The 115343-nt window shown below is 50.7% G+C and carries 108 protein-coding genes, 1 tRNA gene and 3 pseudogenes (1 of these 112 running past the window's edge); 52 read left to right on the top strand and 60 right to left on the bottom strand.

All coding sequences use genetic code 11. The features are described from left to right. Positions 1–333: the 5' portion of a 3-demethoxyubiquinol 3-hydroxylase gene (gene ubiF / locus M2371_RS07075; RefSeq protein WP_259267334.1), read on the bottom strand. Its footprint begins 843 nt before the window's first position; the window shows 333 of its 1176 coding nt (coding positions 1–333); it begins with the start codon at positions 331–333; the stop codon falls past the left edge of the window. 135 nt (positions 334–468) lie between these two features. Between ubiF and miaB the strand changes: the two genes are divergently transcribed. The 9 genes from miaB to M2371_RS07030 all read left to right on the top strand — a co-directional run bounded on the left by miaB (position 469) and on the right by M2371_RS07030 (position 9763). Continuing rightward, complete coding sequence (gene miaB / locus M2371_RS07070) at positions 469–1896, top strand: tRNA (N6-isopentenyl adenosine(37)-C2)-methylthiotransferase MiaB (RefSeq protein WP_034494027.1); 1428 nt, start codon at positions 469–471, stop codon at positions 1894–1896. A gap of 199 nt (positions 1897–2095) precedes the next feature. Then, positions 2096–3157, top strand: a complete 1062-nt coding sequence (locus tag M2371_RS07065; protein WP_259267333.1) for a PhoH family protein — start codon at positions 2096–2098, stop codon at positions 3155–3157. Further along, positions 3154–3621 carry an rRNA maturation RNase YbeY gene (gene ybeY, locus M2371_RS07060; protein WP_034494024.1) on the top strand — a complete coding sequence of 156 codons (468 nt, stop codon included), beginning with the start codon at positions 3154–3156 and terminating at the stop codon, positions 3619–3621. Before M2371_RS07065 ends, ybeY begins: the two co-directional genes overlap by 4 nt. 100 nt (positions 3622–3721) lie before the next feature. Next, positions 3722–4600, top strand: a complete 879-nt coding sequence (corC, locus tag M2371_RS07055) for a CNNM family magnesium/cobalt transport protein CorC (protein ID WP_034494022.1) — start codon at positions 3722–3724, stop codon at positions 4598–4600. 7 nt (positions 4601–4607) lie between these two features. Further along, entirely contained in the window at positions 4608–6149 is a 1542-nt protein-coding gene (lnt, locus tag M2371_RS07050) for an apolipoprotein N-acyltransferase (RefSeq protein ID WP_259267332.1), read from the top strand. A gap of 358 nt (positions 6150–6507) precedes the next feature. Beyond that, complete coding sequence (locus tag M2371_RS07045) at positions 6508–7419, top strand: amino acid ABC transporter substrate-binding protein (protein ID WP_172588703.1); 912 nt, start codon at positions 6508–6510, stop codon at positions 7417–7419. Positions 7420–7620: 201 nt separating this feature from the next. Next, positions 7621–8361 carry an amino acid ABC transporter permease gene (locus tag M2371_RS07040; RefSeq protein ID WP_115630154.1) on the top strand — a complete coding sequence of 247 codons (741 nt, stop codon included), beginning with the start codon at positions 7621–7623 and terminating at the stop codon, positions 8359–8361. Positions 8362–8363: 2 nt separating this feature from the next. Continuing rightward, positions 8364–9038, top strand: coding sequence for a glutamate/aspartate ABC transporter permease GltK (gene gltK, locus M2371_RS07035; protein ID WP_034494015.1), 675 nt, complete (start codon positions 8364–8366; stop codon positions 9036–9038). Continuing rightward, entirely contained in the window at positions 9038–9763 is a 726-nt protein-coding gene (locus M2371_RS07030; RefSeq protein WP_034494013.1) for an amino acid ABC transporter ATP-binding protein, read from the top strand. The genes gltK and M2371_RS07030 overlap by 1 nt, the downstream gene beginning before the upstream one ends. 51 nt (positions 9764–9814) lie before the next feature. On the opposite strand, the gene dctP is transcribed toward M2371_RS07030, so the two are convergent. Further along, positions 9815–10861: a TRAP transporter substrate-binding protein DctP gene (gene dctP / locus M2371_RS07025; RefSeq protein WP_259267331.1), complete on the bottom strand. Its 1047-nt coding sequence runs from the start codon at positions 10859–10861 to the stop codon at positions 9815–9817. A gap of 27 nt (positions 10862–10888) precedes the next feature. Next, a complete protein-coding gene (locus M2371_RS07020; RefSeq protein ID WP_172895227.1) occupies positions 10889–11371 on the bottom strand; it encodes a zinc ribbon-containing protein in 483 nt (160 codons plus the stop codon). Positions 11372–11621: 250 nt separating this feature from the next. Here M2371_RS07020 and leuS point away from each other — a divergent pair, with 250 nt between their 5' ends. Genes leuS through nadD form a run of 4 tightly spaced genes read left to right on the top strand, consistent with a single transcriptional unit; the run spans position 11622 to position 16510 of the window. After that, positions 11622–14204 carry a leucine--tRNA ligase gene (gene leuS, locus M2371_RS07015; RefSeq protein ID WP_259267330.1) on the top strand — a complete coding sequence of 861 codons (2583 nt, stop codon included), beginning with the start codon at positions 11622–11624 and terminating at the stop codon, positions 14202–14204. Between the two features lie 14 nt (positions 14205–14218). Continuing rightward, positions 14219–14836, top strand: coding sequence for an LPS assembly lipoprotein LptE (lptE, locus tag M2371_RS07010; RefSeq protein ID WP_259267329.1), 618 nt, complete (start codon positions 14219–14221; stop codon positions 14834–14836). Next, a complete protein-coding gene (gene holA, locus M2371_RS07005; RefSeq protein WP_259267328.1) occupies positions 14833–15864 on the top strand; it encodes a DNA polymerase III subunit delta in 1032 nt (343 codons plus the stop codon). The genes lptE and holA overlap by 4 nt, the downstream gene beginning before the upstream one ends. Continuing rightward, positions 15857–16510 (top strand): nicotinate-nucleotide adenylyltransferase, encoded by a 654-nt coding sequence (gene nadD, locus M2371_RS07000; RefSeq protein WP_259267327.1) that lies wholly within the window; start codon positions 15857–15859, stop codon positions 16508–16510. The genes holA and nadD overlap by 8 nt, the downstream gene beginning before the upstream one ends. On the opposite strand, the gene cobD is transcribed toward nadD, so the two are convergent. Further along, positions 16482–17576: a threonine-phosphate decarboxylase CobD gene (cobD, locus tag M2371_RS06995; protein ID WP_259267326.1), complete on the bottom strand. Its 1095-nt coding sequence runs from the start codon at positions 17574–17576 to the stop codon at positions 16482–16484. The two genes, nadD and cobD, sit on opposite strands and share 29 nt — an antisense overlap. 68 nt (positions 17577–17644) lie before the next feature. Here cobD and M2371_RS06990 point away from each other — a divergent pair, with 68 nt between their 5' ends. From M2371_RS06990 to lipA, 11 genes are all read left to right on the top strand, one after another. Next, the gene (locus M2371_RS06990) at positions 17645–18256 is read left to right on the top strand and encodes an adenosylcobalamin/alpha-ribazole phosphatase (RefSeq protein WP_259267325.1); all 612 of its coding nucleotides are present in this window, start codon (positions 17645–17647) and stop codon (positions 18254–18256) included. Between the two features lie 254 nt (positions 18257–18510). Continuing rightward, positions 18511–18828, top strand: coding sequence for a ribosome silencing factor (gene rsfS, locus M2371_RS06985; RefSeq protein ID WP_034493995.1), 318 nt, complete (start codon positions 18511–18513; stop codon positions 18826–18828). 3 nt (positions 18829–18831) lie between these two features. After that, positions 18832–19302, top strand: coding sequence for a 23S rRNA (pseudouridine(1915)-N(3))-methyltransferase RlmH (gene rlmH, locus M2371_RS06980; RefSeq protein ID WP_034456714.1), 471 nt, complete (start codon positions 18832–18834; stop codon positions 19300–19302). A 27-nt stretch (positions 19303–19329) separates the two neighbouring features. Continuing rightward, the gene (gene mrdA, locus M2371_RS06975) at positions 19330–21231 is read left to right on the top strand and encodes a peptidoglycan DD-transpeptidase MrdA (RefSeq protein ID WP_115630170.1); all 1902 of its coding nucleotides are present in this window, start codon (positions 19330–19332) and stop codon (positions 21229–21231) included. 2 nt (positions 21232–21233) lie between these two features. Further along, positions 21234–22346, top strand: a complete 1113-nt coding sequence (gene mrdB, locus M2371_RS06970; protein ID WP_034493991.1) for a peptidoglycan glycosyltransferase MrdB — start codon at positions 21234–21236, stop codon at positions 22344–22346. Between the two features lie 16 nt (positions 22347–22362). Beyond that, a complete protein-coding gene (gene rlpA / locus M2371_RS06965) occupies positions 22363–23478 on the top strand; it encodes an endolytic peptidoglycan transglycosylase RlpA (RefSeq protein ID WP_172895233.1) in 1116 nt (371 codons plus the stop codon). Between the two features lie 143 nt (positions 23479–23621). Further along, positions 23622–24833: a D-alanyl-D-alanine carboxypeptidase DacA gene (gene dacA, locus M2371_RS06960; protein ID WP_034493987.1), complete on the top strand. Its 1212-nt coding sequence runs from the start codon at positions 23622–23624 to the stop codon at positions 24831–24833. A gap of 106 nt (positions 24834–24939) precedes the next feature. Then, a complete protein-coding gene (ybeD, locus tag M2371_RS06955; RefSeq protein ID WP_034493985.1) occupies positions 24940–25203 on the top strand; it encodes a DUF493 family protein YbeD in 264 nt (87 codons plus the stop codon). Between the two features lie 75 nt (positions 25204–25278). Further along, positions 25279–25920: a lipoyl(octanoyl) transferase LipB gene (lipB, locus tag M2371_RS06950; RefSeq protein ID WP_259267324.1), complete on the top strand. Its 642-nt coding sequence runs from the start codon at positions 25279–25281 to the stop codon at positions 25918–25920. A 176-nt stretch (positions 25921–26096) separates the two neighbouring features. Beyond that, the gene (locus M2371_RS06945; protein ID WP_232062480.1) at positions 26097–27020 is read left to right on the top strand and encodes a YbeF family transcriptional regulator; all 924 of its coding nucleotides are present in this window, start codon (positions 26097–26099) and stop codon (positions 27018–27020) included. A gap of 223 nt (positions 27021–27243) precedes the next feature. Further along, positions 27244–28209, top strand: coding sequence for a lipoyl synthase (lipA, locus tag M2371_RS06940; RefSeq protein WP_034493979.1), 966 nt, complete (start codon positions 27244–27246; stop codon positions 28207–28209). Between the two features lie 97 nt (positions 28210–28306). Here lipA and tatE read toward each other — a convergent pair whose 3' ends face one another. Beyond that, entirely contained in the window at positions 28307–28510 is a 204-nt protein-coding gene (gene tatE, locus M2371_RS06935) for a twin-arginine translocase subunit TatE (RefSeq protein ID WP_034493977.1), read from the bottom strand. Between the two features lie 128 nt (positions 28511–28638). Next, complete coding sequence (locus M2371_RS06930; RefSeq protein ID WP_259267323.1) at positions 28639–29427, bottom strand: deaminated glutathione amidase; 789 nt, start codon at positions 29425–29427, stop codon at positions 28639–28641. 103 nt (positions 29428–29530) lie between these two features. Here M2371_RS06930 and crcB point away from each other — a divergent pair, with 103 nt between their 5' ends. Continuing rightward, positions 29531–29914, top strand: coding sequence for a fluoride efflux transporter CrcB (crcB, locus tag M2371_RS06925; RefSeq protein WP_034494575.1), 384 nt, complete (start codon positions 29531–29533; stop codon positions 29912–29914). Between the two features lie 212 nt (positions 29915–30126). On the opposite strand, the gene cspE is transcribed toward crcB, so the two are convergent. The 7 genes from cspE to M2371_RS06890 form a co-directional block, all read right to left on the bottom strand. Further along, positions 30127–30336 carry a transcription antiterminator/RNA stability regulator CspE gene (gene cspE / locus M2371_RS06920; RefSeq protein WP_004100146.1) on the bottom strand — a complete coding sequence of 70 codons (210 nt, stop codon included), beginning with the start codon at positions 30334–30336 and terminating at the stop codon, positions 30127–30129. A 200-nt stretch (positions 30337–30536) separates the two neighbouring features. Continuing rightward, complete coding sequence (gene pagP / locus M2371_RS06915; protein WP_259267695.1) at positions 30537–31094, bottom strand: lipid IV(A) palmitoyltransferase PagP; 558 nt, start codon at positions 31092–31094, stop codon at positions 30537–30539. A 190-nt stretch (positions 31095–31284) separates the two neighbouring features. After that, entirely contained in the window at positions 31285–34404 is a 3120-nt protein-coding gene (locus M2371_RS06910) for an efflux RND transporter permease subunit (RefSeq protein ID WP_259267322.1), read from the bottom strand. Beyond that, positions 34401–35855: an efflux RND transporter periplasmic adaptor subunit gene (locus tag M2371_RS06905; protein WP_259267321.1), complete on the bottom strand. Its 1455-nt coding sequence runs from the start codon at positions 35853–35855 to the stop codon at positions 34401–34403. The genes M2371_RS06910 and M2371_RS06905 overlap by 4 nt, the downstream gene beginning before the upstream one ends. Beyond that, positions 35855–37111, bottom strand: a complete 1257-nt coding sequence (locus M2371_RS06900; protein WP_172895239.1) for a TolC family protein — start codon at positions 37109–37111, stop codon at positions 35855–35857. Before M2371_RS06900 ends, M2371_RS06905 begins: the two co-directional genes overlap by 1 nt. Positions 37112–37122: 11 nt before the next feature. Next, the gene (locus M2371_RS06895) at positions 37123–37470 is read right to left on the bottom strand and encodes a copper-binding protein (protein WP_172895240.1); all 348 of its coding nucleotides are present in this window, start codon (positions 37468–37470) and stop codon (positions 37123–37125) included. A gap of 66 nt (positions 37471–37536) precedes the next feature. Continuing rightward, the gene (locus tag M2371_RS06890; RefSeq protein ID WP_259267320.1) at positions 37537–37890 is read right to left on the bottom strand and encodes a hypothetical protein; all 354 of its coding nucleotides are present in this window, start codon (positions 37888–37890) and stop codon (positions 37537–37539) included. A gap of 444 nt (positions 37891–38334) precedes the next feature. On the opposite strand from M2371_RS06890, the gene dcuC reads away from it, so the two are divergent. Continuing rightward, a complete protein-coding gene (dcuC, locus tag M2371_RS06885) occupies positions 38335–39714 on the top strand; it encodes an anaerobic C4-dicarboxylate transporter DcuC (protein ID WP_172895241.1) in 1380 nt (459 codons plus the stop codon). 18 nt (positions 39715–39732) lie between these two features. On the opposite strand, the gene dpiA is transcribed toward dcuC, so the two are convergent. Together dpiA and dpiB are read right to left on the bottom strand one after the other, a co-directional pair. Next, positions 39733–40413 carry a two-component response regulator DpiA gene (gene dpiA, locus M2371_RS06880; RefSeq protein WP_172895242.1) on the bottom strand — a complete coding sequence of 227 codons (681 nt, stop codon included), beginning with the start codon at positions 40411–40413 and terminating at the stop codon, positions 39733–39735. Next, positions 40382–42043, bottom strand: coding sequence for a sensor histidine kinase DpiB (dpiB, locus tag M2371_RS06875; protein WP_259267319.1), 1662 nt, complete (start codon positions 42041–42043; stop codon positions 40382–40384). Before dpiB ends, dpiA begins: the two co-directional genes overlap by 32 nt. A gap of 381 nt (positions 42044–42424) precedes the next feature. On the opposite strand from dpiB, the gene citC reads away from it, so the two are divergent. From citC to rna, 8 genes are all read left to right on the top strand, one after another. Then, positions 42425–43501, top strand: a complete 1077-nt coding sequence (gene citC, locus M2371_RS06870) for a [citrate (pro-3S)-lyase] ligase (RefSeq protein WP_259267318.1) — start codon at positions 42425–42427, stop codon at positions 43499–43501. Continuing rightward, complete coding sequence (citD, locus tag M2371_RS06865) at positions 43498–43794, top strand: citrate lyase acyl carrier protein (RefSeq protein WP_259267317.1); 297 nt, start codon at positions 43498–43500, stop codon at positions 43792–43794. The genes citC and citD overlap by 4 nt, the downstream gene beginning before the upstream one ends. Next, a complete protein-coding gene (citE, locus tag M2371_RS06860; protein ID WP_156104858.1) occupies positions 43791–44699 on the top strand; it encodes a citrate (pro-3S)-lyase subunit beta in 909 nt (302 codons plus the stop codon). The genes citD and citE overlap by 4 nt, the downstream gene beginning before the upstream one ends. A gap of 9 nt (positions 44700–44708) precedes the next feature. Continuing rightward, on the top strand, positions 44709–46229 hold the full coding sequence (citF, locus tag M2371_RS06855) for a citrate lyase subunit alpha (RefSeq protein WP_259267316.1): 1521 nt from the start codon (positions 44709–44711) through the stop codon (positions 46227–46229). A gap of 3 nt (positions 46230–46232) precedes the next feature. Then, positions 46233–46784, top strand: a complete 552-nt coding sequence (gene citX, locus M2371_RS06850; RefSeq protein ID WP_259267315.1) for a citrate lyase holo-[acyl-carrier protein] synthase — start codon at positions 46233–46235, stop codon at positions 46782–46784. Further along, a complete protein-coding gene (gene citG, locus M2371_RS06845) occupies positions 46756–47646 on the top strand; it encodes a triphosphoribosyl-dephospho-CoA synthase CitG (protein WP_404979381.1) in 891 nt (296 codons plus the stop codon). The genes citX and citG overlap by 29 nt, the downstream gene beginning before the upstream one ends. Before the next feature lie 26 nt (positions 47647–47672). Further along, positions 47673–49136: an anion permease gene (locus tag M2371_RS06840; RefSeq protein WP_172895249.1), complete on the top strand. Its 1464-nt coding sequence runs from the start codon at positions 47673–47675 to the stop codon at positions 49134–49136. A 96-nt stretch (positions 49137–49232) separates the two neighbouring features. Beyond that, on the top strand, positions 49233–50033 hold the full coding sequence (gene rna / locus M2371_RS06835) for a ribonuclease I (RefSeq protein WP_259267694.1): 801 nt from the start codon (positions 49233–49235) through the stop codon (positions 50031–50033). Positions 50034–50128: 95 nt separating this feature from the next. On the opposite strand, the gene M2371_RS06830 is transcribed toward rna, so the two are convergent. Further along, positions 50129–50374 carry a hypothetical protein gene (locus tag M2371_RS06830; RefSeq protein ID WP_232062625.1) on the bottom strand — a complete coding sequence of 82 codons (246 nt, stop codon included), beginning with the start codon at positions 50372–50374 and terminating at the stop codon, positions 50129–50131. A 275-nt stretch (positions 50375–50649) separates the two neighbouring features. Between M2371_RS06830 and M2371_RS06825 the strand changes: the two genes are divergently transcribed. Continuing rightward, positions 50650–50799 (top strand): hypothetical protein, encoded by a 150-nt coding sequence (locus tag M2371_RS06825; protein WP_167333330.1) that lies wholly within the window; start codon positions 50650–50652, stop codon positions 50797–50799. A 45-nt stretch (positions 50800–50844) separates the two neighbouring features. On the opposite strand, the gene M2371_RS06820 is transcribed toward M2371_RS06825, so the two are convergent. Continuing rightward, entirely contained in the window at positions 50845–51675 is an 831-nt protein-coding gene (locus tag M2371_RS06820; protein ID WP_034493942.1) for an alpha/beta fold hydrolase, read from the bottom strand. Between the two features lie 289 nt (positions 51676–51964). Here M2371_RS06820 and M2371_RS06815 point away from each other — a divergent pair, with 289 nt between their 5' ends. After that, the gene (locus M2371_RS06815) at positions 51965–53341 is read left to right on the top strand and encodes a GntP family permease (protein WP_172895251.1); all 1377 of its coding nucleotides are present in this window, start codon (positions 51965–51967) and stop codon (positions 53339–53341) included. A 156-nt stretch (positions 53342–53497) separates the two neighbouring features. Continuing rightward, positions 53498–53908 carry a nucleoside diphosphate kinase regulator gene (rnk, locus tag M2371_RS06810; protein ID WP_034493939.1) on the top strand — a complete coding sequence of 137 codons (411 nt, stop codon included), beginning with the start codon at positions 53498–53500 and terminating at the stop codon, positions 53906–53908. A 34-nt stretch (positions 53909–53942) separates the two neighbouring features. Here rnk and malI read toward each other — a convergent pair whose 3' ends face one another. From malI to folD, 5 genes are all read right to left on the bottom strand, one after another. Continuing rightward, positions 53943–54959 carry a Mal regulon transcriptional regulator MalI gene (malI, locus tag M2371_RS06805; RefSeq protein ID WP_259267314.1) on the bottom strand — a complete coding sequence of 339 codons (1017 nt, stop codon included), beginning with the start codon at positions 54957–54959 and terminating at the stop codon, positions 53943–53945. Positions 54960–55045: 86 nt separating this feature from the next. Beyond that, positions 55046–56545 carry a PTS transporter subunit EIIC gene (locus tag M2371_RS06800; protein ID WP_259267313.1) on the bottom strand — a complete coding sequence of 500 codons (1500 nt, stop codon included), beginning with the start codon at positions 56543–56545 and terminating at the stop codon, positions 55046–55048. A 197-nt stretch (positions 56546–56742) separates the two neighbouring features. Beyond that, positions 56743–57270: a metal-dependent hydrolase gene (locus M2371_RS06795; RefSeq protein ID WP_259267312.1), complete on the bottom strand. Its 528-nt coding sequence runs from the start codon at positions 57268–57270 to the stop codon at positions 56743–56745. Between the two features lie 89 nt (positions 57271–57359). Further along, positions 57360–57572 (bottom strand): ribosome-associated protein YbcJ, encoded by a 213-nt coding sequence (gene ybcJ / locus M2371_RS06790; protein WP_034493931.1) that lies wholly within the window; start codon positions 57570–57572, stop codon positions 57360–57362. Between the two features lies 1 nt (position 57573). After that, the gene (gene folD / locus M2371_RS06785; protein WP_034493929.1) at positions 57574–58440 is read right to left on the bottom strand and encodes a bifunctional methylenetetrahydrofolate dehydrogenase/methenyltetrahydrofolate cyclohydrolase FolD; all 867 of its coding nucleotides are present in this window, start codon (positions 58438–58440) and stop codon (positions 57574–57576) included. 187 nt (positions 58441–58627) lie between these two features. Between folD and M2371_RS06780 the strand changes: the two genes are divergently transcribed. Further along, positions 58628–58704: transfer RNA gene (locus tag M2371_RS06780), tRNA-Arg, on the top strand. A 102-nt stretch (positions 58705–58806) separates the two neighbouring features. On the opposite strand, the pseudogene M2371_RS06775 reads toward M2371_RS06780, so the two are convergent. Beyond that, positions 58807–58893: pseudogene (locus M2371_RS06775) on the bottom strand (restriction endonuclease subunit M); the annotation flags it as partial. Positions 58894–59262: 369 nt separating this feature from the next. Between M2371_RS06775 and asd the strand changes: the two are divergent. Continuing rightward, on the top strand, positions 59263–60381 hold the full coding sequence (asd, locus tag M2371_RS06770) for an aspartate-semialdehyde dehydrogenase (RefSeq protein ID WP_259267311.1): 1119 nt from the start codon (positions 59263–59265) through the stop codon (positions 60379–60381). A gap of 97 nt (positions 60382–60478) precedes the next feature. Beyond that, positions 60479–61729, top strand: coding sequence for an MFS transporter (locus M2371_RS06765; protein ID WP_259267310.1), 1251 nt, complete (start codon positions 60479–60481; stop codon positions 61727–61729). 361 nt (positions 61730–62090) lie between these two features. Here the strand turns inward: M2371_RS06765 and M2371_RS06760 are convergent, their stop codons facing one another. The 8 genes from M2371_RS06760 to M2371_RS06725 all read right to left on the bottom strand — a co-directional run bounded on the left by M2371_RS06760 (position 62091) and on the right by M2371_RS06725 (position 70386). Beyond that, complete coding sequence (locus M2371_RS06760; RefSeq protein WP_259267309.1) at positions 62091–62717, bottom strand: LuxR C-terminal-related transcriptional regulator; 627 nt, start codon at positions 62715–62717, stop codon at positions 62091–62093. Between the two features lie 297 nt (positions 62718–63014). Next, positions 63015–63551 (bottom strand): fimbrial protein, encoded by a 537-nt coding sequence (locus M2371_RS06755; protein WP_259267308.1) that lies wholly within the window; start codon positions 63549–63551, stop codon positions 63015–63017. A gap of 29 nt (positions 63552–63580) precedes the next feature. Then, positions 63581–64105 (bottom strand): fimbrial protein, encoded by a 525-nt coding sequence (locus M2371_RS06750; RefSeq protein ID WP_259267307.1) that lies wholly within the window; start codon positions 64103–64105, stop codon positions 63581–63583. Between the two features lie 57 nt (positions 64106–64162). After that, complete coding sequence (locus M2371_RS06745) at positions 64163–65143, bottom strand: fimbrial protein (RefSeq protein ID WP_259267306.1); 981 nt, start codon at positions 65141–65143, stop codon at positions 64163–64165. Positions 65144–65172: 29 nt separating this feature from the next. After that, entirely contained in the window at positions 65173–67767 is a 2595-nt protein-coding gene (locus tag M2371_RS06740; protein ID WP_259267305.1) for a fimbria/pilus outer membrane usher protein, read from the bottom strand. A 75-nt stretch (positions 67768–67842) separates the two neighbouring features. After that, complete coding sequence (locus tag M2371_RS06735; RefSeq protein ID WP_172895261.1) at positions 67843–68529, bottom strand: molecular chaperone; 687 nt, start codon at positions 68527–68529, stop codon at positions 67843–67845. 93 nt (positions 68530–68622) lie between these two features. Then, entirely contained in the window at positions 68623–69138 is a 516-nt protein-coding gene (locus M2371_RS06730) for a fimbrial protein (RefSeq protein ID WP_172895262.1), read from the bottom strand. A 609-nt stretch (positions 69139–69747) separates the two neighbouring features. Next, positions 69748–70386: a helix-turn-helix domain-containing protein gene (locus M2371_RS06725; RefSeq protein WP_259267304.1), complete on the bottom strand. Its 639-nt coding sequence runs from the start codon at positions 70384–70386 to the stop codon at positions 69748–69750. A 524-nt stretch (positions 70387–70910) separates the two neighbouring features. Here M2371_RS06725 and M2371_RS06720 point away from each other — a divergent pair. After that, entirely contained in the window at positions 70911–71546 is a 636-nt protein-coding gene (locus tag M2371_RS06720; protein WP_172895264.1) for a helix-turn-helix domain-containing protein, read from the top strand. 81 nt (positions 71547–71627) lie between these two features. Here M2371_RS06720 and M2371_RS21625 read toward each other — a convergent pair. From M2371_RS21625 to M2371_RS06700, 4 genes and pseudogenes are all read right to left on the bottom strand, one after another. After that, positions 71628–72034: pseudogene (locus M2371_RS21625) on the bottom strand (transposase); the annotation flags it as partial. A 197-nt stretch (positions 72035–72231) separates the two neighbouring features. Beyond that, positions 72232–73413 (bottom strand): MalY/PatB family protein, encoded by a 1182-nt coding sequence (locus M2371_RS06710; RefSeq protein WP_172895265.1) that lies wholly within the window; start codon positions 73411–73413, stop codon positions 72232–72234. Further along, positions 73410–74876: a Na+/H+ antiporter NhaC gene (nhaC, locus tag M2371_RS06705; protein ID WP_172895266.1), complete on the bottom strand. Its 1467-nt coding sequence runs from the start codon at positions 74874–74876 to the stop codon at positions 73410–73412. The genes M2371_RS06710 and nhaC overlap by 4 nt, the downstream gene beginning before the upstream one ends. Positions 74877–75021: 145 nt before the next feature. Then, positions 75022–76026, bottom strand: coding sequence for a LacI family DNA-binding transcriptional regulator (locus M2371_RS06700; protein ID WP_259267303.1), 1005 nt, complete (start codon positions 76024–76026; stop codon positions 75022–75024). A 156-nt stretch (positions 76027–76182) separates the two neighbouring features. Between M2371_RS06700 and M2371_RS06695 the strand changes: the two genes are divergently transcribed. Then, positions 76183–76581: a dTDP-glucose pyrophosphorylase gene (locus M2371_RS06695; protein WP_259267302.1), complete on the top strand. Its 399-nt coding sequence runs from the start codon at positions 76183–76185 to the stop codon at positions 76579–76581. An 89-nt stretch (positions 76582–76670) separates the two neighbouring features. Further along, on the top strand, positions 76671–77534 hold the full coding sequence (locus tag M2371_RS06690) for a MurR/RpiR family transcriptional regulator (protein ID WP_172895268.1): 864 nt from the start codon (positions 76671–76673) through the stop codon (positions 77532–77534). 1 nt (position 77535) lies between these two features. Here the strand turns inward: M2371_RS06690 and M2371_RS06685 are convergent, their stop codons facing one another. From M2371_RS06685 to M2371_RS06665, 5 genes are all read right to left on the bottom strand, one after another. Beyond that, positions 77536–78138 (bottom strand): 2-dehydro-3-deoxy-6-phosphogalactonate aldolase, encoded by a 603-nt coding sequence (locus M2371_RS06685; protein WP_034493919.1) that lies wholly within the window; start codon positions 78136–78138, stop codon positions 77536–77538. Then, positions 78125–78988 carry a 2-dehydro-3-deoxygalactonokinase gene (locus tag M2371_RS06680; protein ID WP_259267301.1) on the bottom strand — a complete coding sequence of 288 codons (864 nt, stop codon included), beginning with the start codon at positions 78986–78988 and terminating at the stop codon, positions 78125–78127. The genes M2371_RS06685 and M2371_RS06680 overlap by 14 nt, the downstream gene beginning before the upstream one ends. Then, on the bottom strand, positions 78985–80475 hold the full coding sequence (locus tag M2371_RS06675; protein ID WP_259267300.1) for a sodium:solute symporter family protein: 1491 nt from the start codon (positions 80473–80475) through the stop codon (positions 78985–78987). The genes M2371_RS06680 and M2371_RS06675 overlap by 4 nt, the downstream gene beginning before the upstream one ends. A gap of 176 nt (positions 80476–80651) precedes the next feature. Continuing rightward, a complete protein-coding gene (locus M2371_RS06670; RefSeq protein WP_034493914.1) occupies positions 80652–81041 on the bottom strand; it encodes a RidA family protein in 390 nt (129 codons plus the stop codon). Positions 81042–81058: 17 nt separating this feature from the next. Continuing rightward, the gene (locus M2371_RS06665) at positions 81059–82489 is read right to left on the bottom strand and encodes an amidohydrolase family protein (protein WP_259267299.1); all 1431 of its coding nucleotides are present in this window, start codon (positions 82487–82489) and stop codon (positions 81059–81061) included. A gap of 31 nt (positions 82490–82520) precedes the next feature. Here M2371_RS06665 and M2371_RS06660 point away from each other — a divergent pair. Both M2371_RS06660 and M2371_RS06655 read left to right on the top strand, forming a co-directional pair. Beyond that, positions 82521–82619, top strand: a pseudogene (locus M2371_RS06660) (hypothetical protein); the annotation flags it as partial. A gap of 72 nt (positions 82620–82691) precedes the next feature. Beyond that, a complete protein-coding gene (locus tag M2371_RS06655; protein ID WP_259267298.1) occupies positions 82692–83912 on the top strand; it encodes an amino acid deaminase in 1221 nt (406 codons plus the stop codon). Between the two features lie 83 nt (positions 83913–83995). Here M2371_RS06655 and M2371_RS06650 read toward each other — a convergent pair whose 3' ends face one another. Continuing rightward, positions 83996–85081, bottom strand: a complete 1086-nt coding sequence (locus M2371_RS06650) for a MurR/RpiR family transcriptional regulator (RefSeq protein ID WP_259267297.1) — start codon at positions 85079–85081, stop codon at positions 83996–83998. A 273-nt stretch (positions 85082–85354) separates the two neighbouring features. On the opposite strand from M2371_RS06650, the gene M2371_RS06645 reads away from it, so the two are divergent. The 3 genes from M2371_RS06645 (at position 85355) to celB (ending at position 88408) form a co-directional block, all read left to right on the top strand. Continuing rightward, the gene (locus tag M2371_RS06645; protein WP_034493908.1) at positions 85355–85660 is read left to right on the top strand and encodes a PTS sugar transporter subunit IIB; all 306 of its coding nucleotides are present in this window, start codon (positions 85355–85357) and stop codon (positions 85658–85660) included. A 17-nt stretch (positions 85661–85677) separates the two neighbouring features. Further along, positions 85678–86979 carry a 6-phospho-beta-glucosidase gene (locus M2371_RS06640; protein ID WP_259267296.1) on the top strand — a complete coding sequence of 434 codons (1302 nt, stop codon included), beginning with the start codon at positions 85678–85680 and terminating at the stop codon, positions 86977–86979. A 70-nt stretch (positions 86980–87049) separates the two neighbouring features. Next, complete coding sequence (gene celB / locus M2371_RS06635) at positions 87050–88408, top strand: PTS cellobiose transporter subunit IIC (RefSeq protein WP_172896160.1); 1359 nt, start codon at positions 87050–87052, stop codon at positions 88406–88408. An 87-nt stretch (positions 88409–88495) separates the two neighbouring features. On the opposite strand, the gene M2371_RS06630 is transcribed toward celB, so the two are convergent. From M2371_RS06630 to M2371_RS06600, 7 genes are all read right to left on the bottom strand, one after another. Beyond that, the gene (locus tag M2371_RS06630; RefSeq protein WP_259267295.1) at positions 88496–90088 is read right to left on the bottom strand and encodes an FAD-NAD(P)-binding protein; all 1593 of its coding nucleotides are present in this window, start codon (positions 90086–90088) and stop codon (positions 88496–88498) included. Positions 90089–90134: 46 nt separating this feature from the next. Beyond that, complete coding sequence (locus M2371_RS06625; protein WP_259267294.1) at positions 90135–90716, bottom strand: sugar O-acetyltransferase; 582 nt, start codon at positions 90714–90716, stop codon at positions 90135–90137. Positions 90717–90844: 128 nt separating this feature from the next. After that, positions 90845–91270, bottom strand: coding sequence for an ion channel (locus tag M2371_RS06620; protein ID WP_034493902.1), 426 nt, complete (start codon positions 91268–91270; stop codon positions 90845–90847). Position 91271: 1 nt separating this feature from the next. Further along, on the bottom strand, positions 91272–92294 hold the full coding sequence (locus M2371_RS06615) for a DUF2955 domain-containing protein (RefSeq protein ID WP_259267293.1): 1023 nt from the start codon (positions 92292–92294) through the stop codon (positions 91272–91274). An 8-nt stretch (positions 92295–92302) separates the two neighbouring features. Then, the gene (locus tag M2371_RS06610) at positions 92303–93397 is read right to left on the bottom strand and encodes an HlyD family secretion protein (protein WP_259267292.1); all 1095 of its coding nucleotides are present in this window, start codon (positions 93395–93397) and stop codon (positions 92303–92305) included. Further along, positions 93394–94893 carry an efflux transporter outer membrane subunit gene (locus M2371_RS06605; RefSeq protein WP_232062482.1) on the bottom strand — a complete coding sequence of 500 codons (1500 nt, stop codon included), beginning with the start codon at positions 94891–94893 and terminating at the stop codon, positions 93394–93396. Before M2371_RS06605 ends, M2371_RS06610 begins: the two co-directional genes overlap by 4 nt. A 43-nt stretch (positions 94894–94936) precedes the next feature. Then, positions 94937–96049, bottom strand: coding sequence for an AI-2E family transporter (locus M2371_RS06600; RefSeq protein WP_259267291.1), 1113 nt, complete (start codon positions 96047–96049; stop codon positions 94937–94939). Between the two features lie 520 nt (positions 96050–96569). Between M2371_RS06600 and yahO the strand changes: the two genes are divergently transcribed. Continuing rightward, entirely contained in the window at positions 96570–96848 is a 279-nt protein-coding gene (gene yahO, locus M2371_RS06595) for a DUF1471 family periplasmic protein YahO (protein WP_034494561.1), read from the top strand. A 154-nt stretch (positions 96849–97002) separates the two neighbouring features. After that, positions 97003–98463 (top strand): TrkH family potassium uptake protein, encoded by a 1461-nt coding sequence (locus M2371_RS06590; protein WP_172895282.1) that lies wholly within the window; start codon positions 97003–97005, stop codon positions 98461–98463. Between the two features lie 43 nt (positions 98464–98506). Here the strand turns inward: M2371_RS06590 and M2371_RS06585 are convergent, their stop codons facing one another. Together M2371_RS06585 and M2371_RS06580 are read right to left on the bottom strand one after the other, a co-directional pair. Then, positions 98507–99778, bottom strand: a complete 1272-nt coding sequence (locus M2371_RS06585; protein WP_172895283.1) for a glycerate kinase — start codon at positions 99776–99778, stop codon at positions 98507–98509. 15 nt (positions 99779–99793) lie between these two features. Continuing rightward, a complete protein-coding gene (locus tag M2371_RS06580) occupies positions 99794–100861 on the bottom strand; it encodes a tartrate dehydrogenase (protein ID WP_034493895.1) in 1068 nt (355 codons plus the stop codon). 242 nt (positions 100862–101103) lie between these two features. Here M2371_RS06580 and M2371_RS06575 point away from each other — a divergent pair, with 242 nt between their 5' ends. Next, complete coding sequence (locus M2371_RS06575; RefSeq protein WP_034493892.1) at positions 101104–102018, top strand: LysR family transcriptional regulator; 915 nt, start codon at positions 101104–101106, stop codon at positions 102016–102018. Positions 102019–102054: 36 nt separating this feature from the next. Here the strand turns inward: M2371_RS06575 and M2371_RS06570 are convergent, their stop codons facing one another. From M2371_RS06570 to M2371_RS06530, 9 genes are all read right to left on the bottom strand, one after another. Then, the gene (locus tag M2371_RS06570) at positions 102055–103350 is read right to left on the bottom strand and encodes an MFS transporter (RefSeq protein WP_034493891.1); all 1296 of its coding nucleotides are present in this window, start codon (positions 103348–103350) and stop codon (positions 102055–102057) included. Positions 103351–103698: 348 nt separating this feature from the next. Beyond that, entirely contained in the window at positions 103699–105009 is a 1311-nt protein-coding gene (locus M2371_RS06565) for an MFS transporter (protein ID WP_034493889.1), read from the bottom strand. Between the two features lie 304 nt (positions 105010–105313). Further along, positions 105314–106702 (bottom strand): amidohydrolase family protein, encoded by a 1389-nt coding sequence (locus M2371_RS06560; protein ID WP_259267290.1) that lies wholly within the window; start codon positions 106700–106702, stop codon positions 105314–105316. A gap of 15 nt (positions 106703–106717) precedes the next feature. Next, the gene (locus M2371_RS06555) at positions 106718–107668 is read right to left on the bottom strand and encodes a carbamate kinase family protein (protein ID WP_259267289.1); all 951 of its coding nucleotides are present in this window, start codon (positions 107666–107668) and stop codon (positions 106718–106720) included. Between the two features lie 113 nt (positions 107669–107781). Further along, the gene (locus M2371_RS06550; protein ID WP_115630287.1) at positions 107782–109320 is read right to left on the bottom strand and encodes a xanthine permease; all 1539 of its coding nucleotides are present in this window, start codon (positions 109318–109320) and stop codon (positions 107782–107784) included. An 11-nt stretch (positions 109321–109331) separates the two neighbouring features. Next, positions 109332–110744: a DUF1116 domain-containing protein gene (locus M2371_RS06545; protein WP_259267288.1), complete on the bottom strand. Its 1413-nt coding sequence runs from the start codon at positions 110742–110744 to the stop codon at positions 109332–109334. Then, positions 110741–112291, bottom strand: a complete 1551-nt coding sequence (fdrA, locus tag M2371_RS06540) for an acyl-CoA synthetase FdrA (RefSeq protein WP_259267287.1) — start codon at positions 112289–112291, stop codon at positions 110741–110743. Before fdrA ends, M2371_RS06545 begins: the two co-directional genes overlap by 4 nt. After that, a complete protein-coding gene (locus M2371_RS06535) occupies positions 112269–113072 on the bottom strand; it encodes a DUF2877 domain-containing protein (RefSeq protein ID WP_259267286.1) in 804 nt (267 codons plus the stop codon). Before M2371_RS06535 ends, fdrA begins: the two co-directional genes overlap by 23 nt. A gap of 134 nt (positions 113073–113206) precedes the next feature. Further along, positions 113207–113812 carry an ankyrin repeat domain-containing protein gene (locus M2371_RS06530; protein ID WP_034493879.1) on the bottom strand — a complete coding sequence of 202 codons (606 nt, stop codon included), beginning with the start codon at positions 113810–113812 and terminating at the stop codon, positions 113207–113209. Between the two features lie 442 nt (positions 113813–114254). Between M2371_RS06530 and M2371_RS06525 the strand changes: the two genes are divergently transcribed. Continuing rightward, positions 114255–115184: a LysR substrate-binding domain-containing protein gene (locus tag M2371_RS06525; RefSeq protein WP_034493878.1), complete on the top strand. Its 930-nt coding sequence runs from the start codon at positions 114255–114257 to the stop codon at positions 115182–115184. A 46-nt stretch (positions 115185–115230) separates the two neighbouring features. On the opposite strand, the gene M2371_RS06520 is transcribed toward M2371_RS06525, so the two are convergent. After that, positions 115231–115343 (bottom strand): IS3 family transposase (locus tag M2371_RS06520; protein ID WP_259267693.1); only part of this gene is annotated, 113 nt, incomplete at its 5' end.

The following is a 115343-nucleotide window of genomic DNA, read 5'->3' as shown; positions in this document are numbered from 1 at the left end:
GTTCTCAACCATATAGCCAAGTTCCGGCAACCCAAGCTCCTGTGCCTTAAAGCTCACATGAGCACTTTCCCATTCCCAGGTTTCGAGCTGGCGATAAGCATGGCTGCGCATTGAGCGAATCGCATCCCAAACGCCAAGGGATTTCAGCAACCCGACCGACGCACTACTGATAGCCGAAATACGCACATCGGGTTGGCTTGTTGCGTCAAAGACTGCCGGAGCCTGATGCTCAATCACCGCGACCCGGAAACCATTTTGCGCGAGACCAAGAGCTGCGGCCGCACCGACCATGCCTCCGCCGACTATCGCGACGTCAATTGACTGGTTCAACATGATGATTTTGTCCTTAAATTGTCTATGCTGATTCTACCGGATTTTTACGCAAGTTTCGTAGGCTGGTCACATCAAGGCCAAAGCATTACAATACGCCGCCTGAATTCCTGGCTTTAACTGAGCAATGGCAAGTCGATGACAAAAAAACTCCATATCAAAACCTGGGGCTGTCAGATGAACGAATACGATTCATCGAAGATGGCCGATCTGCTGAATAGCACGCATGGCTATACGCTTACGGATAACCCAAAAGAAGCTGATGTATTGCTGCTCAATACCTGCTCTATCCGTGAAAAAGCCCAGGAAAAAGTGTTCCATCTGCTTGGCCGCTGGAAACTCTTAAAGCGCAAAAATCCCAATATCATTATTGGCGTTGGCGGCTGCGTTGCTTCCCAGGAAGGCAAGCTGATTCGTAGCCGTGCACACTATGTTGATATCGTTTTCGGGCCGCAGACGTTGCACCGCCTGCCGGAAATGATCAATAAAGTGAGTGGCAACCGCAGCCCAATCGTTGATGTTAGCTTCCCGGAAATCGAGAAGTTTGACCGTCTGCCTGAGCCAAAAGCGGATGGCCCGACAGCATTCGTTTCTATTATGGAAGGCTGCAACAAGTATTGTACTTACTGCGTGGTGCCTTATACCCGCGGTGAGGAAGTGAACCGCCCATGTGATGATGTGTTGTTTGAAATCGCACAGCTCGCCGCACAAGGTGTACGTGAAGTTAACTTACTCGGCCAGAATGTGAATGCTTATCGTGGCCCATCTTTCGATGGCGGCATCTGTTCCTTCGCTGAATTGTTGCGCCTGGTGGCTGCGATTGACGGTATTGACCGCATTCGTTTCACCACCAGCCATCCAATTGAATTTACTGACGATATCATCGAAGTTTATCGTGATACACCTGAGTTGGTGAGCTTCCTGCACCTGCCTATTCAATGTGGCTCCGATCGCGTATTAAATCTGATGGGGCGTACCCATACAGCACTGGAATACAAATCGATTATCCGCAAGCTGCGGGCGGTTCGTCCTGACATCCAGATTAGCTCTGACTTTATCGTCGGCTTCCCTGGGGAAACCCAGCAGGACTTCGAGCAAACTATGAAGGTTATTGGCGATGTGAATTTTGACGTGAGCTACAGCTTCGTCTTTTCTTCTCGCCCGGGTACACCTGCCGCCGATATGGTGGATGACGTGCCAGAAAAAGAGAAATTGCAGCGCCTCTATATTCTGCAAGAGCGTATCAACCAACAGGCCATGGAATATAGCCGTAAGATGGTTGGCACCATTCAGCGTGTCCTTGTCGAAGGCACCTCACGCAGAAACATTATGGAGCTGACTGGACGTTCCGAACACAACCGCGGCGTGAACTTTGAAGGCTCCCCGGATATGATCGGTAAATTTGTTGATGTGGAAATCACTGAGGTTGCGACGAACAACTCCCTACGCGGAAAAGTCGTACGCACCGAAGATGAGATGGGGCTGCGTATTGCGCAATCTCCAGAGTCAGTGATTGCCCGCACACGTAAAGAGAACGAAATCGGCGTAGGGATTTATCAGCCGTAGTTCTCCCCTCAATGCCCGTGGGTTCGCTAACGCCGTGACACCATGGGCATTTTCATTGTTTGCACTTGCATTCGGAAGCCTCCACCCAAATATCGAAAAGCAGGCTTGCGCCATCAGCCCTCGCCGTAAATAATCTTTTTATGGCCTGCACTCTTGCAGCGACACCTTCAACTGGCCCTTTGCGACCCCGAGGATAAGTTTGAATATCGAAACACGTGAAATTACGCTAGAACCCGCAGACAATGCGCGTCTGCTAAGCCTGTGTGGCCCATTTGATGACAACATCAAGCAGCTTGAACGTCGTCTGGGGATCGAGATAAACCGTCGTGACTATCAATTCAAGCTCACGGGTCGCCCGATTCTGGTCAATGCAGCCGCAGATATTCTGCGCAATCTGTATGTTGATACCGCACCAATGCGTGGCGAAATTCAGGACATCACGCCTGAGCAAATTCACCTCGCCATAAAAGAAATACGCGTTCTTGAACAGTCTGCGGAAAGTGTTCCTGAATACGGTAAAGCGGTAAATATCAAAACTAAACGTGGTGTTATCAAGCCGCGTACGCCGAACCAGGCGCAATACATCGCGAACATTCTGGACCACGACATTACTTTCGGCGTTGGCCCTGCGGGCACGGGTAAAACTTACCTCGCGGTTGCAGCAGCTGTGGATGCGCTGGAACGTCAGGATATTCGCCGTATTTTGCTGACCCGCCCAGCGGTTGAAGCCGGTGAAAAGCTCGGTTTCCTGCCAGGAGATTTAAGCCAGAAAGTTGACCCTTATTTGCGCCCGTTATATGACGCTTTGTTTGAAATGCTCGGCTTTGAGCGCGTTGAGAAACTCATAGAACGCAACGTGATTGAAGTCGCTCCGCTGGCTTATATGCGTGGCCGCACGCTTAACGACGCGTTCATCATTTTGGATGAAAGCCAGAACACCACCATCGAACAGATGAAGATGTTCCTGACGCGTATTGGTTTTAACTCCAAAGCGGTGATTACCGGCGACGTGACCCAAATCGACCTGCCAAAAAATCTGAAATCAGGCCTGCGCCACGCCATTGAAGTTCTGGCCGAAGTCGATGAAATCAGCTTTAACTTCCTTAATAGTGAAGACGTTGTCCGCCACCCGGTTGTGGCACGTATTGTAAATGCCTATGAAGCGTGGGAAAACGCTGAACAGGTTCGTAAAGATGAACTCGCTGCAGTTCGCAAGCGAGAAGCGATGGCGATAAACGCCGCCGCCCAGGAGAGTAAATGAGTCAGGTGATTTTGGATTTACAGGTCGCATGTGAAGAAGCAAGCGGCTTGCCAACGGAAGTACAATTTCAGACATGGCTTGATGCGGTCATTCCGCAATTCCAGGAAGAATCAGAAGTTACGATTCGCCTGGTTGACGACGCTGAAAGCCACGATCTGAACCTCACTTACCGTGGGAAAGATAAATCCACAAATGTGCTTTCGTTCCCGTTTGAAGCCCCTCCAGGTATTGAACTTCCGTTACTGGGCGATCTGATTATTTGTCGTCAAGTCGTGGAACAAGAAGCGAAAGAACAACAAAAACCGCTGGATGCACATTGGGCGCATATGGTCATCCATGGCAGTTTGCATCTGCTTGGTTATGATCATATTGAAGATGAAGAAGCCGAAGAGATGGAATCCCTGGAAACAGAGATAATGCTTGCTCTTGGGTATGCTGATCCGTACATTGCCGAGAAAGAATAGTCGCTACGGTAAATGATTACCGTAACGCATCAAGCGCAGGCAGCGAGCCATTAACTGCCTGCTATCTATTAATTAACCGAGGGGCCACAAACCTAACGCCATGAGCGACGACAATTCCCAAAACAGTGACACACCTGCCAGTAAGAAGGGATTCTTTTCCCTGATTCTCAACCAGCTATTCCACGGTGAACCTAAAAACCGTGACGATCTGCTGACACTCATCCGTGATTCTGAGCAAAACGATCTTATCGATCAAGATACCCGCGACATGCTCGAAGGCGTCATGGATATCGCAGACCAACGCGTCCGCGACATCATGATCCCTCGCTCTCAAATGGTAACGCTCAAACACAACCAGACGCTGGACGAATGCCTCGATGTGATCATCGAATCCGCACACTCCCGCTTCCCGGTGATCAGTGAAGACAAAGATCATATCGAAGGGATTCTGATGGCTAAAGATTTGCTGCCGTTTATGCGCAGCGATACTGAGCCATTTAGCATGGAAAAAGTGTTACGACAGGCAGTTGTTGTGCCGGAAAGTAAGCGTGTTGACCGGATGCTCAAAGAGTTTCGTCAGCAGCGCTACCACATGGCGATAGTGATTGATGAGTTTGGCGGTGTCTCCGGGCTTGTCACCATCGAAGATATTCTCGAGCTGATTGTCGGGGAAATCGAAGATGAGTACGACGACGAAGAAGACGGCGATTTCCGCCAGCTCAGCCGTCATACCTGGACGGTTCGCGCCCTGGCATCAATCGAAGATTTCAACGACACCTTTGCTACCCATTTCAATGATGATGAAGTGGACACCATTGGTGGACTCGTTATGCAGGCCTTTGGCCACCTACCTGCTCGTGGCGAAACCATTGAAATAGATGGTTATCAGTTCAAAGTCGCGATGGCAGATAGCCGCCGCGTGATTCAGGTTCATGTCAGAATTCCGGACGACTCGCCGCAACCGAAACTGGAAGATTAATTCAAAGATGGCTATAGCCCTACTCCTTCAACGCCAGCGCGTGCGTCTGCTGCTGGCGCTGCTTTTTGGTGCCTGCGGAACGCTGGCTTTCTCCCCTTACGATTTTTGGCCTGCTGCGATAATTTCTTTAGCAGGGCTTCAGGGGCTGACTCTTAATCGTCGTGCGATTCAAAGTGCGTGGATTGGTTTCTTCTGGGGACTGGGGCTATTTGGCTCAGGCATTAACTGGGTATATGTCAGTATCGCGCAGTTTGGCGGTATGCCAGGCCCAATTAACGTCTTTTTGGTCGTCTTGCTTGCCGCTTATCTCTCGTTATACACCGGTTTGTTTGGCGGATTCCTCAGTAAGCTTTGCCCAAAAACAACGTGGTGGCGCGTCGCCATTGCCGCTCCGATGTTATGGCAACTCACCGAGTTCCTGCGCGGTTGGGTGTTAACCGGCTTCCCGTGGCTCCAGTTTGGCTATAGCCAGATTGACGGCCCGCTAAAAGGCATCGCGCCGATTCTGGGCGTCGAAAGTGTCACCTTCCTGCTGATGATTATTAGCGGTCTGTTGGTGTTTGCTCTGCACGAACGTAACTGGCGTCCGGCGGTGATTGCCGCGGCCCTGCTGCTCCTGCCATGGCCGTTGCGCTCAATTCAATGGTATCAGCCGCAAACTGAGCGCACTGTAGATGTCGCGATGGTTCAGGGCGATATTCCGCAATCTCTGAAATGGGATGAGAACCAGCTGCTGAATACGCTGAAAATTTATCTCGATAAAACTCAGCCGCAGATGGGTAAATCCCAGCTGATTATCTGGCCTGAATCTGCCATCCCGGATCTTGAGATAAACCAGCAGCAATTCCTGACGATGATGGACGACCTGCTGCGCTCTAAGCACAGCTCATTGATCACCGGTATTGTTGATGCGCGTTTGAATAAGCAGAATCGCTACGATACCTACAACACCATTATCACACTCGGTGAAGGTAATCAGTACAGCTACAACAGCGCCGACCGTTACAACAAGAATCACCTGGTGCCGTTTGGTGAGTTTGTTCCGCTGGAATCTATCCTGCGCCCGCTGGCTCCCTTCTTTGATTTGCCGATGTCGTCATTCAGCCGTGGGCCATATTTACAGCCGCAGCTTTCTTCCAACGGCATCAAGCTCACGCCAGCGATTTGCTATGAAATCATCCTTGGCGAACAGGTGCGCGATAACTTCCGCCCGGACACCGATTTCCTGCTGACCATTTCAAACGATGCATGGTTCGGCAAGTCTATTGGCCCGTGGCAGCATTTCCAGATGGCGCGTATGCGTTCGCTGGAATTGGGTCGCCCACTGTTGCGCAGCACCAATAACGGAATTACTGCGGTCATTAACGCTAATGGCGATATTGATGCGATGATCCCGCAGTTTACTCGTCAGGTTCTGGAAGCGAAGGTCACGCCAACGCGCGGTATTACGCCATATGCCCGTTTTGGCGACTGGCCGCTTTGGGGGCTGACGTTGATATTCGGCTTTGCCTCTGTTCTGCTGGCATTGCGTACCCGTCGTAAATCCTGATTCTGCATCACCTAAACAGGCCAGCCATTGCTGGCCTTTTTCATTTCTGGCACAACCTTTGCAAATAATTATCCCTCAGAAGCCTACAAAATGCTGAGCCTGCGCCCTATGGACAGCACGAAGCATTGAGCTGCACCAAACAATGACATTACGAGCACCAAAGTAGTGCAACGGAACATTTTTGCCTTTAAACGGTGCGGCACGCTTCGCAAAAACAAACATCTGGATAGCAAAATCTTTACATTCAGCTAGGTTAAATGTTAACAAAAGAACAAGTTTCACCCTGTTTTAGTAACACACAAAAACAAACAACACACATCAGGTATCAATGCCCTGTGGCATAAAAAAGGAGTTGGTAATGCAATTACGTAAACTAACCTCAGCGTTGCTGGTATTAGGTTTAGGTGCAGGTATCGCACATGCCGAAGATGCTAAACCGGCGGCTCAACAAGGTACTCTTGAGAAAATCGCTGCTAACGGCGTTATTGTGGTCGGCCACCGTGAGTCTTCCGTTCCTTTCTCCTACTACGATAACCAACAGAAAGTGGTCGGCTATTCTCAGGATTACTCCAACGCTATCGTTGAAGCCGTGAAGAAAAAACTCAACAAGCCTGACCTGCACGTTAAGTTGATCCCGATTACTTCACAAAACCGTATTCCATTGCTGCAAAACGGCACCTTTGATTTTGAGTGTGGTTCCACCACTAACAACCTCGAGCGCCAGAAACAAGCCTCATTCTCTGACACTATCTTCGTCGTCGGTACGCGTTTGCTGGTTAAGAAAGGCGGCCCGATCAAAGATTTCGCTGACCTGAAAGGTAAAGCGGTCGTTGTGACTTCGGGTACCACTTCTGAAGTTCTGCTCAACAAGCTGAACGAAGAGAAGAAAATGGACATGCGCATTATCAGCGCCAAAGACCACGGTGACTCGTTCCGTACTCTGGAAAGCGGTCGCGCAGTTGCCTTTATGATGGATGATGCTCTGCTGGCGGGAGAACGTGCTAAAGCGAAGAAACAGGATAACTGGGAAATTCTTGGCACTCCGCAATCCCGCGAAGCCTACGGCTGTATGCTGCGTAAAGACGACCCAGAGTTTAAGAAGCTGATGGATGACACCATCGCTCAGGCACAGACTTCTGGTGAAGCGGCGAAATGGTTTGATAAGTGGTTTATGAATCCAATTCCACCGAAAAACATCAACATGAACTTCGCTCTGTCTGACGACATGAAAGCGCTGTTCAAAGAACCAAACGATAAAGCACTCAACTAACTAGAACCAGGGGCCGGGATGACCCAGCCCTCCCGATTGACGAACTGAAGCTCGGACAGACTATGCGTTGGATGGCCGTTCCCCATCCGGCGTGAAAGTACCCAAAATTTCAGGCAACGACCTGAAATAGGGGTACAAGCTTCTCATCAATCTTCGAGGGTAGCGTAACTCGCTACCCTCAATTTTTTCTTGGAGTACGTTATGTCTATAGACTGGAACTGGGGAATATTTCTACAGCCCGCCCCGTTCGGCAACACCACCTATTTGGGCTGGATCTGGAATGGTTTCCAGGTCACCGTCGCCCTGTCCATCTGCGCATGGATCATCGCTTTCCTCGTCGGATCATTATTCGGCATCTTGCGTACTGTCCCGAACAAATGGTTGTCGGGGATGGGCACGCTGTATGTTGAACTCTTCCGTAACGTGCCGCTTATCGTGCAGTTCTTTACATGGTACTTAGTGGTGCCTGAGTTACTGCCCGAAAATCTCGGCATGTGGTTTAAGTCTGAACTCGACCCGAATGTCCAATTCTTCTTGTCGTCGATGATTTGCCTTGGCTTGTTTACCGCCGCTCGTGTTTGTGAACAGGTTCGCGCCGCGATTCAATCGCTGCCACGCGGGCAGAAAAATGCTGCACTGGCGATGGGCCTCACGTTGCCGCAAGCCTATCGTTATGTTCTGTTGCCGAATGCCTACCGCGTGATTGTGCCGCCAATGACATCTGAAATGATGAACCTGGTGAAAAACTCGGCCATCGCTTCAACCATTGGTCTGGTCGACATGGCCGCTCAGGCGGGTAAATTGCTGGATTATTCCGCGCACGCCTATGAATCCTTTACTGCCATCACGCTGGCGTATGTGCTGATTAACGCCGTGATTATGTTGGTGATGTATGTGGTTGAACGCAAAGTTCGCCTGCCTGGCAATATGGGAGGCAAATAATAATGTACGATTTTGACTGGACGTCCATTCTTCCCGCCATGCCTTACCTGATGCAGGGGCTGATCATCACCCTGAAGATCACGGTGACGGCGGTTATCTTCGGTATTGTGTGGGGAACGCTGCTCGCGGTGATGCGCCTGTCACCGATTAAGCCCGTCGCCTGGTTTGCCAGTGCGTACGTCAACGTTTTCCGTTCTATTCCGCTCGTCATGGTTTTGCTGTGGTTCTACCTGGTGGTGCCTGGATTCTTGCAGAAAGTATTGGGGCTTTCACCACAGACCGACATTCGATTAATTTCCGCGATGGTGGCTTTTTCTATGTTTGAAGCCGCTTACTATTCAGAGATTATCCGCGCGGGTATTCAGAGCGTTTCGCGTGGGCAGTCCAACGCCGCGCTGGCTTTGGGAATGACGCACTGGCAGTCAATGAAATTGATCATCCTGCCGCAAGCATTCCGCGCCATGGTGCCGTTGCTGCTTACTCAAGGCATCGTACTGTTCCAGGATACATCGCTGGTTTATGTGTTGAGCCTGGCTGATTTCTTCCGTACCGCATCGACGATTGGCGAGCGCGACGGGACCCAGGTTGAAATGATCTTGTTCGCCGGTGCCGTGTATTTCGCAATCAGTTTGAGCGCTTCGCTTTTGGTCAGCTATTTGAAGAAAAGGACTGTGTAATGATCTCCCTGAAAAATGTTTCTAAATGGTATGGCCACTTTCAGGTGCTAACCGACTGCTCAACAGAAGTGAAAAAGGGCGAAGTCGTGGTGGTTTGCGGACCGTCTGGCTCGGGTAAATCAACGCTGATTAAAACTGTGAATGGGCTGGAGCCTGTGCAGAAAGGCGAAATTGTGGTGAACGGCACCCAGGTGAATAATAAGAAAACCAATCTGGCTGAGTTACGCTCGCACGTCGGTATGGTGTTCCAACACTTTGAGCTGTTTCCACATTTGTCGATTATTGAAAACCTGACGTTAGCGCAGGTGAAAGTGCTGAAACGCAACAAAGACGAATCGCGTAAAAAAGGTCTGAAACTGCTGGAGCGTGTTGGGCTGACGGCCCATGCCGACAAATTCCCGGCACAGCTGTCCGGCGGCCAGCAGCAGCGTGTCGCCATTGCGCGTGCGTTGTGTATGGACCCGGTAGCGATGTTGTTTGATGAACCAACCTCAGCACTTGACCCTGAGATGATCAACGAAGTGTTGGACGTTATGGTGGAGCTGGCACACGAAGGGATGACAATGATGGTGGTGACGCACGAGATGGGCTTTGCCCGTAAAGTGGCGAACCGCGTGATCTTTATGGATGAAGGGAAAATTGTCGAAGACTCTAACAAAGAGGATTTCTTCAATAATCCACAGTCCGAACGTGCGAAAGACTTCCTGGCGAAAATCCTGCACTAATCGTAGAAATGCCTGCACAACGTGATTGTGCAGGCATTGCGTAAAGCACTTTTATTTCATCGATTCTTTCAGTAGCGCAGTGACTTTATCCATCGTCGGACCAGCCTCTTTCACGCCCTTGCTCTCTTGTTCTTTAACCCACTTTTCCTGCACTTGCTGGTATTGGGTTGCACTCTCCCAATGAGCGACTTCAACGGAACTTAGCTGGCGGATCTTCACGCCATTATGAGTCAGTTCACCCACCATACTGTCGAAGCTGCTGTCCATTACCGAACCCAGGGTTTGATAAGCTTTGGACGCTGCTCGCTGAATCGCTTGTTTATCCTCGTCGGCAAGCTTGTTCCAGGTATCTTTATTTATCACCAGCAGATAAACGTGCCCAAGCCACAGATCTTTAGAGATCAAAACATTTGGAGCCGTTTTATGGACGTTGAGTTCATATCCACTGTCTACGTTGACCATTAGCCCATCCAGGCTCCCCGCTTTAAGCGCTTCATAAATCCCCTCACCCCACGGCATAGAGACAGGAATCGCGCCCGTATTCTTCAGGAAATCCTGGTGCCAGAAGCTGGCTGAACGCCACTTTTGACCGGTAATATCGTCGACTTTATTCAGCGGTTTAGTGCTAAAGAATGCGACGGGATAGCCGGTTGCCAAAAAGAGATTAACCACATTTTGCTGGGCAACTTCCGCCTGTAAAGCAGGAATGGTGTCGTAAGCCTTGCGGAAAAATTCAACCTGATGAGCGCCCGTTGGCCCGACGGGGAAGCTTTTGAATATCTGCTGCAAGGGGAATTCTTTCGGCGTGTATTCGGGCACCACGATTGCCATATCAGCAACCTTCCCTTCTTTTACGATGCCCAAAGCGTCATAACTACGAGCCAGTTCACTGTTCCAGTGAGCATCAACTTTCAGGCGGCCCTGGGATTCCTTTTCAATTTCGGCAAAGAACACATCTTTAATGAAGCTGGTGCGCATTCCACCGAGCGGTTCGTGATCGGAGTATTTGAGAATTTGAACTGCTGATACCGTCGTTGGCATCAGCAGCGCGGTGAGGAAAAGGGCCAATATTTTTCTGGCCAGAAACGGACGTTGCATTGCGGTTCCTTCGCTGGTTCGTGAGAATTAAGGCTCGAATGGCCGACGGCTGAATTGGTTATGCCCACATTTCGGGCAAACGGGCAGCACATCGGGGGTATAAATCGCCAGATGGAAATGGCAGTTTTCGCAGACTAAGTTCCCCAACCCCACCACTTCACCGCTGTGATAAACACCGTGATGATTCAGATCCTGAAAAACTTCACGCCACTCAAGCTGCGTTTTGTCGGTGATATCCGCCAGTTCCTGCCACAGACTTTCTTTAATGACGCGCATAAAAACGCTGTCGGAAAATTCATCCTGGCTTTCATTGTAACTACGAGCAAATTCTTCTAAATCACGGCGTACTGCACGCGTTACTTCATCAACTTCGGTACGAGTCAATTCCCCGGTTTCGTTCATGCGTTTACGCGCGCTGGCGACCAGTTCGTCGATATCGCGCTCTCCATTACGTAACCGTTCGGTGAGTGAGGCCACCAGTTCACGGTAAAATTGAGCAACCTTGTTCATCGTCTGCCTGCCTCCTTGAAGAGATTCCTGCGTTCAGTGTCGTGTAACCTACTCTAATAGTAGACCTTAATCGGCTGACACTTTGTTAGTTTGCCCACAAGCAAGGTAAATAACTGCAAATGAGAAATGCCCACACAGGCTGTCGAAAGGCTGTTTTGCCGCTGTCTTATCGGCTATGCTATGCCGATCTGAAATTAATAGTTAAAGCTACAACCTGTAGCTGTCTTTCATCACAGGACCACTGGCTGCCATGCAAGAGCAATATCGCCCGGAAGAGATAGAATCCAACGTACAGCTTCACTGGCAAGAGAAGCGTACTTTTGAAGTAACCGAAGACGAAGGCAAAGAGAAGTATTACTGCCTCTCGATGCTCCCCTATCCTTCTGGTCGACTACACATGGGCCACGTTCGTAACTACACCATCGGTGACGTTATCGCGCGTTATCAGCGCATGCTGGGCAAAAACGTGCTGCAGCCAATCGGCTGGGATGCGTTCGGTCTGCCCGCTGAAGGGGCGGCGGTAAAAAATAACACCGCACCTGCGCCGTGGACTTACGACAACATCAATTATATGAAGAACCAGCTCAAAACGCTGGGCTTTGGCTATGACTGGAGCCGCGAGCTGGCGACCTGTACCCCGGAATATTACCGTTGGGAACAGCAATTCTTCACTCAGCTTTACAACAAAGGCCTGGTTTACAAAAAAACCTCCGCGGTTAACTGGTGCCCGAACGACCAGACTGTTCTGGCAAACGAACAGGTTATCGACGGGTGCTGCTGGCGTTGTGACTCCAAAGTTGAGCGCAAAGAAATCCCACAGTGGTTTATCAAAATCACTGCCTACGCAGACGAACTGTTAAACGATCTGGATACGCTGGACCATTGGCCTGATCAGGTCAAAACCATGCAACGTAACTGGATTGGCCGTTCTGAAGGCGTTGAAATTACTTTCGACGTTGAAAACAGTGCTGAAAAACTGACTGTTTACACCACACGCCCGGACACCTTCATGGGTGTAACCTACCTGGCTGTGGCTGCGGGTCATCCAATCGCGCAACAAGCGGCGTTGAACAATCCTGAACTGGCTGAATTCGTTGATGAATGCCGTAACACCAAAGTTGCCGAAGCTGAAATGGCAACCATGGAGAAGAAAGGCGTAGCGACTGGTGTTAACGCCATTCACCCACTGACTGGCGAAGCTGTTCCAGTTTGGGTCGCTAACTTCGTCTTGATGGAATACGGCACGGGCGCGGTAATGGCTGTTCCAGGCCACGACCAGCGCGACTGGGAATTTGCAACCAAATACGGCCTGCAAATCAAACCGGTTATTCTGAATGCTGACGGCAGCGAGCCTGACTTGTCTGCATCTGCAATGACCGAAAAAGGCGTGCTGTTCAACTCTGGCGAGTTTGACGGTCTGGACTTCCAGAATGGCTTTAACGCAATTGCCGATAAACTGGCAGCTAAAGGTGTGGGTGAGCGTAAAGTTAACTATCGTCTGCGCGACTGGGGTGTTTCCCGTCAGCGTTACTGGGGCGCACCAATTCCAATGGTGACTCTGGAAGACGGTACTGTAATGCCAACGCCAGAAGATCAACTGCCGGTTATCCTGCCTGAAGATGTTGTGATGGACGGCATCACCAGCCCAATTAAAGCGGATCCAGAGTGGGCTAAAACCACCGTTGATGGCAAACCTGCGCTGCGTGAAACCGATACCTTCGATACCTTTATGGAATCTTCCTGGTACTACGCGCGTTATACCTGCCCGCAGTACGACAAAGGCATGCTGGACTCCAAAGCGGCAAACTACTGGCTGCCGGTCGATATCTACATTGGTGGTATCGAACACGCCATCATGCACCTGCTCTACTTCCGCTTCTTCCACAAACTGATGCGCGATGCGGGCATGGTGACGTCTAACGAGCCTGCCAAACAGCTGCTGTGTCAGGGTATGGTTCTGGCTGACGCCTTCTATTACACAGGTGTTAACGGTGAGCGTAACTGGGTTTCCCCGGTTGATGCGATTGTAGAACGTGACGAGAAAGGCCGTATTATCAAAGCCTCTGACGCGCAGGGCAATGAACTGGTCTATGCTGGCATGAGCAAAATGTCGAAGTCGAAAAACAACGGCATCGACCCACAGGTCATGGTTGAACGTTACGGCGCCGATACTGTTCGCTTGTTCATGATGTTTGCATCACCTGCTGATATGACTCTGGAATGGCAAGAATCCGGCGTTGAAGGGGCAAACCGCTTCCTGAAACGTGTCTGGAGACTGGCTTATGAACACACCAGCCGTGGTGCTTCTCCAACGCTTGACGTTGCAGCACTGAGCGAAGATCAAAAAGCATTGCGCCGCGATGTTCACAAAACTATCGCAAAAGTGACCGATGATATCGGTCGTCGTCAGACCTTTAACACCGCTATCGCTGCCATCATGGAATTGATGAACAAACTGGCGAAAGCACCGCAGGATGGCGATCAGGATCGTGCATTGCTGAACGAAGCTCTGTTAGCGGTCGTTCGCATGCTTTATCCGTTCACCCCGCACGTTTGCTTCGATATGTGGCAATCTTTGGGTGGTGAAGGCGATATTGACAATGCACCGTGGCCGCAGGCTGATGAATCAGCAATGGTTGAAGACTCACTGCTGGTAGTCGTGCAAGTGAATGGTAAAGTTCGCGGCAAAATTACTGTTCCAGCAGATGCTACGCAGGAACAAGTGCAGGAGCGCGCAGGTCAGGAACATCTGGTTGCGAAATATCTTGAGGGTGTGACCGTACGTAAAGTGATTTACGTTCCGGGCAAACTGCTCAATCTGGTTGTGGGCTAAGCGCAGGAGGAACCGTGCGACATCCCTTTGTCAGCTTGTTAGTTACTTTGGCGGTGCTTGTCACCGCCGGGTGTGGTTTTCATCTGCGTGGCAGCACGCAGGTTCCGGATCAAATGAAAACCTTGATCCTGAACTCAGGTGATCCCAACGGCCCATTGGCACGTGAAGTTCGCTCTCAGTTACGCCTGAACGGCGTCACGATTGTGGAAGATACCGGTACAGGTGTTCGCAAGGATATTCCATCGCTGCGTTTGCTGGGCAGTGGGATTGGCCAGGATACCGCATCTATCTTCCAGGATGGGCGTACTGCGGAGTATCAAATGGTCATGACGGTTTCAGCACAAGTGTTGATCCCGGGCCACGACATTTATCCGATCAGTGCCAAAGTGTATAAATCATTCTTCGATAACCCACTGACTGCTCTGGCAAAAGATGCTGAGCAAGATTTGCTTATCAAAGAGATGTATACCACTGCCGCGCAACAGCTGATCCGTAAGCTGATGAGCGTGCGCGTGGCTGATGTTGCTGAGACTGAAGAGGCCGAAAAACCGGTTAAAGATACAACTTCAACTCCTGCAGCATCCACCGGACGTACGTCGGCAACGCTTCCGGCCACATCTGGTAGCAAATGATTCGGTTGTACCCTGAACAACTCCGCGCGCAGCTCAACGAAGGGCTGCGCGCGGCGTATCTGCTGCTCGGTAACGATCCGCTATTACTTCAGGAAAGCCAGGATGCTATTCGTCAAACGGCGAGTACTCAGGCTTTTGAAGAACATCATACTGTTCAGATTGATGCCAGTACCGACTGGCAAGATCTGTTCTCGATTTGCCAGGCGTTAAGCCTGTTTGCCAGCCGTCAAACACTCCTGCTGTTGTTGCCAGAAAATGGCCCCAACGCGGCTATCAACACGCAACTCGAAATTCTGGTTTCCCTGCTGCACGACGACATTCTGCTGATGGTGCGTGGTAACAAATTCACCAAAGCGCAGGAAAATGCCGCGTGGCTGACGAAACTGGCTGACCGTAGTGTGATAGTCACCTGTCAGACACCTGAACAAGCACAATTGCCGCGTTGGGTTGCCCAACGAGCCAAACAGATGAACCTGAATCTGGATGAGGCTGCCAACCAGCTACTTTGCTACTGCTATGAAGGCAACTTACTGGCGCTGTCTCAGGCACTGGAACGCCTGTCATTAATTTGGCCGGATGGAACGCTGACACTGCCTCGCGTCGAGCAGGCTGTTAATGATGCCGCGCATTTCACCCCGTTCCATTGGGTAGATGCGATTCTTGCGGGTAAAAGTAAGCGTGCGTTGCATATCTTGCAACAACTGCGCCTCGAAGCCAGTGAGCCGGTCATTTTGCTGCGCACTATCCAGCGTGAATTGCTGCAACTGGTTAATCTTAAACGCCAATCGGTGCAGACACCGCTGCGGACATTGTTTGATCAGCAACGTGTATGGCAAAACCGCCGCGCACTCGTCACTGAAGCACTCAATCGTTTATCGGCAGAGCAGCTTTTCCAGGCTGTGCGCTTGCTCAGCGAAATCGAAATGACGCTGAAAAAAGATTACGGACAATCCGTCTGGGCTGAGCTTGAAGGGCTTTCCCTGCTGCTTTGTCATAAAGCTTTGCCGGAAATTTTTATTGATGGCTAACAATGAATCGCGTTTATCTGCCCTGTATGGCGGGACTTTCGATCCCATTCATTACGGGCATTTAAAACCGGTTGAAGCACTGGCAAAACAGGTCGCGTTACAGCAAGTGACCATCATGCCAAACAACGTGCCGCCGCATCGCCCGCAGCCGCTGGCAAACAGCCAACAGCGCAAAAAAATGGTCGAACTCGCCATCAAGGGAAATCCCCTGTTCAGGCTCGATGACCGCGAACTACGGCGCGAAACTCCCTCGTACACGGTAGAAACACTCGAACAACTGCGCGCAGAAATTGGCGCTGAGCAGCCGCTGGCATTTATTGTGGGTCAGGATTCGTTGCTAAGTCTGCAACGCTGGCACCGCTGGGAAACTTTGCTGACGTTATGCCATTTATTAGTTTGCCAGCGTCCGGGATATTCTTTGTCGATGAAGACTCCCGCAGAACAACAATGGCTGGATGAACATCAGACCACCTCCGTTGAACAACTCCACAGCCAGCCTGCGGGTAAAATTTACCTCGCGCAGACACCAATGGTGGATATTTCTGCGACCGCCATTCGCCAGCGCCTGGAGCAGCACCTCCCCTGCGATGACCTCCTCCCGCCCGCCGTGGCTGAATTTATTCTCCAGCACCAGCTTTATCGCTAAGTACGCGCTGCAACGCATCCAGTAACTGGTCGTTATCCGCCTGGCTTTTAATCGCCACCCGATAATAACGCGCATCCAGCCCAGGGTAATTTGCGCAATGGCGAATCAAAATATTCTTTTCCAGCAACGCGCGTTGCAGCTCTAACCCGTCAATATCGCAACGCAGGAAGATATAGTTCGCCCTTGGCGGCCAGACCGTAATCCCCTGTAATTCACTCAAACCTTGATACAGCCGGGGTTGTTCAGCACTCAACCATCGATAACTCGCTTCAATGTAATCACGATCGTTGAGGATCACTTCCCCAGCCAATGCGGCAAACGCATTAATCGTCCAGGGTTCTCTGAGTGCACGAATCCGCCCAACGGTTAGGGTATCCGCGCTGACCAGGTAACCAAGACGCAGCCCGGCGATGGCAAAGAATTTGGTGAGAGAACGCAACACATAAAGCTGAGGGAAGTTTGAAAGCCGGGGAATTAAACCGGGTTCATCAGGCAAAAAATCGAGAAAAGCCTCGTCAACGATCAGTGCAATGCTGTTTTCACGGCAACGCTGCGCGATAGCCAAAAGCAAAACGTTATCGAGCAAAAGTCCGGTCGGGTTATTAGGCGTGCACAGAAACAGGCAATCGAGATCGGGCGTTAATGTGCTGAGTAAGGATTCATCAGGCTGCCAGCCCTGTTCTTCTGAAAGCTGAAAATCGACTATCTCACAGCCGACCCGAGTTAACGCACGGCGATATTCGGCAAATCCGGGCGTCAACAATAATGCTGTGCGCGGAGAAAGTTGCTGAACCAGATTAAAAATCAGCTCCGTTTCACCATTTCCAGCCAGCACCCATTCTGTGGGAATTTTATGATGGTGAGCCAACGCCTGATGCAGAGCACGGTACTCAACGTCGGGGTAGCGCTCAGCCAATGCCAGGTTTTCGGTAATCGCCCGTTTTAAGGAATCAGGCATACCTAACGGATTGATATTTGCGCTAAAGTCAGTGAGCGATTTTGCATCCACGCCAATCGCGGCAGCCGCTTCTATAATATTGCCACCGTGCTGGCTACTCAACGCCATACTTCCCCCAATAAAACTGACCTTAAAACAAGAAACGCAATGATACACTGATGCCTGTGGAGGATGAGATGAAATTATGGTTAGTGCGCCATGGGCAAACCCAGGCAAATTTAGAGGGTTTATACAGCGGCATTTCCGAAACTCCGCTGACGGAGAGAGGCATCTCGCAGGCTGAAGCCGTCGGCAATATGTTAAATGATGTTGCGTTCGATAAAGTACTTTGCAGTGAACTTAGCCGCGCACAACACACGACACAGTTGATTCTCCAGCAGCGCGAACACCCCGTCATTACCGAACCTCGACTTAATGAGATGAATTTTGGTGATTGGGAAATGCGCCACCATCGTGATTTACAGCGCCTGGATGCAGAAAACTACGCCGCCTGGTGCAATGACTGGCAGAACGTGGTGCCAAATAATGGCGAAGGTTTCCAGCTTTTCTCACAGCGTGTTTGCGGATTCGCTTCCTCTCTTTTAGTGCAGCCAACAGAAGAGAATGTTCTGATTGTGAGCCATCAGGGCGTGCTAAGTTTGTTTATCGCGACGTTGCTCAACATGCCGCCTGCCTCCCTGTGGCATTTTGTCATTGAGCAAGGAGCATGGAGTTGCATAGAGATTAACGACAGCTTCACGACGCTCAGAACCCTTAATAATCGAGCTGTTTATTACCCAACATCGTGAGTTGAATGGGTTACAGTTATCGTCAACCATTGACACTACAGTCCAGGCTGTTATGCTCCGCTGCCATAATTTCCTGCCCGCAAGCATGACTTTCCAAAATAGTTTTACAAAAATGGCGATGCAAACCAGGCCACTCGGTGGGATGATACCCCGCTTTGAGCGCCGCATTGCCGACTTATCAGTAAAACTGCCCTATTCAATGGGTCTTTATGCGGGCACCATCGAACACACTCTACTTCTCCCAGGGGGAACACTTGCAGGGTAAAGAATTTCAAGATTTCATCGTCGATAAAATCGACGACCTCAAAGGCCAGGACATCGTTGCTCTGGATGTTCAGGGTAAATCAAGCATCACTGATTGCATGATTATCTGTACCGGTACTTCTAATCGCCACGTTATGTCTATTGCAGAACACGTCGTAGAATCATCCCGCAAAGCAGGTTTTGACGCGCTGGGTGTGAAAGGCATTAACGCGACTGACTGGGTAGTTGTTGATCTTGGCGAAGTTATCGTTCATGTGATGCAAGAAGAAAGCCGTCAACTGTACGAACTGGAAAAGCTCTGGGGTTAATGCGTGAAGCTGCAACTAGTCGCAGTCGGCACTAAAATGCCTGACTGGGTACAAACCGGCTTTACCGAGTACCTGCGTCGTTTTCCAAAGGATATGCCATTTGAACTGGTAGAAATTCCTGCGGGCAAACGTAGCAAAAATGCCGATATCAAACGCATTCTCGAAAAAGAAGGCGAAATGATGTTGGCTGCCGCCGGCAAGGGCAACCGTATTGTCACGCTGGATATCCCAGGTCAACCTTGGGATACGCCGCACCTTGCCGTGCAGCTTGAACGTTGGAAACAGGATGGTCGAGATGTCAGCCTGCTGATTGGCGGCCCGGAAGGTCTTGCCCCGGCATGCAAAGCTGCCGCAGAACAAAGTTGGTCGCTTTCGAATCTGACAATGCCTCACCCTTTAGTGCGGGTGCTGGTTGCCGAAAGCCTGTACCGCGCGTGGAGCATTACGACCAACCATCCCTATCACCGTGAGTAGATATCGTCAGGTAGAACAAAGCTGCGGATGAAATTACAGAATTCTTTTCGCGACTATTCAGCTGAGTCTGCGCTATTTGTGCGCCGGGCGTTAGTCGCGTTTCTTGGTATTTTGGCGCTAAGCGGTGTGCTTGTCGCCAACCTTTATAATTTGCAAATCGTCCGTTACACCGACTACCAAACTCGTTCCAACGAAAACCGAATCAAACTGGTCCCAATCCCACCTAGCCGCGGCATTATCTACGACCGCAACGGCACACCACTGGCACTCAATCGCACCATATACCAGGTGGAAATGATGCCGGAAAAGGTGGATGACGTTCAGGCGACGCTTGAAGCCCTGCGCTCGGTGGTAGATTTAACCGACGAAGATATTGTTAACTTTAAGAAAGAGCGCGCACGTTCCCATCGCTTCACCTCCATTCCGGTCAAAACTAACCTCACAGAAGTGCAAGTTGCGCGTTTTGCCGTGAATCAGTACCGCTTCCCCGGCGTTGAAGTGAAAGGTTATAAACGCCGTTTCTACCCTTACGGCTCGGCGTTGACCCACGTTATTGGCTACGTTTCCAAAATCAACGATAAAGACGTTGAGCGTCTGGATAAAGACGGCAAACTGGCAAACTACGCGTCCACGCACGACATCGGCAAGCTGGGAATCGAGCGCTACTACGAAGAAGTTCTGCACGGTCAAACCGGTTATGAGGAAGTTGAAGTCAACAACCGTGGCCGCGTGATTCGTCAGCTTAAAGAAGTGCCACCGCAGGCCGGGCACGATATTTATCTGACTATCGACCTTAAGCTACAGAATTATATTGAAACTTTACTGGCGGGTAGCCGCGCCGCAGTCGTAGTGACTGATCCGCGCACGGGTGGCATTCTGGCGCTGGTTTCAATGCCGAGTTATAACCCGAACCTGTTCGTCGACGGTATCTCAAGCAAAGACTATTCCGGTTTACTTAACGACCCGAATACTCCGCTTATCAACCGTGCGACCCAGGGGGTATATCCTCCGGCTTCGACGGTGAAACCGTATATGGCCGTATCGGCGTTGAGCGCAGGTGTTATCACCAAAAACACTTCATTGTTTGACCCAGGCTGGTGGCAATTACCAGGCTCAGAAAAACGTTATCGTGACTGGAAAAAATGGGGCCATGGTCGCCTGAATGTCACCAAAGCGCTTGAAGAATCTGCAGATACCTATTTCTACCAGGTCGCCTATGACATGGGTATTGACCGCATGGGCGAATGGATGCGCAAGTTTGGCTATGGGCATTATACGGGTATCGATCTTTCCGAAGAACGAGCCGGTAACATGCCAACGCGTGAATGGAAGCTGAAACGCTTTAAAAAGCCGTGGTATCAGGGTGACACCATTCCTGTGGGCATCGGCCAGGGCTACTGGACCGCAACACCGATTCAGATGAGCAAGGCGATGATGATCCTGATTAACGACGGCATCGTTCGCGTTCCTCATTTCCTGATGAGCACTGTTGAGAATGGTAAGCAGGTTCCATGGCAGCAACCTGTACAGCCTCCGGTGGGCGATATCCACTCTGGTTTCTGGGAAATTGCCAAAGACGGCATGTACGGCGTTGCCAACCGCCCTAACGGCACCGCACACAAATACTTTGCCAACGCACCGTACAAAGTCGCAGCGAAATCAGGGACCGCGCAGGTCTTTGGCCTGAAAGCCAACGAAACCTACAACGCCCACAAAATCGCTGAACGCTTGCGCGATCATAAATTGATGACCGCGTTTGCCCCTTACGATAATCCAAAGGTTTCCGTCACCATGATTCTGGAAAACGGCGGTGCAGGCCCCGCTGTAGGCACCATCATGCGCCAAATCCTCGACCACATTATGCTCGGGGATGACAATACGGTACTGCCTACTGAAGCACCGGCAGCAGCAGGTGCAGAGGATCAATAACCATGACTGATAATCCAAATAAAAAGTCGTTCTGGGACAAAATCCATATCGACCCGATCTTCCTCGTGACCATCCTGGCGCTGCTTATCTTTAGTGCGCTGGTTATCTGGAGCGCCAGTGGCCAGGATATGGACATGATGGAGCGTAAGATTGGCCAGATTCTGATGGGCCTGGTCGTAATGATCGTAATGGCGCAGATTCCTCCTCGCGTTTATGAAGGCTGGGCGCCGTATTTGTACATCGTTTGCATCATATTACTGGTAGCGGTGGATGCGTTTGGGGCGATATCCAAAGGTGCGCAGCGCTGGCTCGACCTCGGTATCGTACGTTTCCAGCCATCTGAAATCGCCAAAATCGCGGTGCCATTGATGGTTGCACGTTTCATCAACCGCGATGTTTGTCCTCCAACGCTGAAAAATACCGGTATCGCGCTGATACTCATTTTCATGCCGACCCTGCTGGTTGCCGCCCAGCCCGACTTGGGTACGTCGATTCTTATCGCTGCATCCGGCCTGTTTGTGCTGTTCTTATCGGGTATGAGCTGGAAGTTAATCGGTATTGCCGTTTTACTGGTCGCCGCCTTCATTCCGATTTTGTGGTTCTTCCTGATGCACGATTACCAACGTGCACGCGTAATGATGCTGCTTGATCCCGAAACTGACCCACTCGGTGCGGGTTATCACATTATTCAGTCTAAAATTGCGATTGGGTCTGGTGGTTTACGCGGTAAAGGTTGGCTGCATGGTACGCAGTCGCAACTTGAGTTTTTACCCGAACGCCATACGGACTTTATCTTTGCGGTTCTTGCCGAAGAACTCGGCCTGGTAGGGGTTCTGGTGTTACTGGCGCTCTATCTGCTGCTGATTATGCGTGGCCTGGTGATTGCGGCTCGTGCGCAAACCACATTTGGCCGAGTGATGGCTGGTGGGCTAATGTTGATTTTATTCGTATATGTGTTTGTTAACATTGGCATGGTTAGTGGTATCTTACCGGTGGTCGGCGTACCTTTGCCGCTGGTAAGTTACGGTGGCTCGGCCTTAATCGTTCTAATGGCTGGGTTTGGTATCGTCATGTCGATACATACCCACAGAAAAATGTTATCAAAAAGCGTGTAAGTGGATGAGGTGCGTAATGGTTAAGCGTTGGCTAGGGATCTGTGTAGTGGCTGCAATACTGGCTGGCTGCTCGTCTGATGACGGCGACCAACAGCAGGTAAACCAGCAACCGCAACCGGCGGTGTGTAATGGCCCGGTGGTTGAAATAAGCGGCGCAGACCCGCGCTTTGAACCGTTAAATCCTTCGGTTAACCAGGATTACGAAAATAACGGTAAGAGCTACAAAATCGTGCAAAACCCGGCGAACTTCAGCCAGGCGGGTCTTGCCGCGATTTACGATGCTGAACCGGGTAGCAACCTGACGGCCTCTGGCGAAACCTTCGACCCGTCAGCCTTAACAGCGGCGCACCCTACGCTGCCTATTCCAAGCTATGCGCGAATCACAAACCTCGCGAATGGCCGCATGATTGTGGTGCGCATCAATGACCGTGGCCCTTACGGCAATGACCGTGTGATTTCATTGTCTCGCGCCGCCGCCGATCGTCTGAACAATTCCAACAACACCAAAGTGCGTATCGACCCAATTATTGTGGCGCAGGATGGAACAATGTCCGGGCCTGGTACAGTGTGTACCACTATCGCGAAGCAAACCTACGCCCTGCCCGCTCGTCCGGATTTAAACACCGGAATGGGAAGCGCAACATCTGCGCCCGTTGACGCGCCTCAGGGTGATGTTCGCGCCATTAGCAATTCCACTTTGCAAAGCGAAGACACCACGGGAGCGCCTGTCAGCGGTAGCGGCTTCTTAGGTGCTGCAACGCCACTGGCTCCGGGCGTGATTGAAAATGACCCTCCAGCCCCTGCGGTGGTCGCAACACCTGTGCAGCAAAACGCTCCTGTTACCGCGCCAGGTTCAGTTCAAAGTAGCGTACAAACTTCCGCTCCAGCCGCAGCCGCCTCCGGACGCTATGTGGTGCAGGTAGGTGCCGTAAGCGACCAGGCTCGTGCCGCGCAATGGCAGCAGAAACTGAGCCAACAATTTGGTGTACCGGGTAAGGTTTCCAGTAATGGGACGATGTACCGCGTACAACTGGGGCCATTTACCAGCAAAACTGAAGCAAGCGCGCTTCAACAACGCCTGATGAGCGAAGCCCAACAGCAATCCTTCATCACTAACGCAACCGCTATGTAAGCGGTTGTGTCTGGCATCCTCTCTGCGTCAGTTAATGTCAATTTCATTAACAAATGATGCGCAAAGACGGATGCCAGTAAAAACCGCTTTTGCTATAGTAAGGCACTTTTTTTATTCCCATCACGGATGTCGTTGTTCTAATCATGAATACAGCCCCTTCTTTTCGTTTTGTTAAACGCCTGGCGCTTACTACGGCCCTGACCCTTACGGCAATAACCGCCGCACACGCTGACGACCTGAATATCAAAACTATGATTCCAGGTGTGCCGCAGATTGATGCAGAAGCGTATATCCTGATTGATTACAACTCAGGTAAGGTTTTGGCTGAGTCCAACGCTGACACTCGCCGTGATCCTGCCAGCCTGACCAAAATGATGACCAGCTACGTTATCGGCCAGGCCATGAAAGCCGGTAAATTTAACGAAAGCTCGATTGTGACTGTTGGTCAGGATGCATGGGCAACCGGTAATCCGGTGTTTAAAGGCTCCTCTTTGATGTTCCTGAAGCCAGGTATGCAAGTTCCTGTCTCTCAGCTGATTCGTGGTATTAACCTGCAATCCGGCAACGATGCTTGCGTGGCAATGGCCGATTTCGTGGCGGGTAGCCAGGATTCGTTCGTTGGCCTGATGAACAGCTATGTTTCCGCTCTTGGACTGAAAAACACCCACTTCCAGACTGTGCACGGCCTGGATGCGGAAGGTCAGTACAGCTCTGCGCGTGATATGGCCTTGATTGGTCAGGCATTAATTCGTGATGTACCGAACGAATACTCTATCTATAAAGAAAAAGAATTTACCTTTAACAATATTCGCCAGACAAACCGTAACGGCTTGCTGTGGGATACCAGTCTGCAAGTTGACGGCATCAAAACCGGCCATACCGACGCTGCGGGTTACAACCTGGTGGCTTCGGCAACCGAAGGGCAAATGCGCCTGATTTCTGCCGTACTTGGCGGACGCACTTATAAAGGCCGCGAAACCGAAAGTAAAAAACTGCTGACCTGGGGCTTCCGTTTCTTTGAAACTGTATCGCCGCTGAAAGCCGGTAAAGAATTTGCTTCAGAGCCAGCCTGGTTTGGCGACAACGATCGTGCATCGCTGGGTGTGGATAAAGACGTTTACCTGACAATCCCGCGTGGTCGTATGAAAGATTTGAAAGCCAGCTATGTGCTTAACACCACTGAACTGCACGCTCCATTGCAGAAAAACCAGGTGGTCGGCACCATCAACTTCCAGCTGGATGGCAAGACTATTGAACAGCGTCCGCTGGTCGTGCTTCAGGAAATGCCAGAGGGTAACTTCTTCAGCCGAATCATTGATTATATCAAATTGATGTTCCATCATTGGTTTGGTTAATAATTGAACACTTGAAAGAGTGGAAGCCATCCCCATATACTAAGAATCAAAGCAACTCCCGCTCAGCGGGAGTTATTATTTTTAATGCCGTAACGCTGGAGCTGCCATGCAAACCAATCTGAAAGAATTGCTCGAATTCCCGACTTCCTTTACTTACAAAGTGATGGGTCTGGCGAAGCCCGAGCTGGTTGATTTGGTCGTCGAGGTGGTGCAGCGCCACGCACCTGGTGACTACACCCCTCAGGTAAAACCGAGCAGCAAAGGTAACTACCATTCTGTCTCTATTACCATTAATGCGACCCATATCGAGCAAGTTGAAACCCTGTATCAAGAACTGGGTAACATCGAAATCGTTCGTATGGTGCTGTAATTCACACCACGCCCGGCCTTCTGGTCGGGCATGTGATATATTCCCTTTACTTTTCAACCTGCCGGAGACGATGTTTTGTCTCAAGATACTATTCAAATCCGCCAACTTGGCCTGCAACCCTACGAACCTGTTTCGCAGGCGATGCATGAATTCACCGATACCCGCGATGAAACCACTCTAGATGAAATCTGGTTAGTGGAGCACGAACGCGTATTTACCCAGGGCCAGGCAGGGAAAGCTGAACATGTTCTGGTGCCCGGTGATATCCCCGTTATTCAGAGCGACAGAGGCGGCCAGGTGACTTATCACGGGCCAGGCCAGCAAGTGATGTACGTGCTGCTCAACCTCAAGCGCCGTAAACTCGGGGTTCGGGAACTGGTGACTATTCTTGAGCAAACCGTGGTTAACACTCTGGCGGAATTAAATATCGATGCTTATCCGCGCGCGGATGCCCCCGGTGTCTATGTTGACGGGCGTAAAATTTGCTCGCTCGGTTTGCGCATCCGCAAAGGTTGCTCATTCCACGGATTAGCATTGAATATCGATATGGATCTCAGCCCATTCTTACGCATCAACCCTTGTGGCTATGCCGGTCTGGAAATGACGCAAGTCACCTCGTTACGATCGGGGGTTTCGCTGAGTGATGTTCAACCACTACTTATTGATAAATTCCTTGAATTATTGAACAATCCACCAATCAAATACATTCAAGTTTAATATATATTTTATTGATGACTGCATCTTTTTAGGTGCAGTTATTTAATGCTAACCTGGCTAACATTTCTTTACTTTATTTCTTCTTTTGTATAATTTCACTCGGATAAATATACATCAAATTTTGAATATATATATTCAGTTTTACTGGTTATTTGCTGGCTATGGAGTTTTGTATCATGGAAAGAAATCAAGAAGACAATTACCCAACATTCAAAGCACTACGCAATATCGATCTTAATTTGTTGACCGTCTTCGAAGCAGTCTACATCCATAAAGGGATTGTTAATGCAGCCAGGGTGTTAAATTTAACACCTTCCGCTATCAGCCAGTCTATCCAGAAACTGAGATCGACGTTTCCTGACCCATTATTTATCCGTAAAGGGCAAGGCGTCACGCCGACCGCATACGCGGCGCATTTGCATGAATACATTAGCCAGGGGTTTGAATCGATTCTGTGCGCGTTAGATGTTAACAATAACTACAACAAAGAGCGAACCATCACCATCGCGAGCACCCCGTCCGTAGGCGCACTGCTCATGCCGAGAATTTATTCCGCCATTCTGAAAGTCAACCCTAAATTAACCATTCGCAATGTCCCTGTAACAGAGCTTCAATTATCACAATTTCAGGCTGATATCGCCATCGATACGCATTCCCATCACAGCTCTGGTATTAGCAGTTATAAACTTTATACCGATTCAATTGTGGCGGTTTGCCGTAAGAATCACCCTACTGCTTCGTCAATAGTTAAAGGTGATGATATTCACAACGTGAATTACAGTTTTTTAATTATGCAGGATGCTCTATTAATAGATTTACGCCAGTTAATTAACGAAATTTTACCGAATCGCCACATCACTTTTAGCAGTTATAATTTTTTAACCATTGCTTCAATGTTAAGTACCAGTGACCTCATTGGTTTCATGCCAAAGAAAATTTATGAAATGTACTCTCACATCTTCGAGCTTCAGAAGATTGAATGTGAAGCGCTTACCAGGATCAGTGTCACGACTACCATGCATATCAATAAACTCAGTTCACGTGATGCGGTGTTACAGGAAGTTATAGACACTATCATTGAAGAGTTTGAGCAAGCATAGGAGATCGACCTCTCGCCTTCCGGCATGAGGTCGACATTCCGTTCGTTAACGTAGAAAAGCGCACAAACCAACAACTCATTTACAATTCTTTCCCCGTTTACTGCTCTGTCAGGCTGATTTCTCCCCTCCAGTGATGGTATACTGCCCGCGCTATTAAAAAATAGTTGATAAATAAAACATTCGATTAGCCTGATTTTTTTTCAGCAACTGGAACACGTACGATATGAGTAAACCCATTGTAATGGAGCGCGGCGTCAAGTACCGCGACGCCGATAAAATGGCTCTGATCCCGGTTAAAAACGTGGTGACTGAGCGCCAGGAGCTGTTAAGAAAACCAGAATGGATGAAGATCAAACTTCCATCTGATTCGACCCGAATTCAGGGTATCAAAGCGGCAATGCGCAAGAATGGTCTGCATTCGGTGTGTGAAGAGGCTTCCTGCCCTAACCTGGCAGAATGTTTCAACCACGGCACCGCGACCTTTATGATCCTTGGCGCAATCTGTACCCGTCGCTGCCCGTTCTGCGATGTTGCTCATGGTCGCCCTGTCGCACCCGATGCCAACGAACCCGGCAAGCTTGCTCAAACTATCGCTGACATGGCGTTACGCTATGTGGTTATCACGTCTGTTGACCGTGATGATTTACGCGACGGTGGCGCGCAACACTTTGCTGATTGCATCAGCGCAATCCGTGAAAAAAACCCGAGCATTAAAATTGAAACATTAGTCCCTGACTTCCGTGGACGGATGGACAAAGCTCTGGAAATTCTGACTGCTACGCCACCAGATGTATTCAACCACAACCTGGAAAACGTACCGCGCATCTATCGTAAGGTTCGTCCTGGCGCTGACTATAACTGGTCGCTGAAGCTACTGGAGCGTTTTAAAGAAGCGCATCCAGATATCCCGACTAAATCAGGCTTGATGGTCGGTTTAGGCGAAACAAATGCTGAAATCGTAGAAGTCATGCGTGATTTACGCCGCCACGGCGTCACCATGTTGACGCTGGGGCAGTATTTGCAGCCAAGCCGTCACCACTTACCTGTTCAGCGTTATGTCAGCCCTGACGAGTTTGAAGAGATGAAAGCCGAAGCGCTGGCGATGGGCTTCACTCACGCAGCTTGTGGCCCGTTTGTTCGCTCTTCTTACCATGCGGATCTGCAGGCAAAGGGGATGGAAGTAAAATAACGATGTAACAAATCGTTACTTTTAATTTGCAGCTCGCAAAAAAAACCGGCATTTGAGATGCCGGTTTTTTTATATCTGTTCGAAAGCTATGTTTTGATCAGTCTTTATGCGTAATACGATCAGAGACTGCATCAGTATTGGTGGCAGACTTTGCACCTGCTTCGTCTTCATTCATCGCTTTCTTAAAGCCCTTGATTGCCGCGCCAAGATCACCACCGAGGGTGCGCAACTTCTTGGTGCCAAATAACAAAACAATCAGCGCACCGACAACCAACAACTTTGTAATACTAATCTCGCCCATAACAACCTTCTTTAATCATGCGTGCCGTGAATACGGCGAATAATACACTGAGACAATTAACGGTCATTTTCTCGTGCGATACAATAGCAACCTGTAACAAGTTGGATCAAGATCAGGTTAAAAATTACTCATAACAAATGCGGTATAGCAAAACGCCGATTTTTTAGCACCGGCAACATAGCCCGTACTTCACTTAAATGTTGGCTTTCAAGCTCAGCATAAAACAAAGCGGGTCGCTGATTGGCTGCCGCCATCACCACACCAAGCGGATCAACAATTTGGCTGTGCCCGATATTCTTATTACCGCACTCGCCAGAGGCCACAACATAGCATGTTGTATCGAGCGCGCGTGCTGCCAGAAGCGTTGACCAGTGCATTTCTTTATTGGGCCCCCGCAACCAGGCTGCAGGTAGGACTAAAACCTCCGCCCCCGCCAACGCCAGGCTTAATGCCATTTCTGGAAACCGCAGATCGTAGCAGGTCATCAATCCCACTTTAAATCCTGCAACTTCAATCAACGGTGGCAACGTATCACCGGCATCAACAAGACGCGATTCCTGTACATTAAACGCATCATAAAGATGAAGTTTCTGATAACGGGCAATGACTTCGCCTTCGCGAATCGCCAGTAAGGTGTTCGCAGCCCGTCCCGCTGTCGTTTTGACGTGCAGAGTCAGAATCGTCGTCAATTGATTATTGCGGCTTTGCTCGCAAAGTGGCTGAATAAACTCATGATGGACTGCCTGCGCAGATTTCACCGACAAATCGGGGTCATTATCGTCACGCGCTAGTACCGCCTCAGGCAAAACAAGTAAATCGGCCCCTTCAGCATGGGCTGTGTCCATATAGTGAAGACATGTTTGCACGTTTTCCTGCCAAAGGTGACTCACGGCAAATTGCCCTATTGCAACTTTCATGTGGTTTCTCTCCAGGCTGCGAATAAATCATTATACCCAGTGTGAAACTTTCCGTGCTGACGTTACACTCAAACACTTTAATAAGAACGAACAGGAAACTACTGTGTTGCAAATGCTATTAGCCGTATTCATTGGCGGCGGAACGGGGAGCGTTGTGCGCTGGCTTTTGAGTATGAGACTTAACCCTGTGCATGCTGCCCTTCCGATTGGAACTTTGACCGCAAACCTGGTGGGCGCGTTTATTATCGGATTGGGTCTGGCGCTGTTTACCCGCATGACACACCTCGATCCCGTCTGGAAATTGTTAATCACCACCGGCTTTTGTGGCGGTTTGACCACCTTTTCGACCTTCTCCGCAGAAGTGGTTTTCTTGCTTCAGGATGGTCGACTCGCATGGGCCGCGCTAAACATACTGCTGAATCTCGCAGGCTCACTCACCATGACCGCTCTCGCATTTTGGATAGTTTCTCTCGCATACGGCCAATAATTAACCTCGCGTTAAGGTTAGCTTAATTTATGTCTGCCACTCTGGTTGAAAATTAGCGTGGGGCATAATAATGAAAGAACGTGTTGCAGGGTGGACGGCTGTGCTGATGAGCACGCTGATCGTGATGTGCTTTGTGAAAATTTATCTATTTTCCTGAATTTAAAACAAAAAAAACCCGCCTTAGCGGGTTTTTATATTCTACTGGTAAAGCCTTAGATAGGCATTACGTTTGCAGCAGATGGGCCTTTGGCACCGTTAGTGATTTCAAACTCAACGCGCTGACCTTCAGCCAGGGTTTTGAAACCATTGCTCTGGATTGCAGAGAAGTGTACGAACACGTCTTTGCTACCATCTTCCGGAGTAATGAAGCCAAAGCCTTTTGACTCGTTAAACCACTTAACGTTACCTTTAATCTTAGACATCTAAATTACCTTTACATGAAAAACGACACAAATGCTGTGTCGGACATCAGTACACCAATTGTGGTGGATTTTGTCCAGTCCCGATTTGAGAAAAAGTGCTAAAAATTGCTACCTCTTTTAAAAACTGTGCAGTAGCCCTTATTTTTGAAAGTCAGATAATAGCGATACATGTTGTGCATGATTTCAGCCATTACCACGCATCAGAATTGGAAGCGTAACCAGGCAAAGTAAACGTTACCGTTGTTGTAGGTACCTGGGATATAGGTCATCTGGAACGTCGCCGGGCCATAACCCACAGAGGCCAGCGGCAATATCACTGGGATCGGAATGTAATTCCAGTTATCGCGCGCGGTGGCGCCCAGCGTGTAGCCAAGCCCCAGACGGAAGTTATCATCAGCCAGCGGACGCCAGATTTTCTCCCAGCCGTAGCCACCAATCGGTTCCCATTTGTTATAGGAATCTTTAAATGCCATCAGATACAAACCGTGCCAATTTCCGCTATCGTCCCAACGGTCCTGACCAAAACCAATCCCCCACGGGCGCTCGTTATAGCGATCGGTTTTTTCTTTATCGTAGGCAAATCGCGCATGCCAGGTGATGGCAGGCACGTATAAATCATAATGTTGCGGTTCATTCCACGTTTGTGAAACGTTATCCGTTAACGTATTCCAGGCGTCACCTAAAACGCTACTTTGATTAGCCAGTGCGACGGGCATTATCATTAGCGATGAAAAGAAAACAATACAGGAAATGACAATTCTTTTTGTTAGAGTCACATTAATTTCCACTTCAAAAATCAATATACAACCTAACAAATTATATATGAACAAAAGTTAAATAAACGCGTAGTAAATTCCTAAAGATGTTTAACTTCGTCGAATTAATGGCCGATAAAAACATTACCCCAACCATTATCTGAAAATCAAAAGATGGTGGGGTAACTTACTATTATTTATCTCTTTTTAATAAAACATACATTGCTGGAATCACCAGCATCGACAATAGTGGTGCCGTGATCATTCCGCCAATCATCGGCGCAGCAATTCGGCGCATCACTTCAGAACCGGTACCGTCACCCCACATGATAGGCAGTAAGCCCGCCATGATCGTCGCCACAGTCATCACTTTTGGCCTTACGCGCAGCACCGCGCCTTCATGCAATGCCCGCATTAACATCGACTTGCCGCCCAAAGGGTCCAGTACTTTATGCCGTGCAATCGCCTGGTTCAAATAAAGCACCATAATGACACCAAATTCAGCGGCGACTCCCGCCAAAGCAATAAACCCTACAGCACCCGCAACCGACAAATTATATCCAAGTAAATAAAGCAACCAGACTCCGCCGATAAGTGAGAATGGTAAGGTGCCCATTATTAATAACGCATCGCTCACGCGCGAGAATGTCACGTAAAGTAAGACAAAAATAATAACAAGCGTAAATGGTAGGACTATTCTTAATTTAGCGCTCGCACGCTCTAAATATTCAAATTGCCCTGACCAGGATAATGAAACACCTTCCGGTAATTTAACTTGTTGGGAAACGGCACGTTGCATATCTTCCACCGCCGATTTTAAATCTCGCCCGCGCAGGTCGACATAAACCCAATTAGATAAACGCGCGTTTTCACTTTTCAGCATTGGCGGTCCGTCGGTAATGCTGATACCGGCCAGTTCAGAGAGTGCAATCTGGCTGCCATTTGCCGTAATAACAGGTAGATTTTTCAGCTTTTGGACGTTATCACGCATTTCACGAGGGTAACGAACATTGATGGGATAGCGCTCACGCCCTTCTATCGTTTCACCAATATTTTGCCCGCCAATCACCGTCGCCACTAACGACTGCAACTCTTTGACCGATACGCCATAACGAGCCGCTTTCAGTCGGTCGATGTTGATATCCACATAGCGTCCGCCACCTATTCTTTCCGCAAGCGCAGAAGTCACACCCGGAACCTGTTTCACCACCCGTTCGATTTGCTCGGCAACTTGCTCAATTGCAGCGATATTGTTGCCATTAACTTTGATACCCACCGGGCTTTTGATGCCCGTTGCCAGCATATCCAGGCGGTTACGGATCGGTGGCACCCAAACGTTGGCGATGCCCGGCACTTTCACCACGCTATCAAGCTCGCTCACCAGTTTGTCCATCGTCATTCCTGGTCGCCATTGGTCACGCGGTTTAAAACGAATCGTCGTTTCAATCATCGTTAGTGGTGCGGGATCGGTCGCAGTATCTGCCCGCCCTGCTTTACCAAAAACCGTCGCCACTTCGGGCACCGTTTTGATGAGTCTGTCGGTTTGTTGCAGTAAATGTCCGGCTTCACGGGCAGAGATACCCGGTAATGTCGAAGGCATGTATAGCAAATCACCTTCATCAAGCGGTGGCATAAATTCGCTGCCGAGTCGACTGAGCGGCCATAGCGTCGCCACCAGCACTAACCCGGCAATGACCAACGTAGTTTTTGGGCGCACCAGTACTTTGTCGAGAAGCGGTTCATAAGCCGCAATCAGCCAGCGGTTAATAGGGTTCGCCTTTTCATCCGGGATTTTCCCACGGATAAAATAGCCCATTAGCACTGGTACCAGCGTGATCCCCAGGCCTGCGGCCACCGCCATGGCGTAGGTTTTAGTAAACGCCAGCGGCGAGAACATTCGCCCTTCCTGCGCCTCAAGAGAAAACACTGGAATAAACGACAGCGTGATAATCAGCAAACTACAAAACAGCGCAGGCCCGACTTCCACTGCAGCCTGTTCAGACAGACGCCAGTAATCAGCGCCTGTTGGCTGTTTATCCGGGTTGTCGTGCCGCCACTGCTCCAGCACTTTGTGCATGTTTTCGATCATCACGATGGCCGCATCGACCATCGCGCCTATGGCAATCGCGATCCCCCCCAGCGACATGATGTTGGCATTCACGCCCTGGTAATGCATGACAATAAATGCACCCAATATGCCCAGCGGCAACGTAATCATCGCCACCAGCGCCGAGCGGAAGTGGAACAAGAACAAGGCGCAAATAATCGCTACCACGATAAACTCTTCCAGAAGCTTATGCGAAAGCGTTTCAATTGCGTTTTCAATCAGATGCGAGCGGTCGTAGACCGGAACAATTTCGACACCCGCGGGCAAACTTTTCTGGATTTGCTGAAGTTTGGCTTTTACCGCATTGATGGTATCCAGCGCATTTTTGCCATAGCGCATGACAATAATGCCGCCAGCGACTTCACCTTCACCGTTAAACTCAGCTACACCCCGGCGTATTTCCGGCCCCATACGCAACGTGGCCACATCGCTCAGTAACACAGGGATGCCTTCACGTGTGGTAATAACGACTTGTTTGAAGTCATTGAGGTTTTTTAAATCTCCTGCGGTGCGAACCATGTATTCAGCTTCGCCCATTTCGATGACCGAACCGCCCCCTTCCTGGTTGGCACTTTGCACCGCATCTATCACCTGTTGATGCGTGATATTCAGCGCCCGCATCCGTTGTGGGTCGAGCACTATCTGGTATTGCCGCACCATGCCGCCAACACTTGCGACCTCCGACACGTTCGGCACCGTTTTTAGCTCGAACTTAAGCGTCCAGTCTTGCAGCGCCCGTAAATCTGCCAAACTGTGTTTCCCGCTTCGGTCCACCAGTGCGTATTCATACACCCAGCCAACGCCCGTAGCATCTGGCCCCAACGACGCTTTGGCTTCTGCGGGAAGCTGCGATTGCACCTGGCTTAAATATTCGAGCACCCTTGAACGCGCCCAGTAAGGGTCGGTGCCATCTTCAAATAAAATGTAGACATACGAATCCCCAAACATCGAAAAACCACGTACCGTTTTAGCCCCAGGAACGGAGAGCATGGTAGTAGTGAGCGGATAAGTGACCTGATCTTCAACGACTTGTGGCGCTTTACCAGGGTAGTTGATACGAATAATCACTTGCACATCAGAGAGATCGGGCAGCGCATCAAGCGGCGCGCGTTGCAGTGACCAAATCCCCCACGCCGCCATCATGATTGCCGCCAGTAAAACCAGCAGCCGGTTTTTGAGTGACCAACGAATCACGGTGGCAATCATTTCATCGCCCCCGCCATTGGCATCAGATGAGTGATAACTGCACCATTTACGTCATCCATGGTGAAACTAAACATCACGTTCTCGCCGACTTTAATGCCCTTAGCATCCGCTGCGGATTTCAACGCAAAATCCATCGTCATTGCACTCCATTTGAGCGCTGGAATAGGCTTATGCGAAAGCGTGATTGCATCATCAGCGATCCCTTTCACCACAGCCTCTCCCTCGTATTCCGGTGCGATAGAGGATGCCGCTTTTTCCTCTGGTAAAGCACTGCGCAAGCTGGCTTCGGAATCAATCAGGAACTGTCCGGAAGTCACAACTTTGTCGCCCTCTTTCAGGCCCTGTTTAATCTCCACCCAGCCATTTTGAGCCGTACCCACCACCACGTTAACCGGGTTAAAATGACCGTCATTCTGTGTCACTAATACCCGGCTGGCACTTCCGGTTTCAATCAGTGCTTCTTCAGGAATCGCCAATACCGGCGGCAGGACAGGCGAGTTCGCCAGCGTGACATTGAGGTACATGCCCGGCTTGAGTTTCATTTGCGAATTTTCCAACACAATGCGCGCTTTCAGCGTGCGCGTGGTGGTTTCCATATTGGGGAGCAATTCACTCACCCGCCCGTGGAAAGCCTCTCCCGGCCAGCTATCCGATGAAGCCAGAATTTCGCTTCCCACTTGCAGCACCTGTGCCTGAGTTTGTGGGTAATCAATCACAATCCACACCGACTTGAGGCTGGCAATTTCAAATAGCGGCGCAGTAGCCGCAACTTGCGCGCCTTCTCGCGTATCCAGCTTATTGATATAACCCGTCTGCTTTGCCCGCACGGTAACACGCGTCTGCGGCCTTCCCGTTTTCTCCACCAGGCGAATAATCTCCGCAGGCATAAACTGGAGTTGCAGGCGTTCACGCGCGGCAGACGTTAACGCGCTGTCGCCCAACTGGCGCACGGCCAGATATTCTTGTTGAGCCGCCGTCCATTCTGGTATCCATAATTGAGCCAACGGCTCACCCGCCTTAACGAATTGCTGCGGCGCATTGACAAACAGCTTCTCAACCACGCCATTAGCGCTGGCCGGGATTATCTGCACGCTGCGTTCGTCCGTTGAAACCGTGGCAAATGCATCAAACTGATAATCCAGAACTTTCTTCTCAACCTGTGCCGTTTTGATACCCAGATTCTGCTGTTGGCGAGCGCTTACTGTCACCCCGCCATCTTCCGTGGCTTCATCCGCGTAACGCGGCACCAGGTCCATATCCATAAACGGTGATTTTCCGGGTTTATCAAAACGCTGACCGGGCGTCATCGGGTCATACCAATAGAGAACTTTCCGTTCAGATTGAGCCGCTGGAGCGAGGGTGCTGTGGCTTTGCTTGCCCGCGTAATACCCCGCGCCGAGTGCGCCCGCAATGGCGAGTGCGACTAAAGAGAGCTTCGTTATTGTTTTCATTATTGGTTTTCATCCTGTGGCGTCAGATAGCGAATAGCGGCCCAGGTTTCAGCCACAGATTTCTCCGCGCTATTCGCGGTCAGTTCGGTATCAAGCAGCGTGCGGCGGGCATTGAGCAAATCGGAAAGCGTGGATTGCCCGGAGCGGTATTGCGCCTCAATCAGTGAAATGCGCTGGCGTTGCAGGGGTAGAATTTCTTCTTGCTGGCGCTGCCAGAGGGTTTGAGCGGCCTGATATTGCGCCACCAGCGTACGAACCAGAGCCACGCGCTCGCGTTTCGCTAAAGCCAATTGATCGTTAGCCTCCATTGATCGCGACATATCAGCCGCCAGATCTTTGTCCTGGCGTTGAGATTTAAACATCGGTAAATCAACGGTAAACATCACGCCCGCCATGTCGTCGTAATCATCAGCGCGATGAGCGTAGTACACCTCAACGCCAACATTCGGCTTCGCGGCTACCGCAGACTGAGCCGAACGCGCTTTGGCAACATCAGCCTCGCGCGCCGCTTCAATCACTTCAGGATGCAGCCCGACGCTTTGCTCAAGAACAGCAGGGTCCGCAGGCAGACGCTGATAACGGGGTAACGAGCCACGTGCGTTATCAATTTGTTCGCCGGTTAATTGCAGTAAACGCGTCTGAGCCAGCGTCACATCGCGCTGTGCGAGGGTCACTTTGTCCTGCATGCCTAAAAGCGTCATACGAATATCTATGACGCTGGATGCCGGTGAGCTGCCGCTGGCCACCGTGGCTTTTTGCACACCTATCTGGCGCTCGGTTTCTGCGACCAGTTTTTGTGCAGCCGTCAGGACCTTTTGTGATAACGCTAAATCCAGCCACGCCTGGGCGGCCGATCTTTGTAGCGTCGCGCGAATCACTTCAGCTTTTGCGACACTGCTGGCTGACTGAGCCAGAATCGTTTCTGCTTTGCGGTCGCGTTTATCCTCGCTGACGTAATCTTGCATGATACCGATGCGCTGCATGGTCATGCCTTCTCGGGTAAAACGGTGGCTGTTGCTGCCCTGTACCGGGACGTTTTCAATGCCAAATTTCAGTTTTGGGTCGGGTAACTGGCGAGCAGAATCTGCCATCGCATTCAGGGCATTGCTCTGATTACGGTTAGCAGAAAGTTCTGCGGAATAGTGAACGGCCGCGGCCAGGGTCTGTTGCAGGCTGAACTCTGCCGCATGAGCGGCAGAGACAGACGCAGCAACCAGCACCCCGCCGAGCCATAAGCTCAGGGAATGTTGTTTCATGGCGGCCTCGGTTACTTAGTCGGCGTAACGGAGGCGAGTTGGTACCCTTCAGCCTGCTGGCTAAAGGTGAAATCAACCGTGTCACCTGCTTTCACCGTCGGCAATGAACCCGCGTCAGGCAGGCTGAAGGTCATCGTCATTGCGGGCCAGTTAAGAGCAGCGATAGGTTTGTGGGCGATAGAAATAGAATCGGCGGTCACTTTCTTTATCACACCGTGACCGTGATAAATTTCGGCGGCCCCAGGCTGAGTCATCGACATCTCATGAGACATCTCATGGGAATCGGCATGAGCCACGGTAAAGAAAGCAAAAACGGACAGCGCAGCGGCTGCAAGGGAGCGTGCAAAAATAGCAGACATAAAAAATCTCCAGAACCAAAGTCAAAGGATGAAATCCGTAAGGGATGAACCAAGACAGTGCTGGAGTTATTCTCTAAAACGACAAAACCGTATTGTGGCGGGAGGGCCGGTTGCAGGTGGGGTTAATAGCGCAACGGAAGTGACCACTTCCTGACATTCAGGGATGACTAAGGCCAGAGTGTCAGTGACAGGCAATGCGGCCAACGAACTATAGCCATTATCTTTTTGCATCACGTCCGGAATACAGTGCTTATCACACAGTGTTCCTTTTGCTTTCACCCTATCCCACTGGTTTTTCATCAGCACATGTTCGCTATGCTGAACAGAAAGTGAGGACGCGCTAATTTCTACCGGGCAGTCGTGCGATGCCACCGCGACCTGGCTGTTGACAAACAGCCAGCCAAACGCCAACAGCAGCATCAAAAGATGCTTCCTGAAAAAGCGTAAACGGCTTGTCGACCAGAAAGTGGATTGCAAGGTATTGCCCCTGAAATATGCGAGGCGGCAGTATAAGCATCAGAGCTTTTTAATTTAAAGGGATTTTTAGTTGTTTTACATTTAGCTAAATAATTAACAATTACGTAATATAATCTTAATTAAACACCCTCCAAATGATTATTAACAAAGCAATAAGCGATATAAATATATACCGCTAATCAATAAGTAAATGTCATAATTGCAATGCTGTCGACAAAAGTGTCATGACGGCAGTACGAAGCTGACTAAATTTGATGCTCATCAGAAATCTGCACCAATGATTCAGGCAGATTGGCACCGTTTTCGCTGACGACTGCAAAGCGTCTTATTATTTTATTTTCTGGCATGGCGTTGCGTTGAGATACCTGAACGCAACAGGGGGCTTTAATGCTGACAACTATTGAATTACTTATTGGGGTTGTGGTTATTGTTGGTGTAGCTCGCTACATCATCAAAGGCTACTCCGCTACCGGCGTATTATTCGTCGGCGGCTTAACGTTACTGATTATTAGTGCCTTGATGGGCCACAAAGTTTTACCTGCCAGCGCTGAAAGCACCGGCTATACCGCAACTGACATCGTCGAATATGTCAAAATCCTGCTGATGAGCCGCGGTGGCGATCTCGGCATGATGATCATGATGCTTTGCGGTTTCGCATCATACATGACGCATATCGGCGCTAACGATATGGTGGTTAAGCTTGCCTCTAAACCACTGAAGTTAATTAACTCACCGTACATTCTGATGATTGCCGCCTATTTTGTGGCGTGTCTGATGTCACTGGCAGTTTCCTCAGCGACTGGCCTGGGCGTGTTGTTGATGGCGACCCTGTTCCCGGTCATGGTGAACGTGGGTATTAGTCGTGGTGCGGCGGCTGCAATTTGCGCCTCCCCTGCTGCAATCATCCTCTCCCCGACTTCAGGCGACGTGGTATTAGCCGCAAAAGCTGCGGAAATGTCATTGGTTGATTTTGCCTTTAAAACCACCGTGCCAATTTCTATCGCTGCCATTATTGCCATGGCGATTGCCCACTTCTTCTGGCAACGCTACCTGGATAAAAAAGAAAACGTCAGCCATGAAATGCTCGATGTCAGCGAAATCCAGACTACCGCACCCTCTTTCTATGCCATTCTGCCGTTTACGCCAATTATTGGCGTGCTGATTTTCGACGGTAAATGGGGCCCACAGCTGCATATCATCGCCATTTTGGTTATCTGTATTCTGATTGCTGCGGTCATTGAGTTCTTCCGCAGTTTCAAAGCACAAACCGTCTTCTCCGGTCTGGAAGTCTGCTACCGCGGCATGGCTGATGCCTTTGCCAACGTGGTCATGCTGTTGGTTGCCGCAGGCGTATTCGCACAAGGTCTGAGCACCATTGGCTTTATCCAGAGCCTGATTTCCATCGCGACGTCGTTCGGTTCCGCAAGCATCATTCTGATGCTGGTGCTGGTCGTGCTGACCATGCTGGCTGCAATGACCACCGGTTCCGGTAACGCGCCGTTCTATGCCTTTGTTGAGATGATCCCGAAACTGGCTCATTCCTCCGGCATTAACCCGGCGTATCTGGCGATTCCCATGCTGCAAGCCTCAAACCTTGGCCGTACCATCTCTCCGGTATCGGGTGTGGTCGTCGCAGTGGCAGGTATGGCAAAAATCTCACCGTTTGAAGTCGTGAAACGCACGTCAGTGCCGGTTGCTGTCGGGCTGATTGTGGTGATTATTGCCACCGAAATCCTGGTACCAGCTGCCGCCATTATTAGCGGTTAAACCCGTTCGCATACCCGCTCACAGCGATCTATAAGTTCGCTGTGGGCGTCCTACTTTTCCATAAACAATCTCCGCCATAATCTGCTGTCGCCCTGCGGCAAACTCAAGATAACGCCTCGCCGTAGTACGACTCAGTTTCAACTCCTGCGCCACGGTTTCTGCGGTATGCCGCGCATCCGGGTCAGCAAATAACAGCTGCACTTTGGCCAGAGTTAAGGCATCAATACCCGCGGGCAATTCCTCTTTGCGCTCGCCACGCGCATAAGCATTAAACATGTCGTCAATCTGACGTTGGCTGGCGCTGTCGTGACTGACGAGCAATTGCATCCGCTGCTGATAACGTTCGAGCGTTTGGCTCAGGCGCTCATAAGCAATCGGCTTCACAAGATAGTCAAAGACACCCCCACGCACCGCCTCCGCGACAGTTTCCATATCGCTTGCGGCCGTGGTAAACACCACGCCACCAGCAAAACGCGCCTGGGTCAGCTCGTGCAAAAGCGTGATGCCTTTGCCATCGGGTAAATAATTATCCAGCAGAATCAGTGCAGGTTTAAAACGCTCAATCATCATTCGTGCCTGCGCTAAATTCCCCGCCAGCCACACCTGCCCACAACCGTGGAATCGACGAATAAACTCGGCATGCATTTCTGCCAGCGGAGTTTCATCTTCAACAATCAGAATCGTTAGAGCTTGAGCCATAAATGATCTTCACTTTCGGAATAAAAACAGTAAATAAAGAGCCGGACGGTTCATTATCTTCAATCGTAATAATACCGCCGCACCGCTCCACATAGCTGGCAATAAGATACAGCCCGATGCCGTGTTCTCCGGGCGCATCACTTTTGGTGCTGACGCCCTGGTCAAAAATCACTTCGCGCAAAGCGTCAGGCACCCCGCAACCGCTATCGGCCACCTCAATAATCACTTCATTGCCTTCATCACTTAACCAAAGCTCAACGCTCTTATCACTCTCGGGATAATTCAGGCAGGCTTCAAAAGCGTTATCCAGCAGATTACCCACTACGGCGGCAAACTCGGTGCTGTCCAGCCCTTCCGGCAAATGGCGAAGCTGGCTGCCTGGGGTAATGTTGAGGATCAGTCCCAACTCCCTGGCACGCTGCCACTTACCGAACAGCAGCCCCGCGACCTGTCGGTCATCAAAGGAACCGCGCAGGAAATCAATTAAATCCTGCTGTGCCTGCGACTCGCCTTTCACCATCGCCAGCACCTGGTCGTACTCTTTCATTTGCAGCAGACCACTGAGCGTAGACATCCAGTTAAGGTGTTCGTGCCTTAGGGCGCGCAAGCTATCAACGTACTGTTTAACCTGCGTCAATTGCGCATTGAGCGCGCTGATTTCATCTTTACTACGAAAGCTGATAATCGCGCCTAACAGTTCATCGCCAGACCAAATCACCCCACGATTGGCAATCACGTTCAAACCGTTAAAAGTACACAGCACATCCTGCCGTTCTTGTTCGATGTGTTCGGTGAAAAAAGCGGCGGGATTCACGATGTCAGCGATAGGTTTACCCAGCCACTGTCGCCCCGGAGAGCTAAGGCCAAGCATTTTGCGGGCATTGCGGTTAATTGCCGTGATAAGCCCTTTGGGGTCAACAGCAATCAGCCCTTCGAATACCGAGCCAAAAAGCGCCTCCTGCTGGCGGACGACGCGGGCAATTTGCTGCGGTTCCATGCCCAACATCTGGCGACGAATATGGGCGGCAAAAAACCACGACAGCAGCAGCAAAATAACCAGAATCAGCACAAACACTCCCGCCAGCGGCAATAAAAAGTCGAGTCGCCAGCTATCTATTTTGCTGACCAGATACCCCAGCGACACCACCCCGATGACTTTCCCCTGCTCGTCAAAAATTGGCGTTTTGGCGCGCATCGCCAGGCCAATCGAGCCTTTGCCGGTAATAAAGTAGCTTTCACCCTTTTCCAGCGCGCCGGGTTTTGTCCACTGCATCGGCCGGCCGATTTGTTGAGGATTGGGATGATAAAGCCGGATGGAGTTGCGGTCGCCAATGACCACATAATCGAAATCAGAACCCGTTGCCATCTTGCCGACAATTTCGGACAGACGCTGACTGTCTCTGTTTTTTACCGCCTCAACCAGGCTGTCATTAGACGCAATAATTTTCGCCTGATGCATCGCCATATCACGCACATGGTTGGTCAGATAATCTTCAAAACTGGCTGATAAATATTGGCCAAGTGCCGCCATCAACAGGAGGGAAATCAGGAGGAGTAATAAAAAAATGCGTAGCGGAAAGGCAATACGACGTAGAAATCGAAACTCTTTCGCGGGGATTTTGCCAAACATTGCCATTCCCTTATTAGCACCTTAAATACCAGGCGAATGTAATCAATTTGTTTTCAAACGTGCCCATCAAAACGGCTCGAATCGTTACAGATTCCGTACATTAAATCAATTAAACAAATAAAAACCGCCACTCAACTCACACTGAAAATAATTAAGAAAATAAAAACCATTAAGTCTATTTAAACCACTTAACCCTTTGTGAAATATATCAAAATTAAAAAATCATTTTCTCCGTACGATCGTTAAATTCGCGCAACAGCCTTAACAATGTAGCGATGGGAATGATTGAAAACAAAATGTTATTCATTTGCGACAATCGGCAACACATTTATTTCAACAAGTTTCCACCCACGCAATTATTCGCGTGGCAAAAGGATTTTCATGTTCAGTAATACCGTATTAGCCCGGGTTAAACGCGCAGAAAATAAAAAGATGGCTGAGATTACGCGTTTTCTCCGTGCCAACTCGCTGAGCATCGATACCACGGTAGAAATCTTTATTACCCTAACCCGTGATGAACAGCTTATTGCCTGCGGGGGAATTGCCGGAAATATCATTAAGTGTGTCGCCATCAGTGAATCTGCCCGCGGTGAAGGTTTAGCCCTGACGCTCGCCACTGAATTAATCAATTTAGCCTTTGAGCGACAAAGCACCCATCTTTTTATCTACACCAAAAGTCACAACGAAGCGCTGTTTAAACAGTGCGGCTTTTATACTCTCGCCAGCGTGCCTGGCGTAATGGTGCTGATGGAAAATAGCGCCACGCGCCTGCAACGTTACGCCAGTTACCTCACCACACTGCGCCATGACGGCAATAAAATCGGCTGCATCGTGATGAACGCCAACCCGTTCACTCTCGGCCACCGCTATCTGATTCAAAAAGCGGCCGCACAATGCGACTGGCTGCATGTGTTTATGGTGAAAGAAGACACCTCGCGCTTCCCTTACGAAGACCGCCTCGCTCTGGTGCGAGCTGGCACCGCCGACATCGCCAAAATCACCGTTCATCGTGGCTCGGAGTACATGATTTCTCGCGCCACTTTCCCCTGCTACTTCATCAAAGAGCAGAGCGTGATTAACCACTGTTACACCGAAATCGACTTACAGATTTTCCGCCAACACCTCGCTCCCGCACTTGGTATCACGCACCGATTTGTTGGCACCGAACCCTTCTGTAAAGTCACCGCCGGATACAACGCCGATATGTACCAACGCCTGGCCTCGCCAGCCGATAGCTCCCCGCCCATTGAACTGGTGGAAATTGAACGCCTGCGCTATCGCGGGGTATCCATTTCCGCCTCCCTCGTGCGGCAATTGCTGGTGAAAAAAGATTTCGCAGCCATTGAGCACCTCGTCCCGGAAGCGACCCGAGAATATTTGCAAAACCTGCTTGCCACGCGATCAGAAAGCACCGCTGACAGGCAACCGGAACCCGCATTACAAACAGGTGAAAAATGAAAATTACCCGCCCCGCCGTCGCCGGCACGCTTGAATCGGGAGATGTGATGATTCGCATTATCCCGCTCGATACCCAGGAAATTGACCTGCAAATCAACAGCAGCGTTGAAAAGCAGTTTGGCGCCGCGATCCGCGCCACGCTGATGGAAACTCTCACGCGCTATGACGTGCGTGGCATTCAACTGAACGTGGATGATAAAGGCGCGCTGGACTGCATTCTTCGCGCACGTCTTGAAACGTTACTGGTTCGTGCCAGCGACGTTGGTGCTCTGCCGTGGGAGGAATGCCAGTGATTGCCCCTATCGCCCAGCAGCGGAAAACCCGCACCCGCCGCAGCATGTTGTTCGTCCCCGGCGCAAATGCTGCCATGGTCAGCAACGCCTTTATCTACCGCGCCGACGCGCTGATGTTTGATCTCGAAGACTCGGTGATTTTGCGCGAGAAAGACGCGGCGCGCCGCCTCGTCTACCACGCCCTACAGCACCCGCTGTATCAGGAAATCGAAACCATCGTGCGCGTTAACGCGCTGGACTCTGAATACGGTCTGGCTGACCTGGAAGCGGTGGTGCGCGGTGGTGCCGATATTGTTCGTCTGCCGAAAACCGACTCTGCTCAGGATGTTATCGACATCGAAACTGAAATTGCGCGCATTGAAACCCAGTGCGGTCGCGAAGCCGGAAGCACGGGCCTGCTGGCGGCAATCGAATCCGCACAGGGCATTACGCAGGCGGTGGCCATTGCCCATTCCTCACCCCGGCTTATCGGTATTGCGTTAGGCGCAGAAGACTATGTGCGCAACCTGCGCACCGAACGTTCGCCGGAAGGCGTGGAACTGCTGTTCGCTCGCTGCTCAATCCTTCAGGCTGCGCGCGCGGCAGGGATTCAGGCGTTCGATACCGTCTATTCCGATGCCAATAACGAAGCCGGATTTTTACATGAAGCGGCCCACATCAAACAGTTGGGATTTGACGGCAAATCACTGATCAACCCGCGCCAGATTGAGCTACTGCACAACCTTTATGCCCCGACGCGCAAAGAGGTTGACCATGCACAACGCGTCGTGGAAGCCGCCGAAGCCTCCGCTCGCGAAGGGCGCGGCGTCGTTTCGCTCAACGGCAAAATGGTAGACAGCCCGGTAATCGAACGCGCACGTCTGGTACTCGCCCGGGCAGCGCTTTCTGGCCTTCGTGAAGAATAAGGAATCACAATGACTCACACTCAACGACAGGAACGCCTCAACGCCTGGCAACGCCGCAGCGAAAGCGATATCCAGGCTTTCCAGAACGCGTCCAAACTGAACCAGCAAACGCAAAAGCCACGCGACAAAAAACTGTGCGCCTCGCTTGATGAAGCCATTCGCCGTTCCGGGCTACACGACGGGATGACCATCTCCTTTCACCACGCGTTTCGCGGCGGCGATCTGACGCTAAACACCGTGATGGAAGCTATCGGCCGGATGGGCTTTAAAAATCTGACGCTGGCTTCCAGCTCATTAACCGATTGCCATGCGCCGCTGGTCGAGCATATCCGCAACAACGTCGTCAGCCGTATTTATACCTCCGGGCTACGAGGCGAGCTTGCTGAAGAGATCTCTCGCGGATTGTTGGCCGAACCGGTGCAAATCCACTCCCACGGTGGCCGTGTGCAACTGATCAAAAGCGGCGAGCTGAAAATTGACGTCGCATTTCTGGGTGTCCCTTCCTGCGATCCCTTCGGTAACGCCAACGGCTACACCGGCAAAGCCTGCTGCGGCTCGCTGGGTTACGCGAAAGTAGACGCAGAAAATGCCCGCCAGGTGGTTTTGCTGACCGAAACCCTGCAGCCCTACCCGCACAATCCCGCCAGCATCCCGCAGGATCATGTGGATTTGATCGTTCAGATCGACCGCGTCGGCGATGCCGACAAGATCGGCGCAGACGCCACCCGCATGACCTCCAATCCTCGCGAGTTGTTGATTGCCCGAAGTGCGGCCGATGTGGTGGTGAACTCCGGTTATTTCAAAGAAGGCTTTTCCCTGCAAACCGGCACCGGCGGCGCATCCCTTGCCGTCACCCGTTTTCTGGAAGACAAAATGCGCAGCCGTGGCATTCACGCGGCTTACGCGCTGGGGGGCATCACCTCCACGATGGTTGATCTGCATGAAAAAGGGTTAATCAAAAAGTTACTCGACGTGCAGAGCTTTGACCGCATCGCAGCCGAATCGCTGGCGCACAACCCGAACCATATCGAAATTAGCGCCAATCAGTATGCCAACTGGGGTTCGAAAGGCGCATCTGTAGACCGATTGGATGTCGTCGTGCTCAGCGCACTGGAAGTGGACACGCGTTTTAACGTCAACGTGCTGACCGGTTCGGACGGCGTGCTACGCGGCGCCTCAGGCGGCCACTGCGACACTGCCGTGGCCGCCGCGCTGTCAATTATCGTCGCGCCGCTGGTTCGCGGACGCATTCCTACGCTGGTAGATGAAGTGACAACCTGCGTCACGCCTGGCTCAAGCGTCGATATTCTGGTCACAGACCACGGTATCGCCGTCAACCCGGCGCGCCCGGAACTGGCGGAAACCCTCAAAGAAGCCGGGATGAAAGTCGTCTCCATCGAATGGTTACGTGAACGCGCCGGACTCCTCACCGGAAAACCGCAGCCGATTGAATTTACCGACCGCGTGATTGCGGTGGTGCGCTACCGCGACGGCTCGGTTATCGACGTCGTTCACCAGGTGAAGGAGTAAACGATGCCGCTGTATCTTACCTCTGCAACCCACGCCGTTGTTACGGTGCCGGAAATTATCGCCAGCCGTGATGCACGCCAGACCCGCCAACAGTCCTGGCTGGACCGCCATGGTGTAACGCTGGTTTCGTTTACCATCGTTGCGCCTGGGCCTGTAAAAGACACCGAACTGACGCGACGTATCTTTAATCATGGTCTCAGGGAATTACGCCGCCTGGCAGAGCTTTCCGGCTGGGAAATCAAAAAACAGACTTGCCTGTCTTTAGCCACCGGGCCGGAAGGATTACTGGCAATAGATGCGCCAGCCATGAGTGTGAAACTGGCTACCATCGGGCTTGAGCAGTCGCACCCACTGGGCAGGCTTTGGGATCTGGATGTGCTCACTACGCAGGGGATAATTCTTTCGCGTAGCGACTTTGACCAGCCACCACGCGATTGCCTGATTTGCCAGCGTGCTGCCAGCCTGTGTACCCGTGAGCAAACTCACTCGCTTTCTGAGCTGCACGCCCGCATGGAGGCACTGTTAGATGCTGCCGAAAACGCTGCCCACGCTTGATGCCGATATCGTGGCGGGCTGCTGTGACCTCGCATGGCGCGCGATGCTGACTGAAGTCAACCTCTCCCCAAAACCGGGCCTGGTCGACAGCTTTAACTGCGGAGCGCACAAAGACATGGCGCTTGAGGATTTTCATCGCAGCGCCGAAGCCATCCGCCACTGGTTGCCGCGTTTTATGGAATCAGGTGCCCGTCACGCCAACCGTCCAGCACATGAATCCCTCGCGGACCTGCGCGTGATTGGCATGGGCTGTGAAGCCGATATGTTCCGCGCAACGGCTGGCGTCAACACCCATAAAGGCACCATTTTTTCCCTGGGATTGCTGTGTGCCGCCATCGGGCGCTTGTATCAGCAGCGGCAAGTTATTTCGCCAGCTGCTGTCGGTAAAACCGTCGCTGATTATTGCCAGGGTTTAACCGGTCGCGAACTGCAAAACGGCAACATCCAACAAACCGCCGGGCAACGCCTTTACCGGCAGATGGGGCTAACAGGCGCACGCGGAGAAGCCGAGGCGGGCTATCCGCTGGTGCTCACACTCGCCCTTCCCCATTACCGCACACGCCTGGCGGCAGGAAGTGACCCCGAACTCGCGTTGCTCGACACTTTGCTGGTGCTGATGTCCGTCAACAACGACACCAACGTCGCCTCGCGCGGCGGAAGCGCTGGCCTTCAATGGTTGCAACAACACGCCCAAACACTGTTACGCCGGGGTGGTATTCGTCAACCCGCCGATCTGAGCCACCTGCATGAATTTAACCAGCAATGTATCGAACGCAATCTCAGCCCTGGCGGTAGCGCTGATCTGCTGATCGTCACCCATTTTTTAAGCGAACTAATGCCTTACACACTCAACACAAATTAATAAAAATCCTTACTGGAGAATCAGTTATGTCTGTTTCAAAAGATAAAATATGGAAGTTACTGGCCCCGCTAGTGGTGATGGCCGTGATGCTGCTTATTCCAGTGCCCGACGGCATGCCTCCGCAGGCGTGGCACTACTTTGCAATCTTTGTCGCCATGATTGTCGGCATGATTCTGGAGCCGATTCCAGCAACGGCAATCAGCTTTATCGCCGTGACAATCTGCGTTATCGGTAGCAATTACCTGCTGTTCGACGCTAAAGAACTGGCAGACCCTGCATTTGACGCCGGGAAACAGGCGCTGAAATGGGGGCTGGCGGGCTTCTCAAGCACCACGGTCTGGCTGGTATTCGGGGCGTTTATTTTCGCGCTGGGTTATGAAGTCACCGGGCTGGGTCGCCGTATCGCGCTGTTTATGGTGAAATTCATGGGCAAGCGGACGCTGACGCTCGGCTACGCGATTGTCATCATCGATGTGCTACTGGCACCGTTTACCCCGTCAAACACCGCACGAACCGGCGGCACCGTATTCCCGGTAATCAAAAACCTGCCGCCGCTGTTCCAGTCCTTCCCAAACGATCCTTCATCGCGCCGCATCGGGAGTTATCTGATGTGGATGATGGTGATCAGTACCAGTCTTAGCTCCTCGATGTTTATCACCGGGGCGGCACCTAACGTGCTGGGGCTGGAGTTCGTCAGCAAAATTGCCGGTATCCAGATAAGCTGGATGCAGTGGTTTTTAAGTTTCCTGCCCGTGGGAATCATCTTGCTGATCGTCGCCCCATGGCTTTCTTATGTGCTGTATAAACCAGAAGTGACGCACAGCGCGGAGGTGTCTGGCTGGGCCAGCGGCGCATTAAAAGAGATGGGCGCGTTAACACGCAAAGAGATGATTTTGATCTGTTTAGTGTTACTGAGCCTCGGGTTATGGGTGTTCGGCGGTGAAATCATTGATGCCACCGCGGTGGGTTTACTGGCGGTATCGCTGATGCTGGCGCTGCACGTCGTGCCGTGGAAAGACATCACCAAATATCACAGTGCCTGGAACACGCTGGTGAACCTCGCCACGCTGGTCGTTATGGCAAGCGGCCTGAGCCGATCCGGTTTCATCGACTGGTTTGCTAATACCATGAGCTCTCACCTTGAAGGATTCTCGCCTAACGCCACGGTGATCGTGCTGGTTCTGGTGTTCTACTTTGCGCACTATCTGTTCGCCAGCCTTTCGGCCCACACGGCTACTATGCTGCCGATGATCCTCGCCGTCGGTAAAGGTATTCCGGGCGTACCCATGGAGCACTTGTGCATCCTGCTGGTGCTGTCCATCGGTATAATGGGCTGCCTGACGCCTTATGCCACCGGCCCTGGCGTGATTATCTATGGCTGCGGCTATGTGAAATCCAAAGATTACTGGCGATTAGGTGCCATTTTTGGCGTGATCTATATCAGCCTGTTGTTGTGCGTCGGCTGGCCGATTCTGGCCCTCTGGAGCTAACGGTAAGTCATTCTGGAAACAAGCGTCTCTGTGAGGCGCTTTTTTTATGTTTAAATATGATGACTTCTGGAAGCCCGAGCGAGAAAACGCATGAAAATGACGTGGCAAAACACGCTAATTCTGACCTCTTTACTGACCACCAGCTCCCTGCTGCAAGCGCAGCCGCTGACCGCCAGGCAATATGGCGATTTTGATCGTTATGTCCTGGCGCTATCCTGGCAAACGGGCTTTTGCCAAAGCATGCATGAACGCAATCGCAATGAGCCTGCCGAGTGTAAAACTCAGCAGGAACAAAATGATAAACGTGCCTTTTTGACGGTGCATGGTCTGTGGCCTGGTTTGCCAAAATCAGTGGCAGCAAGAGGTGTAGATGAAAAGCGCTGGATGCGTTATGGCTGTTCAACACGCCCGGTTCCTAACATGGCCGAGGTTCGCGGCTCGCAAAAATGCCAGGCAGCTGTGCCTGCATTAACCCCAGATATCGCCAGCCAGCTCGCCGGAGTCATGCCGGGCGCAGGCGGCCAGTCGTGCCTGGATCGTTATGAATTTGCCAAACATGGCGTCTGTTTTGGCTTCAACCCTAATGCCTATTTCGGCACCATGGTGCGTCTGAATAGTGAATTTAAACAAAGCGCTTTTGGAAACTTTTTGGCTGAAAACTACGGCAAAATCGTGACGCGAAAAGCCTTCAATAAAGCGCTGGAAAAAAGCTGGGGAGACGATGCGGTAAAAGCGGTAAAACTGACCTGCAACGGGAATCCGGCTTACCTGACTGAAATGCAAATCTCTCTGGATGCAGCAAAAATTAACGGCCCTTTAAACGAAGATTCATTCGCTAAACAGAAAAACCCAGGCAACTGCGCGAAGCAATTCCGCCTGGATGCGGTGGGTTATTAATCACCAAAGCGGTGGATGACGCCTGCGGCTTATCCACCCTACGTAACTCATTGGTGCCTTTCGTAGGTCGGATAAGCGCCAGCGCTATCCGACATTCAAGAATGCCCAGCCTCCCACTCTTTTACCATTTCATCCGTCACCTCTTTTTTGTAGCAAATCGGAGAATAACCGCCCTCTTTGCTCCATGCGCTACGGCCTCCGCACTGGCGACCATTTCTCATGCTGTTGTAAGGGCAAGGGCAATTGCCGGGATAGCCTTCTATTGAAGCGTCGATAATTTGCTGTTTGATGTCGTCTTTGTTTTGGCTGGCATTGACGGAAGTCACCATGCCAAATGCCATAGCCACTGCCATGATCAAACCAAAAAATGCATTCCATTTCATGCAAGAAGATCCTTGAAAATAAGATTTTATGTTCGATTCCGGACAAAATCTTACTCCTCTATTTTTTCCCTAATTCCGATCAATCTCACAAAATCAACAACTTAACATTAAGTTTAGCGCCGATGAATAATGACGTAACGGTACCAACAAACACTGAACACAAAAAACAATCAGTTCACTATTAGTTCCGGGTTTGTAGTCATATGCTTTGTTTATCAAAAGTGGAGGTGACTATGAACACAACAAAACGTTTTTTAATGCAGTTAAAAACGCAGTTCGAACGCGAAGACCAGGCGCACAAATTGTTAGGTTTGATTTGGCTTTCACCACAGCAACGTTATGAAATTTTGAAAGAAATTATGTTGCCGGTCGCGGCGAAATGAAAATAACTGAACGGCGGGTAAAACTGATTTACCCGCCGTATGACGCTAGCCTTTCAGAAACTCCAGCAAATCCGCATTGACCCGGTCTTTCTCCGTGGTGCAAATACCGTGCGAACCGCCTTCATAAACCTTGAAGATAGAGTCTGGCAATGTCGCCGCTGTGACTTTGCCGCAGGTCTCAAACGGCACTATTTGATCGTCATCACCATGAATCACCAGCGTCGGGATGGTCATTTTCTTTAAATCTTCGCGCAGGTCGGTTTCAGAAAACGCTTTAATGCAGTCGTAAAGCGCTTTAATCCCGCCCTGCATGCCTTGTTCTACAAAACTCTCTCTGACCCCTTCCGAGATTTCTGCACCTGAACGGTTGTAACCATAAAACGGCAGCGTCAGCTCTTTGAAGAAATCTGCGCGGTTGGCACGCACGCCTTCGCGGATACCATCAAACACGTCAATGGGCACACCGTTGGGATTGAAATCGGTTTTCACCATAATCGGCGGAACGGCGCTGATCAAAACCGCTTTCGCCACGCGACTCGTACCGTGACGCCCAATGTAACGGGCAACTTCACCGCCGCCGGTTGAATGCCCGACATGAATCGCATCTTTCAAATTTAAGTGCGCCGTCAGTTCGGCCAGGTCGTCAGCATATTGATCCATATGATTACCGTCCCAGGTTTGCGATGAGCGACCATGCCCACGCCGGTCATGAGCGATGACCCGAAATCCTTTCTGCCCAAGGAAAAACATCTGATCTTCAAACGCATCCGCCGTTAATGGCCAGCCGTGACTGAATACTACCGGTTGCCCTTCTCCCCAATCCTTAAAATAAAGAGAACTGCCGTCCTTTAACTTGAGTTTGTCGAAATGGCTCATGATATCTCCTGTTCAGGTGATGGTCGTACGATGTGCCCAATTGAAAGGTGCATATACAGCGTAATTCAATTTTCTCACCAGGCAGGTTTATTTACGGTCAGCAATTGTTCTACTGCGGCTTGTGAGGGTTTATTTCGATAGTTTGACCTTGCTCCCAAAATGTTAATAAACATGAGGTGGTCCATTCCCGACAGCGTTATGTTACCGATATCATGTTACCGGTATCAGCAATCTGGTGAATTATGCTTAAAGCCTTTTTCACTTATAAAGTCGGCGCAGAGGAAAACATATGACCGAACTTACAGCCCATTACGGTGCAGGAACCCTGCTAGGGATCGCAGCCTGTGCAGTTCTACTCCTGCTTATTCTCATCATGCGCTTTAAGGTGCATGCATTCTTAGCATTAACACTGGTGAGCGTTGTCGTAGCCCTGGTCACTGGCGTGCCATTCGACAAAATTGTCCCGACTATTTTGGGCGGTTTTGGTAGCACACTGGCGGGCGTTGCACTGCTGGTTGGCCTCGGAGCAATGATTGGCCGTCTGCTGGAAATTTCCGGCGGCGCAAAAGTACTGGCTGACACGCTGGTCGGTAAATTTGGTTCGCACCGCGCTCCGTTGGCGCTCGGCGTGGCTTCATTGCTGTTTGGCTTCCCAATCTTCTTCGATGCGGGTCTGGTCGTCATGCTGCCGATTATCTTCAGTGTGGCAAAACAGTTTGGTGGTTCCACGCTTAAATATGCGCTGCCTGCTGCGGGTGCGTTTGCCGTCATGCACGCCTTGCTGCCACCGCATCCGGGTCCGGTTGCTGCCAGTGAATTACTGGGTGCAAACATCGGCCTGCTGGTGATTGTCGGTCTGGTGATCGCGCTCCCAACCTGGTATCTCGGTGCTTACCTGTTTGGCCTGTACGCGGGTAAAAAATTCGAAGTACCTTTGCCTTCTTCTTTCCTCGGAAGCGTGGAAGCCGATCCTAACCACCAGCCGCCAGCGTTTGGTACCGTTTTATCCATCCTGTTACTGCCACTGGTTCTGATCTTCCTCGATACCGGCCTGAACACCGCGACCGTGCTCGGTTGGGTCAGCGCCGATAACATTGTGGTTCAGTTCCTGCGAATGTTGGGTAAAACCCCTATCGCCTTGCTGATTACCGTGTTCTTCTCTCTGGCAGTATTTAGCGGCCGCCATAGCCGCCAGCATCTGGAAAAAGTGTGTGATGGCGCGCTTGGCCCAATCTGCGGCATCATTCTGGTGACCGGTGCGGGTGGTATGTTCGGCGGCGTTCTGCGTGCAAGCGGCATTGGCGATGCGCTGGCAGGTATTTTGTCTGATACCGGTATGCCGGTGATTGTTGCCGCGTTCGTTATCTCTACCGCTCTGCGTGTGGCGCAAGGTTCGGCAACGGTTGCGCTGACCACCACTGCGGCACTGATTTCCCCGATGGTCGCAGCAACTCCTGGCCTTAGCCAGTTCGACCTGTGCTTTATCGTGGTGGCGATTGCCGGCGGCGCAACCGTGTTGTCTCACGTGAACGACTCCGGTTTCTGGCTGGTCGGTCGTTTCCTTGAAATGGACGAGAAAACCACGCTGAAGACCTGGACCGTGATGGAAACGCTTATCGGGACTATCGCCTTCCTGTTCGCTTTGGTCGGCAGCATTATTCTGTAAACGGTAGTTTGTGACTGATGTCACTTTAAACTATGGGCTAAGCTCAGTATCATCACTACAGACCAAACCCTCACTCTTACCGGTGAGGGTTTTCTTTTGTAAGGTCCTCATCAGGCATATGACTGCCTGCTATTTACACGGAGAGAAACGAGAATTATGTCCAGACCAGCCATTATCATTAATGAACTCGATGCCGAGCGTATTGACCGTTTGCTGGAGCAGCCACAATTTGCCAACCAGCCGGTAGCAACCGTGCTGAATGCCGAACTGGACAGAGCGGAAATGCGTAAGCCTGAAGATATTCCGGCTGATGTTGTGACGATGAACAGCCGCGTGAAATTCCGCGATTTGTCCTCGAAAGAAGAGCATGTGCGCACCCTGGTTTACCCGGCAAACCTGACAGACAGCGATAACCAGCTTTCTGTGATGGCGCCTGTTGGAGCAGCGCTTTTGGGTTTACGTGCAGGTGCGACGATTAACTGGACGTTGCCAAACGGCAACCAGACACATCTCGAAGTGCTAGAGGTGCAGTACCAGCCAGAAGCGGCGGGTGAATATCACCGCTAATGATGTATCCCCCTTCGTGCTGGAGGGGGAAGCGTTATGCTGAATCGCGTTGTACCAACTCCCCGGAAATAATAATCTTCTGCGGCGGTAACGTCGGCTCTTTAATCTTGTTCACAATCAGCGTTGCGGCTTGTCTTCCCGCTTCTTCACTGGATGCCGAAACATAGGTAAACCGTGGCGAAGTAAGATTAATGTTCATCATGTCTTCAAAACCAATTAACGAAACCTGCTGCGTCAAAAACACATCTTTACCGACGGTTCGCCCAACCTGCGCAATCCCATTCAGGCAGCCAATAATGGCCGAGGGGGAATGGCAAAGCATGGCGGTGATTTTGCTGTTTTTCTCAAGCAACTGGCGCGTTAAACGGGCCGCTGCTTCCGTATCATTTTCACAAACTGGCGCCCACTCTTCACGGAACGGTAAATCGTACTGCGCCAGCGCGTTGCGATAACCGAGCAAGCGTTCCTCGCGCATGAGATTTGCCGCCGTACCGCCCAGATAAGCGATATTGCGGTGGCCGCGATCGAGCAGATAGCGCGTCGCCTGGTTCCCGGCCTGGCGATTGTCTCGCCCAATCACGTCGCGATGGCTGCTCACCGTGGACTCCGCGATAATCACCGTCGGCAACGGGCATTCAGAAATAAGTGACGGAATCGAGGCTAAACGGTGGTTGGCATCCAGGTAAATCACCCCAGCCACACCTTGTTGCGTGAACGACGTTAAGCATTGTTGTAGCTGTTGCGTGTCATCCTGCGGATGGCCGAGAAACACCATATACCCTTGTTTCTCAAGGTAATGAACCACACTCGCCATCACATTAACGCAGAAAGAATCGTTAAAATCGCGGATGATCAGGCCGATGAGATTGGAGGTGCTGGAACGCAGATTCGCCGCCGCCACGTTGTGGACGTAGCCAAGCTGTTTAATCGCAGCATTGACCTTTTCGATGGTCGCCTCGGAGATCTTCCCTTTTTGGCGCAGCACTAAAGAAACGGTGGAGACAGAAACTCCAGCTAGTTGTGCCACATCAATAATATTGACCTTTTTCATCCCGTTCCTTTGCACCAAATATCCTTGTTATCAATACCATAAAGCCGCCGATAAACATATCGGCGGCTTTAAGGATGACGGGGAAATTATTTGCCAATCATTGTGGACATCGTCTGTGCGATAAACTGCGCTCGTGCACCGAATATCACCTGAATCCCTGAATCACCGACAAACACCACGCCGCGCGCACCGAGACTATTCAGGCCGTCTTTGTCGACACGCTCGCTTTTTTCCACTTCCAGACGCAGACGCGTGATGCAAGAACCGACGGAGTTAATGTTCTCCGCGCCCCCCAGCAGGCCGATAATATCCCCCGCCAGTTCGGTGTCCGTTTTGTCATTCGCGTTAGCGGTAACATCCGCACGGCCCGGCGTTTTCACGTCGAAACGGCGAATCACGTAGCGGAATGTGAAGTAGTAAATCAACGCCATTGGGATACCGACAATCACAGCCGACAGGAAGTTAGTCTGATAACCGTTGAACGAAGGCAAAATACCAAAGGAAATGTAGTCAATCATCCCTGCGGAGAACGACTTGGCGATATGCGCATGCAGCAAATACATACACATATAAGACAGTCCGGCCATAATCGCGTTGAACACATACAGAATTGGCGCAACGAAGATAAAGGTAAATTCTACCGGTTCGGTGATGCCCGTCAGGAAACAGGTCAGCGCCGCAGAGAACAAAATACCGGAGGCAATTTTCTTATTTTTGGTGTTCGCTTCATGGTACATCGCCAGACATGCCGCCGGCAGCGCGAACAACATCAACGGGAACTCACCTTGCATGAATTTACCGGCGTTGTGGTAGCTATCGCTGCTAAAGGATTTCACACCCTCCTCCAACATTTTGAACCAGATTGTCTGATCGCCGTGAATGACCTGGCCTGCGTTTGTGGTGTATTCACCAAACGAATACCAGAATGACGGATACCAGATATGGTGCAAACCCAGCGGGATCAGCGCGCGTTCAACCAGCCCAAAGATAAACGTGGAAAGTGCCTGATTGTCTCCGTTGACAATTACCGACAGCGAATCAATCCCCGACTGAATGTATGACCAGACCCACGGCAGCGCCATACCCAGCAGGAACGACAGGAAAGCGGTCGCGATAGCCACAAAGCGCTTACCCGAGAAGAAGCCGAGGAATTCAGGCAACTGCATGGTGTGGAATTTGTTGTAGCACCACGCCGCCAGAATGCCGGAAATCAGGCCGCCAAATACCCCCATCTGCAGGGTCGGAATACCGACCACCATGGCGTATTTTCCACCCGCTGCCGCCATTTCCGACGTGATGTGTAAAACGGTGCCGATGGTAACGTTAATGATAAACACCGACACCGCCGCCGAAAGCGCAGCAATACCAGATTCCGCCGCCAGGCCGACCGCCGAACCAATGGCAAACAGCATCGGCAGGTTGTCGAAAATCACCCCGCCCGCGTTCATCATTAACGGTAAATGGAATTTATCGCCAAAGGCCAGCAACAGACCCGCAGCCGGTAGCAATGAGATAGGCAACATTAATGCGCGGCCTATCATCGACAACTTAGATAACGATTTTGTAATGCTGGATAACAAACTCATAGACAATCCCCCGGTGTTGACGCCGCTATCGCGTTTTCTGAATTTACGCGTTTTTATGCTAGGTAGAACGTTCTAGTAGAACGTTCTACCTATACTGGCGAAACGTTTTTTGTCCGGCAACTAAAATCTGAGTTGTAGCCATACTGTTATCGAATATTTGAAGTTGCGCAGGTTTTAACCTGCGCAACTGTGGGGATTTAGCGAAGATTTTTACGCAGAACGAAAATTAAAAATGCCATCAACAAACCCGGCAGCCAGACCCACTGAATTTCTGACCAGATGACGGCCTGCCCGCTCGGCTGGAGATAGCGTGAAAGCGCAAAAGGTGCGACACGAATTACCTGCCAGGGGGCAAAAAAGCGTTCATCTGACCACGGCCACAACCAGCCAACACCTTTGCCACCGGTCGTTACCGAGTCCAGCAAACTATGCGAGAGCAGCGAAACGGTCAGGAATAACCAGACCCGCACGATGCCCGCCCGGAACCAGCGATAACCGAATAAACACAGCAAAGGCACCACGAACGCAAACAATAATGAGTGAGTGAAACCTCGATGCCCAAACGCATTGCCATATGTCACGCCAAATTTGAACGCCAGTACGTCAGCATCAGGCAACATCGCCAGCACAATGCCGCCAAGCAACAAACGCGGTGGAATAATTTTTTTGCCAAGCCCCAATCCTAAACAAATGGGAACGGCTGCGTGAGTAATTATGGTTGGCATAAGTTGCGTAGGTTTATGAGTGAGAAATGCAGAATAGACCAGATTGGCCAAAAAGAAACGGCCCGTGAAGGGCCGGTTTCGGTGAGAAATTACGCTTGAACCGTAATGCTCAGACTTTCAAAAACCACCGTCTGACCTGCAACGATTTTGCAGCGTTTGCGGGTTTCAACAACACCGTCAACTTTCACCAGACCTTCGGCAATCACCGCTTTCGCCTGTGCGCCGCTTTCACACCAGCCTTCCAGCTTCAGCAAATCGCATAATTCAACGTGTGGGTGTTTACCTAATGAGAAGGTCGTCATATTACTCTCCATCGACATCATGATATTCCTCGCAAGCCTGCAAGGTATTCTGGATAAGAGTGGCGACGGTCATTGGGCCAACGCCACCCGGAACCGGCGTAATATACGAGGCTTTGACGGCGGCTTCATCATAATTTACGTCGCCAACCACTTTGCCGCTCTCCAGACGGTTAATACCAACGTCCACGACAATCGCCCCTTCCTTGATCCACTCACCCGGAATAAAGCCAGGCTTGCCAACCGCGACGATAACTAAATCGGCGTTCTCGACGTGTTGACGCAGGTTTTTGGTGAAGCGGTGCGTGACGGTTGTGGTGCAACCCGCCAGCAGCAGTTCCATACTCATCGGGCGACCTACAATGTTGGATGCGCCAATCACCACGGCGTTCAGGCCGTAAGTATCAATGCCGTAACGCTCAAGCAGCGTCACGATACCGCGCGGCGTACAAGGACGCAGACGCGGCGCACGCTGGCACAGGCGGCCTACGTTGTAGGGATGGAAACCATCCACGTCTTTATCCGGGTCAATACGCTCCAGCACTTTTACGTTGTCGATTCCTGCAGGCAACGGTAACTGCACCAGAATGCCGTCGATTTCGTTATCCGCGTTGAGCGTATCAATCAATTCAAGAAGTTCTGCTTCGGAAGTGGAATCCGGCAAATCGTAAGAGCGGGAAATAAAGCCCACTTCTTCACAAGCCTTACGTTTGCTGCCCACATAAATTTGCGATGCAGGGTTCTCGCCAACCAGTACAACAGCGAGTCCAGGAGCACGTTTTCCAGCGGCAATTCGGGCTTTTACTTTTTCAGCAACTTCAAGCCGTACCTGCTGCGCAATCGTTTTACCGTCAATAATCTTTGCTGCCATCAGTCAGAGGATTCCGTCTGTAATCAAAAAGGAGGGGGATTGTTTCTATTTTGTCAGAAGCCAGGCTCGCTGTCAGGCATTGTTAAGCCTTTATGCTCAAATGTCCGGCAGGTGATTGAAAAGCCATTGACTCAGAAGGTACTGACCGTATAATCCGAGTCCGCAATGCTTCCGAAAGGAATACAGTGCGCCCTTAGCTCAGTTGGATAGAGCAACGGCCTTCTAAGCCGTAGGTCACAGGTTCGAGCCCTGTAGGGCGTACCATTTAAAATCAATGAACTTCGCAAAACCCCTCACTAAAAACCACGCATCCAAATAGTTTATGTAACGGCTGGTGTAAGTAAATTTTCTCAACGCCCATCAACATTAGCGTGGCTTAGCCAGCATTCCCGGATAGTACTTAGCGATGATGTGATTCATCCTTTCAATCAATTCCAGGCGTTTAAACGTCAAAATGCCACGCTCAAAGGTACTAAGAACGGTGTGGTATCTCGTTTAAGTCCCCTGCTTTAAGTCGCGTCTTTATTCATCATTTTATTCCTGTTAAAGAGGACCATGTTCGGCGAATGAGAATATTTGCCTGCCGCCGCATTAAAGTACAGGGCGCGTTTCATGGGCATGCTGGTGTTTCTCCATATCAAATCTCCTTAATGCCTGGTTGATTTTTTTGTCTGTAGAATCGATAAAAAATGCTGATAACCATATGAAACATTTTAATAATGACCAAATGTGATGCAATTCGTAATGACCTTTATTTAGGGATGAGATATAACGTGCTTCGAAAAAAATTAACATTCTCATAACGTTGTTAAGGTTAAGCAAATGAAGCAAGTTGGCATTGTCGGTTGGCGAGGAATGGTAGGTTCTGTTTTGCTACAGCGCATGGTCGAAGAGAGCGACTTTGACGATATTTCTGCGCATTTTTTCAGCACTTCCAGTGCAGGTTCAGCCGGTCCTGTCATTGGTGGCGTCAGCTATACACTCAAAGATGCTAATTCCATTAGTGCGCTGGCCGAAATGGACATCATCATAACCTGTCAGGGCGGGGATTATACCAAAGCGATATATCCTGCTTTGATTAACCATGGCTGGAAAGGCTACTGGATTGATGCGGCCTCAGCGCTGCGGATGGATGAAAAAGCCTGCATTATTCTCGATCCCGTCAATCGCACAAATATTGACTGTGCAGTCAAAGATGGAATTAAACTTTTTGTCGGTGGCAACTGTTCGATAACGCTAAGTCTTATGGGGCTGGCCGGGCTAATAAAGGCTGATTTGATCGAATGGATGAGTGTGATGACCTATCAGTCGGCATCCGGTGCGGGTGCTAAATATGTTCGGGAATTAATCGCTCAAAGCGCTTATATAAGCCAACATTTGTCCTCCGATGAGCTGGCATCATCAGGTTCAGTGCTTCCTTTAGTCAATAAAGTCAGTGAGCTAATTAACAGTGCTGACATGCCAATTCAGAATTTCGGCGCGCCTTTAATGGGCAGCATCATTCCATGGATTGACAGCGATTTAGGGGATGGAAATAGTCGCGAAGAATGGAAAGGTGAGGCAGAAACGAACAAAATTCTTGGTCTTTCTCCCGGTACGATCCCGGTAAATGGTTTGTGTATACGGGTCGGCGTGATCCGGTGCCATAGTGCTGCAATAACCCTGAAGCTCAAACGTGAAGTCAGTGAAGCAGAATTTGCGGAGCTAGTGACGCATTCCCACCCCTGGGTTAACTATGTGCCAAATAACAAGGAAGAGAGTGTCAGTAAATTAACCCCTGCATTCATTAGCGGTTCTCTCCAGGTGGGTATCGGTCGCTACAAGAAAATGGCGCTCAACAATGAGCCAGTCTATTCAGTTCTGACTGTAGGCGATCAGCTATTGTGGGGAGCGGCGGAACCTTTGCGTCGCATGTTGAATATTCTTCTTGGCAGAGTTTGATTCATTTTATTTAGGCAAAAGCACCTGCTTACAGGTGCTTTTAACATTCAGCTCATGCGATTCAGGATGTTAATAAAAATAATGAACAGGATGACTTATGACGACTAAGCCCGCCGCTGAAATCTGTGCGACACCGGGTCTATTCCAGACGCTAAAAACTTTCCCTGCAACAGTCCATGCATTGCTCTTTTTTACGCTCATTATACGGTTTAGCTATTTTATGGCATGGCCGTTTATTGCGGTGATCATGACGCAGAATTACCACATGTCACCTATTGCCATTGGCGTGGCAATGACCAGCAGCGCGCTTTTCTCCGTCGTGCTCGGTATGTATGGCGGGCAGATTTCGGACAGGCTGGGACGACGGGTTATTCTTCTGCTGGGCTGTGGGTTTTCTGCTGTGGGATATATGACCCTGGCGCTGGCTACCGGGATGGGGTTGTTTATCACTGGCCTGATGATCATCGGCGTTTGCTTTGCCTGGGTTGATCCCCCGGTGCGTGCACTGATGAGTGATTTGCTTGGTGACCGTCGTCGTCGTGCACTTGCCCTTCAAATGCGCTACTACCTGATCAACGTCGCAGCGGTGTTTGGCCCGCTGGTGGGGATAGTCTTTGGCCTGACATCTCAGAAGGGGACGTTCCTGATAACCGGGCTGACCTATCTGCCTTTTTTCGTCTACGTGCTGCTGTTTATCCCTGCGGGTAAATTGCTGAGCGAGAAGCAAAGTGGCAGCGGTCCAGCGATTAAGCTGCATCAGGTGATGAGTATAATCGCCAGGGATAGAATCTACATTGCGGCTCTGCTGTGCAGCATTTTGTGCAGTGTGGTATTTATCCATTACGAAGCAGTATTGCCCCAGTACCTACTGCTACTGGACAGCAATGCGGCGGTTAAGCTCATTACCCTGATACTGGTCACTAATGCCTGCACGGTTTTGGTGTTTCAGACTTTTATCATGCGCTTTCTGGCCCAAATCAGCCTGCCAAAACGCATTCTTCTGGGGGGCGCAATTTTCGCATTCTCGCAGCTATGCTTTTTTGCCATACGCTCGACGGATATTTGGGTATGGCTGACGGTAACCGGCGTATTCAGTATGGGGGAAGCGATTCTGATGCCGAACCTGAACATTTTGCTCGATCAGTTGGCCCCGGCAGAGCATCGCGGAGCCTACCTTGGTGCATCAACGCTGTCGACGCTTGGGCTCGCTGTCGGGCCGTTAATCGGTGGTGTGATGCTGGCGATGACCGGGGCGGGGGTATTTATCGGCACTGCTTTGCTCAGCCTGCTGTTGTGCGTGATTATTTACGCCTGCAGGATCAACATGCTGGTACGACTGCAGGATTAATAATAAGGGGCAACGGGCGGCAGGGAGCAGGACTACGCTGCAACTTGCCGGTTCGCTGGGCTGCAATGATGGCGTAGAGACTCAGTGGGCTGAACCAGGAATGGACACCTAATGACTTTACCGGGGTGAATACCGGTATACAGACTGAGACAGCCCCGTGAAAACAGTGAGGGTGGCTGCCTTCATTGACTTTACTTCTGTGGCCCGTATCAGTACTTATTAAACGCACGTATCGCCGCACAGGGTAACGATTTCCACAGTAATTGATCGCAAAACCCGAAAATAAGAGCTAACGCGCCAGCGGTTTTTCAAATGTGACACGCAGATTCTTACTGTTAAAAACGATTTAGCATTTACATTGTCAATTATCAAATAAATATATTGGATTGTTACTTTTCTTAAAATCCTTCAAGAACATTAATAATTCACAATCATTTTTGAGGCCAAACTTATTCATAATCAATCTTTTATGTGAACTAGCTGTTTTTATGTTAATACTTAACTGCTTTGATATACTAAAAATATCACTACCTCGCAACAGAGATTTCGCAATTAAAATCTGTTGAGGTGTCAGAGTACGATATTTGCATTGTAAGCATTTGCTGCCAGTAGATATTACAGGGTTAGCTTTAACATCCTTCCATGCAATACTGATTTTTTCACTGACGCTATGCAATGACTCAGACCGTGAAATAAAGATAGTATCCTTAATGCACAGCGGCAATCCATTGTGGTGCGGGTTTTTTTTGTCATCGTAAATACCAATTATCAGACCTGGCCTTCTGCGAAATTTTAATGCAGGGTGACAGATAAATTGTGCGCCCGCATTAAACTCCTTTACGATTATGTCCGCTTGCAGAACATTTTGTTTTGTTAAGCTTTCAACTTCAATCGAAGAGTTTTCTACATGGTAGAATAAATTCTCAAGAAACAACTCAAAACCATTCCTATACAGTGTGTTTGAGTCCTCAATGACAATTTTTAACATGATCAGTCCTGGTGGTGTTATAAAGTTATATTTGTTGAAGATATGTCTGTAAGGGCCGTCACCATTGCAAGGGTAAATGCATACTCTCTTATTGGAATATTGGGTTCTTATTTCAGAATCAATTAAATTCTTAGTCCATATTTAAAATGGGCTGTTAACTATTAAAATTGTTTTATCAGCGAGTATCATGAGGCTAAAGCCTACAATTCCTACTGCTGTCATCATTATTTCCCAACCCCTGGGCATATCGCTCAACCCACGCAGTGGAATCTTCACCGCCGTGTGGGTTGAGTCCGATTATTGATAGGTAAAGTTCACCAACACACTGCTGGATACCCGTCCCGCGCCAACACTGCCGACGTCGGTATACAGGCGAGCCGCCAACGGGAAGGTTGCGGTCCTGGCCACGTCATCAACATCGACCGTCATGCTGTTGCCATTTGACAACACCGCGTTGTGGTCGGCATCTTTTGCCATTTGAATCGCCATATTAACTGCGGCGGTCGAGACCGGCTCAGTATTAGCGAACAACGAACCACCGGTACCCGTCGGTGTACCGGAAAACGTAACGGTACTTTGGCTGGTTCCAGCCGGACAATTTGTCAGATTGAGACTGAAGCTTTTCCAGTCTCCGGTATCGCCAGCATTCTGAAAATGAGTTCTTCCCAGCGTGCCAAGATCAACTTCCTGCCCCCCAGCCAGCATCGGGTTAACAGTACAGGATGCCGCAATAACCCTACCGGTGATTGTCACATCAGCAGCTTTTGCTGCTGTGCCCGGCAGGGCAGCGAGGGCGGGAAGTAGCATGTTGAGAAAAAACACACGTTTTAACATGAGCAGCTCTCCTGCCAGGTCATGGCAAATCAGTTGTAGGTGAAGTTCATCAGTACGACAGTATTGATATCCCCTACGCTACCATTCCCAGGCGTACTATAAGGACGCGCCTGCAGGTCGAAAGTGGCATTTTTGCTACCGTCCACATTCACTGTCATCGTGCTGTTTTTGCCTTTGTCGGCCACGGTGCCAGAGCGGTTTTGTACCTGCACAGACACGTTGGTTGCATAACCCGTACCGGTGGTGTTGGCATATTTGGCCGCATCAGATACATCTGCCGTGCCGTCAAATGTCGCGGTGACAGAAGAGGTTCCCAGCGGACAGTTGCTCAGGGTCACGTCAAACGTTTTCCAGCCACCAAAAGAGTTGGCGGGGTTCAGGGTTGCAGCAGTAACATCAGGCATTGTGACCGTGTAGGCACCGCTGTTGTTAATAGTACAGGCCGCCGCGATAACTTTACCGTTAATAGTAATGGTGGTATCAGCCGCATGCGCGGCCAGAGAACAGGAACCTACCACCAGAGCAGCAATCAGTCCTTTAGCAAACTTATTCATTTTAAAACTCCTTTATATAATTAACTGCCTGAAAGGCAAGGGTCACTTCTAATGAAATTAGTTATAAACAATGGTTGCATAGGCAATCGAATTAACAGCCCCTACTTCAACATTATCGGTTAAGGCATAATATCGGGCCGTCATCGGTACGGTAACGCTGCCATTAATCGTTCCCAGATTGAGAAAATTGCCCGGCGTTGTGGGTACCGGCGTATTATCTTTTAATATCTGCACTCCAACACTGGCCGCATTGGCATCGCCACTGAGATTACGGAATACCGCATTAGCGTCATCCGCAATATCACCGCTGAAAGCCAGGGCTATATTACTGGCAGATGAGCACGTCAATGGAATATAGAAGGCTTTATCTTTACTGGTATTTCCCAGAGCGGCCAACTGGGATGTATTAGTATCTTCAAGATTTACCGTAATTGCCGACTGAGTAATGGTGCATGCCGGTACCGTGGGTACAACAATAATAGGGGTCCCCAGATACAATTCAAACCACGGTACGTTATTAATTGAGGCACTCATAACGAGCTGTGGACCAAAAGTTCCTGGTTCTATTGGACCTGTTTTTATAAACTCTAGAGTTGCCGTCCCTCCGGCTACTCCTGGATCACCAACTGGCATTGCTGTTGTTAGCGGCCATGGGTTTTGCAATTTAGGGGCCCATCCATCAGTTATCCGCCCTCGATAGGCTATCCCCGGAATGGTCGTGGGATAAAGTCTCCCATCAGGCACCCCATCCCCCAAAAGGATAAATGTTCCCCATGCTGTATTATACGCAACGGGGCAATCACCGAGGGATGAAAACGGAGGCCAGGTCAAGTTGGCAGTTGCCACCACACTTCCTATTGCCAGCGTGGGGTTTAAATTAATTTGTGTAGGAGCACTCATGGTTTGACGAAAAGGTGTACAAGCCTCTGCCGACGTCACCACTGACATATTCACCACACCCGCCATCACTGCCGTCATGAACAGCCCTAATGCTTTTTTCTTTTTAAGAAAAGCGGTGATACAAATAAATTTCTTCATATTTATTCCTCATAATCAATGGCGACAGATCATCGGCACTGACCATTTAAATTTGCTATGCCGCTAATTGCTTTTGGCAGACTGTACAAGACGGTACAATGTTCATCGGTTCCAGCACCCCATTTCACGTTCAACTGGCCGTTTTGCGCCAGCCCAGTGAGATACGCCTGCCCTGCATCCCCCACAATAAAGCCCTCTGCACCCCGGGTGTCCTGGCTGGTCACAATGGCGCCGAAAGGTACTGGCTGGCCGTTTGTGCGGAGCAACGTCATCAGTACCCGGTAACCGACGCTGGTCTGATACGTTGCTTTCACCACGGCACCCCGCGTTGGTATAACGGTTTGAGTCGTGATGGCCACTTCTGTATCGTCACCGAAAGTCTGGGTATTGAGCGTGAGATCATTCTTACGATATGGGCTGGCATACGGCACCACGGCATAGCCACGGAAATCCGTCTTCACCCCAGTCTGGCCTTGTACGCTGACACCTTTTGCTTCCGGGGCAACCACCAGAGCCACGGTTTCACTCATTGGCTGGCCAAATGTCACGCCGTTCTCATGGGCGATAATCCCGCCCTGCGCACCGTAGTTCAGGCGCTGGCTGTTATGGTCATAGGTGTAGCCGCCATTGATTTCACCGTAGGTCGCACGCCAGTCGGTATTCACAGCCCCGTTGTTACCTTGCCCCTGTGAACCATAACCCTGCTGCACATTCCAGCTCAGGTTGTTGTCTTGCAGCGTAGTCCCGCCGACACTCACACTATTGTTGGTATTACCGTCCTTGCTGGTATTGAGCATGTAGTTGGCGTAGGTGGTTGAGGTCTTATCGCCAAACAGCTTGCTCAACGGAATACTCACATTAAAGGCAAAGAGCTGATCTTTATCGTAAATACGTCCACTTCTGTGCGAACCGGAACCGTAGTTCACCGTCGAATTAAGGTTATAGGTATAGCTCAGCCCATAACTGATACCGTTCCGGGAGTTGTTATAACTGGCGGTGTACGACTCCATACGTCGGTCAGTATTCCAGTAATCTTCTCGCGCCGCTGTCAGGCCGAGGTTGCCGCCACCTTCCCATAAATTCTGTGACACAGTGAGTTCGGCACGGTTTCTTCGGCGTTCCTGCAACTGATACGTGTTGCCATCAGTGTAGGTATCCAGCACTTCCTGCATGCCCCAATAGCCGTCCGTCGCATAGCGGTAGCCGGCAATGGCAAAGTTGGTGCCGGTCTGAACGAAGTTTTTGCTGTAACGTACGCGCCAGGACTGACCGTTCTCTTTATCCTGATTTTTTTGCTTCGCCCAGGACTGGGTAACATCTACAGACAACGCCCCTAATTCCCCGAGGTTTTTGCCCAGCCCCATCGCCAGTGACTGGTATTTACTGGCAAATTGCCCCCCGCCATAGACGGTGTATCCCCAAGGCAAGCCGTAAATCACAGTTCCTTCGCTCAGCGGAGTCTGATCCACGCTGTTGTCATAGGAGCGGTATACGCCGCTAGTGACGGCATATTTCAGGCGCCCTTCACGCTGCATGACTGGCAGGGAAGCATAAGGGATCACCAGTTGCTGCTCGCTGCCGTCAGATTCCTTGATCGTCACATACAGATCACCCGCACCGCCGGTGGGGTACATATCGGTAATCTCAAAGCTGCCCGGTGCCACATAGGTCTGGTAAATCATATAGCCGTTCTGGCGAACAGTGACCTGTGCATTGGTACGGGCAATCCCGCGTACCATCGGCGCATAGCCGCGCAGGCTCTCCGGCAACATGTCGTCGTCAGACGCCAGTTGAGCACCACGAAAAGAGATACTGTCAAACACGTCCGCCGCAGTGGAACTGTCCCCGACGGTGAACTGGCTTTTCAGGGCGATAATATCGCGCTGTGCGTAGGTATAAACCGTGTCCCAGTGATTCTCGGCTTTGCCATTGACACCGCCGTTGTCGGACCGACTCCAGGTGGTGTAGTTGCGCAGACGCCAGGCGCCGATATTGATACCGGGGCGCAGGTTGACGTATTGGCTGTTGCTATCGTTGCCCTGGCCACTCTTAGCGTAGTTATTAGCACCACTCACGCTGTAGTTCAGCAATACTGCCGGGATACCCTGATCCCAGAGCTTTGGGTCAACCCAACCACGGGCCGAGTTGCTGACAGCCGTTTGTGGCAAGCTCAACAACAATTGCAGGCGTTCAAAACGAAATTCACTATTCGCCTGGGGGATCGCGGTCAGATTGGCGCAGGTATTTCCCGGCGCGCCAAGCTCCGGGTATTTTTTAACTAACACTCCCCAATTCGCTAAATCATCAACCGGGATACAGGGTTGCAGTGCATCGCTACCCTTGGCGTCCCTGGCCATACGAAATTCAACGTTACGCGTTTCCATCTTTTCGTTGTTGAGAAACACATCAACACGATAGGTGCCAGGCATCTGACCCCCTTTATCTTCAAAAGATGAAAGGTCAATGGCTTTTTGCCCTGGTGCCCCCAGTTCCAACAGTGCGGGGTCAAAGTAATCTCGCGCCTGCGCAGTCATCATTGTCCCGGTAAGCAGCGCTACCTGAGCCGCCACAAAACAGGCTACCCGGCTTAAACGTGGCCATATGCGGCCTTTATTATTGTTCATCCTTAACACTCCATTTCCACGTAAGCCTTTGATTCTTTTCACTCATGAATACGCATGCTCAGTATTAATGTTCTGCTAGTGCCCTGTTGTATGCTCAGCACCGGTACCACCGTAGTCACTGATAAGCTTCCAGCTCACCGGCCCACTCACGTTAGCGGGTGCAGTAAAGGTGGCCTGGGCCATCGGCAGTACGTAAGTAATGTCTTTGATTTCACGCCCCCCCACTTTTACCTGCTGGAAATTCATCACGAATGGAGTCGGGTTATTAACGGTCAGGCGAGTACCACTCTGTGACCAGGTCAGTTTGTTGGTCACCTCCTCTGGTGTGCCTTTTAAACCCTCAGGGCGATACAGCAGTTTGATGCGGGTCTTAACCGCAATCTGTAGGGTATTGGTCCCTTCATTTTTGCTACCCGCCGGGATGGATTTGATGTTTAACCAGTAAAAAGACTCGCGATCTTCGGGCAAACTAGCGCCGGTACGAACAATACGTAACAGGTTTTGCTGATTCCCTTCCAGACGGAATAATGGCGGGGTCACAATAAAGGGGGCTTTCTCAGCGCCACCATTTTGGGTTTCCGCCCAGGACTGGATGAGATAGGGGTTGGTGTCAGTGTTAGTGACGTTCAGTGAAGCCTCCTTCTTTCCGCCGTTGTAAATCAGACGAGTGCCGCCGATGGTTACACCACCAACCTCAGCCGCCTGCGCCAGCGCACCGCTCAGTAATAAGGGAAGGCAGAGGGCTTTAAACCAGGTATTCATAACAATGCAATACTCCAAAGAAGGCGGGCCAACCAAAGTCGACCCGCGGAAATGCCTTCCCAATACGGGATAAGGATGAGAAGGCAGTTCTGATTAGTTGTAAATGATGGTGAAGTTACTGGTAGCGTTAGCTGGGCCTGCAGTCACTGTTGCAGCAGTTGCATAGTAACTAGCTTCGAAGTCCAGGTTATTGTCACCAACGGTCAGCGCGTAAGATGAAGAATCTGTCTTCATTGGCACGACAAGATTGTTCTTATCCTTCAACTGAATACCCACGCCAGTCGCCACACCAGTTTCCTGAGTCAAAGCCAGAAGTGTGTTAACGTTGCTGTCTGCTGTACCGTCAAATCTTACCTTTGCGGAAGTCATGGTAAGCGGGCAATTTTTCAGTGCAATGGTGAAATTGATCGCCGCTGCAGTAGAACCAGCTCCCTTGAATGCTTTGCTGGACACGGTACCCAGAGTTACTTTCAGCGGGCTAGACACGTCGTTGACGACAGTACATGCGTCATCGGTAATAGCACCAATAAAGTTGATTTTACCGTCATCAGCAAATGCAGCAGTAGACACAGAAGCAATGATAGATGCAGCAATAATTAATTTTTTCATGGAAATAATCCTTTGTTTAAATGAAATACAACTTATTATTCAGCGAAACGATCCATTCGCTTACTGAATGAGGTGAGCCAATTTCTTCATGAGTGTTAAACACGTTCTGAAGATACGCTCGTGAATTAAGTCAAAAACTTCCATGCTTATGAGCTTGTAATTTATAATTAATACAGCCCACACTTCATCCTCAGGAATATTACCTAAAATCTAATCCTATACTTTCAAGAGAAAAACATCTTATTGGCAATTCACATCAGAATAGAAGTCTTTGTAATATCTTCTGGAGTGTATTATCCACAGTGGTCTGAGTTGTTCAACATGCTTTGAGTTCAAATATGCATCAAAAGTCTTTTTTTACACTGAAGGTATTATTTTACCCCCTACCCATGCCTGCATTGTTATAATATACAAATCATAATGCCTCTTATATAATTATGCATATCGTTAATTATTGCCGACAAACAAGAAGGTATTTTACTCTTTAGAACTTCCTTATTAACTCTTGTCAGGCAAACATTTAGCGATGTGTAATAATTGGGTGGTTCACCACTCAATTAATGAGAGCATAAAAAGGGCACTATTCAATATATTGCATTTAGCAGAACGTTAAAACTTTTTTGGTAAAGAGTTGATTTTTATAAGCAATCCATTTCTAATATCTATATAGCCTCCCATTTTCAATGATGAAAGGGTTTTCATTATTCCGCTACGTGAAAGCAGGCTCCGCTCTTGAATATATTCCAGCGCGGTCGTAGTGGCCCTGACGTCAAAGTTTTCCATGCTCAACGAAGTCAAGAAATTACAAATCAACTCATAATTACTAATGCCGACCATTTCCCGCTGATATTCGCAAAACCTCGTTGCGGAAAGCATTAACATACGGCAAACGTTTTTCCACAGGTTTTTGGACTCTACATGGCAAAAAAATTCATCCACCGACAATATACCATACTCAACATCGCCTCTCGCCAACAGGTGCATATACGATTTCGCAAGAAAAATATCATGCAATCCGACAATACTGGGTGTTCTTATCGTTGATAACACCAGTGAGTCCTGGATTCTTTTAGCTACACATGTTCCGCTGTATAGCAGAAAACAGACTCTTTGATCATTCTGTTCGAGATAAAAACGTTGCCCAATACGCCCTTGCTTTATTTGAACCAAGGGTTTTATCGACGTTAAAATCTCTTCAACTGCAGCTAGCGCCGTTGTTCGCTCTGTCACTTTACTTAAGTCATACATACTATTTGCTCGAATGAACTATAGGATACCGTTATTGATATTAAAAATTAGCGCAGGGTGATAATACCAATAATACCGACCAGGTACGTTTGATGATAAACGGAAGTAAATCTATAAAATCATCAACCAATTAATACTTTCGATAAAATTAATAAACCTGTTAAAGGTTATTATGGTAACAAGATAGGTAACTTCGTCACCTTCGCTGATAAAGTAAAACATTACTCCTGATGCTACGCTCAGTGCCTCTACTTCCTAAGCATTATCATATAGTCACCACATACTCTCAAAGGCTTTGTGATTCATTTATGTCCTGAAAGTCCAAAAATGGACTAAATCTGTTATTCATCCACTGAACGGCGAGCCGCTAAAAAAATCACCCAATCTCCTTATCAGCCCGTGACTCAACGCTCAGGTGAAGTGTAGCGATGTGATGGCCGTCCATCACAACACTAAAACTGGCTTATCGTAGTTACCGATTTCACCTATAATTACCGTAATACGTGTTTTTTTAATGGTCGCTCATGAGCAACAGCAAAATATTCACCCAGACTAAACCCATTACACATATTCAAACATTACAGAATTCCCTGTTGAACGTTTTCAGCATACGCAAGAGCAAACCGGGACAACGCTTCCCGCTGATGGTAAACGATAAAAAAATGTGCTTCTCACTCGTCCAGGGTGAGTGTGAGTTTAAACGCAGTACGGACTCGCTACTGTTCGGCATATTAAGAGCTCCGCTGATAATTGGTATCAGTGACCAGGTGATTGACCATGAAAACATTCTCATTCAAGCCATCACCCCCGTCGAGTATATGCATCTGCCTCTGGACGATTTCTTGTCACATATTGATACCTACAGCCTGTGGAAACCGCTCACTCATACATTGATGTATATGAGTGCTCGCTCCCATGACTATACGCAGTTGAATACAGCACTTTCAAGCTATGAGCTTATATGCAACTGCCTGCGCGCATTGATTGATGAAGATTTTGAAAGACGGGCCACGGTGCCAGCGGTTCAATACATCATGGAGAGAACACAGTTGTCCCGCAGTGGGGTTTTGAAAACTCTGTCAGAGCTTAACGCAGGTGGATATATAGTTATCAAAAGAGGGTTATTAATTAAAATCAATAAATTACCCAGTAAATATTGAAAAGTTCTTTTTAATTATAGGCTCCAATCTATAAATACGAGTATAGAAATCTATACTCGTGACCTTGTAAATAGACCCGCTTTAGTTCCATACACTTTTTGAGACCCCGGCCAATTCATGTTGAAGTCGGTATTTCTCTGGTGTCAGATTGTTCAGTGATTCATGCGTACGTTCACAGTTATATTCTGACAGCCACCGCTCCGTGATTTCCCGTACTTCATTCAGTGTCCTGAACAGATAAAAATCGAGTATTTCTGTACGGTACGTACGATTAAAGCGTTCAATGAATGCATTCTGAGTTGGCAGATTCAGATCTATTTCGATCGACAACGCCTCACGATTAAAGGTTGGTTTTAAAGCTTTTTTCCGATGACATCTTTCAGTGAACGACATTCCAGACTCAGGTCAGCAAACATCTGCTTAAGACGTCGATTTTCATCCTCAAGGTATTTTATCTTTTTAATATCAGATGCTTCCATGACACCGTGTAAGCATCCCTGCAAAACGCACCATTCTCTTTTCGAGATCTTCTGGCATGTGGATTGAGCTACCCTGGAAGCGAACTTCCGTTCATAACATCACTACAGTCGCTAAAATACAAAACACCCGATGAAGTTCATCGGGTGTTGTAAGGCTGAAAAGTGTCAACCTATATCAGGACTGGTCACAGGATAACCCTCACGCGTTATTGCGCACCAATTCGCAGCAACCCTTTAATCGCTTGTTCCAAATAGCTACGTGGGCAACCTAAGTTGATGCGAATAAAACCTGACCCACCCGGACCAAATCCACAACCCATGGAAGGCGCGATTCCGGCGATATCAGTCATGACATGTTTTAATTGTTCATCGTCTAACCCCAGCGCCCGGCAATCTATCCAAACTAAATATGTGCCTTGCGCGGGAACAATCCGCAGCCAGGGTAAATAACTTTCTACCTCGGAAACAAACCAGTCACGGTTCGCGGCCAGATAAGCCAGTAATTCATCCAGCCATTGTTCTGCCCCGTTATATGCCGCAGTTGCCGCCTCCATTGACAGCGCATTAAATACATCCAGGCCATGGGCATTTAAACGATCAACAAATTGTCCTTTTAAACCTGAGTCAGGAATCAAGAAGTTTGAAATCCGCAGCGATGAAAGGCCAAAGGTTTTACTGGCTGATGTTGCGGCAATCACTCTTGAATGCCAGCGAGCGTCAAGATGCAGCACCGATGTAAACGTCGAGCCAGGTAACAGTAAATCCGCCCAAATCTCGTCTGAAAGCACCATGACATCGTACTTTTCGCACAATGCCAAAAGCTGGGTTAGCTCTTCTTTACTCCAGCAGCGCCCTGTCGGGTTGTGTGGATTACACAATATAAACAGCGGCGGGCGATATTCACTAAACAACATTTCCAGTTGCACGAGATCCATCACGTATCCGGCATCTGAATCTTCTTGCAGCGGGTTTTCGAGCAGTTTGCGCTGATTGAGCTGGGTTATTTTTGCAAATGAGCCGTAATACGGCCCCTGAACAACGACGTTATCACCCGCCTGACTGAGCATCTGCACTAGCAGCGAAAGCCCAGGCACCACGCCCTCAATACTGCAAATCCATTCCGGGCGAATCACCAGTTGATGGCGGCGTTCAAACCAGTTTGTTAGCGCGGTGAAGTATTTTTCGTCACGCTCGCTGTAACCAAACACACCGTGCTCAACACGTTTGTGAAGGGCTTCCAGTACGTTTGGTGGACATGCGAAATCGTAATCAGAAACCCACATCGGGAGTAAATTTTCAGTGTCCATGTTCTGATATCTGTCGATGAAATCCCATTTTACCGAGCCGGTTGCATGGCGGTTAATTACCTGGTCAAAGTTTGTTTTCATCGTGCGACTCCCTGCTCAGAACTCTCTACTGGCGCGGTTGCCAAGACCGGTGCTTTTGCGATTCCAAATCCGGTAAAACCGTAAATCAGCGCAAAGAAAATGGCGGAGTAGCACTGAACAGCCCACGGTAAAAAATCCAGAGTGCTCACGCCAAGCGTGGATGCCATATAGACACCAGCCGCTGTCCACGGAATCAGTGGTTCAATAACGGTGCCGGCATCCTCGATGGTACGGGACAAGTTTTTGGTATCTAACCCCATGCGGCGATAAGCATCTTGATAAAGCTCAGCAGGAACCAACAGCGCCAGTTTGCCATCGCTCGTTGCCGCTGTAACCAGAATCGTCGTGCCGATAGTGGCCGCGATCAGTTGCCCTACACTATGAATCACCGTCAATAAGCGGTTGATAATAATGGTGAGTGCGCCCGTGAGCGTGAGCGCTCCGGCAAAAGAGAAGGCACAGAAAACCAGCAAGATTGTGCTCATCATCGAGAACAAGCCACCGCGATTAAGCAGACGTGGAACATCCGCGATAATCCCCTCACTCCCTTGTGGGAACATGCTGATGTTAAAGCCGTCCATAAACGCATCCAGCCCTTGCTTCAGGCTTAAACCCTGCAACAAAATGCCCAAAATAATGGCTAAGACGCAGGCAATCAGCATCAATGGGATCACTGGCTTTTTGCTGATAGCCCCCCAAAGCACAATAATCGGCGGCAAAATCAGGACGATATTGAAATTATAGAGGCCATCTAACGCGCTGATGATATCTGTTACACGCTGCGGAGTGGCAACTTCACCCATCATGCTGCTGTGTCCTGCCACCAGGTAAACAATCGTGGCCAGAATGAAACTCGGGATGGTGGTGTACATCAAATGCTGGATATGCTCGAACAGCGTCGTATCCGCAACAATCGCTGCAAAGTTGGTTGAGTCTGAAAGTGGGGATATTTTATCTCCGAAGTAAGCACCAGAAACCACGGCACCTGCGGCAGCAGCCAGCGGAACATCAAGCCCTGCAGCAACACCCATCAGCGCCACCCCTACCGTTCCGGCCGATCCCCATGACGTTCCGGTACACACTGAAACCACGCTTGTCAGGAAAAACGCCGCAATCAGAATGTATTGGGGACTTATCAGCTTAAGCCCCCAATACACCATATAAGGAATGGTGCCACTGAACATCCAGGTGCTGATAAGCCCACCGACGCAAATCAAAATCATAATGACGGGCATCGCTTTAGCCAGTTTTGCCACGATGGACGTGATCACATCGTCCCAGCTGTATCCCTGCCACCAGGCAAGACCTGCGGCAATGGCCGCAGAACAAAGCAGCAGCGGTTCAATGCGTAAGCCCATCACGCCGTAGCCGACGATAAGCAAACCCAGCATCATGACGATGGGAAGCAAAGCCAGTCCAAAAGAGAGCGTTTTTTTATCGCTGTGTCGTTCATTCGCTTTCATGATTGTGTTCCAGGTATTGTTGGTACGCTCAGAATAGGGGGAACAGTGCGAGGCAAATGTGACGGGCGGGATGCTGCCATGTAACCGCATACATGGCATATGTAATTACGACATACATCACAAAAATGCCGTTGACGGCCTGATTTCACTTCCGATTCTTAATCACTGAATCTCGTTCGATAAGTTCGGCATCAAAGCGTAATGAGCGCGGCGGCGGCGTATGTTGCTGATACAACTGAATAGCGAGCAGTGCTGCACGCCGGGCCATCCGTTCAATGGGATAGTGCATGGTGGTTAACGCCGGGAACAGGTAACGCGCAAGAACGACATCATCAAACCCCACCAGCGACAATTGCTCAGGGAGCTTAATCCCACGCTGATGAAGGGCGCGCATCATACCGGCCGCCATCACATCATTGAAGGTAAATGCCGCAGTAAAAGGAATACCACTGTCGAGCAACTTTCGCGCGGCGCTTTCCCCGCCTTCTTCGTTAAACGGCACGCTAATAACCCAGCTTTTCTCAGGCGTAATTCCATATTCAGCCAGTGCTGAACGATAACCGTCCAGTCGCTGCCGGCGATCATCAATCGGTAAATCGGAGGTAATACAGGCAATGCAACGATGACCATTTTCCAACAAATGCCGCGTCGCTTTGTACGCAGCACTTTGGTTATCGAGCCATACGCAGCGTGGCGCTATCGAAGGAATGTAGCGGTTAACAATAATCATGGCCGGAGTATGAGCGCTGTAGCGAATCAAATCTTGATCGGGCAAACGGGTGGCGTGAACAACAATGGCTTCGCATCCCTGGTTAATCAAAAAGTCCAGGCCAGACTTTTCAAGTTCTGCCTGATGCCCGCCACTGCACACCATCAAGCGAAAACCCTGATGTCGGGCAATTTCTTCAACACCTCTGGCAAGCCTTGCAAAGAATGGGTCGGCAAGATTGCCGGTTAGCAACCCCAGCATGTTGCCGCTGCGTTTGGCGAGAGCCAACGCCGCAGCATTGCGCCGATAGTTCAGCTCACGCATCGCTTTTTCCACACGTTCCTGCGTAACAGGTTCAACGTATGAAGTTTGATTAATTACTCGGGATACCGTCGCCGTTGACACACCCGCCAACTGCGCCACCTCTTTCATTGTCGCCATAAATTCACTATATCGAGAAAAGGAACATTTATTCTTCGTGAACAACAACCCAAAACCAGCACGAGCATACCATTAAACTGGTCTACCTTTATCTGATGTACCAGGGCAGAACGTGGGCGAGTTCGCTGAATTTTCCTTTTAATGGATGATGAAAAAATGACTGATGCAAACCTTACCCCGCGCACTTTTGCAATGCCTGAAATCCCTGGCGTCACCGTGCCGCATGGTGGTCTGCATTTTCTGCAACCTGAGCTGCTATTGGATTTTATCAGCGTATGCAAAGAGCCTCTGGCCTCTGTCACACCGGTTGCCGTGCTCTACTCCACGGTTGGCGTGCGCCAGCGCATCGATCTGCGAAAAATCCCTGTCGCCATCAAAGGGCGAATTGTCTATCCCGTCAGTTCTCTGAGCATGCCAAGTTTGCGCGCAAGGCTCATTATCAATGGGCCATTTAAGAAGCTGAAATTTCAAGGGACATTGATAGCAGCGACCGGAGAGCCTTCGGTGCAAAATATGACTCTCCTTGGCCTGGCGCTGGAATTCACGACCGTTTAACTCAAAAACACCTGGCTATTGTCTGCCACAAATAACGCGTTCTATGGTACAAAGTACCAGCCATTTATTTACCATTTTCAGGGACGCGCATGCCTGTTTCCATCGACATTATCTCCTGTATCACTGACCGTTTTGTGGAACTGACCGCCACAGAAAAACGTATTGCGCAGTTCATTCTTGATGACGTGCAATCCGCCGCAACCTTGCCCATTGCAGAGATGGCAAGACTTACCGAGACCAGCCAGGCGTCGATTACTCGCTTTGCGCGCGCGATTGGCTGTAAGGATGTGCGTGAACTGAAGGTGAAACTGGCCCAGTCCCTGGCGGTTGGGCAGCGCTTTATTCTGGATGTGCCAGACCTCGAAGGCGTGCAGGGGATTTATGAAACTATCATTAATGTGCTGGATATTAACCGTCGCGCACTCAATCCTGAGTCGCTGAAAAAAGCAGTGGAATGGTTGAGTAATTCCCGGCAGATCCTCGCCATAGGCATGGGCGGTGGGTCAACGATTTGCGCCCAGGAAGTCCAGTTTCGCTTGTTTCGATTAGGCCTGCCCGTGGTCAGCCAGAGCGATGGGTTGCTGGTGAGAATGATGTGTTCTGCCGTGGTCCCAGGCGACGCCGTGCTGGCGCTTTCACTGGGGGGTTATACGCCTGAAATTATTGAAAGCGCGGCGATTGCCCGCCAGTACGGGGCAAAGGTTATCGCCATCACGCCCGCTGAAACACCGCTGGCGCAAACGGCCGATATCGTGCTGCCGCTGATTGTGCGGGAAAACGACTACATCTTTAAGCCGAGCACCTCGCGCTACGCGATGTTAGCGATGGTTGATGTGCTGGCGACTGAGCTGGCGATGGCGAATAAAAGCCAGGCAAAAGACCGCCTGCGTCGTATCAAGCTGGCACTTGATAGCCACCGGGGTGGCGCTGACAGGCAACCTTTAGGTGATTAAGTTACAGCATAAACGCCGCCATAAATCGTTTCGCCTGAACGCGTGTGGTTTCAACACTTTGCCCGGCGCGGTATAAATCTCCGCCCAGCCCTGCCCCCGCGCAACCGGCCTGTAAATATTCCCCAATATTTTCTGGCGTCACGCCGCCAACCGCCAGCACCGGCACGGTTGGGGGCAACACGGCTTTTAACGCCGAAATATAAGCAGGGCCAAATGCCGATGACGGGAATATTTTCAGGCACTGAGCGCCCGCGTCCAGCGCGCTAAACGCTTCACTTGCCGTGGCGCAACCTGCGCACACCAGCATTCCGGCATCGACTGCCCGGCGTATCACCGTCGGGTTGGTATTCGGCGTAACCACCAGTTTGGCTCCCGCTTGCGCCAGGAAATCGACCTGCTCCACATTCAGCACCGTTCCCGCGCCGATACAGGCTTGTTCGCCATAAAGGCTGACCATTTGCGGAATGCTCTGTTGCCAGTCGGGTGAGTTAAGCGGGATTTCGATATAGCGGAACCCTTCCTCAATCAGCGCGCCGACGTGGGCGCTGGTTTCATGCGGGTGAATGCCCCGTAGAATGGCGACCAAAAGTTTAGCGTCTTGCATCTAAAATGCTCCTTATGCCTTGCTGGAATGCAGCATCGCCTGCAATTTCATCAGCGGTGATCCCGGCTTGCGCCAGCACCTGGTGATAGCGGCGACACAGCGATTCGTTGCCGACCAACGTGACATGTTTAACGGCGAGTTCATGGCTCATCGCGGCGACTTCCGCGCCGATCAGCAAACCCGAAAGCCATTCACTCACGCACTCTGGCGGCAAATCGCCCAGGACGCGCGACGCGCGGGCCTCGAATAAACGGCTCACCAGCGATGGCGAATCCAGCCCGCATTGCAGGCCAGAATTAAACGCAGCGTCATTATCATGCTGTTCTGGCAGGCCTTTGCCGATAAGCGAATGATTCATCAGCAGATGATGTAATTCCCCGGTCATCGCCGTGGTAAAACCGCTCACTGAACCTTCGTGAATCTGCACCCATTTGCTGTGCGTGCCAGGCATCACGTAACAATCAGCGGGAGCGAGTTGCATCGCACCCAGCAGCTGCGTTTCTTCGCCGCGCATCACGTTTTGCTCGGTTTTCAGCCCTGGCACAATCCATACGTTTTCAGCCACTTCGCAAAGCTGCGCGCTGAGTTGATACAGTGAAACCGGGCAAGCCAGATAGGGCACGGGCTGCCAGCCCGCATCGCTGCCAATCATTCCTGCCATAATCACAGGAATATCCTGCGCACCGCGCCACGGCTGAATGTACTTTTCAAACACCTGGCGCGGCGTTTGCTCGGTTAACCGGCTCACACCTAGCGGCTGTTGCAGGCTGTCCACGCATTGCCCATCGCGATACAACCAGGCGCGCAAATGCGTGGAGCCCCAATCAATAGCGATATAACCGGCATTCATCGTGCGTTCCCCGTTGCACGTTTGCCCAATGGTACGGGTACGGCTTCCGGCTGGTTTTCACGTTCGCGGGTGATCATTTCCAGCGCTTCTTCGCGGCTCATTTTGCTGGCTGGTGTCACCAGCGTGACCGCCACGGACAACACCAGGCTTGCCAACACGGAAGGCACGCACGGGTTGCCCCAGAAACTCATCCAGCTTTCGTTTGCCAGCAAAATCATGGAGGTACCTGCCCCGCCAATCAGTGCTGCCAGCGCCCCCTGCCAGTTAAAGCGCGTCCAGAAACGCCCCAGAATCGAGCAGATGAACATCCCGGACATAATCATTGAGATCATTTTGGTGATGTAACTGATGATGTCGTTGGACGTCAGGGCGAACAGCAGCGCCAGGGCAATCACCAGCACCAGGAAGATGCGTGACATACGGATTGCTTTGTCTGGTGCAGGCATATGCCCGGTGATGAGGGTGTACAAATCGCGCAGCATAATAGAAACCGCGGCGATGGCGTCGGAACTGCCAGACGACATGTTCGCTGACATACCGGCAATCAGCACCAGCATCGCAAGGAATGGCGGTAGCACTTGTGTAGCAAACAGGAAAGCAAAGCCACTGTTATCCAGCCCTGGGTTCATGGTGTACGCCGCCATACCAATAATAGCGGGCAGGAAGGAGAAGCCGAGGTATAAAAGACCGGTAATAACAAAGGATTTGCGCACAGTTGCCACGGATTTTGCCGAGTAAATACGTTGGCGATATGAAGGGGTAGCCAGCACGCCGACGCCAATCACCATAGCCAGCGAGAACGCCGGTAAAATACCTAACTTATCAACGGCAAACAGACTTTGTGCTGCCGGGTCAACGGCCTGCTGAATATGGCTCCAGCCGCCAACATGGTGCACCGCCAGAACAGCCATCAGGATAAAGCCAATAAATAGAATTAATGACTGAACGGTGTCAATCCACACCACAGCGGAATATCCACCAATGCCGACATACACAATAAAAGCCGCAGCAATAATAATTTTCGCGGTATTAATATCAATACCACTCGCCCATGCCAGATATAAACCGCCACCTAAAATATGCGCACCGAGCCAGCCAATGGACGCAATAAAAATTAATATTGCCACCACATTTTTAATAATTTTACTGCCACCGGTATAATAAGATATTTCTTCGCTCATGGTCATAAAGCGCATTTTACGCACCGGCGCAAATAACCAGGCCACCAGCAAAATACCCACTGCGCCACCAAGGCCATATAGCATACCCGCCCAACCGTTGGTGTAGCCAAAACCCACCGCACCCACGCTTGAACCGGTGCCTACCATGGTGCCAACGGTTGAGCCGAGGGTTAAAATCAATGGCATTGAACGGCCACCTAATAAAAAGTCGTCACCATTTTTTTGGTGACGGGAGACATACCAGCCGAGAGTAATCATCGCGCAGGCATATATCGCAAACCAAATCAGAAAAGACATATTATTCATGGCTCACTTCCAGGTTAATAATAAAGATGAAATTAGCCGCCTGAAAAAAGACACAGGAAACCCGTTGGCATGTTTCTGAGAACATGCCGCGTTATTTTTAATTTAGTTTTTTAGATGCGGAATTATCGCCCTCATCCTAACCCGCTCCTGGGGAGAGGGTCGGGGTGAGAGTGGCCTTAACGATCCGCCCGATAACAGGTCAAATCCACTTCCACTTTGCAGTCCACTACCAAATCCGCCACGCAACACACACGTGCTGGCGGATGATCAGAAAAGAATTCAGCGAACACTTTGTTAAATGACTGGAAATAACGCGCATCGGTGAGGAAAACTTTTACGTGCACCACATCGGCGAGGGTGTAACCCGCGTCCTGCATGATGTCTACACAGTTCTGAATCGCCAGACGCGACTGCTCGATAATCCCGCCCTCGACAACCTCGCCATCTTTCATCGGCGTCTGGCCGGAAACATACAGCCACCCGCCCGCCTCTACGGCTTTCGCAAAAGGCAGTTTCTGCCCGCCCGTCCCGGTACTGCCGCCGACGCCATAACGTTTAATGCTCATTGTTGCTCCTTAATTGTTTACCGACGTAAAAAACGCCCGGCACGCCCAATCACTTTCTTATCCCGACCATAGCTCATGACACCGTTAACCATCACGGCTTCAATACCTGCTGCTGGCTGCTGTGGATGGCTAAAGCTCGCCACATCGCGCACGGTATCAGGATCAAACATCACTAAATCAGCATAATAGCCGCATTTTACCAGGCCGCGCTCGGCAAGCTGGAAACGTGCCGCGGACATGCCCGTCATCTTATGCACCGCCACCGTCAATGGGAATAATTTCTCGTCACGGCTGTAATGGCCGAGCACGCGAGGGAATGCGCCCCACAGGCGCGGATGCGGCATCGGATCGTTTGGCAATCCATCAGAACCGACCATCGTCACCGGGTAACTCAACACGCGTCGCACGTCCTGCTCGTCCATGTTGTAGTAAATCGCCCCGGCGGGCATCAGCCGTTTCCCTGCCTCAACCAGCGTCATCTCCCAGCTTTCCGCGATTTGCTTAAGCGACTGTCCGGCGACTTCGGGATGCGGTTCCGACCAGGTAATGATGATGTCGAAATCTTCGGTAATTTGTTTCAAATCCAGCGTTGATGAGCTGGCGGAATACGGGTAACAATCACAGGAAACATCCTGCTGCTGGCGAACTTTATCGAATAATTTGAGCGTTTCGACTGTGCGCCCCCAGTTCTTCGCCCCGGCACATTTATGGTGCGAAACCACCACCGGCACTTTCCCGTGGCGGCCAATGCGGAACGCCTCGTCGAGCGCCTCGAGAATCGGTTCAAACTCAGAGCGCAAGTGAGTGGTGTAAATCCCATTGCCCGCGGCCAGTTCTTCCGCCAGCGCCATCACTTCTTCAGTAGTGGAATGGAATGCGCTGGCGTAGGCAAGGCCGGTGCTCAATCCCAGCCCGCCTTGTTGCAAGGCCAGACGGAGCTGTTCTCGCATCGCGCTAATTTCTTCACGCGTGGCTTCGCGGAACAAATCGTCCATATGGTTATTGCGCAGTGCGGTGTGACCAATCAGCGTGCCGACGTTAACAGCGGGTTTCGCCTGCTCCACCGCCTCGGCGTAGGCGGCAACCGTGGGGTATATAAATTGTGCCGCGTCACCGAGTAAGTTCATCGGGTCCGGCACACTGCCTTTCATGGTCGCCGTCGCCGCGCTGATTCCGCAGTTGCCGACAATCACCGTGGTGATGCCCTGGCTGATCTTCGGCAAGTACTCCGGCATACGAATCACGTTGATGTCATCGTGAGTGTGGACGTCGATAAAACCGGGAGCCAACACGCGGCCTGTGCCGTCGATTTCATGATGCGCCGATTCGCTAATCGACGGCGCTATTTGTGCAATCCTTTCGCCCTGCACCGCCACATCAGCGCGATATTGCGCGCCCCCGCTGCCGTCGATGACCGTGACATTTCTAAACAAATAGTCGAACTTCATGGCTTCCTGACCCCCGTTGTGTTCTGGATTAAAGTTAACCATTTACAAGCGTAAAAAACAGTGGAAGACTACGCAAAATGCATATGAATTTATGATACTTTTATTCAACACAAACACACCATCAAGTTAATTAATAAATTTATCAACAACTTAAAATTGATACCAAGTCTGAAAGAAAAGTTAACCCTTAAGGAATAATGTTATGAAATACCAGAAAAGTAACATCGTCCCACACAAATCTGCCACGCTATTTTCCCCGGCGAACATCCTTAATGAAGACGTTTGCCTGCCCGCTGCGATTGTCAAAAAAACGGCTCTTGAGAACAATATTCAGTGGATGCAGCGTTACGCTGATACCCGCGGCGTTTCCCTGGCCCCGCACGGCAAAACCACCATGACGCCGTGGATTTTCCAGCAACAGCAGCAAGCGGGAGCCTGGGCGATTGGCGTGGGTAGCGCCTGGCAAGCGAGCATTGCAATGGTCAGCGGAATCAAGCGCGTATTGATGGTTAACCAACTGGTTGGCAAAGCGAATATGCAGTTGGTTTCGCAGCTCAAAGCACACTATCCCGACGTCGATTATCTGTGTTGTGTTGATAGCATTGAGAACGCAAAAACTCTTTCCGCCTTCTTTGCCGCACAAAACCAACGGCTCGATATTTTGCTGGAACTGGGCGTGCCCGGTGGGCGCTGCGGTTGCCGCACGGCGGAACAAGCGCTGGCGTTAGCCGAAGAAATCTCAGCCCTTCCGGCGCTACGTTTACGCGGTCTGGAGCTGTACGAAGGCGTGCTGCATGGCGAAAACCCACAGCCAAAAGTCGAAGCACTGCTGCGCGAAGCCGCAGCGCTCGCCTGCAAACTCGAGCACTATGTCGACGGGGAATTTATCCTCACCGGCGCGGGTTCCGTCTGGTATGACGTGGTCTGCAATGTCTGGCTGGAAGCGGATAAACCAGCGAACTGCCGTGTGGTAATTCGCCCTGGCTGTTACATCACGCACGATGCCGGAATTTACCAGCAAGCGCAGGACGAGCTAATGGCGCGCGATAGGGTCGCCTGCGATTTAGGTGGGGATTTAACCTCTGCGCTGGAACTGGTCGCCATGGTGCAATCGGTGCCGGAGAGCGACCGCGCGATTGTGAATTTCGGCAAGCGCGACAGCGCCTTTGATGCGGGATTACCGCAACCCATCGCCCATTATCGTGCCGGTAAAACGTTGGAAAATACGGCTGAAACTATCGAAACCACCGGAATTATGGACCAGCACGCGATGCTGAAACTCAAACCGGGTGCCGATGTAAAGGTGGGGGATATTCTGGTCTTCAGCACCTCGCATCCGTGTCTGACATTCGACAAATGGAAAGCGCTGTATCTGGTGGATGATGGCTATCAGGTTCTGGAAACCTTAGAAACGGCGTTCTGACCCGCCAGAACAAAGGTCGGATGGCGCCAGCTTATCCGACCTACAATGCCATTGGTTTTGTAGGTCGGATTAGCGCCAATAACTCAGCTATCAATCCCTTCGCACAGCAAATCAATCACTAACAACGCGCCGTAGCGCGTGTCTTTAAGCGGCAGATGAATATCTTCGCGATGGATAAACGCACCCACTTCCTGGCCGATAATCACTAACTCAGCCCCCAGCCGACGCGCCTGATGCGACGCCGCAATCAGCGAGTTTTCTGGCGCACTTCCGGCGAAAATAACCAACACCTGCCCTTTCCCCAGCATCGAAGCAGTGATACTCATCATCGCTCCATCCTGGCAAATATTGGCCGGATAACCCTGAGTTAGCAGACGATATTGCAACAGGCTGGCAAAGGGCGTATCGGCCGCGCTGGCGCTAAAAATATGCACCGCCTTCGCCTGTTTTAACCGTGCAATCGCCTGATTCATTGCCGAGGGCAGCAGTTCGCACAACTGGGAATTTAACGCATGTTGCACATTGCCCAGTTTTTCGCGCCACGGAGCTGGCATATCGCCCGCAGAAACCGGCGTGCTGGCCTGCGCCAGTTTCATGCGCAAATCACGAATATCGTCGCAGCCAGCGGCGCGGGCAAAGCGGGTGATAGTAGCTGGGCTGACGCCTGCCGCCGTCGCGAGTTGATCGATGGTTGCAGAAGCCGCAAACGAGACATCTTCAAGAATGGTCTGCGCGACGCGCGATTCCTGCTGGCTGAAGTCATTCAGGCGATGGCGGATCTGGCCAAGAATATCGCTGCTACTTTCGCGCCCGATGGAGTGCGAAAAACGCTCAAGTATTTCGCTACCCACTCCGGCATTTTTAGCCAGCGCTTGCAGAGTGCTGGGATCCATCCAGGCCGCATCACCCAGCATCGGCGCGGCTGGCGTTTGCTGGCTGCTCTCCTGCTGTTGGTGGCGCACCTGGCCGATAAAATCATTGATATCGTCACAGCCAATGCTCCGGGCGAAGTGCTGCAATGTTGCTGGGCTGACACCCGCTTTGGCCGCCAGCTCTTCCATCGTCGCGTCTGGGATCTGCGCGAAATTGTCGAGGAAAAAGCGCGCAAGGCGTGATTCTTGCGCGGGCAGACCCGATAACCCATGCACCAGTTGGTAAACAATATCCATAACAGGAGGTGTCCTAATGTCGGCATTTTCTGCTCGTTAAAGGCATCATAAATTATTGAAATTATTTTTCAATCCATCCAGCCAGATGAGCTTCTTTTCATCGTTTTAATTATCAGTGAGTTCCATTTTTCTTATACAGATCACATTTTCACATTGCTGTGCCTTGCCTGAGCAATTATCCAACTGCGATCACACTCATGAAAATAATTTTCATACATGCTAATTAAAACGGCTAATGTATGAAATATGTTTTCAAACGAGAGGATTGTTGTAATGAAAAAAATCATGTTGTGTTGCGCTGCGGGAATGTCCACCAGCATGCTGGTGCAGAAAATGCGTGCCGAAGCGGCAAAGCGTTCAATGGACGTCGAAATTGAAGCGTTTCCGGTGGCAGAAATTGAAAACCAACTTCACCACGCCGATGTGGTGCTGCTTGGCCCGCAAGTGCAGTTTGAATTACAACGTCTGACCGAACTTTCCACCCCGCGAGGCTTGCCTGTGGCGGTGATAGACATGATGGATTACGGCACCATGCGCGGCGATCGCGTGCTGGATAAAGCCATTCAACTGATGGCCTGAGGCCCGCGGAGAGCAGCATGAAAATTACCGTTGTTGGCGGGGGAAGCAGTTACACCCCGGAATTGATTGAAGGTTTGATTGAGCGCCATGCTTCACTGCCAATGGCGGAACTGGCACTGGTGGATGTCGAAGCCGGTCGCCAGAAAGTTGATATTATCGCCGCCCTCGCCCGCCGTATGCTGGATCGTAATGGCCTGGAATCGGTAAAAGTCTCGGTGCATTTTGATGCTGACGAGGCGATAAAAGGCTCCAGTTTTGTCTTAACGCAATTGCGCGTCGGGCAACTTCCCGCGCGCGCCGCCGATGAACGCCTCGGTTTAAGCCACAAGCTGCTGGGCCAGGAAACCACGGGCGTGGGCGGTTTTGCCAAAGCACTGCGTACCATTCCAGTGATGATGGATATTGCGAAACGCGTGGAGCGCCTGGCTCCCGACGCGTGGATTATCAACTTCACCAATCCGGCTGGCATTGTGACCGAAGCGGTTTCGCGCTACAGCAAGGCCAAAATTATCGGCCTGTGTAATGTGCCCGTCACTATGCATCACATGATTGCCGATATGCTGAAACTCCCCCACGACAAAGTGTCGCTACGTTTTGCGGGCCTGAATCATATGGTTTGGGTACATAAAGTGTTGGCCGACGGACGCGATGCCACCGACGAAGTGATCGAAATGCTGTGCGACGGCGAACAGCTTTCCATGAACAATATTAAAGCGATTCCGTGGCCTGCGGATTTGCTGCGCGCCCTGCGGGCTATTCCCTGCCCGTATCACCGCTATTTCTGGCAAACCCGCACCATGCTCGAAGATGAACTGGCAGATGCAGACACCAAAGGCACGCGTGCCGAGCTGGTGATGAAAGTAGAAGAGTCGCTGTTTAAGCTGTACGCCGACCCGAATCTGGATAAAAAGCCAGAAGAACTCAGCCAGCGCGGCGGGTCGTTCTATTCCGAAGTCGCGGTGCAATTGATCAATGCACTGCACAACAATCTCGGCGTTGAAATGGTGGTCAACACCGCCAACAACGGGGCGATTCAGGGCTTGCCGGACGACGTAGTCATCGAAACCAATTGCCTGATTGATGCCCTGGGCGCGCATCCGCTGGCCTTTGGCAAATTGCCGCTGCTGATGAATGGCCTGACGCAGCAAGTGAAAGATTTTGAACGCCTGACCATAGAAGCCGCGGTTCACGGCGATAAGCAAAAAGCGTTGCTGGCGTTGGTCGCAAACCCGCTGGTAGCTGATGTCAATCTGGCACAAACGTTGGTCGAAGAAGTATTAAGCATTAACAAAGCGTGGTTACCGCAGTTCAATCAGTAATGGCTTTTCACCAAATATAAAAACAATACCCGGCGCTAAATCCTGCGCCGGAAAGGGGGTGTCTGTGTCTGTGAGTAAATCTATTATCGAAAAATACGTGCTGCCAACCGCGCTTAAAATCGCCGGGCAAAAGCACGTGCTGTCGGTGCGTGACGGTATCATTCTGAATATGCCGTTTATGCTTATCGGCTCGTTTTTCCTGATTTTTGCCTATCTTCCGGTGCCCGGATATGGGCAGATGATGACCAACCTGTTCGGCCCAACGTGGCAGGAAAAGGTGCTCTACCCGGTTAAAGCGACATACGACATCATGGCGCTTATCTCCGCCTTTGGTATCGCGTATCGCCTGGCAGAAAAATATCGCACTATCGACCCGCTAACGGCAGGCGCCGTGTCGCTGGTGGCGTTTGTGATGACCATTCCGCAGCATATTATGTTTACTCCGGCAGCGGGTGGCGCAGCACAACTGGTGAAAGGCGTGATGCCTATGGGCCAAATTGGCAGCCAGGGGCTGTTCGTCGCGATTATTATCGCCCTGCTCTCCACCGAAATTTATCGCTTCATTCACAATCGCAACCTGGTTATCCGTATGCCAGAAGGCGTGCCGCCTGCGGTGGCAAAATCTTTCCTGGCTCTGATTCCGGGTTTCTGCGTTTTGGCGGTGGTTCTGGCGCTGCGCCTGTTGGTTGAAGCCACGCCGTTTGGCGACATCAACACCATGATTACCGATCTGGTCGGCATTCCAATGAGCCATGTCGGCGGCTCCTTGCCAGGCATGATTATCTCGGTATTGCTGATTGGGATTTTGTGGATGCTGGGCCTGCACGGCGACACCATCGTGCTGGTCTTTATCCGCCCAGTCTGGTTGAGCAATATGTCTGAAAACCTGGAAGCGTTTCAGAATGGCCTGCCGATTCCGCACATTATCACGCAGCAATTTTACGACTTGTGGATTGCCCCTGGCGGCACCGGCGCGTTGTTAGGTCTGGTGATATTTATGCTTATCCGCAGCCGCAGTGCGCAGATGAAACAGCTCGGTAAAATCGCAGCCCCTGGCAGCCTGTTTAACATCAGCGAACCGATGGTGTTTGGCATTCCAATCGTCATGAACCCGTATCTGGTGGTGCCGTTTATTCTGACGCCAGTGGTATTGGTGATTGTTTCTTACCTCGCGATGACCACTGGGCTGGTGGCAAAACCTGCGGGGATCGCCCTGCCGTTTACCACGCCAATTGTGGTCAGCGGATACCTTGCAACCGGCGGGCATATTTCAGGTTCGATACTGCAAATTGTGAACCTCGGGATTTCGCTGGTGATGTATTACCCGTTCTTCCGCATCTGGGATAACCTGAAATACCGCGAAGAGCAGGCGAGTAAATCACAGAAAGAAGCGGCGGTTACGCCGGTTACTGAGCAGATTACGTCTTAGTAAAATAGTTTCGTAGGGGGGATAAGCGACAGCGTCAGCCACCAAAGATGTGCCAGCTGCCGGATGACGCTACGCTTATCCGACCTACTAAAAGCTCGTGGGCTGTCTCACGGGCTTTAAAATTGCCTTCGCCATCGCCTGCCCCATTTCTGCCGATACCGTCAGCCCCTGAACGAAAGGCTTGTCGTGCATAAGATAAGGCAACGCGCCAAACGCAATGCGCCCCCGCACACTGGCAGGTTCCAGTAACGTGTAGTCGTCCCCGACCTCAGGAATGTCATCGCCAGTGGTTTCGAGTTGCTTGCGTAGCGAGGGAAACGGCAGGTCTTTCGTTTTTAATGCTTTCTGTCCGCGCGCGTCGATAAAAACGTCAAACTCATACACACTTTCATCGGTCGAAATCACCGTCTGGCGCTCTTGAATGTCCAGCTTATAATCCTGCCCGAGAGCGAGAATGCTGATAATTCCGGCTTCGCGCAATGCCAGTAATCGGCGAATAGATTGCGAGGGGATCGCCGCATAATTATCGATAAACACGCGTGCCAGCCCGGCATTAAATCTTTCGCTATCCCGCTCATTAAGATGCGGCACAATTTCCTGAACGGCTTCATGCAAACGCAGGATGGCGTACCGCCAGGGCACAGTCTTGCGGTCGCGTTTGTTGCGTTCAACTTCTTGCAGATTGGACTCCGCCCAGCGAAACGGGCCGTTCTCATGGCGATCGGCAAACCAGGCCTCGGTAAAACTATCCGCATCAAGCGTTTCCAGCGAAATATGCGCACTCCATGCAGGGTCGGCGTGTTCAATTTCCTTCTTCACCAGCTCAAAAACCCGGTCGAGCAGGCCATTTTCGCCGTTGGCAATTTCTTGTTTAATCGCCTGTTCAGTCACAATAGCGAGCGGTTCATAAGGAATTGGACAGTAGAAATCAGCCTCCGGCAGAATGCCCGAGCGCGACATCAATACAATCTTAAGCCCCTCGCATCCCTGGTCTGGCCTGAATTCAATCTGTTCGTCGTCGGTTTCGATGAAATCACCATGCTGAATCACCACCGCCATTGCCGCATCAATGCCGCTAAGAGAGGTGCCCATAATGCCCACTTTGCACGCCGGGATTTTGGCTTCCATCAGCCCGGACCACGGACTGGGGAAGAAAGTACGCACCGTCGGGTCTTCTTCAGGCCAGACGTGGCCAGTGGCAATCACGACATGTTCAAAGAGTGCTGATTCCGGGCTGTTTTGCGCCCACAACCTGACGCCATCTGCCGCCACTTCAAGGTCCGTGACCTGGCAAGACTCATGCACCTGGATATCAAAACCCTGCTTTCTGGCTTGCTCGACCAACTGCAAAAACTGGTCGCGGAAATATTCCCCCAGCAAAATACGCGGCAGAAATTGCCGGATATGCAGGGAAGAATGCTCCACGCCATATCGAGCCAGATAGCTTTCACTTCTGCTTCTGAGCCAGTCAATGTAGCTCGAAAAAATGGGCGGGATTTCGATACTGGCGATATTGGCCAGCATCATTCGCGAATTCTCTTCATCGCTGTAAGGCATGCCCACACCTGCTTCACGTGCCTGTTCGTAGACAGCAATAGACAGCGGTTCATTATGTTTAAGAAGGGAGTAAAAGGTATAAATCCCCGTTGGTCCTGCACCGATAATGGCAACCTTTCTCATCAATCCTCACCCTTTTATCCCACAAATTCCTACTTTGAGATTAGGTTCACTCGATGATTTCTGGCAACTTATCTGCGGCACAAAGTCGTTTTACCCGGCATGGATTCCCTGCCGCGATGACGCCTGCGGGAATATCATGCTTCACCACGCTGCCCGCACCAATCGTTGAGCCATCGCCAATGGTCACACCGGGCAAAATCATGCAGCCCCCACCAATCCAGACATCATTCCCAATCGTGACCGGACGGGCGCTGCCGATATGTCGATTGCGGGTTTCAGGGTCAAGCGGATGTTGTGCGGTATAAATTTGTACATCCGGGGCAATAAAGACGTTATTACCGATAGTCACGCGAGCGCAGTCGAGTAAAACAAAATTGAAATTGATAAACACGTTATTGCCGATATGCGTGTTGCATCCGTAATCAATGCGCATCCCTTTTTCGAAATGCACATTTTCGCCGACGCGGCCAAATATCGTGCGAACCAGGCGATCTTTTTCCGTTACGGCGCGAGCACTCAACGCATTGAATTCATCCACGTTATCGCGGGTTCGGTAGCGAATTTCAATTAATTCCGGGTCATTAATATTGTAGCTTTCACCGCTGACCATTTTGTTAAATGCGCGCATCAAAAATTCCTCACAGGTTGGTGAGGTTGTTTAATCACATTTAGAGAAATAATGAAATTAGCGCGCCCGGTAAATAGCATTGTCAGCACAAAAGTCAATATATTCAGTTGGTTCGCACAGGGAAAATGCTAATTGATTTTCCCTACCTGCTTACGAATATGGTGCTGTAACACCGCCAGCATACTCGCCCCGGACAAACCAATCATCAATGCGCCATTAACGGCTTCCAGCGGGCCAAGCAGTTTCCATTTCGCGCTCATCACGATATCGCCGTAACCCAGCGTGGCAAAGTTGACGCCCGAGTGATAAACCGCCTCTTGCAGATTGGAAAATTCACCCAGCCAGAGGAACAATATTCCCCAGAGCATGATTTGCAGCAGATTGCCCATCAGCACGATAATGATAATTCCGAAGAGCGCCAATACCCCCACCAGCATGCCTTCGCGCTGGTGAAAGTGTTTGATATAAAAACGAATACACCAAACTGACACCAACGATTGCAGCAGCATATTACACAGAATGACCGGCATTCCCGTGAGCAAAACCAGTAACATTTTATTCTCCAGACCAGGTTTCGACGGCTGGACGACCACTCCGGTGCCAGCGTTCAAGAACCACCACACACGCCCAACCGTAGAGGGCAACCGCAATGTATAAAGAGCAACGCATCGCCGACGCCAGCCAGACATCTTTACCCGAAGCGCTGTCCTGAATGGCGGGGCCAAACAGAATCAGGCAGGTAATCCAGGCGTTACTCCAGAAAGAAGGTGTGAATCGACTGATAACCAGCCGCACCAGGCGCCGCGCCACCCACAGAGTCATCAGCGCCGTCAGTAATACCAGCATTAATAGCGAAGGCCAGATACTCAGCGCCAGCCAGAGCACCGCCGCGAGTAACGCGCCCATCACCGTCGAAAACACCAACTCTCGCCCCGCTTGCTTTGCCACCAGCGTGTTGGCCTGTTGAGCCAGCATCACGGTTTTCATCACCGCCGGGATATAAAACGCCGGGTTGCTGAGTGCCAGCAGCCACACCGGCAACACAATAACCACCGCGCGCAGGGCTAACCTGTGCGGCGACTCAGGCGCAAGAGCCACTTTCGCGCCCCCGGCAGGCGTGGCTTGCGGCGGGAATAACACCAGCGCCAGGCGATTAACGACGGAGCCGATAATAATTCCCAGTCCCATCATTTGGGCGATGCCTATCGCCAGCGACTGCTCGATAAGCCCGGCAATCGGAATAATGGTCACGGCGACAATCAAAAGCATGGCCTGCGTTGACTTCCCACGCAGCCCCATCAGCATCAGCCAATAGAGCAGCAGCGCCGTAAACAACATTGCGGGTAACGGGTAATGAGTCAGCAGCGGCACCATCAATACCCCGCCAATCATGGTCGCCATCAGCATTAAGCCGACGATGACCCCTTTTTTGATCGGTAACGGTTTACCCTGGCAGAGCACAATCCACGCCATGATGCAGCCCAGATGGGGCATGGGCAGAGCAAGGCCGTAACACGCAAACGTGGTGACGCCGATGCCAAACCCAATTCTCAGTACCGCACGGTCTGCGTTATGCATGGTCCACCTCAGTAGATATACGAGAACCAGCTCATTAACCGTATGTAAATGCTACCGAAGAAGCTCATCAAACCGCCGCCATTGGCGTAAACCAGCACATCAGCCTGTCCGCCGACGCGTAGGTTTTTGACCGGAGGGAAATCGTCTTTCACAAAGGCAATCTTGACCGGGAAACGCTGGGCCTGACGCAGCCAGTCACGGTTATTGTCCACCGTCGGTAAAACGCCTGCGGGCTGGCCGGGAGCCGTACTCACGCCATAGCCGATACTTCGCACCTGTCCTTTGAAAATATGACCGGGTAGGCTGTCGAGCAAAATCGCCACTTCATCACCGGCATTAATATTGCCGATGTTATTTTCCGTCATATCCGCGCTAATCCAGACATCGCTCATCGCAACCAGCGTCATCACTGGCGCTCCAGCCCCAAGAAACTGGCCGATATCGGTGTTTAAATCCGTGACCAGGCCGCGGTTGGTCGCCACCACGACGGTATTTTTACGGTCGAGTTCCGCTTTATGTACCGCAGAACGCGCACTCAGCAACTGCGAGTTATTGTCTCCGGCAACGCCCGCCGCTTCAGTCGCCCGACGCACATCTGCCGCTGCCGCCGCCATTTGGCTACGTGCGGTTTCGCGTGTCGCTTGTGCCACCTCGAGACGGCGAACGGAAATGGTGCCGGGATCTTCACGATACAAACGCTCCTGGCGTTCAGCATCTTTCGCGGCATTTTGGTAGGCGGCGGTGGCGGCCTGTAGCCCGGCTTTAGCCGCCGTAATCGTCTCTTTATTCGCGTTGACGGAGCTGAGCACCGTTTCATAATCCGACCGCGCTTTTGCCAGCGCGATGTCGTACGGTTCCGGGTCGAGTTCAAACAGCGGGTCGCCCGGAGCGACTTCCTGATTATCAACCACGTAGACCTTCTGAATTTGCCCCGCCACCTCAGCAGAAATCGGGATGACAAATGCCTGGATTCTGGCCTGCGAAGTGTAGGGCGTGAGCCGGTCCGCCGCTAAATACCAGCAGAACAACACCACAATCGCCACCAGCAGAGTGATCACGCCACGACGGCTAGTTTGCCCTGCCGGGGATGAGGATTCGGTCATTGCTGTTTACCTTCTGTAGGCATGGTTTTTGGGGGATGCGTTTCTGGTGGACGCGTTGCAGGCGGCAAAGGTTCGTCCAGCAAAGGCACCCAGTCTTCTCGCTGGCGTAAATGAGCCTCGGTTTGCGGGTCAACCAGTGGGCGCTCGCGCCCTTTCTCCCAGCCGCCGCCGAGGGCTTTGTAGAGGGTGATCAAATCACGCATCAACGCACCCTGGCTGTTAACCAGCCTTTCCTGCTGGTTAAACAAAGCCCGTTGTGAGTCCAGCACGCGCTGAAAATCGGCCATACCTTCGCGATATTGCGTGTTGGCAATCTCAAGTGAGCGGCTCGCGGCCTCGCCGGTTTGCGTCAGCAGCTCGATTTCCTGCTTATCATTGGCATAAGCGACGGCGGCGTCATCAACATCGCGAGCGGCCTGAAACACCGTGTCGCGATAGCGTTCATGCAGTTGCAGGAAACGCGCATCCTGCACTAACACCTGGTTCCCAAGACGCCCCTGGTCGAGCAAATTCCAGCTAAACGTTGGCCCTGCAACCCAGGACAACGTGCTGCTGTCGCCATTGCGCCCGCTGATGCCAACGCTGCCAATAAGCGAGATAGAAGGATAAAGCTCACTTTCCGCCACACCGATCAGCGCTGACTGAGCAGCCAGTTGCCGCTCGGCGACCCGCACGTCAGGCCGACGGCGTAGCAAATCCGCAGGCAATTCAGACACCAGGGCGAGGTTCGCTTTCGGCAGCACGCCGGTATTGCCTGCCATTTCTGGCAACGGGCCTGGTTTTCGCGCCAGTATCACGCTAAGTGCGTTTTGGTTTTGCCGCAGCGTGGTTTCGAGCTGTGGAATACTGGAAAGGGTTGAAAGATATTGTGTTTTCGCCTGCTGCACATCCAGCTCCGCGCTGTTGCCACTCAGGAACAGGCGTTCCGTGATTTGCAGGCTCCGGCGCTGGATTTTGGCGTTGCTGTCGGTGATCGCCAGCCGGGCTTCCAGGGTGCGGATGTTCATATAAATTTGCGCGACTTGTGCCGCCATCAACACCTGAATATCGTCGTACTGTGCAAGCGTTGCGAAATAGCTCGCATCTGCCGACTCCACGCCACGCTCGAATTTACCCCAGAAATCAATTTCCCACCCCAGATTGAAACCCGCGCCATAAGTGGTGCTGGCGATATATTTGCCGTTGCGCTGCTGCCCGCCGGTGAGCACTTCGCCATCCCCGATGGTGGCCTGCGGGCTGCGTAAACTCTCCGCAATGCCTAATTGCGCCCGCGACTCCAGCAGACGCAGCCCGGCAATTTTGACGTCGGGATTTTTGCGCAAGGCTTCATTGATCAGCATCGTTAATGTCGGATCGTTAAGTTGCCTCCACCACTGGTCATAATTTTGCGCAGAAACCTGGGCAGACATGGTTTTCGTCGTCGGCTGCCATTGAGTGATTTCAGGAACTTGCGGCGTTTTGTAGTCTGGCCCCAGAGTGGTACAAGCGGTTAACACCAGACTGGCGCCTCCTGTTAACAGAAGACGCCTGATTCTCTCCTCACAGAGCATCTTGTCCGCTCAACGTTGGGCCGGATGGACCCTGATTGACCCAGGCCATGAAGATTCGATAACCGATCGAAAGCAGCGTCGCGCCGATAAACATACCGAGAATGCCGTTGGTCGCCATACCGCCCAGCGCACCCAGCAGCACCACAGGCATTGGCACATCCACGCCACGTCCGAGCAACAGCGGCTTGAGCACGTTGTCCGCCATACCCGCGATAACCAGCAAAATGGTGAAGACGATGTTCATCGCCGTTCCGTGGTCGCCCGTCATCCACATAATAACGATAGCTGGCGCGGTGACGAGAATCACCGGCACCTGGGCAATCCCCAGAATCAGCGCGAGGACGAAGAAAATCCCCACCGCAGGAATGCCCGCAATCGCCATCACGATACCCGCTAACAATGCCTGAATGAACGCAACGCCGATTACGCCCATCGCCACCGCCCGAATCGTATTGGTGCACAGGCGAGTTAACGCCGGGCCTTTTCTTTCATCAGTAATACGTGTGGCAATATTGGTAGCACTCACCGCACCGGCAGCGCCCCAGGCCATCATAATTCCCGCCACAATGAACGAGAACACAAAGCCAATCAGGCCGCCGCTCATACTGGCGAGAATGGTCAGCACGTGGCGAGTGATTTCCCCTAATTGTGGGCCGTAGCTTTTCACCAAGCCGGGTAAATCCGTCGAGGCTTTCATCCACACGACGTATATTTTTTCACCGACAACAGGAATAACCATCACGCGATTTGAAGGCGGCGGAATAACCAGGCTATCGCTGCTCACCCGGGTAACGAGCGCGCTCACGCTATCTCCCAGCGAGGTGATCATAGCGATGGTCGGGACTACGATAAGGAGCACGCCCAGCAGCACCAGCACTGTTGCCGCCAGCCCCTGCTTATTCCCCATGCGTGAAGCAAAACGTTGATGCAATGGGTATAACGTTACCGCCAGAATAAGCGCCCACAGCAGCATATTCATAAAAGGCGAGATGACGGTAAAACAGAAAGATCCCAGGGCGAGGATTAATCCAAACTTGATGAACATATCGAGAAATCGGGCAACCAGCCTTTTCTCGGCATTCGAGGTATCATTAATTTCCATGATGACGTTATTCCAGGTGATGGTGACAATCGCAAGTATCCGTGGGCAGCATAAATACTAAGCCCGCGAATTAACTCGTACTCCGTTAGAATAAGTTCCAACAACTTCAGTAATATAAAAGTATTAGATGTTTATTGAATGCCATCCGTTATTTGAGGATAGAATAAACAAGAGTTATTGCAATACGTGCAACTTACGGCAATAACGATCAACAGTTAAATATTCACCATAAAGCTAAAAAACCGATTCAATAAACAGATAGCAACAGAAATCGCAGCGCATATTCCATGCGTAGCCTATATCAACGCAATTTATTTTTTATTTATAAAAAAACATAATTTTTATATAGCCATGCCAACTTACAAGAGCAGAACGGGTGCAGCCTTATTGTTTGTGACTGATTAATGACAAAAAAAAGCACAAATGGTCCCTTCCCTAAAGTGGCAAGAAACAGTTCTTTGAACCATAGTCTATGGGTAAGGAAAACATTTATCTTCCATAATCAAAGATGAGGTTCGTCATGAAGATAGTTAAGGGCATGTTGGTAGCATTAACGTTGGGTGCAGTATCGTTTGGTGCGTTCTCAGCTGAGCTGTTGACGAAGGAAGCTTACAACGACCACAAAGATGAATATGTGAAAGTCGGCACTATCACCACCAGTGGCGAAACGTCACCGAGTGATGCCAAAGAAGAACTCTCTAAGAAAGCCGATGAGCTTGGCGGCAAGTTTTACGTTGTAACCTCTGCTGATACCGAGAATAAAATTCACGGCACCGCAGATGTCTACAACAAGAAATAAGCGGCACATCAGTTAATCAAAAATGGGCAACCTGTGCGTTGCCCATTCTGCCCTCTTCCAACCCTTCCCATGTTCTGATCGGCATAAATACCCTATACTTCGTCGTCCTGGGTGATTGATAACCCTGAATAACGCAGGTATCTGGGTACCTCTGATGTATATATCAACACGATTCCGAATTGTTCTTCACCTTTGTTCGTTTCTGGTCGTTCTGTACAGTTTGACCATGATCCCGCCAATGTTGTTGGCTTTAATCGAAAAAGAACGCAGTCTGTTTGGGTTTCTTTATACCTTTATCATCACTTTTACTCTCGGAAGCCTGTGCTGGGCCTTAACCGGGCGGTCGAATATTCAGCTCGAAACGCGCGATGGTTTTATCATCATCGTATTGTTTTGGTTACTTTTTTCAGTGATCAGCGCCATGCCGCTGTGGCTTGATGACAGCTACAACGTCTCTTTAGCTGATGCGATATTTGAAGGCGTTTCAGGGATTACCACCACCGGAGCGACCGTTTTCAATGATGTTTCCCTTCTCCCCAAGTCGATACTTTATTACCGGGCGCAGCTAAATTTCGTCGGCGGTCTCGGTGTCATCGTGCTCGCGGTTGCCGTGCTCCCACTGCTCGGTATTGGGGGGATGAAACTTTATCAGTCCGAAATGCCTGGGCCTTTTAAAGAAGAGAGACTCACCCCACGCCTTGCGGATACCGCCAAAAGCCTGTGGTTAACTTATTTGCTGCTGGGCGGGGCATGTACTCTTGCGTACAAGCTCGCAGGAATGCCATTTTTCGACGCGCTGTGCCACGGCCTTTCTACTGTGTCATTAGGTGGGTTTTCGACGCGCACAGAAAGCATCGGCTTTTATGATAGCTACGCGATAGAGCTGGTTGCGGGGGCATTCTCCTTGCTCTCAGCCATTAACTTCACGCTCTATTTTGTCGCCCTCGCACGCCGTAGCATTAAACCTTTCCTCAAAAGTGCCGAGCTGCGATTCTTCCTGCTGGTTGCAAGTGTGGTGATTTTAATCATCACTCTCGAAGTCTGGCGAGCCGGAATGTACGCCCTTCCGGCCTCGTTCGTGCATGCCTTTTTCCTCACCAGCTCAATGATTACCGACAACGGGCTTTCTCCCGGCGATTATGCCTCGTGGCCGGTACACACCATCGTACTGCTGCTTTCAGCCAGCTTCTTTGGCGGCTGCGTAGGTTCAACCTGTGGTGGGATCAAAGCGCTGCGTTTCCTGGTGTTATTTAAACAAACGCGCCATGAAGTACACCAGCTCGCCCACCCCCGTGCCGTGATGAGTATTCGCGTCGGAAACTCGCCGATAAACGACAGAGTGCTGCGCTCGGTGTGGAGTTTCTTCTTTCTCTACGTGGTGTGCACCTGCTTCTTTATCTGGATGCTCAACTTGCAGGGTTATGACTTATTAACCTCTTTCGCCACCGTTGCAGCTTGTATTAACAATATGGGATTAGGTTTTGGCGAGACTGCGGCAGGTTTTGGCACGTTAAGTGATAGCGCTAAATATTTGATGTGCGCCGCGATGTTATTGGGGCGACTTGAGATTTATCCGGTGCTGATTTTATTCTCGAGGACGTTCTGGAGGAGTTAAAAACAAATACCCCGGCGGTGAATCGCCGGGATTGCGTTCTTTATTAAACGATTAAAATCGCCCGAATATCATTAACGTTCGTCAGCGTAGGTCCCGTTTTAATGAGGTCATTTAGCGCCGCAAAGAAGCTATAACTGTCATGCTCTTCCAACATCTGTTTTCCACTTACGCCTTTTTCCTGCGCGCGGCTGAGAGTATCAGGACAAATAAATGCCCCAGCAGCATCCTCAGTACCATCGATACCGTCGCTATCTCCCGCCATGCCCCAAATATGTGTTTCCCCTGCCAGGGCGTTCACCAGGCTTAACAAAAACTCAGTATTGCGCCCCCCACGTTTTGCAGAACAGCTCCCGATAGTTACCGTGGTTTCGCCGCCGGAGAGCAATACTGCTGGCGTTTTGACTGGCAGTCCATGGTGCTTAACGGAACGCGCAATGCCTGCCATGACTATCCCAAGTTGCGCACTTTCCCCCTCAAGCGCATCCCCAAGAATCACAGGGGCTATCCCCATTTTCCCCGCGACAGCTGCCGCACTGAGTAATGCTTTTGACGGTGTGGCAATCATGCGTACATCAACTTGAATAGCTTTAGCACTTACAGTTTCTCTTTTTTCAGCAAGCACTTGTGACACATGTTCAGGTAATTCAATTTGATAGCGATGCAGTATTTCTCTGACCTGCTCGATAGTACTGTTATCAGGAAGAGTTGGCCCTGAAGCAATATCTTCAGGGTTGTCTCCTGGCACATCGCTAATAACTAACGTCACCACTTTTGCCGGAAGTGCCGCCAGTGCCAGGCGGCCACCTTTAATATCCGAGAAGTGCTTCCGAACGGCATTCATTTCTTGAATCGTGGCTCCACTTCGCAGCAGTGCTTTATTCACGGCTTGCTTATCCGCAAGCGTAATGCCGGTGCGTGGCAATGCCATCAGAGCCGAACCGCCACCTGAAATCAGGGCAATCACTAAATCATCAGGAGTCAGGTTCTTGAGTGATTCCAGAATCAACATCGATGCCACTTCGCTCATGGAATCTGACACCGGGTGCGCCGCCTCAATAATTCGTACTTTCCGAGTGGGAACCGCATGACCGTAGCGAGTGACCACGACACCTGAAAGCGGCACATCGGGCCATGCGGCTTCCAATGCTGCCGCCATTGCAGCGGAAGCCTTACCGGCTCCCACCACAATACATCGGCCAGGGGGTTTTTCTGGCAACGCATCAAGCAATGCAGCATGAGGGTCTGCACTTTTAATCGCCGCACTGAACATTTCAAGCAACGCACTTTTCGCTGTTTCGTTCGTCCACGTAGCCATTATTCCCCCTGATTTTTAGCGCTTCATGATGGCAGCAATAACTGCATCGGTGACTTCACGAGTTGTTGCTCTACCACCGACATCTGGCGTTTTGACACCGGTTGCGCACACTTCTTCTACTGCCGACATCAGCAAAGCTGAAGCATCATGTTCACCCAGGTGATCCAGCATTTGTGCCGCCGTCCAGAAGCTCGCAACAGGGTTGGCGATACCTTTACCTGTGATATCAAATGCGGACCCATGAATAGGTTCAAACATTGAAGGGAAGCGACGCTCCGGATCGATATTTGCCGTAGGCGCGACACCCAGGCTCCCGGCGAGTGCGCCAGCAAGGTCTGAGAGAATGTCAGCATGGAGGTTAGTCGCCACGATGGTATCCAGTGATTTTGGATGCAGCGTCATGCGCACCGTCATAGCATCAACCAGCATTTTATCCCAGCTCACATCAGGAAACTCAGTTGCCACTTCGGCAGCAATCTCATCCCACATAACCATCCCGTGGCGTTGAGCGTTGGATTTTGTTACCACAGTCAAGAGTTTACGTGGGCGTGACTGTGCTAGCTTGAAAGCATAACGCATGATGCGAGTGACACCGGCACGAGTGAAAATAGCCACTTCAGTACCGACTTCCTCCGGTAAACCACGGTGCGCCCGCCCGCCGTGTCCTGAGTATTCGCCTTCGGAGTTCTCACGCACAATCACCCAATCCAAATCGCCTGGACCAGCATTACGCAGCGGCGACTGAATACCGGCCATAATTTTTGTAGGGCGCACATTAGCGTATTGGTCAAAACCCTGACAAATAGGCAAACGCAGCCCCCAAAGTGTAATATGATCCGGCACATCTGGTGCACCCACCGCGCCAAAATAAATAGCATCAAATGATTTCAGTTTTTCCAAACCATTTTCAGGCATCATCACACCATTCTTTTTGTAATAATCAGATCCCCAGTCAAAATGTTCAATTTGGAAGGTCACATCGCCCACTTTCTTTTGCAAACATTCAAGAACACTGACGCCTGCTGAAATAACTTCAGTACCAATACCGTCAGCAGGAATTGCAGCAATTTTGTAGTTACGCATGGGTAAGACTCCTTACAATGATTATATTTTTGGTCAGTTCATTGGCGTCATTAGTTTTCTAATGACCTATTATTCAAAAAATAAAAATTCGCAGGTTTATATTTTAATTATTTTATGTGCGTCACAATCTAGTGGATTTCCATTAATTATTAACGCCGGACAACTATCATTATGCACAGAAACTCATTACTATCACTCGCATCTGTTTATGCAAAAAATTGATATAATCCTGAGAGGGAAATGTGGAACTTAATCAGCTGAGATGTTTCATTGCCGTGGCCGAAGAACTGCACTTTGGGCATGCTGCACAAAAGCTGGATATGCTCCCCTCGGCATTAGGTCGATACATCAAATTGCTGGAAGAAGATCTTGGCACACGGTTACTATCGCGCTCTACACGTAACGTTTCTCTAACGGCTCACGGGGCTTTATTCCTTGGTGATGCAAAAGAAATTGTCGCCAAAGCCGATCAACTCCAACAGCGTTTTAAGAAGCTGGCGCGGCAAAACTCTGGGCGTTTGCGCATAGGTGCTATCGATAGTGCAACTATCAATTTGGTCCCGCATGTCCTGCATATTTTCCGTGAGAGATGGCCTGAAGTTGACATCCAGATTGTGGAAGATAAGTCATCAAAGTTGCTGCCAAAATTAAAGTCGGGTCGTCTGGATTTAATCTTTATCCGCCCGACAGATCAAATGGATGATGTTCTGGAAAACCAATTCCTTTTTTATGAAGATGTTGTGTTGGCAATATCGGATAAACATCGCCTTGCTCAATGCGGTGAAATAGTTGTCAGCGATCTAGAAAATGTGCCGATGATCGTACCCGAAAGACGAGTTCGGCCACATAGTTATGATTTAACATTAGACCTATTTGATAACGCCAGTTTTAAACCGCGACTAGTTCAAATTGCAGATGAGAAACAAACCATTATTAATATGGTTGCCGCGGAATTAGGTGCAGCCATTATGCCCAAGTGGGTAACCAGGATGTCTGCGTTAAATGTAAAATTTATACCGCTGGCGAAGGAATATATTAATATCAGGCAAAAACTGCCCTTGTCTGCGGTATGGGTAAAAGATTCACGTGATGAGACTCGCGATAATATGATGGCAGTTGTCATGCAGGAATTAGAGGTTATTTCTCAGCAATACTAAAACAGCGCCATTAACCAGGCGCTGTTTTGCCCACATTTACGCCAAAGAGTTTTTCAACTCCCTACGTTTGCGGTTAATCTCAATAGATAACGTAAGCAATGCCGAAACCACCAGCATCCCCGCAACACAATAGAGCGCCAGTGAAAAATCGCCCGTGGTCTCTTTCAACCAGCCAATCACCGCTGGCCCAGCAAAACCACCTAAGTTGCCGATAGAATTTATTGCTGCAAGTCCTGCGGCAGCGGCAGGGCCGTTAAGGAATAGCGACGGAATACTCCACAGCGGTGGCTTGCAAGAGGAGATACCAATATTCGCCAAAATCAGGGCAAATATAGCCAGCGGCAACGAATGAACTGAACCGGCAAGAATAAACCCAACACACGCTAATAAACAGGCGCTAACGACGTGCCAGGTTCTTTCTTTAGTTTTATCAGAATGCTTCGCCCACAGGATCATCGCAACCACTGAAAGCGCTGCCGGAATCGCATTCACAAAACCAATTTGAAATGTGCTTAAGCCAAACGATTTTATAAACTGCGGCGACCAAATATTGAGTGAGTACAAACCTGCCGAGGTTCCGAAATAGACAACGGCCAGCGTTAACACGCGCGCATCAGTCAGCCCTTTCCAGATGCTGGTTTTTGCCTGATGGCCCTGCCCGCTGCGTTCTTGCGCAAGCGTAGTGATAAGCCATTCCGTCTCTTTTTGAGAGAGCCAGCGATTCTTTTCAGGCCTATCGTTTAAATAAAAAAGGGTGAAAACACCCAATATAATGGCAGCGACGGCGTCAATCAGGAACATTAATTGCCAGCCTTTCAAACCCAATGCGCCATGTAAACTCAAAATAGTCCCAGCAAGCGGCGAACCCAACATTGCCGATATTGGCGCCGCCGCCATGAAAAATGCGATAACTTGTGCACGACGCTTAACAGGAAACCAGGTACTTAAATAGAGAATAATCCCTGAGAAAAAGCCCGCCTCTGCAACGCCCAGCAGAAAACGCAAAATGTAGAACCCAGTTGCGGTTTCTACAAACATCATACAGGCAGCAATCGCCCCCCAACTCACCATAATACGAGCCAGCCAAATCCGTGGCCCCACTTTTTGCAAAATAATATTAGAGGGAATATCAGTAAGAAAATAACCTATAAAAAACATGCCCGCGCCAATACCAAATACCGTTGAAGAAAATCCCAAATCTTGATTCATGGTTAACGCTGCAAAACCAATATTAATTCGATCAAAGAAAGCAATGAAATAGGCAAACATGACAAACGGGACAATTCGCCAGGTTATTTTTTTGAGGGTAAGATGTTCTATTGAATGAGTCATAGCATATTTCCATTATTTTAATAAATAATCGGCCGCCTGTTGTTATCGTTCGAAATAGCATCAGGCCAGTCATTGAAATATGCGCTGTCGTTCAGGATGAGTCATCAAGTCGTGATTATATAAAAAAATGCAATAATGTTCTCAAGGGAAAAGTTTCGTTAAAAAAACGTGACAGATCATGTAGCTAGCGGGCTAGACACAAAAGGAACATGGGCACTGCGTTAAAAGCCAGTATGAATGTATGGAGATTAAGTGGGGAACTGAAAATGGTATTTGTGATGTGCTTCAAATATCAGGCATTTACTCGATGACTAAGAACGGCTACCTGAATCGGTAACCGTTTCACTTTCAGGAAGACTTCGAATGAGAAGCCCGGTAAGCGCTATTTTGTCGGTTTGCACTTTTTGAAAGTAACCATACAAGAATCGACGACAAACACAGTAACGCGGCGACAAAGAGCAGCCCGCCCGTAAAACTTCCAGTGTGTTCTTTTATAACACCAATCATTACCGGCCCAACAAACCCACCCAGATTGCCGATAGAATTTATGGTGGCAATCCCCGCCGCTGCCGCAGATCCTGATAAGAACATCGTCGGCATACTCCACAGTGGCGGCTTGGAGGCACTGATACCCACGTTAACCAGAGTTAAGGCGATAATTGCTGTCACTACGGTGGTAACCATACCAGCATAAATCAACCCTACTGCCGCCAGCATACAAGCACCGATAATATGCCAGGTGCGCTCCACTTTTTTATCGGAATGCCTTGCCCAAAGTACCATTGCAACTACGGCAATAATAGCTGGGATAGCGTTTAATAAGCCGACCTGCAAGGAACTCATGCCAAATGCTTTTATTATCTGTGGTGACCAAATCCCCAGAGTATATAAACCGGCAGAAGTCCCGAAATAAACGAGTGATAAGGCAATAACGCGTTTATCTGCCAGCCCTTTCCAGACGCTCACGTGAGAGGAACCCGCTTTGGTATTTTGTTCGGCAGCAAGTGTCTGCATAAGCCAGTCACGTTCTTCATCAGTTAACCACTTTGCTTTAGCAGGGCGATCGGTGAGCCAGAACAACACCACACAGCCCAAAATCACTGCGGGAATCGCCTCCAGCACAAACATCCATTTCCAGCCCGACCAACCAAGAAAGCCGTGTAATTCAAGCAATGCTCCGGAAATGGGTGAACCCAGAGCTGTCGATAGCGGTGCCGCAGCCATGAAGATAGCCGTCACTTGAGCGCGGCGTTTCATGGGGAACCAAAAGCTTAAATACAGAATAATACCAGGGAAAAATCCAGCTTCCGCTACACCCAACAAGAATCGTAAAATATAGAAACTTGTCGTGCCCTGAACAAAAGCCATTCCCCCAGAAACCAGTCCCCATGTAATCATGACGCGAGCAATCCAGATCCTGGCTCCCACTTTATTGAGAATTAGATTAGACGGAACCTCAAACAAAAAATAACCGAGGAAAAATATCCCCGCACCGATACCAAAAACAGTGGGTGAAAAACCTAATTCCTGATTCATTGTTAATGCCGCAAAGCCAATATTTACTCTATCCAGAAAAGCAATAAAATAGAGCAGCATGATAAAGGGAATAATGCGAAGCGTTATTTTTCGCAGTACCCGTGTTTCGAGTTCTGTAGACATAAGAGGAGATCCTCTGTGCGGTTTGTAGGGTGGTAAGATTATTATTAGCGTTACAGGAATTGATTATGATTGTTTATTTTTAGTTATCATCCAGGTTTGATTATATAAAATATTGATATAATCAAACTTCAAGAAAAACTCTGGTTAATCAAAGGTATTTAGAGGGGAACAAAAAAGGAGGACTCTGTAGAGCAATTAATGAATACTGAATTAGATGAATTATTGCAACTATTTATTCGTTCAACATAAAACATACCTGCACGGCATGAGCATCATGCAGGATGTTTCTTACTAAAACAAAAAACTACGCGCTAAGCGCACCCCACACCAAATTGCCTTTATGGAACGTGGCGGTACGAGGCGAAATACGCGCCACCGCTTCGGCAGAACATGAAGCATCCACCAGCACAAAGCTCGCGTCATCCTGCGCTTTTGGCCATACGCGCTCGCCTTTGTCGTTCAGCGGCAGCACGTTGCCGGTGGCAATCGCAAGGGATCGTGAAAGATTCAGCTCGCTCACCCTCATATAAAGTTGCGCATACAAGTTAGCTTTTTCCAGCATGTCGCCCAGGCCATACGGCGACCAGTGGTCAATCACGCTGTCGGTGCCGGTCATCACAAACACACCTTTGTCTTGTAACTGTTTGAGCGGCATATGCAGGGTGCCAATCGGCACCGTAGAGGCGATGGTGATTTGCTGTGCCGCCATGCGCGTGGCGATGGCATTCACTTCTTGTTCATTCATCATCGCCAGAGCAAACGCGTGACTGATAGTGACTTTACCTTTCAGCTCCGGGGTTTTCTCCACCGTTTCAACCATATAGTTCACCGCCGCGATCCCGGCTGGGCTGGTTTCATGTAGGTGAATATCCACACCTTTTTTGAAGTCGATGGCTATCTGGAACATGGTATCTAAGGATTTTTCCATCGCGCCATCGACGTTCGTCGGGTCAAGCCCGCCGACGTAGTGAGCGCCCGCTTGCATTGCATCGCGCATCAACGCAACGGAGTTCGAGTGCAGCAAACCGTGCTGCGGAAACGCGACGATTTCACAGCTAAAACCAGACTTACGGCGTTCCAGAACTGCTTGCAGATTCTCGAGGTTTTTCAGCCCGGAAACCGGCTCCACGTTGCAATGGCTGCGGGCGATAGTCGAGCCTTTCGACTGAATCAAATCAATCAGCTTTTCGGCACGTTCCTGCGTGACCGGTTGCAGCTCTGGCAGCAGTTTTTGCTCCAGGGCAATCATGTCGAGAATGGTGGTTCCCGCCGGGCGGTTATGTACGCGCCACGGGCCGCCGTAGAAGGTTTTATCGAGATGAATATGCATATCGCGCATCGCTGGCAGCAACAGTTTCCCGGAGGCATCGTAATGGGCGAGCGTGGCGTCCGGGTGTTGTTTATTTGCGAGCAATGCCGCAATTTTGCCGTCTTTAATTTCCAGCGTTTTCAGCTCAGTTTGCGTGCCGACAATCGTCTGCCCGTCGCGTGCAAAACCGGCTTCTAGCAACACGTTATCGAGATAGTAATGGGATTCTTTGATGGCGCTCATACGATTGTCCGTTTCACAGGCGATGGAAGCTGGTTTAGCAGCATACGCCATCGAACCGGTCGCGCCAAAGAGCGCACAAGCCGCCGCCACTTTGCCACCGCCGCTCAGAAATTCACGGCGGCTTTTTTCTGCATTATTCATCGAGTTCTCCCACTCTTAATCATTAACAATATGGGTGCCAGTTTCGCCGCGCAGTGCGGCGGGTAATTTTTCAGGGGTAGTGATAATCACGCGTTTGCCGCCGTTGCGCAGGAACGCAAGGCTGGCAGTAATTTTTGGCAGCATACTGCCCGGCGGGAAATGCCCTTCTTCGCTAAAACGCGCCATTTGTTCGACGGTGACTTCATCGAGCGCACGTTGCTCAGGCTTGCCAAAGTGAATACACACTTTCTCCACACCAGTGGTAATCACCAGAATGTCAGCATTCACTTCGCGAGCCAGCAGCGCGGTGGAAAGATCTTTATCGATAACCGCATCCACACTCTGGTAGTCGCCCTGCTCGCTGCGAACTACCGGAATCCCGCCGCCGCCTGCGCCAATCACCACAAAACCTTGTTTGATTAACGCGCTGATGGCATCGGCTTCGACAATACGTTTAGGTTCCGGCGAGGCCACCACGCGGCGGTATCCGCGCCCGGAGTCTTCAACAAATCGCCATTCCGGGTGCGCGACTTTCAGCGCTTCGCACTGCTGTGCGCTAAAGAACGCGCCAATCGGCTTGGTTGGATGGATAAAGTTAGGATCGTTTTTATCCACTTCCACCTGGGTAATCACGGTCACGGCTTTTTTATCGCCGCATTTTCCGAGGCGGTTATTGAGCGCCTGCTGAATCAGATAGCCGATGCCGCCCTGGGTATCTGCCACGCAGTTTGCCAGCGGCGTGAGCGGCAAGCCCTCTTTCTCATGGGCGATTTCCGCCCGGCGTAAATCAAGGCCGACCTGCGGGCCGTTACCGTGAGTCAGCACGATGTCGTAGTCCGACGAGAGCATTTCCAGCACCGTTTCGGCGACTTCTTTTACCGCGATTTGCTGATGTTCCACTGACTGGCTGGCGTTATCTTTGATGATGCTGTTGCCGCCAATCGCCACTACGACGAGTTGTTTCATTGTTTTTATCCTTGTAGGGTACGGACGCCCTCACCCCGGCCCTCTCCCCCAGGAGAGGGAGAAAACCGGACAATCCCCTCTCCCTGGGGAGAGGGTTAGGGTAAGGGGGAGTATTAAACGGACGTCACAACCTCAGAAGCCGCTTCACGACGGTCGAGTACATGCTTCACCACAAACATCGCGCCCATCATCAAATAAGCGGTCACGAACATCAGCGAACTGCCCTGCGCAAAGCCGACCATCGGCGCATGAATCACGCCAAACAGCGCCAGCAACGCACCGACTACGGCTGCAACTGCACCGCGTAACGGTTTGTTGATAATCGCGAAAATTGCCACGCAACCCCACAACATGCTGGCAAGCGGTGCGCCATTCCCCAGATGCACCAGGCCTTGATAAAACACGCCTTTATGCGCCAGCGCTTCCGGGCCGATTTTCGCAGCCGTTGTGCCCGCTGCGGCCATCACACTATTCACCATGGTCAGCGCCCAGTTGGCTATCCATGGGAACAGGCAGATGAAGATAACCGGCACCTCTATTTTCGGCGTTTCCCGCACCACCTGGTTTGCCGTCACCACGCCGATAAACACCAGAATCGGCACAATCGCGGTCATCGGAATAATGGCGAGCATGAACGCCCCAAGGCCAAACAGCGGCACGATAAACATGGTGACGCCAGACGCCAGCGTGTAACCGATACTCGCGCCCATCGCCTTCCAACCCGCATGACCGACGTACACCGTGACCGGGAACGGGTTCCCCATCAGGCAACCGAGCGTTGAGGCAAGGCCGTTGGTCAGCATCACTTTACGCGTGTTGTATTCATCACCCGCTGCGTGTGCGCTTTCGATGTTTTCCAGGTCGAAAATGTAGTTCGCCAACCCCAACGGAACCGCCGAGGCCAGGTAAGGCAGCGCGTGCGGCAAGCCTTGCAGGAAGCTATCAACATGAATTGATGGCGGGTTAAAACCGAACGAGGACATCGACGCTTTGATGGCTTCCGGGCTTTGCAGTCCAGAAATCCACGCCAGTGCCGTACCCGCAACCAGCAGCAATAAGCCGGTTGGAATGCGCGCAAACATCGGTTTTTTACCAAACCAGTTGATGAAGATAAGCAGCAGCACAATGAAGGAAACCGTCGGCGCTTCAAATGCCTGAAGCATCGGGTTCATCGCCAGCAGCAACAAACCTAAACCCGACAAACACGACAGCAGCACGGTGCGCGGGATCATCTTGCGGATGGTTTCGCCGAGGAACGAACCGCCCACCAGAATCATCGCTTCAACAAAACACCACACCAGGCCAATCTGAATCGCAAACTCAGCGTCGCCGGTTTGCTGGTAGACCGGCATCAATACCAAAAACGTCACGGTAAAGATGGACGGCGCACTTGGTCCGGAAGGCAGTGCGGTCACATCTTTGCGCCCTGTCTCTTTTGCCAGTTGCAGGCCGAACCACGCGTAGCAAATACTCGCCACCAGCACCGCCAACCCGAAGGCTGGCGCAATGCGCCCGTAAACAATCTCCGTCGGAATACCCACCACAAAAATGAGTAACCCCATCATGGTCAGCAAGTTAGTCAGGTTATTGGTCATCAACCCGAAATATGCCGCCCAGTCACCGCGTTTCCACTCAAGCTTAACGTTTGTCATCGGGGTATCCCTCAGAAAGAGTAACGCTCACCAAAGGCGAGCAGAGCCTTCTCAAAACATTCAAACGGCGGATGCACAATCCCGGCGCCAATCATGCCGATGCCCGCATCTTTGTGGGCAATGGCGGTGTTGATCACCGGCAAAATGCCGCTGTCGCCGACGCGCGTGATGTCGATGGCGGTCGGGATCCCCATAAACGACAGCAGCGGAATGGTGACGTTCGGGTTTTCACCGAGCGTGATTTCGCGCATCTGGCGTGAGAAATCAATCGCTTCGTCCACGGTACCGCCCACCAGCGCGACAATCGCCGGAGCCGTTGCCATCGCAAAACCGCCAATACCGTAGGTTTCCGTAATCGCGCTGTCGCCAATATCCAGGCCGGAATCTGCCGGTTTGTAACCGGCAAACATCGGGCCGATGACCTGCTGCGCCGGGCCGGTAAACCACTGCCCCGGCAGGCCGCTGACGCGCAGGCCAAACTCCACGCCGTTACGCGCCATGGTGGTAACGACGGTGCTGTATTCGATGCCGTGCGCCGCGTCCATTGCCGCTTTGCACATCGCCATCCACGTTGGGCCGGAGAAGTAGTCGCTGCTGGCGACAAAATCGAACACTTCTTTTTGCTGCGCGACGGTGAAGTGGGTCTGAATAATCCACGGCGTCAGCGCCTGAATCAGCAACGTGGTGCCAGCGTTGTTGCGGTTGTGGCACTCGTCGCCCATATGCAGCGCCTGCGCCAGCATCAAACGTAAATCAATTTCGCCTGCGAGCTTCATCGCATCACGCAGCATTGGGCCGAGCACATCGCGCATCCAGACAAGGCGGTCGATCACGCTCTGGTCGTTAGCGCCCATGCGCAGGATTTTCGCCATCTGCTCGCTGAGGTTGGTATAGGCGCGGTTGCCGTAGGTTTTGTTTTCGACGATATGCATAAACATCGAGGCTGATGTCACGCCCGCCATCGAACCCACACAGTCGTGCTCGTGGCATGGCGAGAAGATGATTTCGCCGGAAGCGGCAAGCTGTGCGGCTTCGTCAATATTCGCCGCCAGCCCTTCAAACACCAGCGCCCCGGTGACAGCACCTTTCATCGCGCCGCACATATTTTCCCAGGCAACAGGCGGCCCGGCGTGCAGAATGGTGTTGCGCGTCATGCCCGGCACCACGTTAATCGCCTGGTCGTAACCCACCAGAACAGGCTGCGATTGAATAATGCGCTCAACGGCCAGTTTATTGGCAGCGGCGACTTTTTCGGCAAGCTCTGGGGCGGCAATCGCATCCAGTGCGTTCACCACAGCCAGATTGCCCTGCCCCGGCGGCGTCCAGTCCAGTTGCGTCACGGGAACGCTCTGCTTTTTCAAATCATCGCTAAACATCGCAATGCCGACGTTAATCACGTTCAGCGGTTGGTTAAACAGACTCATTGTGCTTTCTCCTTGCAGACAAACTCACGCGCCAGCAGCCCGGTGTTGGTGCTGCTGCTTGCCCAAATCACCCCGGCATCGGTCAACATCTGGCACTGCGCTTCAAGCGACGGCGTGTCCAAATCGGTGCCGAGCACGTAGCCCAGAATTTCCAGGTTGCGCGAGTCGCGGGCGGCAATGGCTTTGGCTTCTTTGATGGCGTCGAGCATCACGCCAACCGGGTTTTCGTGCGAGCCGTAGCCCAGCACAAAATCCATCACGATCACGCCGACTTCCTGATCACGCGCTTCCTGCAACAGGCGGCTGATACGGTTGGTCGGGTCAATCATTGGGTGCGGTTTGCCGTTGGTGAAATCGTCGTCACCGAAATCGAGGAAGGTGTGTGCGATGCTGACATTCACGTCTTTGAGGCGGTATTCAGGATTCGGCTGGATATTGCTGTAGACGTCCGGGTATTTTTCCAGCGCTGCAAACATCGCTTCGTCACACAGCGTGCCGCCACAGAACAGCGCACGAATGTATTTCTGCTCAGGCTTCAGGCGAGCACGCACTTCTTCGATTAGCGGCCAGTTGAGTGGATGCAAATCCAGCGACTCTTTCTTGATACCGGTCAGCAGCACGGCTTTCAGCGCCGCTTCTTTAGTGGCACGGGCAAACTGCAACCCCGGTTCGTCGGCACGTATTTCGCCGTTACCGAGGAAGCAAACCACGACGGGTTTGCGGCAAGCCTGCGCGCGTTCCAGCACTTTACGCGCCACGGTTTCAGCAGGCGGTTTAGAAACCAGCACAATCACTTCGGTTTGTGCGTCATCTTCCAGCATCTGGATTGCATCGAGCATCATGATGCCGCCGATTTTCTCGCTTAAATCACGCCCGCCAGTCCCGATAAGCTGGGAAATACCGCCGCCAAATTCGTGAATGCGCACGCTTAATTCCTGGCTACCGGTGCCGGATGCGCCAACAATTCCAATTGAGCCACGGTGTACCGCGTTACCAAAGCACAGCGCTGCGCCGTTAATAATTGCAGTGCCGCAGTCCGGGCCCATCATCAGCAACCCTTTGCTGTGGGCGAGTTGCTTGAGTGCCAGTTCGTCATCAAGAGAAACGTTGTCGGAAAACAGCATCACGTTCAGGTTGTTTTCCAACGCCTGACGCGCTTCACGGGCCGCGAAAGCGCCGTTGACGGAAATCACCGCAAGGTTAGTTTCCGGGATATTGTTATGTGCGCTGGCAAGGGTTGCGTAACGCGCTTCGTGGCGTGAATTGCCGCTGTCTTTGCGGGTGAACAGACCTTCAATAGCTTCAAGCGTGGCGTCGTTCGCCGTATCGCTCGCGCCTTTGATAACAATCATCAGGTCGCCATTTTTCGCCTGTTCCAGTTCGTCATTTAACAACCCGAGGTTTTTTAACACCCCTTTGTTCATTTCGGTCGCCATCGCGACAAACGCCTGTTCAACGCCGTCAAGCTGGTTAGCTTTGGTTGAAATGGACATCAGTGAGACCGAATCAAAATAGGTGTTCTTTTTAATTACAATCCTGGTCGACATAATTTCCTCCGTTAATTTTGGTCAAAGCGAAAGCGTCCGCCATGCCGCAAAGCATGTCGCACCCCGAACTTGATCCTATTTTTTTAATTTCATTTATAAATGGATGAATATTTTCTAAATCACCCACCAGTATCTGATGAATAAAATCATAAATACTTTCGCGATAACGCTGATTAATCGCTTCGCGCAGCGTAATTGCACTTAATAATGTGGTTTTATGCTTACCCGCTTCCAGCGTAGATTTAAATATTTCGCGATACTTCACTGCCGGATGCCCGGCTATAAATAAAACCGCACTTAACCCGGCGAGATAATCATCCCCGGTAGGGGTTAAGCCAATGCCTAAACCCAATAAACCATTAATTTCATTTTTAATCGCACTGCCATTACCTGCGCGTAATGCTGAAATTAGCTCCCGGCGATGGTGCTGAAGCTGGCGACTCATTTCCTGATAAAAAATGTTGTCACCGCAAAAATAAAATAATGACGAACTTTGCTCGACCGATGCCTGGATAATTCGGGCAAGGCTTTCCCAGTCGGTCTGGTTTATTTGTTGTTGCGTGATAACCAGCGCATCAGGTTGCCAGCGAATGCAACTTGAGAAATCAATACGTTTATCGGTGCCAATCTCGATGCCACTGTGTTTAAAACTCACCTGTTCACCAGGCTTAAAAATAGTCAGGCAATGCTCAAGGGCTAAACGGCAGCTGTTGGGTGCGTTATCACAGTCAGCACTGAGCAGGGTTAAAATCTGTTCTTTTTCAGGGAGGTGAATATTCACCGCTCTGGAAAACACCTGCTCGATATAACCGACTGTATCGACTTGTAATTCTGGCGCATAAAACGCGCTGTCTGCCGTTTTTGCCTGGAGGCACTGCCGCAGCTGATATCCGGCGATAGTGCATCTCCTGTGTTTTAAGCTCCGGCTTTGACCAGCAACTCGGCAATCTCGTGATACCCTTTTTCGCGTGCCAGCGTCAGCGGCGATTTACCGTATTTATCGGTCATATGCGGGTTAGCACCGTGGTCGAGCAGCAGTTTGACAATCTCCTGCTGTTTCGCCCCGCCGTCGTTCAGCACGATGGCTTCGAGTAGCGGCGTCCAGCCAACGAAATTGGTGTGGTTGACGTTAATATCGGTCTGCGTCACCAATTCGCGAACAATTTCGACATGGCCTTTTTCGCTCGCCGGAGTAATACCCACGCCACCAAAACGGGATAAACAATTTAGATCGGGATTTGCCGGTAATATCAGGCGTAATAATGTCAGATCGTTATTCAGGCAACTGAGTAAGAAAGGGTTAAAACAGGTTTGATCTTGCTTATTAACGTCGGCTCCGGCCTTAATTAAATATTCCACACAGTCATATTTTTTGTGCAGGCTGGCGAGAGTAATTGCAGTGCGACCCTGGCGATTGGTGGCGTTAATATCCGCGCCATCACTGAGGCATTGTTTTAGATTTTCCAGATGCCCAAGTTCTGCTGCATTTAGAAATTCTGCAATGAGTTCTTTCTGAGACATATCCATACTCCCATACTTTGCTATTTCCGATGAATTGAGAATAGCAACACTGTCGACGCTTTAACATCCGTTTAAAAATCATTCATCGTTAATGACAGCATTGTTGAATAGTATTCAACAATGTGAGAAAAATGTGGGTCAGCGCAATATTTTACCTATGATAGAACCGCTTTCAGCAGACTTTAGTACCCACTGGCGAGCATGCCACGAGGCCTTGCGGAACGCGGGGGAAATGGGATTCAAGAAGTGTGATACTCTTCAAATCACTTGTAACGGTAGTGTTAAATATGGTTCAAGGCAAAGTCGGGGATCATAAGGAATACAAATACATTCAACAATAGCGTCGAATGGCGTTACGGTTGGTTATGGGAGTTGTAGGGTGGATAAGCCGCAGGCGTCATCCACCAAAAAACATCACCGAAAGGACAGACAGGAGCGGCACATGAATTCTATTTTTACCGAAGAGAACCTGCTGGCCTTCACCACCACGGCGCGGCTTTCAAGTTTTAGTAAGGCTGCTGTCGAACTGGGGATCACCACCTCTGCCGTTAGCTACACCATCAAAAGAATCGAGACGTATCTCGATGTGGTGCTGTTTGTGCGCAACACACGCAGCATCGAATTGACCGAATCTGGCTACTACTTCTATCGCAAAGCGACCGAACTGCTGAACGACTTCCATGCCATTAAACGAGGCGTGGATACCATCTCGCAAGGCATTGAAGTGAAAGTACGTATCTGTATCAATCAGCTGCTTTACACGCCGCGCCATACCGCGAAGCTCCTGCAAATCCTCAAAAAACAGTTCCCCACCTGCCTGATAACCGTCACCACCGAGGTGTATAACGGCGTGTGGGACGCCATTATTAATAACCAGGCCAATATCGCGATTGGTGCGCCGGATACGCTGCTCGACGGCGGCGGTATTGATTACACCGAAATTGGCGCGATTCGCTGGGAATTTGCCATCGCCCCAACGCACCCACTGGCGTTTATGCCAGAGCCAATTTCCGAGAGCCAACTGCGCCTGTATCCCAACATCATGGTGGAAGACACGGCGCTGACGCTGAATAAAAAAGTGGGATGGTTGCTGCACGGGCAGGAAGCGATTCTGGTGCCGGATTTCAACACCAAATGTCAGTGTCAGATTTTGGGCGAAGGCGTCGGTTTTTTGCCGGATTACATGGTGCGCGAGGCCCAGGAAAGCGGCCTGCTGGTAACGCGCCAGATTAACAACCCGCGCCAGGATTCGCGCATGCTGTTAGCAACCCAACACGCCGCCACCGGGCAGGTCACGCAGTGGATTAAAAAACAGTTCGCCGCAGGTGGGTTGCTGGCTGAAATTTATGGGGACTTGTTGGTTCGGGGTTAAGCCCCAGCCACGCTTCGCAGTGTACTGACCCCATTCAGTTGGACAGTTAAACACAAGGCTCATCGGTCTGAGTTCGATATTCAATTGGACTCAGACCTTTTAATTTCAGGCTAATTCTTCTGCTGTTGTAGTATTCAATATATTCGGTCACAGCATCTT

This window comes from Buttiauxella sp. BIGb0471, from assembly GCF_024807715.1.
GTDB classification, from domain to species: domain Bacteria; phylum Pseudomonadota; class Gammaproteobacteria; order Enterobacterales; family Enterobacteriaceae; genus Buttiauxella; species Buttiauxella agrestis.
Note: the sequence above shows the minus strand (reverse complement) of the source record. Positions and strands in the feature narration are given on the sequence as shown.

Coding starts and splice junctions, on each gene's coding strand:
- yahO (WP_034494561.1), top strand. CDS start 96,570: ATGAAGATAGTTAAGGGCATGTTGGTAGCATTAACGTTGGGTGCAGTA.
- ybeD (WP_034493985.1), top strand. CDS start 24,940: ATGCAAACCAATCTGAAAGAATTGCTCGAATTCCCGACTTCCTTTACT.
- M2371_RS06990 (WP_259267325.1), top strand. CDS start 17,645: ATGAAATTATGGTTAGTGCGCCATGGGCAAACCCAGGCAAATTTAGAG.
- M2371_RS06545 (WP_259267288.1), bottom strand. CDS start 110,744: ATGAGTCTGTTTAACCAACCGCTGAACGTGATTAACGTCGGCATTGCG.
- M2371_RS07020 (WP_172895227.1), bottom strand. CDS start 11,371: ATGAACAAGGTTGCTCAATTTTACCGTGAACTGGTGGCCTCACTCACC.
- ybeY (WP_034494024.1), top strand. CDS start 3,154: ATGAGTCAGGTGATTTTGGATTTACAGGTCGCATGTGAAGAAGCAAGC.
- M2371_RS06930 (WP_259267323.1), bottom strand. CDS start 29,427: ATGAAAGTTGCAATAGGGCAATTTGCCGTGAGTCACCTTTGGCAGGAA.
- M2371_RS06800 (WP_259267313.1), bottom strand. CDS start 56,545: ATGAGTTTGTTATCCAGCATTACAAAATCGTTATCTAAGTTGTCGATG.
- M2371_RS06590 (WP_172895282.1), top strand. CDS start 97,003: ATGTATATATCAACACGATTCCGAATTGTTCTTCACCTTTGTTCGTTT.
- M2371_RS06555 (WP_259267289.1), bottom strand. CDS start 107,668: ATGAAACAACTCGTCGTAGTGGCGATTGGCGGCAACAGCATCATCAAA.
- M2371_RS06890 (WP_259267320.1), bottom strand. CDS start 37,890: ATGCTGCTGTTGGCGTTTGGCTGGCTGTTTGTCAACAGCCAGGTCGCG.
- M2371_RS06750 (WP_259267307.1), bottom strand. CDS start 64,105: ATGAATAAGTTTGCTAAAGGACTGATTGCTGCTCTGGTGGTAGGTTCC.
- M2371_RS06530 (WP_034493879.1), bottom strand. CDS start 113,812: ATGTCTCAGAAAGAACTCATTGCAGAATTTCTAAATGCAGCAGAACTT.
- rna (WP_259267694.1), top strand. CDS start 49,233: ATGACGTGGCAAAACACGCTAATTCTGACCTCTTTACTGACCACCAGC.
- ybcJ (WP_034493931.1), bottom strand. CDS start 57,572: ATGACGACCTTCTCATTAGGTAAACACCCACACGTTGAATTATGCGAT.
- M2371_RS06830 (WP_232062625.1), bottom strand. CDS start 50,374: ATGGCATTTGGCATGGTGACTTCCGTCAATGCCAGCCAAAACAAAGAC.
- M2371_RS06740 (WP_259267305.1), bottom strand. CDS start 67,767: ATGAACAATAATAAAGGCCGCATATGGCCACGTTTAAGCCGGGTAGCC.
- citG (WP_404979381.1), top strand. CDS start 46,756: ATGCTGCCGAAAACGCTGCCCACGCTTGATGCCGATATCGTGGCGGGC.
- dpiB (WP_259267319.1), bottom strand. CDS start 42,043: ATGTTTGGCAAAATCCCCGCGAAAGAGTTTCGATTTCTACGTCGTATT.
- M2371_RS06585 (WP_172895283.1), bottom strand. CDS start 99,778: ATGGCTACGTGGACGAACGAAACAGCGAAAAGTGCGTTGCTTGAAATG.
- M2371_RS06695 (WP_259267302.1), top strand. CDS start 76,183: ATGACTGATGCAAACCTTACCCCGCGCACTTTTGCAATGCCTGAAATC.
- M2371_RS06720 (WP_172895264.1), top strand. CDS start 70,911: ATGAGCAACAGCAAAATATTCACCCAGACTAAACCCATTACACATATT.
- tatE (WP_034493977.1), bottom strand. CDS start 28,510: ATGGGCGAGATTAGTATTACAAAGTTGTTGGTTGTCGGTGCGCTGATT.
- M2371_RS06840 (WP_172895249.1), top strand. CDS start 47,673: ATGTCTGTTTCAAAAGATAAAATATGGAAGTTACTGGCCCCGCTAGTG.
- malI (WP_259267314.1), bottom strand. CDS start 54,959: ATGAAAAAGGTCAATATTATTGATGTGGCACAACTAGCTGGAGTTTCT.
- M2371_RS06825 (WP_167333330.1), top strand. CDS start 50,650: ATGAACACAACAAAACGTTTTTTAATGCAGTTAAAAACGCAGTTCGAA.
- M2371_RS06945 (WP_232062480.1), top strand. CDS start 26,097: ATGGAAAGAAATCAAGAAGACAATTACCCAACATTCAAAGCACTACGC.
- M2371_RS06640 (WP_259267296.1), top strand. CDS start 85,678: ATGAAAATTACCGTTGTTGGCGGGGGAAGCAGTTACACCCCGGAATTG.
- M2371_RS06570 (WP_034493891.1), bottom strand. CDS start 103,350: ATGACTCATTCAATAGAACATCTTACCCTCAAAAAAATAACCTGGCGA.
- M2371_RS06580 (WP_034493895.1), bottom strand. CDS start 100,861: ATGCGTAACTACAAAATTGCTGCAATTCCTGCTGACGGTATTGGTACT.
- M2371_RS06670 (WP_034493914.1), bottom strand. CDS start 81,041: ATGAGCATTAAACGTTATGGCGTCGGCGGCAGTACCGGGACGGGCGGG.
- lnt (WP_259267332.1), top strand. CDS start 4,608: ATGGCTATAGCCCTACTCCTTCAACGCCAGCGCGTGCGTCTGCTGCTG.
- dcuC (WP_172895241.1), top strand. CDS start 38,335: ATGCTGACAACTATTGAATTACTTATTGGGGTTGTGGTTATTGTTGGT.
- miaB (WP_034494027.1), top strand. CDS start 469: ATGACAAAAAAACTCCATATCAAAACCTGGGGCTGTCAGATGAACGAA.
- M2371_RS06820 (WP_034493942.1), bottom strand. CDS start 51,675: ATGAGCCATTTCGACAAACTCAAGTTAAAGGACGGCAGTTCTCTTTAT.
- dacA (WP_034493987.1), top strand. CDS start 23,622: ATGAATACAGCCCCTTCTTTTCGTTTTGTTAAACGCCTGGCGCTTACT.
- M2371_RS06685 (WP_034493919.1), bottom strand. CDS start 78,138: ATGCAAGACGCTAAACTTTTGGTCGCCATTCTACGGGGCATTCACCCG.
- M2371_RS06525 (WP_034493878.1), top strand. CDS start 114,255: ATGAATTCTATTTTTACCGAAGAGAACCTGCTGGCCTTCACCACCACG.
- asd (WP_259267311.1), top strand. CDS start 59,263: ATGAAGCAAGTTGGCATTGTCGGTTGGCGAGGAATGGTAGGTTCTGTT.
- mrdB (WP_034493991.1), top strand. CDS start 21,234: ATGACTGATAATCCAAATAAAAAGTCGTTCTGGGACAAAATCCATATC.
- folD (WP_034493929.1), bottom strand. CDS start 58,440: ATGGCAGCAAAGATTATTGACGGTAAAACGATTGCGCAGCAGGTACGG.
- M2371_RS06905 (WP_259267321.1), bottom strand. CDS start 35,855: ATGAAAACAATAACGAAGCTCTCTTTAGTCGCACTCGCCATTGCGGGC.
- M2371_RS06765 (WP_259267310.1), top strand. CDS start 60,479: ATGACGACTAAGCCCGCCGCTGAAATCTGTGCGACACCGGGTCTATTC.
- M2371_RS06680 (WP_259267301.1), bottom strand. CDS start 78,988: ATGAATGCCGGTTATATCGCTATTGATTGGGGCTCCACGCATTTGCGC.
- M2371_RS06815 (WP_172895251.1), top strand. CDS start 51,965: ATGACCGAACTTACAGCCCATTACGGTGCAGGAACCCTGCTAGGGATC.
- rlpA (WP_172895233.1), top strand. CDS start 22,363: ATGGTTAAGCGTTGGCTAGGGATCTGTGTAGTGGCTGCAATACTGGCT.
- M2371_RS06645 (WP_034493908.1), top strand. CDS start 85,355: ATGAAAAAAATCATGTTGTGTTGCGCTGCGGGAATGTCCACCAGCATG.
- citX (WP_259267315.1), top strand. CDS start 46,233: ATGCCGCTGTATCTTACCTCTGCAACCCACGCCGTTGTTACGGTGCCG.
- citD (WP_259267317.1), top strand. CDS start 43,498: ATGAAAATTACCCGCCCCGCCGTCGCCGGCACGCTTGAATCGGGAGAT.
- M2371_RS06725 (WP_259267304.1), bottom strand. CDS start 70,386: ATGTATGACTTAAGTAAAGTGACAGAGCGAACAACGGCGCTAGCTGCA.
- M2371_RS06735 (WP_172895261.1), bottom strand. CDS start 68,529: ATGAATACCTGGTTTAAAGCCCTCTGCCTTCCCTTATTACTGAGCGGT.
- dctP (WP_259267331.1), bottom strand. CDS start 10,861: ATGCAACGTCCGTTTCTGGCCAGAAAAATATTGGCCCTTTTCCTCACC.
- M2371_RS06560 (WP_259267290.1), bottom strand. CDS start 106,702: ATGAATAATGCAGAAAAAAGCCGCCGTGAATTTCTGAGCGGCGGTGGC.
- M2371_RS06655 (WP_259267298.1), top strand. CDS start 82,692: ATGAAATACCAGAAAAGTAACATCGTCCCACACAAATCTGCCACGCTA.
- M2371_RS06630 (WP_259267295.1), bottom strand. CDS start 90,088: ATGAGAAAGGTTGCCATTATCGGTGCAGGACCAACGGGGATTTATACC.
- M2371_RS06565 (WP_034493889.1), bottom strand. CDS start 105,009: ATGTCTACAGAACTCGAAACACGGGTACTGCGAAAAATAACGCTTCGC.
- gltK (WP_034494015.1), top strand. CDS start 8,364: ATGTACGATTTTGACTGGACGTCCATTCTTCCCGCCATGCCTTACCTG.
- nadD (WP_259267327.1), top strand. CDS start 15,857: ATGGCTAACAATGAATCGCGTTTATCTGCCCTGTATGGCGGGACTTTC.
- cspE (WP_004100146.1), bottom strand. CDS start 30,336: ATGTCTAAGATTAAAGGTAACGTTAAGTGGTTTAACGAGTCAAAAGGC.
- citC (WP_259267318.1), top strand. CDS start 42,425: ATGTTCAGTAATACCGTATTAGCCCGGGTTAAACGCGCAGAAAATAAA.
- M2371_RS07040 (WP_115630154.1), top strand. CDS start 7,621: ATGTCTATAGACTGGAACTGGGGAATATTTCTACAGCCCGCCCCGTTC.
- M2371_RS06615 (WP_259267293.1), bottom strand. CDS start 92,294: ATGCATAACGCAGACCGTGCGGTACTGAGAATTGGGTTTGGCATCGGC.
- M2371_RS07030 (WP_034494013.1), top strand. CDS start 9,038: ATGATCTCCCTGAAAAATGTTTCTAAATGGTATGGCCACTTTCAGGTG.
- M2371_RS07045 (WP_172588703.1), top strand. CDS start 6,508: ATGCAATTACGTAAACTAACCTCAGCGTTGCTGGTATTAGGTTTAGGT.
- M2371_RS06895 (WP_172895240.1), bottom strand. CDS start 37,470: ATGTCTGCTATTTTTGCACGCTCCCTTGCAGCCGCTGCGCTGTCCGTT.
- M2371_RS06675 (WP_259267300.1), bottom strand. CDS start 80,475: ATGAATAATATGTCTTTTCTGATTTGGTTTGCGATATATGCCTGCGCG.
- mrdA (WP_115630170.1), top strand. CDS start 19,330: ATGAAATTACAGAATTCTTTTCGCGACTATTCAGCTGAGTCTGCGCTA.
- M2371_RS06755 (WP_259267308.1), bottom strand. CDS start 63,551: ATGTTAAAACGTGTGTTTTTTCTCAACATGCTACTTCCCGCCCTCGCT.
- M2371_RS06650 (WP_259267297.1), bottom strand. CDS start 85,081: ATGGATATTGTTTACCAACTGGTGCATGGGTTATCGGGTCTGCCCGCG.
- M2371_RS06550 (WP_115630287.1), bottom strand. CDS start 109,320: ATGACAAACGTTAAGCTTGAGTGGAAACGCGGTGACTGGGCGGCATAT.
- cobD (WP_259267326.1), bottom strand. CDS start 17,576: ATGGCGTTGAGTAGCCAGCACGGTGGCAATATTATAGAAGCGGCTGCC.
- M2371_RS06760 (WP_259267309.1), bottom strand. CDS start 62,717: ATGTTAAAAATTGTCATTGAGGACTCAAACACACTGTATAGGAATGGT.
- M2371_RS06710 (WP_172895265.1), bottom strand. CDS start 73,413: ATGAAAACAAACTTTGACCAGGTAATTAACCGCCATGCAACCGGCTCG.
- M2371_RS06745 (WP_259267306.1), bottom strand. CDS start 65,143: ATGAAGAAATTTATTTGTATCACCGCTTTTCTTAAAAAGAAAAAAGCA.
- fdrA (WP_259267287.1), bottom strand. CDS start 112,291: ATGTCGACCAGGATTGTAATTAAAAAGAACACCTATTTTGATTCGGTC.
- M2371_RS06620 (WP_034493902.1), bottom strand. CDS start 91,270: ATGTTACTGGTTTTGCTCACGGGAATGCCGGTCATTCTGTGTAATATG.
- M2371_RS06610 (WP_259267292.1), bottom strand. CDS start 93,397: ATGACCGAATCCTCATCCCCGGCAGGGCAAACTAGCCGTCGTGGCGTG.
- M2371_RS06700 (WP_259267303.1), bottom strand. CDS start 76,026: ATGGCGACAATGAAAGAGGTGGCGCAGTTGGCGGGTGTGTCAACGGCG.
- M2371_RS06625 (WP_259267294.1), bottom strand. CDS start 90,716: ATGCGCGCATTTAACAAAATGGTCAGCGGTGAAAGCTACAATATTAAT.
- holA (WP_259267328.1), top strand. CDS start 14,833: ATGATTCGGTTGTACCCTGAACAACTCCGCGCGCAGCTCAACGAAGGG.
- M2371_RS06910 (WP_259267322.1), bottom strand. CDS start 34,404: ATGATTGCCACCGTGATTCGTTGGTCACTCAAAAACCGGCTGCTGGTT.
- leuS (WP_259267330.1), top strand. CDS start 11,622: ATGCAAGAGCAATATCGCCCGGAAGAGATAGAATCCAACGTACAGCTT.
- citF (WP_259267316.1), top strand. CDS start 44,709: ATGACTCACACTCAACGACAGGAACGCCTCAACGCCTGGCAACGCCGC.
- M2371_RS06730 (WP_172895262.1), bottom strand. CDS start 69,138: ATGAAAAAATTAATTATTGCTGCATCTATCATTGCTTCTGTGTCTACT.
- dpiA (WP_172895242.1), bottom strand. CDS start 40,413: ATGGCTCAAGCTCTAACGATTCTGATTGTTGAAGATGAAACTCCGCTG.
- M2371_RS06900 (WP_172895239.1), bottom strand. CDS start 37,111: ATGAAACAACATTCCCTGAGCTTATGGCTCGGCGGGGTGCTGGTTGCT.
- M2371_RS06665 (WP_259267299.1), bottom strand. CDS start 82,489: ATGAAGTTCGACTATTTGTTTAGAAATGTCACGGTCATCGACGGCAGC.
- rnk (WP_034493939.1), top strand. CDS start 53,498: ATGTCCAGACCAGCCATTATCATTAATGAACTCGATGCCGAGCGTATT.
- M2371_RS06795 (WP_259267312.1), bottom strand. CDS start 57,270: ATGCCAACCATAATTACTCACGCAGCCGTTCCCATTTGTTTAGGATTG.
- M2371_RS06690 (WP_172895268.1), top strand. CDS start 76,671: ATGCCTGTTTCCATCGACATTATCTCCTGTATCACTGACCGTTTTGTG.
- corC (WP_034494022.1), top strand. CDS start 3,722: ATGAGCGACGACAATTCCCAAAACAGTGACACACCTGCCAGTAAGAAG.
- lipA (WP_034493979.1), top strand. CDS start 27,244: ATGAGTAAACCCATTGTAATGGAGCGCGGCGTCAAGTACCGCGACGCC.
- nhaC (WP_172895266.1), bottom strand. CDS start 74,876: ATGAAAGCGAATGAACGACACAGCGATAAAAAAACGCTCTCTTTTGGA.
- M2371_RS06600 (WP_259267291.1), bottom strand. CDS start 96,049: ATGGAAATTAATGATACCTCGAATGCCGAGAAAAGGCTGGTTGCCCGA.